At 62.3% G+C, this 115,343-nt stretch carries 102 protein-coding genes, 2 tRNA genes and 1 pseudogene (2 of these 105 only partly in view); 42 read left to right on the plus strand and 63 right to left on the minus strand.

Annotated elements, in window-relative coordinates:
- On the minus strand, positions 1-15 hold the beginning of the coding sequence (locus OS914_RS08945; protein WP_267545712.1) for an alanine racemase. The gene continues 1,071 nt to the left of window position 1, outside the view; only the first 15 of its 1,086 coding nucleotides appear in the window; the start codon lies at positions 13-15; the stop codon falls past the left edge of the window.
- 90 nt (positions 16-105) lie between these two features.
- Positions 106-993 (minus strand): hypothetical protein, encoded by an 888-nt coding sequence (locus OS914_RS08950; protein ID WP_420713909.1) that lies wholly within the window; start codon positions 991-993, stop codon positions 106-108.
- A 28-nt stretch (positions 994-1,021) separates the two neighbouring features.
- Here OS914_RS08950 and OS914_RS08955 point away from each other — a divergent pair, with 28 nt between their 5' ends.
- The 5 genes from OS914_RS08955 to OS914_RS08975 all read left to right on the plus strand — a co-directional run bounded on the left by OS914_RS08955 (position 1,022) and on the right by OS914_RS08975 (position 8,465).
- Entirely contained in the window at positions 1,022-2,839 is a 1,818-nt protein-coding gene (locus tag OS914_RS08955; RefSeq protein ID WP_267545713.1) for a glycoside hydrolase family 15 protein, read from the plus strand.
- A gap of 9 nt (positions 2,840-2,848) precedes the next feature.
- On the plus strand, positions 2,849-5,020 hold the full coding sequence (locus OS914_RS08960) for a prolyl oligopeptidase family serine peptidase (RefSeq protein WP_267545714.1): 2,172 nt from the start codon (positions 2,849-2,851) through the stop codon (positions 5,018-5,020).
- Positions 5,021-5,224: 204 nt separating this feature from the next.
- Positions 5,225-7,393, plus strand: coding sequence for an MFS transporter (locus tag OS914_RS08965; RefSeq protein ID WP_267545715.1), 2,169 nt, complete (start codon positions 5,225-5,227; stop codon positions 7,391-7,393).
- Complete coding sequence (locus tag OS914_RS08970; RefSeq protein ID WP_267545811.1) at positions 7,393-7,950, plus strand: TetR/AcrR family transcriptional regulator; 558 nt, start codon at positions 7,393-7,395, stop codon at positions 7,948-7,950. Before OS914_RS08965 ends, OS914_RS08970 begins: the two co-directional genes overlap by 1 nt.
- Before the next feature lie 224 nt (positions 7,951-8,174).
- Positions 8,175-8,465: a hypothetical protein gene (locus tag OS914_RS08975; protein ID WP_267545716.1), complete on the plus strand. Its 291-nt coding sequence runs from the start codon at positions 8,175-8,177 to the stop codon at positions 8,463-8,465.
- 108 nt (positions 8,466-8,573) lie between these two features.
- Here OS914_RS08975 and OS914_RS08980 read toward each other — a convergent pair whose 3' ends face one another.
- Positions 8,574-8,996, minus strand: coding sequence for a universal stress protein (locus OS914_RS08980; RefSeq protein ID WP_267545717.1), 423 nt, complete (start codon positions 8,994-8,996; stop codon positions 8,574-8,576).
- 194 nt (positions 8,997-9,190) lie between these two features.
- On the opposite strand from OS914_RS08980, the gene OS914_RS08985 reads away from it, so the two are divergent.
- The gene (locus OS914_RS08985) at positions 9,191-9,808 is read left to right on the plus strand and encodes a PH domain-containing protein (protein WP_267545719.1); all 618 of its coding nucleotides are present in this window, start codon (positions 9,191-9,193) and stop codon (positions 9,806-9,808) included.
- A gap of 119 nt (positions 9,809-9,927) precedes the next feature.
- On the opposite strand, the gene OS914_RS08990 is transcribed toward OS914_RS08985, so the two are convergent.
- From OS914_RS08990 to OS914_RS09010, 5 genes are all read right to left on the minus strand, one after another.
- The gene (locus OS914_RS08990; protein ID WP_267545720.1) at positions 9,928-11,652 is read right to left on the minus strand and encodes an ABC transporter family substrate-binding protein; all 1,725 of its coding nucleotides are present in this window, start codon (positions 11,650-11,652) and stop codon (positions 9,928-9,930) included.
- A gap of 68 nt (positions 11,653-11,720) precedes the next feature.
- Positions 11,721-13,835 carry an ABC transporter ATP-binding protein gene (locus tag OS914_RS08995; protein ID WP_267545721.1) on the minus strand — a complete coding sequence of 705 codons (2,115 nt, stop codon included), beginning with the start codon at positions 13,833-13,835 and terminating at the stop codon, positions 11,721-11,723.
- On the minus strand, positions 13,828-14,748 hold the full coding sequence (locus tag OS914_RS09000; protein ID WP_267545722.1) for an ABC transporter permease: 921 nt from the start codon (positions 14,746-14,748) through the stop codon (positions 13,828-13,830). Before OS914_RS09000 ends, OS914_RS08995 begins: the two co-directional genes overlap by 8 nt.
- Positions 14,749-14,751: 3 nt before the next feature.
- A complete protein-coding gene (locus OS914_RS09005; RefSeq protein ID WP_267545723.1) occupies positions 14,752-15,735 on the minus strand; it encodes an ABC transporter permease in 984 nt (327 codons plus the stop codon).
- A gap of 512 nt (positions 15,736-16,247) precedes the next feature.
- The gene (locus OS914_RS09010; RefSeq protein WP_267545724.1) at positions 16,248-18,434 is read right to left on the minus strand and encodes an FUSC family protein; all 2,187 of its coding nucleotides are present in this window, start codon (positions 18,432-18,434) and stop codon (positions 16,248-16,250) included.
- Between the two features lie 110 nt (positions 18,435-18,544).
- Between OS914_RS09010 and OS914_RS09015 the strand changes: the two genes are divergently transcribed.
- The gene (locus tag OS914_RS09015; RefSeq protein WP_267545725.1) at positions 18,545-19,741 is read left to right on the plus strand and encodes a CaiB/BaiF CoA transferase family protein; all 1,197 of its coding nucleotides are present in this window, start codon (positions 18,545-18,547) and stop codon (positions 19,739-19,741) included.
- Between the two features lie 57 nt (positions 19,742-19,798).
- The gene (locus OS914_RS09020) at positions 19,799-20,971 is read left to right on the plus strand and encodes an acyl-CoA dehydrogenase family protein (protein ID WP_267545726.1); all 1,173 of its coding nucleotides are present in this window, start codon (positions 19,799-19,801) and stop codon (positions 20,969-20,971) included.
- 25 nt (positions 20,972-20,996) lie between these two features.
- Here OS914_RS09020 and OS914_RS09025 read toward each other — a convergent pair whose 3' ends face one another.
- The 4 genes from OS914_RS09025 to OS914_RS09040 all read right to left on the minus strand — a co-directional run bounded on the left by OS914_RS09025 (position 20,997) and on the right by OS914_RS09040 (position 26,287).
- A complete protein-coding gene (locus OS914_RS09025; RefSeq protein WP_267545727.1) occupies positions 20,997-23,150 on the minus strand; it encodes an MDR family MFS transporter in 2,154 nt (717 codons plus the stop codon).
- 155 nt (positions 23,151-23,305) lie between these two features.
- Positions 23,306-23,806 carry a DUF456 domain-containing protein gene (locus OS914_RS09030; RefSeq protein ID WP_267545728.1) on the minus strand — a complete coding sequence of 167 codons (501 nt, stop codon included), beginning with the start codon at positions 23,804-23,806 and terminating at the stop codon, positions 23,306-23,308.
- Between the two features lie 23 nt (positions 23,807-23,829).
- Positions 23,830-25,113, minus strand: coding sequence for an MFS transporter (locus tag OS914_RS09035; RefSeq protein ID WP_267545729.1), 1,284 nt, complete (start codon positions 25,111-25,113; stop codon positions 23,830-23,832).
- A 148-nt stretch (positions 25,114-25,261) separates the two neighbouring features.
- Entirely contained in the window at positions 25,262-26,287 is a 1,026-nt protein-coding gene (locus OS914_RS09040) for a Gfo/Idh/MocA family protein (RefSeq protein ID WP_267545730.1), read from the minus strand.
- 137 nt (positions 26,288-26,424) lie between these two features.
- On the opposite strand from OS914_RS09040, the gene OS914_RS09045 reads away from it, so the two are divergent.
- Both OS914_RS09045 and OS914_RS09050 read left to right on the plus strand, forming a co-directional pair.
- Positions 26,425-28,431 carry a S9 family peptidase gene (locus OS914_RS09045; protein ID WP_267545731.1) on the plus strand — a complete coding sequence of 669 codons (2,007 nt, stop codon included), beginning with the start codon at positions 26,425-26,427 and terminating at the stop codon, positions 28,429-28,431.
- A 23-nt stretch (positions 28,432-28,454) separates the two neighbouring features.
- The gene (locus OS914_RS09050) at positions 28,455-28,874 is read left to right on the plus strand and encodes a helix-turn-helix domain-containing protein (RefSeq protein WP_267545732.1); all 420 of its coding nucleotides are present in this window, start codon (positions 28,455-28,457) and stop codon (positions 28,872-28,874) included.
- Here OS914_RS09050 and OS914_RS09055 read toward each other — a convergent pair.
- On the minus strand, positions 28,837-30,069 hold the full coding sequence (locus OS914_RS09055) for a helix-turn-helix domain-containing protein (protein WP_267545733.1): 1,233 nt from the start codon (positions 30,067-30,069) through the stop codon (positions 28,837-28,839). The two genes, OS914_RS09050 and OS914_RS09055, sit on opposite strands and share 38 nt — an antisense overlap.
- Before the next feature lie 254 nt (positions 30,070-30,323).
- On the opposite strand from OS914_RS09055, the gene ald reads away from it, so the two are divergent.
- Both ald and OS914_RS09065 read left to right on the plus strand, forming a co-directional pair.
- A complete protein-coding gene (gene ald / locus OS914_RS09060; protein ID WP_267545734.1) occupies positions 30,324-31,436 on the plus strand; it encodes an alanine dehydrogenase in 1,113 nt (370 codons plus the stop codon).
- Positions 31,437-31,643: 207 nt separating this feature from the next.
- On the plus strand, positions 31,644-32,918 hold the full coding sequence (locus tag OS914_RS09065; RefSeq protein WP_267545812.1) for an aminotransferase-like domain-containing protein: 1,275 nt from the start codon (positions 31,644-31,646) through the stop codon (positions 32,916-32,918).
- A 22-nt stretch (positions 32,919-32,940) separates the two neighbouring features.
- Here OS914_RS09065 and OS914_RS09070 read toward each other — a convergent pair whose 3' ends face one another.
- From OS914_RS09070 to hisC, 4 genes are all read right to left on the minus strand, one after another.
- On the minus strand, positions 32,941-34,350 hold the full coding sequence (locus OS914_RS09070) for a dihydrolipoamide acetyltransferase family protein (protein ID WP_267545735.1): 1,410 nt from the start codon (positions 34,348-34,350) through the stop codon (positions 32,941-32,943).
- Positions 34,351-34,365: 15 nt separating this feature from the next.
- The gene (locus OS914_RS09075; protein WP_267545736.1) at positions 34,366-35,340 is read right to left on the minus strand and encodes an alpha-ketoacid dehydrogenase subunit beta; all 975 of its coding nucleotides are present in this window, start codon (positions 35,338-35,340) and stop codon (positions 34,366-34,368) included.
- A complete protein-coding gene (gene pdhA / locus OS914_RS09080; protein ID WP_267545737.1) occupies positions 35,337-36,542 on the minus strand; it encodes a pyruvate dehydrogenase (acetyl-transferring) E1 component subunit alpha in 1,206 nt (401 codons plus the stop codon). Before pdhA ends, OS914_RS09075 begins: the two co-directional genes overlap by 4 nt.
- 147 nt (positions 36,543-36,689) lie before the next feature.
- Complete coding sequence (gene hisC / locus OS914_RS09085) at positions 36,690-37,811, minus strand: histidinol-phosphate transaminase (protein ID WP_267545738.1); 1,122 nt, start codon at positions 37,809-37,811, stop codon at positions 36,690-36,692.
- Positions 37,812-37,886: 75 nt separating this feature from the next.
- Between hisC and OS914_RS09090 the strand changes: the two genes are divergently transcribed.
- Entirely contained in the window at positions 37,887-38,315 is a 429-nt protein-coding gene (locus OS914_RS09090; RefSeq protein ID WP_267545739.1) for a phage holin family protein, read from the plus strand.
- Here OS914_RS09090 and OS914_RS09095 read toward each other — a convergent pair.
- Together OS914_RS09095 and OS914_RS09100 are read right to left on the minus strand one after the other, a co-directional pair.
- A complete protein-coding gene (locus tag OS914_RS09095; RefSeq protein WP_267545740.1) occupies positions 38,312-40,000 on the minus strand; it encodes a hypothetical protein in 1,689 nt (562 codons plus the stop codon). The two genes, OS914_RS09090 and OS914_RS09095, sit on opposite strands and share 4 nt — an antisense overlap.
- Positions 39,997-40,332, minus strand: coding sequence for a hypothetical protein (locus tag OS914_RS09100; protein WP_267545741.1), 336 nt, complete (start codon positions 40,330-40,332; stop codon positions 39,997-39,999). Before OS914_RS09100 ends, OS914_RS09095 begins: the two co-directional genes overlap by 4 nt.
- Positions 40,333-40,546: 214 nt before the next feature.
- Here OS914_RS09100 and purB point away from each other — a divergent pair, with 214 nt between their 5' ends.
- On the plus strand, positions 40,547-41,998 hold the full coding sequence (gene purB, locus OS914_RS09105) for an adenylosuccinate lyase (protein ID WP_267545742.1): 1,452 nt from the start codon (positions 40,547-40,549) through the stop codon (positions 41,996-41,998).
- 449 nt (positions 41,999-42,447) lie between these two features.
- Here the strand turns inward: purB and OS914_RS09110 are convergent, their stop codons facing one another.
- The 3 genes from OS914_RS09110 to OS914_RS09120 are packed head-to-tail and all read right to left on the minus strand — an operon-like array spanning position 42,448 to position 44,878.
- Positions 42,448-42,744 (minus strand): MoaD/ThiS family protein, encoded by a 297-nt coding sequence (locus tag OS914_RS09110; protein WP_267545743.1) that lies wholly within the window; start codon positions 42,742-42,744, stop codon positions 42,448-42,450.
- Positions 42,745-42,756: 12 nt separating this feature from the next.
- Positions 42,757-43,854, minus strand: a complete 1,098-nt coding sequence (locus OS914_RS09115) for a WD40/YVTN/BNR-like repeat-containing protein (protein ID WP_267545744.1) — start codon at positions 43,852-43,854, stop codon at positions 42,757-42,759.
- 43 nt (positions 43,855-43,897) lie between these two features.
- The gene (locus OS914_RS09120) at positions 43,898-44,878 is read right to left on the minus strand and encodes an EamA family transporter (protein ID WP_267545745.1); all 981 of its coding nucleotides are present in this window, start codon (positions 44,876-44,878) and stop codon (positions 43,898-43,900) included.
- A 109-nt stretch (positions 44,879-44,987) separates the two neighbouring features.
- Between OS914_RS09120 and OS914_RS09125 the strand changes: the two genes are divergently transcribed.
- A complete protein-coding gene (locus OS914_RS09125) occupies positions 44,988-45,578 on the plus strand; it encodes a CGNR zinc finger domain-containing protein (RefSeq protein WP_267545746.1) in 591 nt (196 codons plus the stop codon).
- A 66-nt stretch (positions 45,579-45,644) separates the two neighbouring features.
- On the opposite strand, the gene OS914_RS09130 is transcribed toward OS914_RS09125, so the two are convergent.
- From OS914_RS09130 to OS914_RS09150, 5 genes are all read right to left on the minus strand, one after another.
- The gene (locus OS914_RS09130; protein ID WP_267545813.1) at positions 45,645-46,436 is read right to left on the minus strand and encodes a carbohydrate ABC transporter permease; all 792 of its coding nucleotides are present in this window, start codon (positions 46,434-46,436) and stop codon (positions 45,645-45,647) included.
- Positions 46,437-46,537: 101 nt separating this feature from the next.
- A complete protein-coding gene (locus tag OS914_RS09135) occupies positions 46,538-47,434 on the minus strand; it encodes a carbohydrate ABC transporter permease (protein ID WP_420713916.1) in 897 nt (298 codons plus the stop codon).
- 97 nt (positions 47,435-47,531) lie between these two features.
- A complete protein-coding gene (ngcE, locus tag OS914_RS09140; RefSeq protein WP_267545748.1) occupies positions 47,532-48,947 on the minus strand; it encodes an N-acetylglucosamine/diacetylchitobiose ABC transporter substrate-binding protein in 1,416 nt (471 codons plus the stop codon).
- A gap of 94 nt (positions 48,948-49,041) precedes the next feature.
- Entirely contained in the window at positions 49,042-49,797 is a 756-nt protein-coding gene (locus tag OS914_RS09145; RefSeq protein ID WP_267545749.1) for an SIS domain-containing protein, read from the minus strand.
- Positions 49,790-50,767, minus strand: a complete 978-nt coding sequence (locus OS914_RS09150) for a MurR/RpiR family transcriptional regulator (RefSeq protein WP_267545750.1) — start codon at positions 50,765-50,767, stop codon at positions 49,790-49,792. Before OS914_RS09150 ends, OS914_RS09145 begins: the two co-directional genes overlap by 8 nt.
- Before the next feature lie 59 nt (positions 50,768-50,826).
- Between OS914_RS09150 and OS914_RS09155 the strand changes: the two genes are divergently transcribed.
- The gene (locus tag OS914_RS09155) at positions 50,827-51,849 is read left to right on the plus strand and encodes an N-acetylglucosamine kinase (RefSeq protein WP_267545751.1); all 1,023 of its coding nucleotides are present in this window, start codon (positions 50,827-50,829) and stop codon (positions 51,847-51,849) included.
- A 19-nt stretch (positions 51,850-51,868) separates the two neighbouring features.
- Here the strand turns inward: OS914_RS09155 and OS914_RS09160 are convergent, their stop codons facing one another.
- From OS914_RS09160 to dnaB, 4 genes are all read right to left on the minus strand, one after another.
- On the minus strand, positions 51,869-52,222 hold the full coding sequence (locus tag OS914_RS09160; protein WP_267545752.1) for a hypothetical protein: 354 nt from the start codon (positions 52,220-52,222) through the stop codon (positions 51,869-51,871).
- Between the two features lie 128 nt (positions 52,223-52,350).
- Positions 52,351-52,950 carry a hypothetical protein gene (locus tag OS914_RS09165; RefSeq protein WP_267545753.1) on the minus strand — a complete coding sequence of 200 codons (600 nt, stop codon included), beginning with the start codon at positions 52,948-52,950 and terminating at the stop codon, positions 52,351-52,353.
- A 171-nt stretch (positions 52,951-53,121) separates the two neighbouring features.
- A complete protein-coding gene (locus OS914_RS09170) occupies positions 53,122-54,444 on the minus strand; it encodes an MATE family efflux transporter (protein ID WP_267545754.1) in 1,323 nt (440 codons plus the stop codon).
- A gap of 94 nt (positions 54,445-54,538) precedes the next feature.
- Complete coding sequence (dnaB, locus tag OS914_RS09175; RefSeq protein WP_267545755.1) at positions 54,539-55,924, minus strand: replicative DNA helicase; 1,386 nt, start codon at positions 55,922-55,924, stop codon at positions 54,539-54,541.
- A 440-nt stretch (positions 55,925-56,364) separates the two neighbouring features.
- Here dnaB and OS914_RS09180 point away from each other — a divergent pair, with 440 nt between their 5' ends.
- Both OS914_RS09180 and OS914_RS09185 read left to right on the plus strand, forming a co-directional pair.
- Positions 56,365-57,003: a hypothetical protein gene (locus OS914_RS09180; protein ID WP_267545756.1), complete on the plus strand. Its 639-nt coding sequence runs from the start codon at positions 56,365-56,367 to the stop codon at positions 57,001-57,003.
- A gap of 400 nt (positions 57,004-57,403) precedes the next feature.
- The gene (locus OS914_RS09185) at positions 57,404-57,754 is read left to right on the plus strand and encodes a hypothetical protein (RefSeq protein WP_267545757.1); all 351 of its coding nucleotides are present in this window, start codon (positions 57,404-57,406) and stop codon (positions 57,752-57,754) included.
- A gap of 65 nt (positions 57,755-57,819) precedes the next feature.
- On the opposite strand, the gene rplI is transcribed toward OS914_RS09185, so the two are convergent.
- The 4 genes from rplI to rpsF form a co-directional block, all read right to left on the minus strand.
- Positions 57,820-58,269 (minus strand): 50S ribosomal protein L9, encoded by a 450-nt coding sequence (rplI, locus tag OS914_RS09190; protein WP_267545758.1) that lies wholly within the window; start codon positions 58,267-58,269, stop codon positions 57,820-57,822.
- Positions 58,270-58,286: 17 nt separating this feature from the next.
- Entirely contained in the window at positions 58,287-58,526 is a 240-nt protein-coding gene (gene rpsR / locus OS914_RS09195) for a 30S ribosomal protein S18 (protein WP_196397754.1), read from the minus strand.
- Between the two features lie 84 nt (positions 58,527-58,610).
- A complete protein-coding gene (locus tag OS914_RS09200) occupies positions 58,611-59,183 on the minus strand; it encodes a single-stranded DNA-binding protein (RefSeq protein ID WP_267545759.1) in 573 nt (190 codons plus the stop codon).
- 61 nt (positions 59,184-59,244) lie between these two features.
- Positions 59,245-59,550 carry a 30S ribosomal protein S6 gene (rpsF, locus tag OS914_RS09205; RefSeq protein WP_196397756.1) on the minus strand — a complete coding sequence of 102 codons (306 nt, stop codon included), beginning with the start codon at positions 59,548-59,550 and terminating at the stop codon, positions 59,245-59,247.
- Positions 59,551-60,100: 550 nt separating this feature from the next.
- On the opposite strand from rpsF, the gene OS914_RS09210 reads away from it, so the two are divergent.
- Positions 60,101-61,840, plus strand: coding sequence for an MFS transporter (locus OS914_RS09210; protein WP_267545760.1), 1,740 nt, complete (start codon positions 60,101-60,103; stop codon positions 61,838-61,840).
- Between the two features lie 104 nt (positions 61,841-61,944).
- On the opposite strand, the gene OS914_RS09215 is transcribed toward OS914_RS09210, so the two are convergent.
- Positions 61,945-62,181 (minus strand): hypothetical protein, encoded by a 237-nt coding sequence (locus OS914_RS09215; protein ID WP_267545761.1) that lies wholly within the window; start codon positions 62,179-62,181, stop codon positions 61,945-61,947.
- Between the two features lie 333 nt (positions 62,182-62,514).
- Here OS914_RS09215 and OS914_RS09220 point away from each other — a divergent pair, with 333 nt between their 5' ends.
- Positions 62,515-63,165: a DUF1345 domain-containing protein gene (locus tag OS914_RS09220; protein ID WP_267545762.1), complete on the plus strand. Its 651-nt coding sequence runs from the start codon at positions 62,515-62,517 to the stop codon at positions 63,163-63,165.
- Positions 63,166-63,289: 124 nt separating this feature from the next.
- Here the strand turns inward: OS914_RS09220 and OS914_RS09225 are convergent, their stop codons facing one another.
- The 7 genes from OS914_RS09225 to OS914_RS09255 form a co-directional block, all read right to left on the minus strand.
- Entirely contained in the window at positions 63,290-64,573 is a 1,284-nt protein-coding gene (locus tag OS914_RS09225; protein ID WP_267545763.1) for a M18 family aminopeptidase, read from the minus strand.
- Positions 64,574-64,630: 57 nt separating this feature from the next.
- Positions 64,631-65,395, minus strand: coding sequence for a response regulator (locus OS914_RS09230; protein WP_267545764.1), 765 nt, complete (start codon positions 65,393-65,395; stop codon positions 64,631-64,633).
- 58 nt (positions 65,396-65,453) lie between these two features.
- Complete coding sequence (locus OS914_RS09235) at positions 65,454-66,770, minus strand: sensor histidine kinase (protein ID WP_267545765.1); 1,317 nt, start codon at positions 66,768-66,770, stop codon at positions 65,454-65,456.
- Between the two features lie 34 nt (positions 66,771-66,804).
- A complete protein-coding gene (locus OS914_RS09240; RefSeq protein ID WP_267545766.1) occupies positions 66,805-67,713 on the minus strand; it encodes an ABC transporter permease in 909 nt (302 codons plus the stop codon).
- A gap of 5 nt (positions 67,714-67,718) precedes the next feature.
- Positions 67,719-68,660: an ABC transporter ATP-binding protein gene (locus tag OS914_RS09245; protein WP_267545814.1), complete on the minus strand. Its 942-nt coding sequence runs from the start codon at positions 68,658-68,660 to the stop codon at positions 67,719-67,721.
- A 213-nt stretch (positions 68,661-68,873) separates the two neighbouring features.
- Complete coding sequence (locus OS914_RS09250) at positions 68,874-70,157, minus strand: MFS transporter (RefSeq protein ID WP_267545767.1); 1,284 nt, start codon at positions 70,155-70,157, stop codon at positions 68,874-68,876.
- 175 nt (positions 70,158-70,332) lie between these two features.
- On the minus strand, positions 70,333-72,015 hold the full coding sequence (locus tag OS914_RS09255; RefSeq protein ID WP_267545768.1) for an ABC-F family ATP-binding cassette domain-containing protein: 1,683 nt from the start codon (positions 72,013-72,015) through the stop codon (positions 70,333-70,335).
- Between the two features lie 384 nt (positions 72,016-72,399).
- On the opposite strand from OS914_RS09255, the gene OS914_RS09260 reads away from it, so the two are divergent.
- A complete protein-coding gene (locus OS914_RS09260; protein ID WP_267545820.1) occupies positions 72,400-73,089 on the plus strand; it encodes a hypothetical protein in 690 nt (229 codons plus the stop codon).
- Positions 73,090-73,115: 26 nt separating this feature from the next.
- On the opposite strand, the pseudogene OS914_RS18085 reads toward OS914_RS09260, so the two are convergent.
- The 4 genes and pseudogenes from OS914_RS18085 to OS914_RS09280 form a co-directional block, all read right to left on the minus strand.
- Positions 73,116-73,607 (minus strand): annotated as a pseudogene (locus OS914_RS18085) (C40 family peptidase); the annotation flags it as partial.
- Between the two features lie 183 nt (positions 73,608-73,790).
- Entirely contained in the window at positions 73,791-74,192 is a 402-nt protein-coding gene (locus OS914_RS09270) for a hypothetical protein (RefSeq protein WP_267545769.1), read from the minus strand.
- 90 nt (positions 74,193-74,282) lie between these two features.
- Positions 74,283-74,936 (minus strand): response regulator, encoded by a 654-nt coding sequence (locus tag OS914_RS09275; RefSeq protein ID WP_267545770.1) that lies wholly within the window; start codon positions 74,934-74,936, stop codon positions 74,283-74,285.
- Positions 74,933-76,219, minus strand: a complete 1,287-nt coding sequence (locus OS914_RS09280) for a sensor histidine kinase (protein WP_267545771.1) — start codon at positions 76,217-76,219, stop codon at positions 74,933-74,935. Before OS914_RS09280 ends, OS914_RS09275 begins: the two co-directional genes overlap by 4 nt.
- A 191-nt stretch (positions 76,220-76,410) precedes the next feature.
- Between OS914_RS09280 and OS914_RS09285 the strand changes: the two genes are divergently transcribed.
- The 4 genes from OS914_RS09285 to OS914_RS09300 all read left to right on the plus strand — a co-directional run bounded on the left by OS914_RS09285 (position 76,411) and on the right by OS914_RS09300 (position 80,416).
- Positions 76,411-77,511, plus strand: a complete 1,101-nt coding sequence (locus OS914_RS09285; RefSeq protein ID WP_267545772.1) for an ABC transporter permease — start codon at positions 76,411-76,413, stop codon at positions 77,509-77,511.
- Between the two features lie 84 nt (positions 77,512-77,595).
- The gene (locus OS914_RS09290) at positions 77,596-78,351 is read left to right on the plus strand and encodes an ABC transporter ATP-binding protein (RefSeq protein WP_267545773.1); all 756 of its coding nucleotides are present in this window, start codon (positions 77,596-77,598) and stop codon (positions 78,349-78,351) included.
- Positions 78,352-78,477: 126 nt separating this feature from the next.
- On the plus strand, positions 78,478-79,224 hold the full coding sequence (locus tag OS914_RS09295) for a DUF5819 family protein (protein ID WP_267545774.1): 747 nt from the start codon (positions 78,478-78,480) through the stop codon (positions 79,222-79,224).
- Positions 79,211-80,416: an HTTM domain-containing protein gene (locus OS914_RS09300; protein WP_267545775.1), complete on the plus strand. Its 1,206-nt coding sequence runs from the start codon at positions 79,211-79,213 to the stop codon at positions 80,414-80,416. The genes OS914_RS09295 and OS914_RS09300 overlap by 14 nt, the downstream gene beginning before the upstream one ends.
- 20 nt (positions 80,417-80,436) lie before the next feature.
- On the opposite strand, the gene OS914_RS09305 is transcribed toward OS914_RS09300, so the two are convergent.
- The 5 genes from OS914_RS09305 to OS914_RS09325 form a co-directional block, all read right to left on the minus strand.
- A complete protein-coding gene (locus OS914_RS09305) occupies positions 80,437-81,885 on the minus strand; it encodes a phytoene desaturase family protein (protein ID WP_267545776.1) in 1,449 nt (482 codons plus the stop codon).
- The gene (locus tag OS914_RS09310) at positions 81,878-83,080 is read right to left on the minus strand and encodes a lipid II:glycine glycyltransferase FemX (RefSeq protein WP_267545777.1); all 1,203 of its coding nucleotides are present in this window, start codon (positions 83,078-83,080) and stop codon (positions 81,878-81,880) included. The genes OS914_RS09305 and OS914_RS09310 overlap by 8 nt, the downstream gene beginning before the upstream one ends.
- A 14-nt stretch (positions 83,081-83,094) precedes the next feature.
- Positions 83,095-84,279: a glycosyltransferase 87 family protein gene (locus tag OS914_RS09315; RefSeq protein WP_267545778.1), complete on the minus strand. Its 1,185-nt coding sequence runs from the start codon at positions 84,277-84,279 to the stop codon at positions 83,095-83,097.
- Positions 84,280-84,715: 436 nt separating this feature from the next.
- Complete coding sequence (locus OS914_RS09320; RefSeq protein ID WP_267545779.1) at positions 84,716-85,336, minus strand: histidine phosphatase family protein; 621 nt, start codon at positions 85,334-85,336, stop codon at positions 84,716-84,718.
- Positions 85,333-86,832 (minus strand): CCA tRNA nucleotidyltransferase, encoded by a 1,500-nt coding sequence (locus tag OS914_RS09325; protein WP_267545780.1) that lies wholly within the window; start codon positions 86,830-86,832, stop codon positions 85,333-85,335. The genes OS914_RS09320 and OS914_RS09325 overlap by 4 nt, the downstream gene beginning before the upstream one ends.
- A 130-nt stretch (positions 86,833-86,962) precedes the next feature.
- Here OS914_RS09325 and OS914_RS09330 point away from each other — a divergent pair, with 130 nt between their 5' ends.
- The 5 genes from OS914_RS09330 (at position 86,963) to trxA (ending at position 92,396) form a co-directional block, all read left to right on the plus strand.
- Positions 86,963-87,502 carry an NUDIX hydrolase gene (locus OS914_RS09330; RefSeq protein WP_420713911.1) on the plus strand — a complete coding sequence of 180 codons (540 nt, stop codon included), beginning with the start codon at positions 86,963-86,965 and terminating at the stop codon, positions 87,500-87,502.
- Between the two features lie 25 nt (positions 87,503-87,527).
- Complete coding sequence (gene murJ, locus OS914_RS09335; protein WP_267545781.1) at positions 87,528-89,252, plus strand: murein biosynthesis integral membrane protein MurJ; 1,725 nt, start codon at positions 87,528-87,530, stop codon at positions 89,250-89,252.
- Between the two features lie 112 nt (positions 89,253-89,364).
- A complete protein-coding gene (locus OS914_RS09340; RefSeq protein ID WP_267545782.1) occupies positions 89,365-90,915 on the plus strand; it encodes an ABC transporter substrate-binding protein in 1,551 nt (516 codons plus the stop codon).
- Between the two features lie 117 nt (positions 90,916-91,032).
- Positions 91,033-92,055, plus strand: a complete 1,023-nt coding sequence (trxB, locus tag OS914_RS09345) for a thioredoxin-disulfide reductase (RefSeq protein WP_420713912.1) — start codon at positions 91,033-91,035, stop codon at positions 92,053-92,055.
- A 14-nt stretch (positions 92,056-92,069) separates the two neighbouring features.
- The gene (gene trxA, locus OS914_RS09350) at positions 92,070-92,396 is read left to right on the plus strand and encodes a thioredoxin (RefSeq protein ID WP_267545784.1); all 327 of its coding nucleotides are present in this window, start codon (positions 92,070-92,072) and stop codon (positions 92,394-92,396) included.
- 105 nt (positions 92,397-92,501) lie between these two features.
- On the opposite strand, the gene OS914_RS09355 is transcribed toward trxA, so the two are convergent.
- The 9 genes from OS914_RS09355 to rpmH all read right to left on the minus strand — a co-directional run bounded on the left by OS914_RS09355 (position 92,502) and on the right by rpmH (position 100,222).
- The gene (locus OS914_RS09355; RefSeq protein ID WP_267545785.1) at positions 92,502-93,155 is read right to left on the minus strand and encodes a hypothetical protein; all 654 of its coding nucleotides are present in this window, start codon (positions 93,153-93,155) and stop codon (positions 92,502-92,504) included.
- Positions 93,156-94,619: 1,464 nt separating this feature from the next.
- Positions 94,620-95,633, minus strand: coding sequence for a ParB/RepB/Spo0J family partition protein (locus tag OS914_RS09360; RefSeq protein WP_267545786.1), 1,014 nt, complete (start codon positions 95,631-95,633; stop codon positions 94,620-94,622).
- A 67-nt stretch (positions 95,634-95,700) separates the two neighbouring features.
- On the minus strand, positions 95,701-96,735 hold the full coding sequence (locus tag OS914_RS09365) for a ParA family protein (RefSeq protein ID WP_420713917.1): 1,035 nt from the start codon (positions 96,733-96,735) through the stop codon (positions 95,701-95,703).
- Positions 96,736-96,941: 206 nt separating this feature from the next.
- Entirely contained in the window at positions 96,942-97,580 is a 639-nt protein-coding gene (gene rsmG / locus OS914_RS09370) for a 16S rRNA (guanine(527)-N(7))-methyltransferase RsmG (RefSeq protein ID WP_267545787.1), read from the minus strand.
- A gap of 62 nt (positions 97,581-97,642) precedes the next feature.
- The gene (locus OS914_RS09375; RefSeq protein ID WP_267545788.1) at positions 97,643-98,188 is read right to left on the minus strand and encodes a Jag family protein; all 546 of its coding nucleotides are present in this window, start codon (positions 98,186-98,188) and stop codon (positions 97,643-97,645) included.
- Positions 98,188-99,153, minus strand: a complete 966-nt coding sequence (gene yidC, locus OS914_RS09380) for a membrane protein insertase YidC (RefSeq protein ID WP_267545789.1) — start codon at positions 99,151-99,153, stop codon at positions 98,188-98,190. Before yidC ends, OS914_RS09375 begins: the two co-directional genes overlap by 1 nt.
- Before the next feature lie 15 nt (positions 99,154-99,168).
- Entirely contained in the window at positions 99,169-99,495 is a 327-nt protein-coding gene (gene yidD / locus OS914_RS09385; protein WP_267545817.1) for a membrane protein insertion efficiency factor YidD, read from the minus strand.
- Between the two features lie 142 nt (positions 99,496-99,637).
- Positions 99,638-100,030 carry a ribonuclease P protein component gene (gene rnpA / locus OS914_RS09390; RefSeq protein ID WP_420713913.1) on the minus strand — a complete coding sequence of 131 codons (393 nt, stop codon included), beginning with the start codon at positions 100,028-100,030 and terminating at the stop codon, positions 99,638-99,640.
- Positions 100,031-100,084: 54 nt separating this feature from the next.
- Positions 100,085-100,222, minus strand: coding sequence for a 50S ribosomal protein L34 (gene rpmH, locus OS914_RS09395; protein ID WP_267545790.1), 138 nt, complete (start codon positions 100,220-100,222; stop codon positions 100,085-100,087).
- A 458-nt stretch (positions 100,223-100,680) separates the two neighbouring features.
- Here rpmH and dnaA point away from each other — a divergent pair, with 458 nt between their 5' ends.
- The 12 genes from dnaA to OS914_RS09455 all read left to right on the plus strand — a co-directional run bounded on the left by dnaA (position 100,681) and on the right by OS914_RS09455 (position 113,548).
- Positions 100,681-102,087 (plus strand): chromosomal replication initiator protein DnaA, encoded by a 1,407-nt coding sequence (gene dnaA, locus OS914_RS09400; RefSeq protein ID WP_267545791.1) that lies wholly within the window; start codon positions 100,681-100,683, stop codon positions 102,085-102,087.
- Between the two features lie 438 nt (positions 102,088-102,525).
- A complete protein-coding gene (gene dnaN, locus OS914_RS09405; RefSeq protein WP_267545792.1) occupies positions 102,526-103,650 on the plus strand; it encodes a DNA polymerase III subunit beta in 1,125 nt (374 codons plus the stop codon).
- An 84-nt stretch (positions 103,651-103,734) separates the two neighbouring features.
- The gene (gnd, locus tag OS914_RS09410; protein WP_267545793.1) at positions 103,735-104,631 is read left to right on the plus strand and encodes a phosphogluconate dehydrogenase (NAD(+)-dependent, decarboxylating); all 897 of its coding nucleotides are present in this window, start codon (positions 103,735-103,737) and stop codon (positions 104,629-104,631) included.
- 21 nt (positions 104,632-104,652) lie between these two features.
- On the plus strand, positions 104,653-105,891 hold the full coding sequence (gene recF, locus OS914_RS09415; protein ID WP_267545794.1) for a DNA replication/repair protein RecF: 1,239 nt from the start codon (positions 104,653-104,655) through the stop codon (positions 105,889-105,891).
- A complete protein-coding gene (locus OS914_RS09420; RefSeq protein WP_267545795.1) occupies positions 105,881-106,417 on the plus strand; it encodes a DciA family protein in 537 nt (178 codons plus the stop codon). The genes recF and OS914_RS09420 overlap by 11 nt, the downstream gene beginning before the upstream one ends.
- Before the next feature lie 479 nt (positions 106,418-106,896).
- Positions 106,897-108,897, plus strand: coding sequence for a DNA topoisomerase (ATP-hydrolyzing) subunit B (gyrB, locus tag OS914_RS09425; RefSeq protein ID WP_267545819.1), 2,001 nt, complete (start codon positions 106,897-106,899; stop codon positions 108,895-108,897).
- Positions 108,898-108,963: 66 nt separating this feature from the next.
- On the plus strand, positions 108,964-111,648 hold the full coding sequence (gene gyrA, locus OS914_RS09430; RefSeq protein WP_267545796.1) for a DNA gyrase subunit A: 2,685 nt from the start codon (positions 108,964-108,966) through the stop codon (positions 111,646-111,648).
- Entirely contained in the window at positions 111,645-112,157 is a 513-nt protein-coding gene (locus OS914_RS09435; protein ID WP_267545797.1) for a DUF3566 domain-containing protein, read from the plus strand. Before gyrA ends, OS914_RS09435 begins: the two co-directional genes overlap by 4 nt.
- 100 nt (positions 112,158-112,257) lie before the next feature.
- Positions 112,258-112,331, plus strand: a tRNA-Ile gene (locus OS914_RS09440).
- A gap of 26 nt (positions 112,332-112,357) precedes the next feature.
- On the plus strand, positions 112,358-112,474 hold the full coding sequence (locus OS914_RS09445) for a DLW-39 family protein (protein ID WP_267545798.1): 117 nt from the start codon (positions 112,358-112,360) through the stop codon (positions 112,472-112,474).
- A 29-nt stretch (positions 112,475-112,503) separates the two neighbouring features.
- A tRNA-Ala gene (locus OS914_RS09450) sits at positions 112,504-112,579 on the plus strand.
- 84 nt (positions 112,580-112,663) lie between these two features.
- Positions 112,664-113,548 carry a DMT family transporter gene (locus OS914_RS09455; protein ID WP_267545799.1) on the plus strand — a complete coding sequence of 295 codons (885 nt, stop codon included), beginning with the start codon at positions 112,664-112,666 and terminating at the stop codon, positions 113,546-113,548.
- Between the two features lie 6 nt (positions 113,549-113,554).
- Here the strand turns inward: OS914_RS09455 and OS914_RS09460 are convergent, their stop codons facing one another.
- Positions 113,555-114,430: a glycosyltransferase family 2 protein gene (locus OS914_RS09460; RefSeq protein ID WP_267545800.1), complete on the minus strand. Its 876-nt coding sequence runs from the start codon at positions 114,428-114,430 to the stop codon at positions 113,555-113,557.
- Between the two features lie 87 nt (positions 114,431-114,517).
- Positions 114,518-115,343 carry the 3' portion of a hypothetical protein gene (locus OS914_RS09465; protein ID WP_267545801.1) on the minus strand. 212 nt of this gene lie beyond the right edge of the window, so the window shows 826 of its 1,038 coding nt (coding positions 213-1,038); the start codon falls outside the window, past its right edge; the stop codon is at positions 114,518-114,520.

Below are 115,343 nucleotides of genomic sequence, written 5' to 3' on the forward strand. Positions count from 1 at the left end.
CAGGCTGTCGGTCATGGACCCATCGTGTCAGGAATCCGAGGGGCGGGCCAAGGCGGCCGGCCGCGCCGGACAGGCTGTACGGGCAGGCGCAGCGCTGCCGCAGCCCTACTGCGCATTTCCGGTGCCGAGCATCCGGGCTATCTTTTCCTCGAGCGCCGCCACCGTCACATCGGGCAGCACAATCAGGCCGTCCAGCTCCCGGCGGGCGCGGCGGTAAGCGGTCTGCCGCTCGGACGGGGTGGCGGCGTTATCCACGGCAATGGTAATCAGCTTGCGTGCGGTGGCCAGTCGCTGGCGCTCCGGGCCGGTGAAGCTGCTGTCCTTGACCCGACGGGCCTCCCGCTCGGCCACTTCAAACGCGACTTCATACCCGTTGACGGCGGCGCGGTACTCATCCAGCCGGCTCTTGGCCGTGATTTCGCCGGCCTCCGCTGGCCGGAGGCCATCGGCCTCCCGTTTAGCGCGCAAAAATGCGACGGTGAGCGGTTCGCGCACGTCCGTCATCATCGGAAAATCAATCAGCTTCCCAACGTCAAGTTCGTAGTCCAGCCAACGCTTATTGACGCCGTCGTGCGTGAGCATCAACTGCGCGACCTCCTCGGCGCGCACCTGGTCTATCCGCAGCGCCTGGTTTTTGACCTGATACAGCTCAAGTCTGCGCTGATGCCTGCGTTCGCCGGCCTTGGACCATGACCGTGCCCAGCCGCCCACGACACCGCTGAGGGGAAAGACCAGCCACCAATAATGGCCCGCAAAATCGAGTATGGACTGCACGCTTCCATCGTCCCATTCCCGGCCCGGCTCAGCCAGACCCCTCGTTTCCACGACGGCGCTCGATTGCCGCTCAGGGGCTGACACGCAAAGACTTGGGTGATAGACAGAAGGATGCCCACTCACCAGTGCCACCCCAACAGTGACCATCATCCCCTCCGCCCCGCCGGACCTGCCCGCCGCACTACTGCCGCCGCCGCCGTAGTTACGGTTGTCACTCATCCCGCCGCCCGTTCGGACGGTCACTAAGATGGGCCGGATTGAGGACTACGCGATCATCGGTGATCTGCATACGGCGGCGCTGGTGGGCACCGGTGGCTCCATTGACTGGCTCTGCCTGCCGAACTTCGACTCGCCCGCGTGCTTTGCGGCACTGTTGGACGACGACGGCGCCGGCCGCTGGCTACTGGCTCCGGAAGCGGGTGGGGTGTGCACCCGCCGGCAGTATCAGCACGGCACGCTGATCCTGGAATCGGAGTGGGACACCGACGAGGGACGGGTGCGCGTCACGGACTTTATGCCGCCGCGCGACGAAGTTGCCGACGTCGTCCGCATTGTTGAGGGGCTCAGCGGAACCGTCCGCATGCGCGGCGAGCTGGTACTGCGCTTTGACTACGGCCACATTGTGCCATGGGTGCGTAAACATGGGGCCGGCATCCTGGCGGTGGCTGGCCCGGACGCGGTGCTGCTGGCGACCCCGGTGCCCGTGCAGGGCGAACACATGAGCTCGGTGAGCGAATTCTCCGTGAGCGCCGGCGAAAAAGTCCCGTTTGTGCTGACCTGGCATCCCAGCCATCAGACCCAGCATCGGACGCGGAAAGTCGATCCGGACAAGGCGCTGGCGCAGACGCAGGAGTACTGGGCGCAGTGGAGCGGGCGCAGCAAGGCCAGCGGACCATATAAGGAGGCCGTGCAGCGCTCGCTCATTACCCTCAAGGCGCTGACCTACCTGCCCACCGGAGGCATCGTGGCGGCCGCGACGACATCCCTGCCGGAGCAGATCGGCGGCCCACGGAACTGGGACTACCGGTATTGCTGGTTGCGGGATGCCACCCTGACGCTGCAGGCGCTGCTCGCCGCCGGCTACACGGACGAGGCGACGGCTTGGCGGAACTGGCTGCTGCGTTCTGTCGCCGGGGATCCGGCAGATCTGCAGATTATGTATGCCATTGACGGCCGGCGGCGCATCCCAGAGGCCGAGTTGGAATGGCTGCGCGGCTTTGAAGGATCCTCGCCGGTGCGCACCGGAAACGCCGCGGCGGACCAGCTGCAGCTCGATGTCTGGGGCGAGGTGCTGGACGGCTTGTCCCTGACCCGCAATGCGCTGCTGAAGGCCAATGACAATTCCTGGGCCGTGCAGACGGCGCTGATGGAGCACCTGGAAACCGTCTGGGACAAGCCGGACAACGGGCTGTGGGAAATGCGCGGGCCACGGCGGCACTTCACGCATTCAAAGGTGATGGCGTGGGTGGCGGCGGACCGGATGGTGAAGGGGATACGGAATTACCATCTGGATGGCCCGGTGGACAGGTGGGAGGCGCTGCGGGACACCATTCACGCGGACGTGATGGAACACGGTTTCGACGCGGGCCGCAACACCTTTGTCCAGTCCTACGGCAGCACCGAACTTGACGCCAGTCTGCTGCTGATCCCGCGCGTGGGGTTCCTGCCACCGGATGATCCGCGCGTCGTCGGCACCATCGACGCGATCCTGCAGGACCTCTCCCAGGACGGTTTCGTCATGCGGTACCGTCCGCAGACGAGCGACGACGGCCTCCCGGGCGGGGAGGGCGTGTTCCTGGCCTGCTCCTTCTGGATGGTGGATGCGCAGCTCGGGGCCGGGCGGCGCCGGGAGGCCACCGAACTGTTCGAACGGCTTCTGGCGCTGCGCAACGACGTTGGCCTGCTCAGCGAGGAATGGGACACGAAGTCCGGCCGCCAGCTGGGCAACACTCCGCAGGCGTTTAGCCATTTTGCACTGGTCAACAGTGCCATCCAGCTCCATCACGGGAAGGCGCACCGCAGCGACGCTCCGGTTCCCGACTCGGCCCCGTGCGCAGGTGCCTAGGATGGGCTCATGACGCAGACACGCGCAGAGGAGCACCGTTTGGCCGACGAACCAGCAGACGAATTTCTTTGGCTGGAGGACATTCACGGGGATGAAGCCATCGCCTGGGTCCGTGAGCACAATGACCGTACCGATGCGCAGCTGCTGACCGATGAATACACGGCACTGGAAGGCCGGGTGCTGAAGGTCCTGGATTCGGCCGATCGCATCCCGCTGGTGAACAAGCGAGGCGATTGGTACTACAACTTCTGGCGCGATAAGTCGCATCCCCGTGGGCTGTGGCGGCGAACCACATGGGCGCAGTACCAGACCCGCACCCCGGAATGGCAGGTCCTGCTGGATCTCGATGAGCTCTCCAACGAAGAAGACCTGCCCTGGGTCTGGGCCGGCGCATCCCTGCTCAGGCCTGCTCAAGGCTCGGACTACCGACGCGCGATGGTGGCCCTCTCCGCCGACGGCGCAGACGCGGTCACCTACCGCGAATTCGATTTGGCCGCGCAGAACTTTGTCCCAGACGGCTTCTTTCTGCCCTCTGCCAAGACCCGGCTCAGCTGGCGGGATGCCGACACCCTCTACGTGGGAACGGATCTTGGAGCGGGCTCCATGACGGCATCGTCCTACCCCTCCCAGTGCCGGATCCTGCACCGCGGGCAGTCGTTGGCGGAGCTGGCGGGCACTGCGCCTTACTTCGACGTCCCCGAACACCATCTCAGCGGCGGTGTTTCGCACGACCGCACGCCTGGCTTCGAACGTAACATCGCCTGCGATGTGATCGACTTTTTCCGCAGCAGGACGTACCTGCGCCACGACGACGAATGGGTGCATATTGCTGTTCCGGACGATGTGAACGTCTCCCTGCACCGGCAGTGGCTGCTGCTGCGTCCACAAACGGATTGGGAGCTGGACGGGACGATTCACCTGGCCGGCAGCCTGCTGGTGATTGAACTTGCAGCCTTCCTCTCGGGCGACCGGCAGCTGCGGACGGTGTTCGTCCCGGATCTGCACACCGCCCTGCAATCATGGAGCTGGACTTCAAATTTTATGCTGCTGAACCTGCTCCAGGACGTTTCGGCAGCCGTGACGGTCCTCGATCCGGACGCCGAGTGGGCAGGCCATGACCTGGCCGGCTGTCCGCCGTTGCACTCGGGCGAAGCCTTTGCCGTCGACGACGAGGATCCCGCATGTGGCGACGACTACTGGCTGTTGGTCAGTGGCTTCCTCACACCCACGACCCTACTCCGCGGGACCCTCTCAGCTGCCATGCCTGCTGACAGGTCAGCCGAGGCGGGCGCTGCGGTCGCCGCCCGGGCCGGCGAGACGGCCAGCCTGGTCCGGCAGGCGCCGTCGTTCTTTCAGGCGGACGACTTGGAGGTCCAGCAGCACTTCGCCGACTCTGCCGATGGCACGCGCGTCCCGTACTTTCAGGTGGGGCGCCGGGACCTAGTGCTCGACGGCGCCAATCCAACGCTGTTATCCGGCTACGGCGGATTCGAGGTATCCCGTACGCCCGACTACAGCGGCGCCCTGGGCAGGACCTGGCTGGAACGGCGGACCGTTATCAGCGGGATCGAACGCGGCGGCGTCTATATAGTGGCCAATATCCGCGGCGGCGGCGAGTACGGACCGCTTTGGCATAGGGCCGCACTACAGGAGAACCGGCATAGGGCCTACGAGGACTTCGCCGCGGTGGCGCGGGATCTGAAGGCGCGCGGGGTCACCAGTCGGTCGTATCTGGGATGCACGGGGGGCAGCAACGGCGGCCTGCTCGTGGGCAACATGCTTACCAGCTATCCGGACTTGTTCGGCGCCATCTCCTGCGGTGTGCCCCTGCTTGACATGCGGCGATACTCGAAACTCTCCGCCGGCGCGTCTTGGATTGCGGAGTACGGCGACCCCGATGTGCCCGAGCAGTGGGAGTATATCCGCACGTTTTCCCCGTACCACTTACTGCGCGAAGGCCTCGACTATCCGCCAACCTTTCTTTGGACCGCCACCTCCGACGACCGGGTCGGGCCGGTCCAGGCCCGCAAGATGGCAGCTCGGATGGAAGCCATGGGCATCCCCGGAGTCTTGTTCCACGAAGCCCTGGAAGGTGGACATGCCGGAGCCAGCAACAACCGGCAGGCAGCCCGACTGCACACAGCTTCCCATGAGTTCCTCTGGCGACACTTGGCTGGTTGAGCAGGACGGGGCGCGCAAGGGGGGCCCCAAGGAGGGGGTCTCCCTTGGGTACACGTCCGCACTAGCTGATTGACATCCTCCGGGCTGGTTGCCATCAGGCGGTGAACGGGTGTTCACTGGGTGATGACCTGCTGTTCACAGCCCGTTTAGCCCCCGCCGCACTCGCCCGGCCCCGTTCCGCGCGAATTTTTCCGAGAGGTTCCTGTGCCCTCGCACTCAGCGAAGACCACCACCCGCAGACCCACGGGTCTCATCGTCGTCATCCTCTGCCTTTCCGGGACCGTGGTGTCGCTGCAGCAGACCATGGTGATTCCGCTGCTGCCGGATTTCCCCAAGATCCTGAACACCAGCCCGGACGATGTCTCCTGGCTGGTTACCGTAACGCTGCTGACCAGTGCGGTCGCCACGCCCATCGTCTCCCGGCTGGCGGATATGGTCGGGAAGCGTCGAATGATGATCGTCGCCATGGTTCTCATGGTGATCGGCTCCGTCATCGCGGCGTCGGGCGGCAATTTCGTCACGCTGGTGACCGGCCGTGCCTTCCAGGGCTTCGCCGCGTCACTGATCCCGGTCGGCATCAGCATCATGCGCGACGAGTTGCCCAAAGAGAAGGTGGCCTCAGCAGTCGCCCTGATGAGTGCCACACTGGGCATCGGCAGCGCGCTGGGCCTGCCGCTGTCCGGGATTATTTACGAGGCACTGGGCTGGCAGGCCATCTTCTGGCTGTCGGCCGCCGTCGGCATCGCGTTGATCATCGCGGTGCTGGCCATCGTGCCGGAATCGGAGCTGCGGACCCGCGGCCGGTTCGATTTCCTGGGCGCCGCGATGCTCTCGATCGCCCTGACCGCGCTTTTACTGGCAATTTCCAAGGGCGGCAGCTGGGGCTGGAGCAGCGAGCCGGTGATCCTGCTGTTTATCACCACGGCGGTGGTGTTGGCCGTGTGGTTCCCGTTCGAGCTACGGGTCAGCCAGCCAATGGTGGATCTGCGCACATCTGCGCGCAGGCCGGTGCTGCTGACCAATATTGCCTCGATCCTGGTCGGCTTTTCGATGTATGCCAATATGCTTTCCACCACGCAGCAGCTGCAGATGCCCAAGGTTTCCGGTTATGGATTTGAGCTCAGCGTGGTGGTCGCCGGGCTGTGCATGGTGCCGTCGGGCCTGGCCATGGTGGCCCTCGCTCCGATTTCCGCCGTCATCACCAAGCGGTTCGGGGCCAAGACCACGCTGATTGTCGGTGCGCTGGTTTTGGCGGTCTCCTACGTGGCCCGGGTCTTCCTCAACAGCGAGATCTGGATGATCGTGGTGGGCGCTATGGCGGTCAGCATGGGCACCGCAATTGCCTATGCTGCGATGCCGACGCTGATCATGCGCTCGGTGCCGATTACGGAGACGGCCTCCGCGAACGGTTTGAATTCGCTGTTGCGCGCGGTGGGAACCTCGACGGCGTCCGCTGCCGTAGCTGCCATCCTCACCTCGGTGGTGATGGACCACAACGGAGTGTCGCTGCCGACGCTGGATGCGTTCCAATTCATCTTCTGGCTTGCCGCCGTCGCCGCCTTGCTCTCGGTGGGCGTAACGGCTTTCATTCCTAAGTTCCTGACAATGGCAGTTGGGAAGGTGGCCGACGGGCGCGCCGCTGGCTCCGCTGTCGGTCTCCCCGGACCGGCTCCGGCCGGCGCGGTTCCGGTCCCGGCCGCGGCACAGTCGGCAACGGCACAGTCGGCAACGGCACAGTCGGCAACGGCACTGGCCTTCACAAAACTGCCGGGTAGGGCAGCGTCCGGCACAGCACTGCCGGGCACGCTGAAGTCAACGGCCGACGACGCCGCCGCCAAGACCACGGGCAGCGACGCGGAGATTGTGGTCAGCGGCACGGTGGTCGGCGTCGAGGGCCGGCCCATCCGTAATGCGGTGGTCAATATCCTCAGTACCGACGGAGCGCCGGTGGACTGGAGCCGGGCCAATAATGACGGCGGATATTCAGTGGTGCTGCCCGGTCCGGACCGTTATCTGGTGGTCTCCAGCGCCGATGGCTGGGCGCCGCATTCGCAGGCCCTAAATTTCACTGATGCCGCCAGCTGGCAGCAGATCGTCCTGTCCCGGCGCCTGACCCTGGCCGGAATGGTCAGCGGAGCTCAGGCGCCCGGGGACGCCGCGCTGGTCACGTTGACCCGGCCCACCGGGGAGTTCATCGCGTCCACGCACACCAGGGACGGCAAGTATGAACTGCCGTTGCCTCCCACCGGACGCTACATTCTCAGCACCTTGGACGCCCAGGGGGAAACGGCGCGCGCCCGGCAGATCACGGTAGCGGGCCAATCCGCCGTCGTCGACTTTGCGGCACCCCTTAATGCGGGGGTGCTGACGTGATGGTTAGCGCGGCCGCAGCGGGCAGCGCCACCCGGAAAGCCATAGTCGATGCCGGCCGCGGCCTCTTCGGCGAGCGGGGTTACAGCGCCGTGACAATTAAGGACGTCGCCGCCCGCTCCGGTTTCTCCCCGGCGATGGTGATGAAGGTGATGGGCAGTAAGGCCGAGCTGTACAGCGCTGCCGCCCCGGAAGCCCCGAACCTGGATGATTCGGGCAGCGGTGAGCCCGTGGGATATCAACTGGTGCGTCGAATTGTCACGCGCCGAGATCAGGGCGAGGCCGAGCCCTGGGCCATGGTGCCGATATTGATCCACGACGCTCCCGATCCGGACGAGGCGCAGGTAACGTTCAGGGACAGGTATGTGGGCCGGATTTCGGAGTGGATTGGCGATACGGAGCCCGGGCTGAGGCGCACAAAACTGGTGGTCTGCGCGCTGCTGGGGCTGGGTGCCGGAGTCCGGACCCTTGGCATTCTTGCGCCCGGCGAGGCAGGCAGTGAAGCGTTGATCAGTGAATATGGCGCCCTGGTGCAGGGAATTATTGACGGCAGTGTTTAGGCGGGAGGGCTGGGGCTGCGGCGTTGAGGCCGCAGTTTGGGCGGCACTGTCGAAGCGGCCCCTACGCCGGCCGCTCCGAGACTCTTTCGTAACCCTCAATGTCAGCTTGATCTCATTCCGCGCGGCGTGGGCGTGTGGGGTGTCGTCACTGGAACATCGCGCGTAATGTCCAAAGCCTGCGCCGCAGATGAGCTTGCATCCGCACGACGCTCTTAGGAGCTTTTATGGACCAGTACCTGAACGTCAACGATTTGCTCGTCTATTCAGGAACCGTGCTCATTGCCGTGCTGATGTTTTCCCTCATCACGGTCTCGTTCCTGGGCTGTCTGCTACTGGCCTTGACTGCCAGGGCGCTCCAGTGTGCATCCCTGAAGCTGACGGAAGCCGTGGTGGCCCAGTGGTCCGGCTGGCGCGCTGGTATTGCTGTAGCGCCCGAGCTGCCGGCCCTGGCGGGTGTTCCGCAGCGTCCGGCGACGGAATCCATCAAGGTACTGGATTCCGCGGCCGGTCACTGAACCTACACGGCGACCCACCAAGAGCAACGGGGCGGGCAGGGGGCAGCGGTCGCCCCGGGGTGGCGCCGCATCGGTCCCGCGGCTCCGCCCCTGCCTCACCGGAGCGGGCTAGTTGGTCTTGACGATGTAGACATCACAGGAGGCATTGTGTGCCACGGTGTTGGCCACGCTGCCGAGGATGCGCCCCATACCCTGCATCCGCACGCTGCCGACCACAATCATCTTGGCGCCGAGTCTCTCGGCTTCCGAAATGAGCACCTCGTGCGGCTTTCCCCGGACCGCGGCGAAGGTGGTTTCCACCCCCGATGTAGCCAACTCCGACGCAACCAACTGCGCCACCTTTTCGGCGTCGTCGGCATCGGAGACTACCCAGCGATCGCTGCCGATCTCCACCACCTCGGTCCGGTCGCCCTCGTATGCCGTCACGATCCGCAGTGCGCCGCCCATGCCCGTAGCCAGTCGGGCCGCCGTACGGGCGGCCTTCATAGCCGTTTCGCTTCCGTCGACACCAACAACAATGGTCCCGGTCATTTTGCTGCTCCTTCGTTCGGTAAAGAAATTTTGTAACACGTCACTACATTAAGTCACATCCAACGCCGCGGCGTGGCACCATACCCAACTGATTAGCACTTACGGCGTGAAATGAGTGCCATATCTGCGACCTGGTTGGGAATCCCTTAAGCTGGCAGGGACCGCGAAGGCGGCCCAGCCAGGCAAGGGACACGATGAACCAGACGAATTTTTCGGCACCTGAGACGGTGCTACGGTCCGCCCTCCCACGGGTGAGCGCGGTGGTGGTCTGGATTATCTGCGCCGGACTGGCCGTCAACTTCCTGGTGCTGGGCCACGCCGCAGCGCTGCTGGCGTATCTGCCCTGGCTGGCCTTCGTGAGCTGGGGAACGTATGTGCTCTCCTGGCGCCCGTGTCTTCGGGTGGGGCCGGACCGGCTGGTGGTGGTGAACCTGCTGCGCGACCGGGTGATCCCCTTCCGCGCCGTCACGGATATCCGGGTGACCCATTCCGTGGTGATTAAAACCAAGGACGCGGCCTTTACCTCCTGGGGCGCGCCCGGGCTGGAGAGGTTCGGGCCAAAGATCGGAGACGGCGGCGGCGTGGCGCGTTCGGCGGTCAGGGGCTCCGGAGCGCGTTCGGACACCGGATCGCAGGCCATCCTGACGCGTGCGTGGTCCGGCTGGGAACAGCGCCAGGGCGATGACGCAGAAACTCTGTCAGCCGCCGCCCCGGTGATGACACCTGTGCGAACAACCTGGAGCAGACCGGCGCTGATCAGCGGCGCCCTCGTGCTGGCAGGGTGTCTGGCCGACGTGCTCGCGCACATCTGATCAGCCAAGCCCAGGCACGATGATGGCCCCGGCTCACTGTGCGCCGGGGCCATCATTTACTGCTGTCGGTCAATTCTGCCTGCTAACAGGATCACCACGCGAAGATCCCTATCGACCGGTCAGTTCTTCCACCCCACCTTGGTCCAGTCAACGGTCTGGAACTGGACGGCACCGAGGTTGACCAGGCCCTTCTTGACCGCACTCACCGTGGGCGTCGGGGAAATCGGCACCATCGGAACGTAGGAGAAGATGGTCTGGTCAATCTTCTGCGCCAGCGCCCGCTGTTTGTCCGGATCCAGTTCGGCATTGGCCTGCTTCCACATGTCTCCCAGGGATGCGTCCGTAACGCCGTTGTAGTTCTGCGGACCATCGGCCGGGTAGAAGATGGACAGCGAGCTGGAAACGGGGAACGGCGTCCCGACCCAGGAGAACAGCGTGGTCTGGAAGTTCTTCTTGTCAGTTGTGGTGACGTAGTCGGAGAAGAACTTGGCCACCGGAACAGAATCAATTGTCAAGGTCACCCCCACATCTTTCAGGTTCGCCTGAATCTGCTTGGCAGCGTTGGCGGAGGTGGCGGTCCCGGACGGGACGGTCACCGAAATGGTCAGCGGCTTGCCATCCTTGGCCCGCATGCCATCGGAGCCCTTCTTCCACCCTGCGTCATCCAGCAGGGCACCTGCCTTCGCAACGTCGTAGCCGATCGTCGAGGTGGCGTCATCCGTGTAGCCCTTCTGGCCGGGCATGTAGATGTAGTTGTTCTGCGTGGTGACCGGAGCGCCCAGCGGAGCAAGGCGGCTCTGCGCAATCGTGTCGCGGTTGATCGCCCGGGCAATGCCCTGACGGACCTTGACGTCGTCCAGTGGCGCCACCTTGGCGTTGAAGTCAAAGTGGTACCAGGTGAGGCCGCCCGCGCGCTGGATCTCGCCGTCGTCGCGCTTTGAAGCGGTGTTATAGACGTCGGGACTGACGATGCCGCTGCCGATACCGAGTGCGTCAACTTCCTTATTGGCATAGGCCTGAGCCAGCGCATCCTGCGATTCAATCGACTTGACGATGATCGTGTCCAGCTTCGGCTTCTCCCCCCACCATTTGGGGTTCGGCTTCAGCGTGACCACCTGACCGGTGGTATCCACCTTCGAGACCTCGTAGGGCCCGCTGGAGGGAACCGGCGTGCTCTTGTAGGCGTCGTTGAAGGTGGCAGCATCCTTCGTTACCGATGCTTCGTACGAAGGGGAGACCAAAATTGAGGGCCAATCGGCGTTCTTGTTCTTGAAGGTCATCTTGAAATTGGAGTCGCTGTCCGTGCGGTCAACGGACGAGATGTCCTCCCAGACGTTCGTCGAGGCGACCTGGAAGCTGGTGTCGGTGCCGTTGAATGCCTTCCACGCGGACTGGAAATCCTTGTACGTCATGGGGGTGCCGTCGCTCCACACGGCCTTGGGGTTTAGCTTGACCTCCACGACCTGGGGATCGCTGCTGACGAGCTTGACCTCGGTGGCATAGTTCGGGTCCATCTCCCAGGTGCCGTCATCCTTGATCCGCACCGGACCACCCGTGGTGGAGTTCAGCAGGACGTTGATCTGATCCGAGTTGTTGCCGTCGACGGTGCCGGAGTTCCAGTTGGAGGGCAGCGCGCTGATCGGCAGCGTCAATGTGCCCCCGGCCTTGACGGCGGAGTAATCCGCCGTATCCCAGGCGGTGGTGGGCAGCTTGCCCTGATCGCTGGCGCCCTGCGTGGCGTTGACCGTGGACGTGCTGCCCCCGCTGCCGCCGGAACACCCGGAGATTCCCAGTGCCAGGGCCAGGGTCGTGGCCCCGAGCACAGCGTATTTTGTTCGTTTCATTGTATGTTTTCCTCCCATAGTGAAACTTTTCCGTACTGGTTCCGCCAGTGGTACGCCGCTTACCGGTCTCACCGTTTTGCCACCGTATCGATCAAGGCATCGTGCTCGGCGTAATGACACGCGACGGAAGTATCGTCCACGGTGCGCAGGCTGGGATCCTCATCCCGGCAGCGCAGCCGTTGTTCCTCCGGAAGCAGCTGGTACAGCGGGCAGCGGCTGCGGAAATTACACCCCGGGATATCGTCCGTCGGAGAGGGCAGGTCCCCATCGAGGAGGACCCGGACGCGCGTGCGCTCCAGTGCGGGGTCCGGAATGGGAACTGCGGAGATCAGGGCCTGGGTGTAGGGATGGCGGGGCCTGCTGAAGACGTCATCCGACGTTCCGTATTCCACAATCCGGCCCAGATACATCACGGCCACATGGTCGGCAATGTGGTGGACCACGGCCAGGTCATGGGCCACAAAAACGTAGGACAGCCCGAGCTGCAGCTGGAGATCCTTGAGCAGGTTGATGACACCGGCCTGGATGGATACATCCAGCGCGGAGACGGGCTCGTCGAGCACCAGGATCTTCGGATCTGTCACTAGGGCCCGCGCAATGCCGATCCGCTGCCGCTGGCCGCCGGAAAACTCATGCGGATAGCGTGAAGCCATCTCCGGGTCCAGTCCCACCAGCTCCATCATCTCGGCGACCTTTCGCTGCTGGTCCTTTTTGCTGACCCCGTGAACGGTCAACGGTTCGGCTATCACGTCGTGGACCGGCAGCCGTGGATCAATGGAGGCCATTGGGTCCTGGAAAACCACCTGGATGTCGCGCCGCATCTTCAGCCTGTCCCGCTTGGACAGGTCCGCGACGTCCACTCCGTTCACCCGGATCTGCCCCTGCTGCGGTTTGGCCAGCTCCAGAATTTCCATGATCGTCGTCGATTTGCCGCAGCCGGATTCGCCGACCAGCCCCAGTGTCTGGCCGGACCCCAATTCGAAGCTGACGCCGTCGACCGCGCGCACCGTACCGATTTGGCGCTTGAAGACTGCACCCTTCAGCAGCGGGAAGTGCCGGACCAGCCCCTTCAGCGACAGCACTTCACGACCGTCGGTGCCGGCCGGTGCACCCTCGAGCACCGGTGCCGGGCGCGGAAACACTTCCGAGCGCGTCAGCTTCCCGCTGGTAATTTCGGACGAGCGGATGCAGGCGGCCTGGTGGGTGGGATGTTCCTCCGTGCCGCTGAGCGCCGGCTCCGCCTCCCGGCAGGCGTCAATGACCAGCGGGCAGCGCGGCGCGAAGGGACAGCCTGGCGGCAGTGCTGCGAGCGACGGTGGACGCCCCTCCAGCGGCACCAGCCGAGACTGCGAGGACGCCATCGACGGCATGGAACGCAGCAGCCCGATGGTGTACGGCATGGCGGGCGCGTGAAAAACCTCATCCACTCCGCCGGTCTCCACCAGACGTCCGGCGTACATGACGGCAATCCGGTCCGCGTTGCCGGCCACCACGCCCAGATCGTGGGTGATCAGCACGACGGCGGCGCCGGTGATCTCCTTCGCCTCCTGCATCACCTCCAGAATCTGGGCCTGGATAGTCACATCCAAGGCAGTCGTCGGCTCATCGGCAATGATCAGCTGCGGATCGTTGGCGATCGCAATCGCAATCATGGCCCGCTGGCGCATGCCGCCGGAGAATTCATGCGGAAATGCTTCCGCCCGGCGCTCCGGGCTCGGAATACCGACAAGTTTCAGCAGTTCCACCGCCCGTGCCGCGGCTCCCTGCCGGGACAGCTTCTTATCATGGAGCAGCAGGCCCTCGGCGATCTGGTGGCCCACCGTGTACACCGGAGTCAGCGCTGACAGCGGATCCTGGAAGATCATCGAGATGTCCTTGCCGCGGATCCCGGAGAGCTCGGCGTCTGAGCATTCCAGCAGCGACCGGCCCTGGAATCGCACGCTGCCGCGGATCCGGGCGGAGGACGGAAGCAAGCCCATCACGGCCATCGAGGACACCGATTTCCCGGAGCCGGATTCTCCCACAATGCCCAGGAACTCGCCGGGGTTCACATGGTAGCTGACCCCCCTGACGGCCTTCACCTCGTTCGCGCCCCGTCCGAAGGTCACGCTGAGGTTGTCCACTTCCAGGACGGGAGTCACGGCCGGGGCCCGTTTGCCGGTAATGGTCAGCGGTTCAGTCACGGTTTGCTCCAGAGGTGGGGTCGACGGCGTCGCGCAGCGCATCTCCGGCGAGACTCGTTGCCAGGACGGTGATGACGAGGATCGCAGCCGGGAAGATAAAAAGCCACGGGCGCGTAGTGGCGGCGCCGGTGCCGCTGGAGAGCAGGGTTCCGAGCGAAACATCCGGGGGCTGGACGCCGAAACCGAAGTAGCTCAGGGTTGTTTCCGTCAGGATCGCGGCCCCAACCCCCAGCGTGGCGTCGATGATCAGCAGCGAGGAAACGTTGGGAATGATGTGCCGCCGGATGATCGTGCTGGTCTTCACCCCCATGAACCTCGCAGCCTTAACGAAGTCCCTGTCCCGCAGGGAAGACGTTTGGGCGCGGATCACGCGGGCAAGGATCATCCAGCTGAAAATCGCCAGATAAACCATCACGATGACCCACGATCCGCCCTTGATCAGCGGGTACAGCATGATCAGAATGTACAGCGCCGGAAGGACCAGCAGCAGATCTATGAACCAGACAATGACCCGATCCCATACGCCACCGAGGTACCCTGCCAGCGCCCCGATAAACCCGGCCAGCAGTGCCGAGACGGGCCCCACCACGAAGCCGATCAGCAGTGATTTACGCAGCCCCACCACCGTCTGGGCGTAAATATCACCGCCAATCTCGTCCGTGCCGAACCAATGGTTCCCGGTGGGCGCCGTGTTCATCGACATGACATCCTGGCTGGTCGCGTTGTAAGCATAAAAAGCCAGCCCAAAAAGCGCCCACAGCACGATGACCAGCAGCGTGAGGGTGCCGACCCAAAAGCGCGGCGTACGGGCGAGCTTGGCGAAGATGAGGCGCCCGCGGGAAGTGGGCCGATTCGTGCGTTTTTGTGCTTTCGGCGTGACGGGAAGGACCTGGGCATCTTCGACCATGCTCATCGGCTAGACCCTCACTCTCGGATCGAGGGCTGCATAAACGACTTCGGACAGCGTCCCGGCAATCAGCACCAGGATGGAAGCGAACATGACAGAGCCGGCGACTCCGTTGATGTCATTTTGCTGCACCGAGTGAACCAGGTATTCGCCCATTCCGTGCCAGCTGAACACCAGCTCCACCACCGTCGCACCGGTCAGCAGCAGCGCGAAGGAGTATGCGAAGTAGGTGGACATGGGGATCAGCGCAATCCGCACGCCGTGCTTGACCAGCGCGCTGTTGCGGCTCATGCCCTTGGATCGCGCCGTGCGGATGTAGTCCGCGGAGAGGACGTCAAGCATCGCACTGCGCTGATAGCGCGAATAGCCGGCCGCCGCCGTCAGGGACAAGGTGATGGTCGGCAAAATCAGGTGGTTGATTCTGTCGCCGAACAGCACCAGGAAATTGCCCTGCAGCCCGGCGGTATATTCTCCGCTGAAATTGATAAGCTGATGCCCGGTCAGCCCGTTGAGGCCGGTGGCCAGGATCATCAGGACCACGCCGATCACAAATGTCGGCGTGGCGCCAACGGTGAACGATGCGTAGGAGACCAGCTGGTCGCTCACCCGGTATTGTTTGACCGCTCCCCAGACTCCGAAAACGACGCCGAGCACCGCTCCGATGATGCTGCCAATGATCAGCAGGCGCAGGCTGACCCCGGCCCGGGCAAAAATCACGTCGGTGACCTGCTGGTTGTCCACCGTGATGCCCAGCGAGCCATGCGTCACCAGGTTGGAGAGCCAGATCCACAGCCGTTCCAGGACCGGAATATCCGGATTGACGCCCAGACCATTGAGGATTGAGGTGACCACCTCGGGTGAGGGCTGCGGATTGCGGCCCAAGTAGCGTTGCGCCGGGTTCAGCGACAGGCTCGCCAGCACGTAGGCCAGCAGTGTCGCGATGGCTGTGAGGATGAAATAATTGACGAACCTTTTGACCACGAAGCCAATCATTCGTGCGCTCTGCTGAAGGATAGAGATGCACACGCACTATGTGCGGAAAAGGCACTGTGTGCGGCAGGAGCCCCGTAAGCGGCAAGACCCGCTGGGCCGGCACCTGACGGGATCGGGTCGGAAGAGTTGAGCACTGGCGCAATCCTTTTCAACGGCTGGAACACTGCGGCCACGGGTGAGTGATCGCCTCAAGCTGCCGTTGACGACCGTACGCCTCGTGAGCGTGCCCTGAATCACAACGGAACAACTTTCGCTTCAACGTACTACATGTGACGCCGAAGTCAATCTGGAATCCGCACGTCAGCCTAAGCTGTGACTTGTTGTCAGCACGGCAGTCTTAGCTGCCGCAGAATACCGGATCCGCATGTATCCGCGGACTGCAGGGTACCCAAGGGCGGCCCCGGTCTTGGACTTCAGCAGCCCGGCGCGGCTCCGCGGAGGAACGGGCCGTCCGGATTGACCGCCAGATCGTTACCGGCGCGCGGCCCTGAGCGACGAAGCTAAGCAATACCTCATCGTGCTCCCTTGGCCGCACGGGCGCCGGCCGCGCCGTTGTTATAGGCCGTCTTCCGGGTCTCGCGCAGCAGGTGCACCATCGTGTCGATACTGTTGGCGACGCCGTCGGCCGCGTCCAGGACGGACGGCATGACCGCCTCCCGGACGGCAGAGGGTAGGTCCGCCGACGCTTCCAGATCCCGGCGCAGAACGTCATAAGCCGCACGCTGGCTGACCGTTCCCCGCGGCGGCGTCCCCTGCGCCGCAGCCTCCGCACAGGCCGCCAGAGTGCGGTCCGCATTGGAGATGAACGGTGCCAGCATTGTGAACAGCTGTTCGGCGGGCTGATGGTTCTGCTGCAGGGAGAGCCTCGCGGCATCGATCACCATCGCGGACTGCACCAGCAGGTGGCTTTGGACCAACACGCCCTCGGCAATATACAGCACCCTTGTTCCAGTGACAGGCTCAGCCTGAGTCCGGTCCAACGAGGCCTGGGCGTTGGACCGTGCCCGGCGCGCCCCGATGCGGGCAGTATCGATGAGGGACTTGCTCGCCTGCGGATCCGTGACGGCCGCCAGATACCGGCGATAGGCCGCGAGCAGTTCGGCTATCCGGGCGGGTAGGTAGGCCCGCTCCCAGGCGGGCCAGACCGCCGTCGCGACGACGACGAGGACACCGCCAAGGACAGTGTCAAGGAGCCGTGGGACGACGACGACGGCAGCCGGGGAACCGGCGAGGTCGAGTAAGGCGACCAGGTAGGCCGCGATCCACGTCCCCATGAACAAGGCGTTCGGTGCACCGGAGGCCCGGACCCCGAATACGAAGACCACCACCAAGGCAATCAGCGCATAAGGCCCGGCCGGGGCCAATACAAAGGTGGCCGCCGTGCCGATACACAGCCCCACCACCGTGCCGAGCAACCGTGCCGTGGTGCGTTGCAGCGTCGCGGCGAAATCCGGCCGGAGCAGGATCAGCACCATCAGCGGGATCCAGTAGCCGCGGTCACCGCCGGGCAGCAGCCGGGCCAACGCATCGGTCCCAGTCACCAGAATGGCCAGCCGAATGGCGTGCCGGGCAATAGCGGAGTTCCCGTTCAGGTTGGCCCGCAGGGTGGCCATTGGTGCCTGCAGCACCACCCGCGAATTCCCCACCCGGGCCGGCTTCTCCAGCACTCTGCCCTCCAGCGCCCCGGGCGTGACGATCCGCCCGCAGGCGCGCAGCTGGCCGCTCAGCGCCCGGCCATGCAGCAGCGCGAAATGTCCGGTGGGCGAGTCCGGAAAACCCGCCATCACGTCCTCCATCCGCCTCAAGGCGGCCATCGCGGGGTTCACGGCAGCGTCATCAAACGGGCGTCCCTTGCGCAGCGCAGCGGCGACCGCGTCCAAGGCGGTGCCGGCTGCCAAGAGCAATTCATGCACCGCCGTGCGCTGCACCGTCTTTTCCGCGCGGTCAAACCTTTCCACGCAGTATGCCAGCGCTATAATTTCCAGCCGCAGCCGTTCGGCTTCATCGAGCAACGCCCGGTATGACTGCATGCTGGGCCCGTGACCGTGGCCGAAACCGGTGATGGTGTCCCGCGCCTTATCCAGTACTGCAGCGGCTCCCGGGGCCATCCGCTTGGGCTGCGCGGAGCGCGCCCGCTGGGCCAGTTTGCCGTAAAGGTCCGCGAGCGCGGTGCGTTCGGGACCGTGCCGGCGCAAGGGCCAGCCGGCGACGGCGAACAGGCTCTGCAGCAGCGCTGCCGCGGTGATCACCGCAGCGATGGACACCGCGTCGGAGGGCGACTGCGGGAATCGATTAAGTACGATGGCCACCGCCGTAGCGGCACTGCCGATCTGCGCTACGTTAGCGCCCAGCGACAGCAACATGCCGGTAACGAACGAAAACACGGCAACCAACAGCAGCGACAGCGGCACGGAGTGGGCGCACAACACCGTCAGCCCACCACCAATCCCGGCAGCCACAGCCGTGGCGCTCATTCGCGCCAGCCGGAGCCGGTAACCGCCGGGCCGGTCCGCAAAGGCCGCAAACAACGCACCAACTGCGCCGAAGACACCAATGCCGATATTTCCGGCCGCAATACCAACCACGAGCGGAATCCCCACGCCCACGGCGTTGCGCGCCGCCACCACGGGGTCCGATTGCGAAAAATCCAGCCGCAGTGATGCTTTGGCGGTAGCGGAGATGGACGTTAGGGCGGGCACTCCTTCAGTATGGCATCGAGCCCCGGTGCAACCATCTGCTATTGAGGTGTTGATAGGTTCGGCTCCGGCCCGGTACTTAAAATCTGACCGCAGAACACGAAGGACGAGAAATGCTGCCAAACTCCGCGCCTGCAGAACAATTAGCCGCCGGTCCGCTTGAGGGAATCATCATCGCCGACTTTTCCCGCGTTTTGGCCGGCCCGCTGGCCACCATGACACTGGCGGATCTGGGCGCCCGGGTGATCAAGGTTGAGCGGCCTGGCACAGGGGATGACACCCGCCAGTGGGGACCGCCGTTTTCCGCAACGGGGGCGACATACTTTGACAGCGTTAACCGCAATAAGGAATCCGTCTGCCTGGATCTTACCGACCCGGCCGACCGAAAACTGGCGCGCACGCTTGCGCTGCGGGCCGACGTCGTCGTCGAGAACTTCATGACCGGCACGATGGAGAAGCTTGGGCTCGGCTTCGCCGACCTCGCAGTGCAGAACCCCGGCCTGATCTATGCCTCGATCACCGGATTCGGCAGCGCCGGGGGCGCAGCACTGCCGGGCTACGATTTTATCGTCCAGGCACTGGGCGGCCTGATGAGTATTACCGGCAAGGCCGACGGCGGTCCGGTCAAGGCAGGCGTTGCGCTGGTGGATGTGCTGACCGCGAAGGATGCCGCCATTGGCATACTTGCGGCACTGACCGCGCGCCACGCCACCGGTCGCGGGGCGCGGCTGGAGCTGAATCTGCTCTCCAGCCTGCAGGCAGCCCTGGTCAACCAGGGGCAGGCCTATCTGGGGGCGGGCCAAATCCCCGGCCGGCTGGGCAACGACCATCCATCAATCGTGCCCTACCAGCTGCTCCGGTGCGCCGACGGACCGCTCGCGGTGGCCTGCGGGAACGATGCCCAATTTGCCCGGTTTGCGGCGGTGCTGGGCCGCGACGAGCTAGCTGCCGATCCACGGTTTGCAACCAACAGCGCCCGTGTGGCGCACCGTGGAGAGTTGGTGGAACTGCTGGAGCAGGTGCTGCACACCGCCCCGGCGGGACACTGGCAGACCCAATTGACCGCTGCGTCTGTTCCGGCCGGTCAGGTGGCCACCATTGCGGAGGGCCTGGACTACGCCGTTTCGCTCGGACTTGAGCCGGTCATCGAGGTCCAGGATCCGGGGGGCGGACCGGCGGGCCTGCAGGTGCGCCACCCCATTTCATGGACCCCGCCGCTGCGCGTGCGCAGCCAGGCGCCGCCGGCTTTGGGTGCGCACGATCAGAGCGTCCGCGGCTGGCTTGCGGCGGACTGGACGCCCACGGAGTAGCGTCAGGAGGGTAACGACGCGGGAAGCACCCGGACCCTTCGATTGGAAAGCCATCCCATGACCGACGCTGTTGATCTGATCGATATTGATTCCCTGCTGAGCCCGGCGGAAATTGCCCTGCGTGCCTCCGTCCGGTCTTTTGTGGACAGCACCATCAAACCCAACATTGCCCAATGGTACGAGGACGCGATCTTTCCGCTGGACATTGTGCCGGAAATGGCGAAGCTGGGCCTGCTCGGCATGCACCTGGTGGGCTACGGCTGCGCCGGCCGGTCCGCCGTTGACTATGGCCTTGCCGCGCTGGAACTGGAGGCCGGTGACTCAGGCCTGCGGACCTTCGTCAGTGTGCAGGGTTCGCTGGCCATGAGTGCCATCTACAAACACGGTTCCGAGGAACAGAAGAACGAGTGGCTGCCGCGGCTGGCCAGCGGCGAGGCGATCGGCTGCTTCGGCCTGACCGAGCCTACCGCCGGTTCCGATCCGGCAGCGATGAAGACCTTCGCCCGCAGGGATGGCTCTGGCCCGGAGGCGGACTGGATCCTCGAGGGGAGCAAACGCTGGATTGGCCTTGCATCCGTGGCCAAGGTCGCGGTGATCTGGGCGCAAACCGACGACGGCGTCCGCGGCTTTGTGGTCCCGACCGACACGCCGGGATTCACCGCGACAGCGATCGAACCGAAACTGTCCATGCGCGCCTCGATCCAATGCGACATTGCACTCTCCCAGGTCCGCCTGCCCGCTGGGGCGGTGCTCCCCCACGCGAAGGGCCTGCGCGGGCCGTTTGAATGCCTCAACGAGGCCCGGTACGGGATCATCTGGGGCGCCATGGGGGCAGCGCGGGACAGCTATCAGGCGGCCCTGGCCTACTCCCAGGAACGCCTGCAGTTCGACAAGCCGCTGGCGGGATACCAGCTGACGCAGGAGAAACTCGTCAACATGGCGCTGGAAATCGATAAGGGAACCCTGCTGGCCCTGCATTTGGGCCGGCTCAAGGATGCCGGCAGGCTCAGTCCGCAGCAGATTTCCGTCGGTAAGCTCAATAACTGCCGGGAGGCCATCGCGATCTGCCGGGAGGCCCGCACCATCCTTGGCGGAAACGGCGTCACCCTTCACTACTCACCGCTGCGGCACGCGAACAATCTGGAGTCCGTGCGTACCTATGAGGGAACCGATGAGGTGCACACCCTGATCCTGGGTCAACACATCACCGGAATCCCGGCGTTCCGGTAGCAGCGCTCCGGCGCTGCACCCGCAATTACTGTTCTGCGTGTTCGGCGACAAGTATCAGGTGATTATCATCGGCGAGCAGGTCCCGAGCCAGTTGCTCCAACCGTCTGGCCAGTTCCGGATGTTCCCCGGGAGACCAGCCAGACAACAGCTCCGTCAGCCCGTCGCGCCGCGCTGCGGTCAACCGGTCGACGACGGAACGTCCGGCCGCGGTGAGCGTCAGTTCTTCGCCGCTTTCGGCGCGGACATCGGCGGCGTGGGCGCCCCCGTCCGTCCGTCCCGGCTGCGGACTCCTGCCACCCGCGCCCGTCCGGTAACCCCGACGGCCGGTGCCGCCGTCGTCGTCGGGCTGCCCAGTAGTGTTCTGTCCCGAGGAATTCTGCCCATTAGTGTTCTGTCGGAACGGCAGGGCAGTCACCAGTTGCGAACGGACTAGATCCTGGATCGGTGAGGCCAGCTCCGCCTCATCAATGCGTAATCCGTGCGCCAGTGCGGCCAGGCTGCTGGCAGACTCTTCGGGGAACCTGAAGAGCAGCCACACGGCATCCGGCTCCAGTTCAACGCCAGCCACCCGCGCGAGGCGCCGGTACATCTCGGGGCGGTTCTCGCGCTGCAGCAGGTGGTTGAGCTTGCGTTCCACTTCCTGCAGGGAGGTGCGGCCCTCCGGCGGGATAAATGCCTCGGCAGCGTCGTTGTCCACCGTGCCGCGCAACCGCAGCTCGGGCAGCAGCAGGGTAAGGATGAAGGCCAGTACGCCAATCGGAGCCGCGATCAGAAATACGCTCTGCAGGGCGTTGGCGTACTGGGCAATGAAGTCCGCCCGGGCCGCAGCCGGCAGCAAGGCCAGCTGGGCAGGATTGATGTTGGCCCCGCTCAAGCCGGCGGGCAAGGTGTGGGTTGCCAGCACCGCAGCGAATATTGCACCGAAAACGGCAGAACCAAATGAGCCGCCAATGGATCGGAAAAACGTTGCGCCTGAAGTGGCGGTGCCCAAATTGCTGTAGTCCACGGCGTTCTGCACCGCGATCACCAGCACCTGCATGACGCCGCCAATGCCGACGCCCAGGACGAACATGAACAGCCAGACCAGGACGTCAGGCGTGTTTTGATCCATGGTGGAAAACAGGAACAGCCCCACGGTCATGATGGCGGTGCCAGCCACCGGGAAGATCTTGTAGCGGCCCCAGCGGGAAATCAGCAGCCCGGATCCGATGGAGGTCAGCAGCAGTCCGCCCATCATCGGCAGCAGCTGCAGCCCGGAGCTGGTGGCCGCCTCGCCACGGACCACCTGCAGGAACAGGGGCAGGAAGGTGATCGCGCCGAACATGGCGAAACCGACAATGAAGCCGATGCCGCTCGCGACGGCAAACGTCCGGTTGCGGAACAGGCTCAGCGGAATGACCGGCTCCTTGGCACGCCGCTCGATCAGCACGAAGAGCACAATCAGCACCGCACTGGCTACGGCCAGTCCGATGATGAACGGGGAACTCCAGGCGTACGAGGTGCCACCCAGGGTGGTCACCAGCACCAGGCCGGTGGCGGCAGCGGCCAACGACGCGGTGCCGACGTAATCGATCTGGCGCCGGATGCGTTCCCCCGAACCGGGCAGCACCGCCGAAACAACGACCAGCGCCACCGCCCCGAGCGGGATGTTGACGTAAAAAACCCAGCGCCAGGACAGGTGGTCAACGAACAGGCCGCCGATCAACGGACCCACGACGCTGCTCAGTCCGAAGACAGCGCCGAAGTATCCCTGATATTTCCCGCGCTCCCGCGGCGACACTACGTCCCCGATGATGGCCTGCGCGCCAACCATCAGCCCGCCGCCGCCCACGCCCTGAATGGCGCGGAAGGCGATCAGTTCACCCATGCTGGTGCTGATTCCGGCCAGCACAGAACCAAACAGGAAGATCACGATGGCGGCCAGGAAGAAAATTTTGCGTCCATAGAGATCGCCCAGTTTGCCCCAAAGCGGTGTCAGTGCGGTGGACGCGAGCAAGTACGCGGTGACAATCCATGACAGGTGGTTCAGCCCGCCAAGGTCCCCGGCGATGGTGGGCAGCGCCGTCGCCACGATGGTCTGATCCAGCGCGGCAAGTAACATCCCGAGCATCAGCGCCCCGATGATCAGCAGGCGGGCACGACCCTGCACCGGCACCGCCTGCGCCTTCCGTTCAGCCATGGGCTTATGCTAGTCCTGCAGACTTGAGCTTCGGTAGACCCGGGCCAGGGAACCGCTCACTCCCTGAGGATCCAGCGGCGGAAGATACATGCCGCTGTTGACATGGATAGTTGGATCAATGTCCGTGGGCAGGACGCGCGGGGCCGAACGCGCCGCTAGTGGTTGGCGAAATAGACCCACACGCCGATTATCCACGTGCCGCCGGCGAGCGAAGCGAAACCGAACTCTGCCAGCACGCCCAGGCCCGTGGCTTTAAGCGCCGCCGTGCTGGATGAGCAGGCAGCGGCGAAGCTGCGCTGCCGGGCCAGCTCGCTGCCAAAGAGTCCCAAGGCAAAACCGATCAGTAGCCCCACCACCGGAATGGCAAAGAAGCCCACGATGCCCAGTGCCAGGCCGGCCAGAATGGAACTCCCCGGAATCTGCCGCCGGCGCATGGCCCGTCCGGTCAGAACCGCACTGGAGACCATCCCGGCCGTCACCAGCAGAAGTCCGATGCCGAACACCACCCACCCGACAGGGCTCGACACCGCGATGGCCCATGCCAGCAGGCTGAGCGCAATCAGGATACTGCCCGGCAATACCGGCACCACGACGCCGACGGCTCCGAGAAGAATGAGCAGGCCGCAGATAATGGTCCAGAGAAGTCGGGCATCCATGCCCTTAGTCTGACACCTGGCCGCTAGTCAACGCTCTTGATTTTGACGACGAAGACGGCACCGAGCAGCCCAATCACCGCCGCGACTATATACAAAAGCAAGTAGCCGCCGTCTACCGCGGTCACCAATAACCAGGCGACCGCCGGCGCGATTACTTGCGGCAGCGAATTCGCCACATTGATCACCCCCATGTCCTTGCCGCGGTCGGCTGCGAACGGAAGAACCTGTGTCAGCAGCGCGAAATCCACTGCCAGGTAGGCACCATAGCCAACACCCAGGACCGCAGCTCCGACCAAGGCACCGGGCCAGGTCGGGAAAAAGGCCAGAATGAGCGCGGCGAGGGCAATGATCACGGAGGAACCGATCACGAAAGGCTTGCGCTTGCCGACCCGGTCCGTCCAAAGTCCGCCAATCACGGCCGTCACGAGGGTCATCACCGCGTAAATACCCGTTAGTATCAGCACTCCGAACGCGGGATTCGGGTAATGCACCGCGTCGATGAGGAAGAACAGCAGATACAGCGTCACCAGGTGCGTGCCGACGTTGACAAGGAACCGTGTCAGCCAGGCCCAGCAGAAATCCGGGAAAGCAAAAGGTGTAAAGAAGCTGACAATGAAGCCTCGCACCGAGAACGGCGGTCGCAGTGCCGGATCCAGAGGCTGGTCCTGGGAGGAGAACAGGTACAGGACGATGCCGAGCATCAGCGCCGCCGCACAAATCATGTAGCCCAGCGTGAAATTGCCGGCCACGGCGGCTGCCACGCCGGCACCGACCAGGATGCCGGCGGTGGTCCCCATCGACGCGAGGCCGCCGACAGTGCCACGTTGGCGGACGGGAACCCGGTCCGGAATGGCGGCGGTGATGGCCGCAACCGCGCCGTTGCAGCCCAGCTGGACCAGGCACCATAGCGCGGTCATCCCCGCCACGCCGGGTGCGACGGTGAGGCCAAGCAAGCCGATGGTTCCCAGCAGAGCACCGATCAGCACCCAGGGAACTCGGCGGCCAAACCGGGACAGCGTCCGGTCTGAGAACGCCCCGAAGAGGGGGTTTGCCACCAGTGACACGGCCGCGCCGCAGCCGGTCACCAGGGCCAGTATGGCCTCTTTATGCGGGGCGTCAAAAAAGATGGCCTGCTGGCCCAGCAACACCTGGATCGGGCCGAAGAACGCGGCGTTAATGCCGACATTCACCAGGACCACGCCGGCGGTCCAGCGTGGACGCACGTTCAGGACCGGCTCGTTGAGGGCGCTGACCCCGGGGGGAATGTTCATGGCGGGGAAACTCTCCGCCGGCTGACCGAACGTCATGGCATGCCTTCTTCCCCGCAGACAACCGCCGGTGTCTGTGATCGGCGCTGTTGGTGATCAGCGGTGTTTGTGATCAGCGTAACGCCATCGGGGCGTCGCGTCCGGGCTGGGCTGGCCGGCACGGTTCAGGCGGACGGACCGGCACGGTTCAGCAATCCCGGGCGCGCACCTTTTCGATGATTCTCAGCACCTCCACCGCGTCCGCCGGGTCGACCGGAAGCGGACCGCCGTCCAGCAGCGCCGCAGCGAGCAGCTCGTAGAAGGCCGGGAAGTTGCCGCGTTCGGTCGGCACCGGAAGCAGAGCTACATCCAGGCCCAGTACACCCCAATTTTGCTCCGGGTCTTCGCCATACCCCGGGGTCCCGGGCAGAACGCCGGCAATGATCTGTGCCTCCTGCAGGTCCGCCGTGGTCTTGGTGTACGCCGCCGTAGAGCCGAGCACGCGCAGTCTCGGACCCTTTTGTGCGGCACTGAGATTCATCCACAAATGCGAGCGCACGCCATTTGCGTGCAGCAGTGCCACGAAATCGTCGTCGTCCGCTTTTTCCTGCGGACGTCGGGCACTTAACTCGCCGTACACCTGCGTCACTGGACCGAAAAGCTGCAGCGCCTGATCAATCAGATGACTGCCCAGGTCATACAGCAGGCCGCCGCCCTCGCGGGCCGTGGCGTCGGCTTTCCAGGGCTTGGAAATTTCCTGCGACCAGCGCTCCATCCGGGATTCAAAGCGGTAAACCTCCCCCAGCGCGCCCTCGTCCAGCAGTTTACGCAGCGTCAGGTATTCACCATCCCAGCGCCGGTTTTGGTAGACGGTCAGCGGCGCTCCCACCTCGGCCGCATGATCCATCAATTCCTGCCCCTGGACCGAGGTGAGCGCAAAGGGCTTGTCAACGACGACGGCGATCCTGCGGCTCAGGGCCGCGTGCGCCAACGGCGCGTGGCTGGACGGGGGAGTACCGAGGACGGCCAAATCAAGTCCTGGCCGGGCGAAAAGTTCATCTGCGGTGTCCACAATCCGTGCCTGCGGGTACCGCCGCTGCGCCAGAGCCTGCCGTTCCGGATTGGCAGTGACAATGAAATCCAGGCTGTACCGCGGATTGGCGGCGATGGCGGGAGCGTGAAAAACGCTGCCGGCCAGGCCAAAGCCGACTACGGCGGTGCGGATGAGCTGCATGGCTGTCACCTTACCGCCAGTGTCCAGCTCGGGAGGATCGGCGTCCGGATCGTGCGGTCCGCACTGGCATCAAACACTCTGGCTCCCTCGCGGTGGGAAGCATTAGGCTCGGCAGAGTGAAAACCGACCACTTACCTTTGACCAATTCAGTTTCCGCTCCCAGTGTCCATCCCGGCGGCGGACGCGTCGTCGTCGCCGTCAGCCGGCCGGACTTCGCCGCGGATGCCTCGGTAGGCCAGTTGTGGACCATCCCGTTGCCCGACGGCAGCCCGCGCCGCCTGACGCGCGGGTTTCACGACGGGTCGCCTCGGTTCTCGCCCGACGGGGAAGTCCTGGCGTTCCTCCGTTCGTGGCCGGGAAAGGCGCCACAGCTGCACATCATGGACGGCTCCGGCGGCGAGCCGCAGGTCATCACCGACCGGCTGCTCGGCGTCGAAGACTTCGATTGGTCTGCCGATGGGCGTGCCATCTGCTTCTCCTCCCGGGAACCGGCGGAGGGCCGTTACGGCACGATCGAGGGCGTCGGCGCCGGCGCCGAAGATCCCCGCCTCATCACCGGCTGGCGCTACCAGGCCAACGGCGTGGGGTACGTCACGGACAGGCGCTCTCAACTGTTCATCGTCGACGTCCCCGCCGTCGACGCAGAGCCAGCCGTCGAACCGGTGGGTCGGGCCGCCGCATCACGGTCGTCCGATGTTCCGTTCTCCGCCGTTCCCATCCCGCGCCAATTGACCACGGACGATGCCGATCACGCTGCACCGCGTTGGGCAGCCGATGGCAGGACCATCCTCTTCACGGCCAGCCTGCACGAGGACGCGGACAGCGATCTGCGGGCCGACATCTTCTCCATCCCCGCCAAGGGCGGTTTCCCGCGGCAACTCTCGGGGCTCGCCGCCGGAGTACGGTTCAGCGCGATGGCCGGCACGCAATCCGCCGACGGGCAATGGCTGTACTACGTGGCCGCGGACATGGGACCCTCGGGCACCGACTTCCTGGCAGCCCACTACGGCGTTTGGGTCGCCCCGGTGGCCGACCCTGAGGACGTCCGCCGGCTGAGCGACGCACTGACCACCGATTTTACCGAGAACGGGGACCGCCTCATTACTTACGGCGCGGACGGAGTCCTCGCCCTTGACAGATCCCGCGGCGGGACGCGGGTGCTGGCCTTCAGTCCGCACGGCGAACCCCGCATCCTCGCCGAGGGACGCTTTGTGGCGACGGCACTCGACTCGGCCGCTGACGTCGTCGTCATCTGCTACAGCGACCCGACGAGCTTTGGTGATGTCGCCGTCGTGACAGGCGGCGAGCTGGCGCGCCGCAGTGATTTCTCCGCGGGGTTCCGGGCCGAGGCCGGTATTATCCCCATGCAGGAGTTCAGCACCAAGGCCGGGGACGGGTACCCCGTGCACGGCTGGGTGCTTTTGCCGCAGGGTCCAGGTCCGCATCCGGTGCTGGTCAACATCCACGGTGGCCCGTTCGCCCAGTATGGCTGGGGCCTGTTCGATGAGGCGCAGGTATACGCCTCGGCCGGATATGCGGTTCTCATGTGCAATCCGCGCGGATCGGCAGGGTACGGATTCGATCACGGCCGGTCCATCCGCGAAGCCATGGGCACGGTGGACTTCCACGATGTGATGTCCTATCTTGAAGGGGCGCTGGCTGCCTTCAGCGAGCTCGACGGTGCGCGGCTTGGCGTGATGGGCGGTTCGTACGGGGGATACCTCACGGCGTGGACCATCAGCCAGGATCATCGGTTTAAAGCCGCCATCGTCGAGCGCGGATTCCTGGATCCGGAAACGTTCACGGGAACCTCGGACATCGGGTGGTACTTTTCCAGCGAATACACCGGCACCGACCCGGACAGGGTGCGGGCGCAGAGTCCGATGGCCCAGGCCTCCGAGGTGCGCACCCCCACCCTGGTGATTCATTCGGAGCAGGATCTGCGCTGCCCCCTGGAGCAAGGCCAGAGGTACTATGCGCAGTTGCGCCGGAACGGGGTCGACGCCGAGCTGCTGATCTTCCCAGGGGAGAACCATGAGCTCTCCCGCAGCGGAACACCGCATCACCGCAAACAGCGCTTCGAGCACATCCTGCGCTGGTGGAACAAGTACCTTCCGGTGCAGACGGTGCAGACACCCCGGTAGGCTCAACCCGGTAGGCTCAACGCATGGCCCACCTTTCACCGCGCGCCGCGCCGCCACTGCCCGACGAAGAGGCCCGGGCGCTGGCGCATGTGCTTCAGGCGGACAAGGACGTGACGATTTTCGTCGACGGCACCGTGCACCGGCTCTCCCCGGCAGCGGTGGAAGCCGTACTGGATCTGCTGGGCCGGCTCTCCCGCGGCGAGGGCATTATGGTCAGCTCGGTGGAAACCCTCCTGACCACGTCTCAGGCCGCCGAGGTAGGCGGGATTTCGCACACATACCTGCGCCAGTTGACCGATGCCGGGACCATCGCGGTGCAATACCGCGGCACGCACCGGCGGATCCGGCTGCAGGACATGCTCGGCTGGTTGGCCACGCAGCCGAATGCGCTCGGTGCGGATGGCCTTAAATCCGGGGACGCTGCTGCCAACGATCGGCCTTGAGAGCCAAGTGCAGTTCCAACCGGATCAGGCCGCGCAGCGGATCGGTGCCGATCAGCGAACGGACCCGGGCAATCCGGTTGTAGACGCTGCTCCGGTGCAGATGGACGGCATCCGCGACGTCCTGCACGGCGCCGTCGCTATCGTAGAGCAGCTCCAGCACCGGCAGCAGTTCGGCGTTGCGGTCTGCCGCCTGCAGATTGCGGTAATGCACTGAGGACATCTGCTCCCACCGGCCCGCGGCCAGCAGTTGATAAACACCGGTAGCGCAGTAGTCCAAGACATCAGTCAGCTGCGGCTCCACCGCAGCGGCCTGGACCGCCACCTTGGCCTGCAGGTATGCCGCGGTCAATTGCCGGGGGGCGGCAAAGGACTCGCTGAGTCCGAGAATAGTCCGCGACGTCGATCCGGATCGTTTGGCCAGTTCGCGTTCGTAGCGATTCCGCACGGTGGCCTGTCCGGCGTGGGACTTTCCGGCCGGGGCTGAGCGGAACAAGATCACCGCATGCGTGTCGGTGCCGGCACTGAACAGCGCATCGTCGACGCCGATGCTGGCCTGCAGGGCAGCGGTGCGGTGGATCAGGGTCTGCGCCAGTGGATCTGCCTCGTCCGAACCCGTGGATCCCGCGCGGGGGGGCGACGGGACCTGGAGCAGGACCGCCAGCTGCCACGGACCACGCAGCAGCATGTCCTCCCGATCTGCAGCCGCGGCAATCGCCGCCGGTTTCCCCAGACAGGCGGCCAAGAAGTCCTGTTCGCGGCGGCGCCGGTTCTCGGATTCCGCCGTGTTCGAATCGAGCAGCAACGAGGACAGCAGATCCAGCTCATTGCGGACGTCGGGCAATTCAGCGAGGATCGCCGTCGCCGTTAATTCCGATTCCTCCTGCTGCACCCATAGGTAGCCCACGCGGAAACCGCGGACCAGCAGCGGGACACACACCCGGCCCAGCATGCCGAGTTCGGCATTGGCAGGAACGACGACCGGACGCACGGCGGCGGAGATTCCATGGGCCAGCTGCCAACCGCTGACATCCGCCGGAACACGCTTGCTGAGCAGTAGATTCACCCGCACGCGGTCGGCATGAACCTGCCCGGAACTGTAAGCCAGAAGGATGCCGTCAAGGTCCTCAAGGGAGAGCCCGCGCCGCAGCTTCGCAGCCAGCTGCTCTACCAGCTGCTCCACGTCAGTAGTCTGCATGCTTAAATCCTACGGGCGGGCTACGACAGCAGTCGACACTTGACGCTTGCACACTGGACATCTGTCGAGCAGCCGGGGGTGACATCTCCGGATTTCCGGGCCGCAGGGAATCCATGTCAACACGATGCACAGCCTGGCCCGTCCTCTACGTCACATCGGGCCCTAAGCTGATATCCCGGCGGGTCAGACGGACGGGCGGGGGGCTCGGGCCGTTGCCCCGGCCCGAATATCACTGCAGACCTACGGAGAATCCCATGATTGTTGCCATCCCCAAAGAAATAAAGAACAACGAATTCCGCGTCGCCATTACCGCCTCCGGCGTGCACGAATTCAAAGATCACGGGCATACCGTCCTGATTGAGAAAGGGGCCGGCACCGGTTCCAATATTACCGACGAGGAATACGCGGCTGCAGGCGCCGAGCTCGTTGAAACGGCCGCGGAGCTGTGGCAGCGCGCGGATATGGTGATGAAGGTCAAGGAGCCCGTTGCTTCCGAATACGGCCACTTCCGCCAAGGCCTGGTCCTTTTTACCTACCTGCACCTGGCCGCCGAACCGGAGCTCACTGCGGCGCTGCTGGAATCCGGGGTGACGGCGATCGCCTACGAAACGGTCCAGACCGGCCGCAGCCTGCCGCTGCTGGCGCCGATGTCCGAAGTTGCCGGCCGGCTCTCCGTGCAGGTGGGCGCCCAATGCCTAACCGCACCCGCAGGGGGGCCGGGGATCCTGCTCGGCGGCGTCCCCGGGGTCCGGCCGGCCAAAGTCGTCGTACTCGGGGCGGGAGTGGCCGGGAGCAATGCCGCGGCCATGGCCGTCGGCGCCGGGGCTGAGGTCACCATTCTGGACATCAACATCGAGCGGCTTCGCGAGCTCGGGGCCATTTACCAGGGCCGGCTGAAAACGGTGGCCTCCAACCGGCTGGAAATCGAACGATCCCTGCTGGAGGCTGATCTGGTGATCGGCTCGGTGCTGATCCCGGGGGCCAAGGCCCCCAAGTTGGTCACCAATGCCATGGTCGCCAAGATGAAGCCGGGCTCCGTGCTGGTCGACATCGCCGTGGACCAGGGCGGCTGCTTCGAGGACAGCCACCCCACCACACATCAGAATCCGACCTTCGCCGTGCACAATTCGATCTTCTACTGCGTGGCGAATATGCCCGGTGCGGTACCGAACACCTCCACCTACGCGCTGACCAACGTCACGTTGCGCTATGCCGTTGCGTTGGCAAACCTCGGCGTCAAAGAAGCATTGCGCCGGGACACATCGCTTGCCGCCGGCCTGAACGTTGCCGGAGGCAAGGTCACCCATCACTCGGTTTCCACCGCACACGGACTCGAGCTGGCGCAGGACTGGTCGGGCCTGCTCTGATCCCGCAGCTCCAAGGCGGGCGCAAGAGGAGGACGACGGCGATCCCGCCGACCGCCGTCGTCCTCCCCGAAAGGAACCGCCGACAGCTGCGCCTGGGTCCAGTGGAAAACATTTGACGACTATTATGCAACGTACGGCTACCCTTGAGCTGTGACCTACGAATCAACCAGCACTGAAAATCCGTCCCTTGCCGATCGTGCCGGCGAGATGCTTCCGGCCGAGACCCAAGACGCCTTGGCTCGTGCCGAGGCCATCAGCTGCGAAATGGTGCATCCGCACGAGGCCCTGTTCTCGGACCGTGCGGCCAACATCAAGCAGTCCGCGGTCCGGGATGTTTTCGAAATTTCCATGCAACCCGGGCTGGTCTCCCTTGCCGGCGGGAACCCCTACCTGCAATCGCTGCCGCTGGATCGGCTGGGGGCGGCAGCGGCGAAGATCATTGCCGAGCAGGGCCTTGAAGCGCTGCAGTACGGCGGCGGACAGGGAACGCTGGAACTTCGCCGGCAGATCTGCGAGGTGATGGCCGCCGAGGGGATCACGGATGCGGACCCGGACAATGTGGTCATCACCGCCGGTTCACAGTCCGCGCAGGACGTCGCCGCAAAGGTTTTCTGCAATCCCTCAGACGTGATTTTGATTGAGGATCCCACCTACGTGGGTGCCCTGAACACCTTCGAGGCCTATCAGATCGATGTCCAGCCGGTACTGGTCGACGACGGCGGACTGATCCCCGCTGAGCTCCGGCGCCGGATCAGGGAGCTGCGCGCCGCGGGAAAAACCGTGAAGATGCTCTATACGATCCCCAACTTCAGCAACCCCTCTGGAGTCACCCTCGCGGCGGACCGGCGCCCGGAGATCGTTCGGATCTGCCGGGAGGCCAATATCCTTATTTTGGAGGATAATCCGTACGGCCTGCTGAAGTTTGATGGGAATCTGCAGACACCCCTGCGGGCCGGGAATCCCGATGATGTGCTGTATTTGGGCTCGTTTTCGAAAATCTTCGCCCCCGGTCTGCGGATCGGCTGGGCACTGGTGCCGGCGCATCTGAAACAGCGCTTTTATCTGGCCAGTGAAGCCGTCACCCTCTGCCCTCCTACCTTCAACCAGATGCTCGTCTCCGCCTATCTGCGGGACTTCGATTGGATGGAGCAGGTCCGCACCTACCGGGCGCTTTATCAGGAACGCTGCGACGCCATGCTCGCGGCCCTGGCCGAGCACATGCCGGAAGGTGTGACCTGGACAACGCCGGAAGGCGGATTCTTTATCTGGCTGACCCTCCCCGAACACGTGGACACGTATCCGTTGCTGCACCAGGGAATCGAGGCCGGCGTGGTCTTTGTGCCCGGCGCCGCCTTTACATCCGTACCCGGTCCGAGCAATACACTTCGGCTCGCGTTCAGTTCCGCGACCCCGGAAAATATTCAAGAGGGCGTCCGCCGGCTCGCGCCGGTCCTGCGTGCCGCCGCCGGCACCCCCAACTGACGAAATCCAGCGGGTGCGATGATCAATCCAGGAGCAGGGCCGGCTCCTCCATGATCGAGGCAACGTCGGCCATGAACCGGGCAGACAGGTCACCGTCCACCACCCGGTGATCGAACGAGCCCCCCAGCGTCGTGATCCAGCGCGGGATGACCTCGCCGTCCAGGACCCATGGCTTGAGCTTGACCGTTCCGAACGCCACAATCGCCACCTCGCCCGGATTGATGATCGGTGTTCCGGTATCGATCCCCAGTGCGCCGATATTGGTGATGGTCAGCGAACCGTCCGCCATTTGTGCCGGTTGGGTCTTCCCGGCGCGCGCCGTGCTGGCCAGATCGTTCAGCGCCACAGCCAGTTCCTTCAGCGACAGATCCTGGGCGTCCTTAATATTGGGGACCATCAGCCCCCGCGGAGTGGCAGCCGCGATGCCCAGATTCATGAAATGCTTCACGATGATCTCGTCCCCGGTCCAGGTCGCGTTAACCGACGGATTGCGCGCGGCAGCCCAGATTACCGCCTTGGACAGGATCAGCAGCGGCGAGACTTTGATGCCCTCGAAGTCCCGCGAGGCCTTGAGCCGCTTGACGAATTCCATGGTCCGACTGGCATCGACATCCACAAAAATACTCACGTGCGGGGCGCTGAAGGCACTGAGCACCATCGCTTTGGCGGTCGCTTTGCGCACACCCTTAACCTGGATACGCGAAATCCGCTGTTCCGCCGCGGGATCCGGGCCGCGCTCCGGAGCGGACTGCCAGAACGTTCCGGCGCCGTCCTGCTCGGCGGTCCGCTGATCCTGATAGCTGAGCAGATCCTTCTTGGTAATCTCCCCGCGCAGCCCCGTCGGCGAGACGTCGCTGAGGTTGATTCCCAGATCCTTCGCGGCCTTACGGACCGGAGGCTTGGCCAGCACGCGCGCCACCCTTGCTTCGTTGGCGGGCGCGGCGAACGTTGGAACGGGTGGAACGGGCGACGGCGGAACGGTCGCGAACGCCGACGCCGGCACAGCCGCGGACGCGGCGGTGGCTCCCGGGGCGGCAGGGGTTTTCCGCGGCCGGCGTATGACGGCGTCGGCCTTCGGCCCCGAACCGACGAGCGGCTTGTGCCCTTCGGCGGCAGGGCCGGGCGCGGCAGCGGTCGTCTGCGCTGCCGGGGACACTGACCCACGCGCTGGCGCTGCGGAAACGTCCGCCTCCGAACCGATACTGATGATCGCGGTGCCGACGTCGACCGTCTGCCCTTCATCGACCAGCAGCTGCGCGACTATGCCGGCATAGGGCGAGGGCAGCTCCACGATCGACTTCGCGGTTTCAATCTCAACCAGGACATCGTTGACGGCCACCACATCGCCCAGTTTGACTTTCCAGGAAACGATTTCCGCCTCGGTAAGCCCCTCGCCGACGTCGGGCAGATTGAACGTGTTTAATGCGGACATCCGTCGCGCCTTTCCCTAGTACGCCAGCGCGCGGTCAAGCGCCTCAAGGATCCTGTCGATGTCCGGCAGGTAGTGCTCCTCCACCCGTGCCACGGGGTAGGGCATGTGGAACCCGCCAACGCGCAGGGCAGGTGCCTCCAAAGCATAAAAACAGCGTTCGCTGATGCGCGCCGCTATTTCGCCGCCCAGGCCGCCGAAGGTCGGCGCCTCATGGGCCACGATCAGCCGGCCCGTCTTTTCCACCGAGGCGGTGACGGCATCGAAATCGATCGGGGAAATGGAGCGCAGATCAATGACCTCCACGCTGTGACCCTCCTGATCCGCCGCCTCCGCGGCGGCCAGTGCCACCGGAACCAACGGGCCGTATGCGACGACGGTCGCATCCGTCCCTGAGCGCAGCACCTGGGCTGAGAAGGCGTCCAGACCGGCCGACTCGGTGTTGACCTCGCCCTTGAGCCAGTATCGGCGCTTGGGCTCGAAGACGATGACAGGGTCCGGACAAGCGACGGCCTGCTGGATCATCCAGTAGGCATCATGGGCGTTGGAGGGTGAAATGATCCGCAGCCCGGCGGTGTGGGCAAAAAGCGCTTCCGGGGACTCGGAGTGGTGTTCAATGGACCCGATCCCGCCGCCGTAGGGGATCCGGATGACCACCGGAGCGCTGAGCTGCCCGCTGCTGCGGGTGTGGATTTTGGCCAGCTGGGTGGTGATCTGGTTAAAGCCGGGGAAGACAAAGCCATCAAACTGGATCTCGCAGATGGGGCTGTAGCCGCGCAGGGCCATCCCAATGGCGGTGCCGATGATGCCCGATTCCGCCAGTGGCGTATCCATGACCCGGTCCGCGCCGAATTCGGCTTTCAGCCCTTCGGTCACGCGGTACACCCCGCCGAGCGCACCGATATCCTCGCCCATAATCAGCGCTTTGGGGTTAGCCGCCAGCGTGGTCCGCAAGCCTTCGTTAATGGCCTTGGCAATAGTCATGGTCGTCATGGCGCACCCGTTTCATTCCCGGCAGCGGATCCGGTGCCGGGTTCGGCGAAGGATGCAGCGTAATTCTCGAACCAGGCCAGTTCCTCGGTCACCAGCGGATGGGTTTGGGCGTAGACATTGGCGAAGGATGATCGAATGTCCGGAACGGTCATGGCCAGTGTCGTCTTGCGGACAGAGGCGGCCAAGGCGTCGCCGTCGTCCTTCACGGAGCTGAAAAACGCATCATCGGCAAGATTCTCGGCCCGCAGATACTTTTCCAACCGCATCAACGGGTCCTTGGCGCGCCACTTTTCCTCTTCGGCCGCCAAGCGGTATTTCGTGGGGTCATCGGCGGTGGTATGCGCGCCAAGCCGGTAGGTGAAAGCTTCGATCAGCACCGGCCCCTGACCCGAGCGCGCATGGTCCAAGGCCCATTCAGAGACGGCGTGCACGGCCAGCACATCATTGCCGTCCACCCGGATCCCCGGGAAGCCGTAGCCGCCGGCCCTGTTCACCAGCGGAATACGGGACTGGACCTCGAAAGGGACAGAAATGGCCCAGTGATTATTCTGGCAGAAGAAGACCACCGGTGCCTGGTAGGAAGCGGCGAAGACCATTGATTCATGCACGTCTCCTTCGGAGCTGGCGCCGTCACCAAAATAAGCAACGACGGCGGCGGGCTCCGTCGCCGGGTCGGCGGCCAGATCGCGCTGAATACCCATCGCGTACCCCACTGCATGCAGTGTCTGGACGGCAAGAACAAGCGAATAGAGGTGGAAGTTGGTATCTTTCGGGTTCCAGCCGGCATTGGAAATTCCGCGGAAGAGTTTGAGCAGGTGCGACAAGTCGACACCCCGCGTCAGCGCCACACCATGCTCGCGGTACGTGGGGAAGATGTAATCCTGCGGCTCCGTCGCCTGACCGGAGCCGATCTGCGCGGCCTCCTGCCCGGTCAACGGGACCCAAAGCGCCAACTCACCCTGGCGCTGCAAAGCAGTGGCCTCCTGGTCAAAGCGGCGCACCGTGGCCATATCCCGGTAGAAACTGCGCAGCTTCTCCGGCGTCAGCCGCGCAATATACGGACTGAATTTCGCATCATAGCGGAGCCTGCCGTCCGGTCCCAGCAGCTGTACCAGGTTATCCGCCGGCGGAACGTCCTTGAGGGGGGCGTCGCCGACGTCGGAATCCTCAAACTCGGTACTGGGTAGCTGGGCAGCGCCCATACCTTCTCCTCGTCTGCCGCAGCTGCAACGTCGATCCATCTTTGGGGATATATGCTCAAACCGGAATGTTTTTCCGACCCGCGGATACCCTTCTATTTCTTCGGTCCACTGTATCGGCAGCCGGGTCCGCAGGGAATTTATTAAGCGCTAGGAACGCCGCGGCGGTTTTGTATACTCCGCACAGAGTTCCAGAAAACGGGAGTTCGCCTCGGTCTCGCCGATTGTGACTCGGACGCCCTCGACGCCAAATGGACGCACCGAGAGCCCCCGCTGGTCCGCGAGGGCAGCAAACCCGGCGCTGTTGTCCCCCAGATTAAGCCAGACAAAGTTGCCCTGTGCATCCGGAATCTCCCAGCCAAGGCTTCTGAGTCCGGCTGTCACCCGGTCCCGCTCGTCAACTAGGCTTTGTACCCTTTCCACAACTTGAGCGTAGTTCTGCAACGAGGCAACGGCGGCGTGCTCGGCGAGCGAGGAGACGGCAAAGGGTGTGGCCGCGACACGCAGATATTGCGTGAGCTCCGGCCGCGACACCGAATATCCGACGCGCAGCCCTGCCAAGCCGTGCGCCTTCGAGAAAGTCCGCAGCACTACAACATTGGGATACTTGCGGTACATGGCGATTCCGTCAACGGCATTTTCAGCACGGACAAACTCCATATACGCCTCGTCTATCACGATCAGGACATCGGCCGGGACGGAGTCGATGAACCGTTCCGTTTCGGCCGTATACAGTACCGGACCCGTGGGGTTGTTCGGCGTGCACAGCAAAATCACCTTGGTCCGTTCGGTCACGGCCGCCGCCATCGCCTGCAGATCGTGGGTGCCGTCCGCCTTCAGCGGGATCCTGACGCTCTCGGCGCCGGCCAGTCCCACACTTATCGGATACGCCTCGAAGGATCGCCAGGCATAAATTACCTCGTCCGGGCGCCCGTCGTCGTTCTGACCGGCAAACGTGGACAGCAGCTGGTTCAACGCGCCCAAGCTGCCGGCACCGGTGACAATATCATCGGCTGGAACAGCCAGAAACTCGGCCAGTTCACCCCGCAGGCTGGTGCTGAGGGAATCGGGATACCGGTGAATGTCCGCCAGCGAGCGCACGGCGTCCAACACCGCCGGGACGGGACCGAGCGGGTTTTCGTTGGAGGACAGCTTGAAGCTCTCCAGGCCCTCGACGACGGCGGCCGGTTTGCCGGCGGCATATTTAGGCAGTGTGCCCACGACAGTGCGGGGACGAACCACAGCAGCGGCGGTGGGGTTCTCTATAGTCATGGTTCCAGCTTATCGCCGGGATCTGTGGCGCTGCCGGCCAATATCGTATCCCCGCCCGATGTGGGATTATGACGGATGGGTAAATTCGTTGTCCGCGTCCTGATCAACGCGCTGGCGCTGTGGATCGCCAGCGCACTACTCCCCGGTCTGCAGATTTATTCCAGCGGACCTGACGGGCTGGTGCCCGGGAACAGCACGGCGGCCACGGTCCTGGCCTTCATCGCCGTTGGACTCATTTTCGGCATCGTCAATGCTCTGGTCAAGCCGATTGTCAGGCTGCTCTCGCTGCCGATCACCTTCCTCACCTTGGGCCTGTTCACCATCATCATCAATGCCGCGATGCTGTGGCTGACCTCCTGGTTGAGCGGGTACACGCCCGTTCACTTCACCATCGACACCTTTTTATGGACCGCTGTGCTTGCGGCCATTGTCATCAGCGTGGTTTCAATGGTCGCCACCGCGCTCACCGGCATCAACCGACGAAGCATCAGCAAAAGCAGCTAGTCCCGTTTTTGCCCGGTGTCCCTTTTCCTCCGGTTCACGTCGGTGCCCTGATAGACGTACTTGCGGTAGCTCACGACCCCGCTCAGGGCCGCGGGTCCCAGAAACTGCTGCAGCGCCTCCTTGTGCGCCAATACCGAAACGTTTTGGCTGCTGTCCAGCCCAGCAGCGTCGTGAAGGTAGTGATCCAGGCTGTGCGCACTGGCCACCAGCTTCCCGGGGTTGGTCAGCGAACTAAACGGGCGCCGGCCGGTGGTGACGCTCACCCAGTCCGCCGTCTCCGGAGGCGCTGCCAAATCTGCGGCCGCAACGATGTCATCCTCATTTTCCAGATCCATTACCTGGACCCCGGGCTGCACGTGTTGATTCGCTCCGGGTGCGCCGGCAATGTTGATAATCCGCACATTGACCTCAGCGAGGAAGGCTGGGTTGGCTGCCATCGCGGCGGCATGGATTCCTCCTCCACTATGCCCGTTGAGCATCACCGCGTCCCCTGCCGCTGCCCCGGCATCACGAAGTGCCGCCTTCACCCATTCCTCCACCAGAACCTGCCGCTGCGCGAACTCGGCACGCTGAGCGGAGGTAATAGCCTCCAGGTCCCCCTCGACATCCCACGGATTGGCGCCGTCCAGCGGCCACCACTGCTCCGTTCCCGGTAAGTCTGCTATCCACGCGACGGTGCCGTTGCCCCGATCCACCCGCTTGATGACGATTGCTGCCGGGGCCACTTGATAGGCGTCCCTGGAACCGGCCAGCGCATCGTGCAGAGTCGGTGCCATCGTCCCCACAGCAGTATCGGCCGCCGTCCCGGCATCGACAGCAGCGTCAGTTGTCCGGGGGGCCTCCGGAACCGGCCCGGCCCGCGGCCGCTGTTCCGGCGACCATTGTGCCGGGGGGAGCCGCTGCAGCTCCAGGACGCCGGGCACAAAGATCCCCTCGGAGTCCATCACATGCCGCAGCCCGACGGCGGCAACGACACCGGGCGGAGGCAGCGGCGCCGTCCGCCCGGCCCCGGTCATTGCCTGGGACGGTAGTAGGAGCGGGAATCCGAGCACGCCGCTGAGGTAGTCGGGAAGGTGCCCTACAGCGTCTTGGATGACGTCGCGAAGGCCTCGCTGCCGGGCATCCCGGGCAATCGCGATCACCTGACTGCCGATAACAATGGGAGCCAACGGCAGCCCTAAAACGTGCAGCAGCCAACCGGACATGTTCGAATTTACCGCCTTCGCCCGGTCCAATTGGGCCAGTGCCCGGTCTTCACCCGCCGCATAGCGGCTGGAGGCCGTCCGTGCATCGAGGGCGACGGCCTCCAGTTCCATCCGGCAGGTGCTGCAATCCGCGGCGGCACTGCGAAGTTCGGCCATGAGACCGAAGGGGTACGGAGAACCGGCCGGACTACCGGACTCGAAAAGATGAACCGCGCCGGCCGCTGCTTGTTCCACGCCAACCACTTCATCCGCGATGCGCTGCAGGGACGCGCTGGCCAGGACGATCTCGCCGAGCACGTAGCTGACCGATCCCGCTCCTCCCCGTACGGTGTAGCTGCCGGTCGGTGCAGTCAGGAACGCTGTGGGCCGTACCTGCTCCCCCGGCAGAACAAACGGTGACGGCACCCTGTCCGCAGGCATGGGACTGCCGGATTCGCCGTTCGGCGGATCTGCCGCTGACTCCCCGATGCGTTGGGTCATCGCAGCAGTCCCGGCCCGCCTGTCCCTGCGAAGGGATCCGGGCTTACATGACACAAGGATGCCTCCAGTGCTACCGCACGTAGCTGTGCTGCGTACCGCGCCAGCATGGCGGCGGAGTCCAGCAGCATTCCCGCCGCGGCCTGCATCTGCCGTTCCTGGTGGGCCAAAACCTCTCTGAACGCCGCGGCAGCCGGCGATTCCCACCGCAGCTGCCCGGCGCTGTGCACCCGCAGGCGCAGTTCGTCCATGACCGCGGACGCCCGCGACAGTTCGCCGGCAACGCGTTGGACGTCGTCGGCCAGCAGTGCCGAGCGTGCCGCCGTCGTTATCATCTTGCCTCCCGATTGGAGCGTTACCTGCGACGCTAGGGCCTCGCCGGACCCGCCGCCAGAGACTGGCGCTCAGGTGCGGACAAGTTTCCCGCCTGAATCGCTGTGCAGGGACCGTTGCCTTCTGCGGGCGCGTGCCTGGCCGTTCCACTGCCAAGGCGTTGTCACTGCGGCGGCCGGCAGCAGCCGGCAGCGGACTTCATGAAAGAATTGCGGCATGTCTGAATCTGCCGTCACTATTGAATCCGCCGCCCGCACGCCTTCGGGACGTCTCTCATTGGCCGCTGCCGATGAGCGCATCGCGTTGGGGCCGCTCGATGGCCGCTACCAAGGTGCCGTAGCGCCGCTGGTTGATTATCTTTCCGAAGCGGCCCTCAACCGGGACAGGGTGGCCGTCGAGGTGGAGTGGCTGATCCACCTCACCACGCAGCAACTGCTGCCGGGGACCACGGAGCTCAGCGCTGCCCAAAAGTCCCAGCTGCGCGCCATTGTGACCGATTTCGATGCCGCGTCGGTGGCGGAATTGGCGCAGCTGGAGAAGGTCACCGTCCACGATGTGAAGGCCGTGGAGTACTACCTTGGCCGCAGGCTGCCGGCGATCGGTATTGAGAACCTGACCTCGCTGGTCCACTTCGGCTGCACCAGCGAAGACATCAACAATCTCTCTTACGCGCTGGGCATTCAGGGCGCAGTCCAGGATATCTGGCTGCCCGCGGCCCACGCATTGGTGGCCAAAATTACGCAAATGGCCAAGGAAAACCGGGCGGTGCCGATGCTCTCCCGCACGCACGGCCAGCCCGCCACACCCACCACCTTGGGCAAAGAACTCGCCGTCATGGCGCACCGGCTGGGACGGCAGCTGAAGCGGATCGAGAACACAGAATACTTAGGCAAGATCAACGGGGCCACCGGAACCTACGCGGCGCACTATGCCTCGGTGCCCTCGGTGGATTGGGAGCAGGTCTCCCGGAGCTTCATTGAAGGGCTGGGTTTGACCTGGAATCCGCTGACCACGCAGATCGAGTCGCACGACTGGCAGGCCGAGCTGTACTCCGATCTAGCGCGCTTCAACCGTATTTTGCACAACCTGTGCACCGATGTCTGGAGCTATATCTCGATCGGCTACTTCGCGCAGGTACCGGTGCCGGGTGCCACGGGATCCTCCACCATGCCGCACAAGGTCAATCCGATCCGCTTCGAAAACGCCGAAGCCAATCTGGAAATTTCCTGCGCCCTCCTGGATACCCTCGCCGCCACGCTGGTCACCAGCCGATGGCAACGCGACCTCACCGACTCCTCCAGCCAGCGCAACATCGGCGTGGCGTTCGGGCATTCGCTGCTGGCCATCGGCAACGTGGTGGGCGGTTTGGGCCGGTTGGATACAGCAGAAGCCGTCCTGGCCGACGATCTGAACCACAATTGGGAGGTCCTGGGCGAGGCGATCCAGATGGTGATGCGGGCGGAGGCCATCGCCGGAGTTCTAGGCATGGAAAACCCTTACGAGCGGCTCAAGGAGCTAACCCGCGGGCAGCGCGTTGATGCGTCCCGAATGCAGGAGTTCGTCTCCGGTCTGGGGCTGTCCGCAGATGCCCAGGCACGTCTGCTGGCCCTCACACCCGGCAGCTATACCGGCATCGCCGAAGGCCTGGTGAACCACCTGGAGGACTGAACCTGCAGCTGAGTGGGTATATCTGCCCCATAAAACCCCGCGCCAAGGGGCAGATCTACCCACTCGGCAAGACGAGGGGCGCGCGGCCGGAGAGCAACTCGTTCGGTAGCGCGGCCCTTGCGCCGGACGAGCCACCCTACACTGCGCACCCGGCAAAAGGCCCGCACCGGTTAGAGACAGGCGGAGCGGAACCGACCGTACTGGACGGACTGGCGCGGTTGGCTGCACGGGGCCGCTGTGTCCTGGTTGGGGATGACAACCCACACCATGGCGATGCCGGTGCAGCTGGTGCAGGGCCGTGAGCTTCTGATCACCGGAGCTGGCCCCGGGCGCTCAAGGCATAGTCCGCCCATGTACCCACCCCTCCCCTCCCGGTGAGTGGGTACATCTGCCCCTTAGGTCACAGGGTTTAGGGGCACAAGTACCCACTCACCGCAGCTCCGCGCCGGTCATCCGCCCGCCACAGATTGAATGATCATTAGTTCCTGCCCGGGCAGCACCGTAGTGTCCGTCCCACGGAGCCGGCGCACGTCGTCGTAGCCGAGATAGATGTTCACGTAGCGACGCAGCGCACCAGTCTCATCCCGCACCCGCCGGTTAAAGAACGGGAATTGGGCACCGATCACGTCCAGCACGGCGGTGACGGTAATCGGCCCTTCCACGGTGAGCAGCAGCTCCTCGTGGCCATCGGTAAACTGGCGCAGCAGACTGGGAACCCGCACCAGCACATCCGCGACGCCGCTCATTGCATATCCGAACTAGACGGTGACGACGGCGGCGCGGACGCAGAGCACATCCGGCAGGTGCGAAGCGACTTCTGTAAACGTGCTGCCCTCATCCGCACTGGCATAGACGCACCCGTCACGCGTTCCGAAGTACACCCCGGCCAGCTCCGCCGTGTCGGTGGCGGCGGCGTCCCGCAGCACAGCGTTGTATTCGTTCTGCGGGAGACCGGAATCCGCGCGGGTCCAGCTCTCGCCGGCGTCGTCCGTCCGGTGCACGGCAAGCTTCCCGTCCGGCGGGATCCGCTCGCCGTCGGCCTTGATCGGGATCACCCATGCCGTGCCCGAACGGCATGGATGGGCCAGCATGACAAACCCGAAATCGGCCGGCAGCCCCCCGGCAATGGAGGACCAGCTGTCGGCGCTGTCGTCGGAGCGGTACACACCGTGGTGGTTTTGCGCGTAAAGCCGCTCCGGCTGTCCGGCATCGCGGGCAATCTTATGCACGCACTGCCCGAATTCCGGTAGCGGGTCGGGCATGAAGTAAGCCGAAATCCCCTGGTTCCGCGCCTGCCAGGAGTCCCCACCGTCGGTACTGCGGTACACACCCCCGGTGCTCATGGCAACATGGATGGTCTGCGCATCCGCCGGGCTAGGCAACACGGTGTGTGCGGCTGCCCCGCCGTAGCCCGCACCCCACTGGGTGCGGTGCGGGTGGTCCCACAGCCCCCGGTTGAGCTCGAAGTGTTCACCGCCATCAGTGGATTTCCACACCGAAATCGGCTCACATCCAGCCCACACCACACCCGGTTGGCTGGCGGCATCGGGCTGCAGCTGCCAGATCCGCTCCAGCGCCGCACCAGTATCCGCAGGAAAGGAAATTGCCGCCCGCTCCGGTTCGATCCAGCTGGCACCGAAGTCATCCGAATGCAGCACCGTGGTGCCCCAGTGCTCGGAGCGGGTACCCACCAGGATGCGGGTACGGTCCCCGCGGGTATCTATGCCGATGCTGGGAATCTCCTGCATCAGAAAATGCGGACCGGTGAGGTCCCAGTGCGTGCGGTCCGTGCTGGTGCCCAGCCACAGGCCCTTCTTGGTTCCGATAGCTAATAGCACACTCGCAGCGTTGGCCATTGCACTATTCGACCACCACACGGAGGCAAGCGCAACGTTTTTTTCAGCGTGCGTTCGGCAGCGGCTCGAGATCATTGGCGTGGTCCAGTTCCGGATGTCCGGGACCACGGAGCTCATCGACCCGGACCAGGACTACGCCACCGACGATCAGCGCGCCGCCCAGCAGTTGGATGGCACGGGGAAGCTCGCCCAGCAGCAGCCAGGCCCAGATCACGGCAAAAAGCACCTCGAACAACGCCAGAAAAGACGAGACCTTCGTTCCCAATCCACGGACAGCGATGATTCCGGCAACATAGGCGAAGACCGTCGTCACCAGCACCAGGCCCAGAATCGGGATCAGCCAGTTGACCGCATGGCCGGCAAAAACGGCATCCTTTGCAGAAAATGTCAGCGGCATGACGCCGACGGCGCCCAGCCCGAAGATGAGCACCGCACCCACGGCCATACCGCCGCCAGCCATGAGCACCGGTGGAACGTTGTCGTCCGCCCGGGCGGACATGATGAAGAATGTAGCGGAACAGACCGCGGCAGCCAGCCCCCAGAGAACGCCCTCGGCATCAAGCTTCTGTGAACCCGCAAGATCCAGAACCAGAACCAGGCCGCCCATCGCGCACAGTCCGCCGGTCACCGTCAGGAACCGCGGCGCGGCCCGGGTCCGCAACCAGACCCAGCCCACCAGTAGCACCGGCGAGAGGTACTCCAACAGCAGGGCGACGCCCACCGAAAGATGCGAGACGGCGTTAAAATAAAACAGCTGGCACAGGGCAATGGGAACAATGCCATACAGGGCCACCCTTCCCAGTGACCGGCGGACCAGGCTCCAGCGCCTGATTAGGGTCACGATCACCGGTATCAACAAGACGACGGCGGCCCCGCCGATGCGGACGGCAACCGCAGCTCCTGGAGACCACCCGCTCTCAAACAACGATTTGGCGAAAGACCCGGAGAGCGCAAAGGCTGCGGCTGAGATCAGGGCGGCGGGCAGCGCCGCGGAGCCAGAATGCCGGGTTGTGCTTGCAGTCATCAGGGGTTTCTCCCAGTTGAGTACTGAACAGCGCCGAGAAGACAGGTGTTGTCAGGTGTAAAGCAGTGTAGGCTCATGACATTACGGCCCGCCATAGACAGGAGTCAAGGTGATCTTTAGTCATGACACGGAGATCGCCCTGGGGTCCACGGCTGCGCTCATCAACACGGCGCCCGTCCACGTCCCCCGCAGCAACGAGGCAGCCGTTTCCCTCTCCGAGGGGGCTGCGGATGCATTGATGACAATTCATGATCTGGATGTTTTTGTTGGCCAGCAGCAGTTCTCCGGTTCGCGGACACACAGCGTCGCCGAGCTACGGTCCGTGCGTCAGCTCAGGGCTCAACTCCGGAAGATCTGGACGGCGCCGGAAGACGAGGCAGTCCGGCTGACCAACCTGCTGCTCGCCAACGCCCGGGCCTTGCCGCAATTGGTCAAACACGACCAGTGGGATTGGCATCTGCATGCCACAACACCGCAGGCACCCTTGGCCCTGCGGATGGGCACAGAAGCAGCCATGGCACTGGTGGATGTCATCCGTGGCAAGGAATTGGACCGGCTACGGTGTTGTGCGGCTAGTGACTGCAACGCCGCAGTCCTGGACCTGTCCAGGAACCGTTCCCGCCGGTTTTGTGATACCGGCAACTGCGCGAACCGCACGCATGTGGCCGCGTACCGCCGTCGTATGTCCGGCAAAAGTTAGCCAGAGCGGCGGGCAGCCAGGTCCTTAACCCTGCTCTGCCCGCCGGTGGGAACCCGATCGAACCGGCTATTTATTGGTCCCCGCGGAGACAGAACCCTGTAGCTGCCGTTGGAAGATGACGTAGACGATGAGTACCGGAACAACGGTGATGACGACGGCGGCAAACAATGCACCGAAGTTGACCGCGTAGCCGGCCTGCGACGCGAAGGCCGCCATGCCTTGGGAAAGGACGTAGTGCCCCACATTGGTGTTGAGCGCCACCGGGATCAGGAACTGATTCCACAGTCCGAGGAAGTTGAAAATCAACACCGACGCCAATCCGGGCTTCGCCATGGGCAGCATGACCTGGAAGAAAGTCCGCCATTCCCCTGCTCCGTCAATGGCCGCCGCTTCGCCGATCTCATCGGGCAGGGTCTTGAAGAAGGAAAAGAGGAAAAAAACGGTGAATGGCAGCGCAAACGCCACGTAGACGATAATCAGGCCAGGGAGCGTGTTGAGCAGGCCGATGTTTTTCAGGATGAAAAACAGCGGAACGATGGCCAGGAAGATCGGGAACGTCAGGCCCGCGAGCATGAGGTAATAAATGCCGCGGCTTCCCGGGAACTTGAAGCGCGCCAGCACGTACGCGCACATCGCTCCCAGCACCATCACAATGACCAGCGCGAAGCCAACCACGATGATGGTGTTCACAAAGTAGCTGCCGATCCCTGCTGTGGTCCAGGCCGAAACATAATTATCAAAATTCCAGTGCTCGGGCAGCGAAAACGGCGAAGCGAAGATTTCCCTTGTCGTCTTGAAGGACGTCATCAGGGTCCACAGCAGCGGCAGAATCACGATCAGGGACCAGATCAGGAGCATGGTGTGTGAAACGGCCGCGACGGTCTTGTCGCCCTTGGTCTCCTTCGCCTTCCTCGGCGGCGCTGCAGAACTCCCAGTGTGGACGGTCTCCTTGGTTGAGATCATCGTCTTTCATCCTTTCCGCCGGTCAACCGGTTGACCAGGAACACCAGCCCGGAGAACGCCAAGGTCACGGCCGCCAGGACCACGCCCATTGCGCTGGAGTAGCCGAATTGGTTTTTGGTGAAGGCTGTGGAGAACAGCTGCTGGGACATCACCAGCGTGGAGTTGTTGGGGCCCCCGCCGGAGTTCATGACCTGCATGTAGACAAAGGCGTCCAGAGCCAGGATCCCCATGTAGACGTAAGCCGTCTGGATGTTGTCACGAATCAGCGGAATCGTAATGCTGACCATGGTGCGCACGCGGCCGGCGCCATCAATCCTCGCCGCCTCGAACAGCTCTGCGGGGATACCCTTGATGGCGGCTACAAAAAGCACCATATAAAAACCGATAAAGCCCCATACGATTACAAACATGGTCGCGATCATGGCGGTGCGTTCATCGCCCAGCCACGGGAAGGACTTGAATCCGTCAAACCCCATCCCGGTCAGGATTCCATTGACCAAACCGTTGCTCGGGTCGTAGATCTGCGTCCACATGATGCCGATGATGATGGCCGGGATCACGTAGGGGAAAAATGAGACGACGCGGTAGAAGCTGGAGTTCTTCAGACCCTTGATCTGTCCTCGGCTGCTGCCGCCGACCGTCACCAGCGTGGCCAGGATCAGACTGAGGATGATGGTCACTATGGGCAACACAATCACCAAAATGATGTTGTTGCCCAGCGCCTTCATAAACGTGGCGTTGTGAAAAAGCTTCACGTAATTTTCCACGCCGATAAAGTTCATGTTCGCACTGAATCCGGACCAGTCGGTCATGGAGTAGTACGCGGCCTGAACGAAGGGCGAGATGACGAAAATAGCGTAAACGGCCAGCGGCAGACCAAGAAAAACCACCATAAAGCTGACCTTGTCAAAGGTCAGCTTTTTCCGGCGGGACCGGAGAGCGGCAGTTTTGCCGCTCTCCGGACGCACCTGGGAACTGAGATCAATCACGTCACTTCACTTCAATCTTCGTCACTGAACTGTCGTTGCGCACGTCGTCGGTGATCTTCTGCAGGCCGGAAGTAAGCGCCGCCGCGTCAGATTTGCCGTCCAGGAAGGTGTTCCACAGCACCAGCTGGTCCTTGTTCATTCCATACAGGTCAACGAAACCCCAGGTGAAGATGTTCGACCCCGCGGCGTCGAGCAGCTTGGTCTGGGAGACCAAGGCCGTGGATCCGAACCCGTCGGCCGGGACAGTGCCCTTGACGATGCTCGGAGCCAGCTTCGTCTTGGCGAAGTTGGTGGCCGCATCCTTGGACAGCATGGTGCGCAGCAGTTCCTTGCCGCCAGCAACGTTCTTGCCCTTGGACGGAACGATGTAGGGCTCGCCCGCAGCGCTGTGCATGGCCTCGTACGGCATTTTTGACGCCGAAGTGACCGTGAATTCCGGCGCACCCGTCATCTTGAAGCCGGGCTTGGTCTGGTCCTTCATCTCGTTTTCAATCCAGGATCCGGAAGGGTAAAGCAGTGCCGCCTCGTCATTGCTCCACTGTGCCTGCGCCGCGGTGAACTTGGTGCCCGAGCCGCCGGGCTTGAAGTAACCTGCCTTGACTGCCTTTTCCATGGCGCTGAAAACGCTTTGGATGGCCGGATGGGACCAGCACTTATCCTTGAGGTTGTCCACGGCCAGGCGGACCTCGTCGCCGCCTTCCTTGATGGCGGACCCCAGGGCCAGGGTCTGGTAATAGGTGGCCGCTTCCTTGCCCCAGACAAAGAGGTACTTGTCCTTGGCCTTGGCCTTGGCGCCTAGGGCAAGCGCCTCGTCCCAGGTCTTCGGGACCGTCCAGCCGTTGTCCTGGAACAGCGAGGCCGAATACCATAGGGCGTATATTGTCAGCGCGTAGTTCACCGCAGCCAGCTTGCCGCCGAAGGTTCCCGGCGCCTCTACCCCCGCATACAGGGTGTCCTTGATGACCGTACCCTCGAGGTTCTTGGCGTCAAGAACAGACGTCAGATCCTCCAGTTGGTCCAGGATCGCACTGAACCCCATGGCGCCTTCGCCCGAGTTGTCAATCAGGTCCGGCGGGTTACCTCCGACGAAACGCGACTGCAGTTCCTGCGCGATGGCCGTTGAGGGCGCGATTTTGGCGGTCGTCCCCGCATGGTTCTTCTCGAGCAGCTTTCCGGCAAACTCGACGTAGTCGATGCCGTAGCCGCCCTTGAAGATAACGGCGTCAATGGTGGAGTTGTCCGCCATACCAAACGGGTTGGTATCAGACACCGGGCCCGCGGCGGTGGAGGCGGCGGGCGCGCCGCCTCCACCGCCGGCGCAGGAGGCGAGCGAGCCGGCGACTGGAACCAGGACCGCTGCGGCCAGGACGCCACGTAGGAATCCGCGCCGTTGCAGAGTTTTCTTCTGGATATTCATCGTTTTAATGCCTTCCATTATTAGTACGGGACGAGTTGATGCGGTTGCAGCTTTGTTCGTCCGCAGCCGCGGACGGCTCCGGTGGGTTGACGACTTAGGCGTCACGTCTGAATCGGTCTTTGTAGAGGTCCTCGAGGCTCTTGTTGTGTTCATCTCCGCCCGGGACATTCGCTGAAATATAAATGGGGGGTGTTTTCCCCGAAGATGCGAGACGACGCGCGGTTCCGATGGTCAGCAGCTGCGCAATGAAGGCTGCAGTGATTGACGAAACGGCGCCCACACCCCCGGCCCCGAAAAGTTCGAGTGTGGTATCGCCGTAGGGAGCCTTGTTATCGATAACGACATCGGCAACATCGCTCAGCCGGAAACCACTTGGATGTCGAGGTTCGACGGCATTCGTGTGCTGAATACTCGTCACCGCTATCAACTTATGCCCGCGGCTTTTGGCCAGCAGCGCCAGCCCCACCACCGACCCATTCACCCCGGAATTCGAGGCAATTATGAACACGTCCGCTTCGCCGACCGGGGAAATATCATAGAGCTCTTCGACGACGGCAGGATCGCGTTCCAGCGAGGAGCCGGCTAAAGCGCCGACCGCACGGGTCCCGCGGAGCACTACATCGCGCAGCGCAATCTTGTTCGTTGGAATCAGGCCTCCGGCCCGGCCCGCGAACTCCATCGCGAAGGCCTCCGAATGTCCGGTCCCGAAGGTCTGCACCACCCCGCCGGCGTCCAGTGCGGTAACTATCAAATCCACTGCACCGTCCAAGGACCCCGTCCGGGCCTCCGCAGCCAGCGCCTCCAATCTGCTCGTCACTTCGTACAGATAGCTGTCCACGGCTTCAGACATGGGTCCGTCCCTGTCCTTGCGAGGTGCCGGCATACAGGTGATCGTTCCTGTCCGTCTTGGGCCCGGCCCGGTTGGACCGCCGGTGCGGGGAGACCGCCAGTGCGGAGGACGCCAGCTTGGTGGTGGTCCTCGTGAAGTTCAGCTGAGCTACCAGCAGGTACAGCAGGTCAAGGACCAACAATTGGACGTGCTTGGCGGAGAGATCATCCGGCTGGAGAAACTGCTCGTGCACGACGGTAATAATCTGCAGATCCGCAGCCTCTGCAAGCGGAGAACCTGGATTATTGCTCAACGCTACGGTCAGCGCACCCGCCTGCCGGGCCTGCTGCAGCATCGAGATGGTCTCCTCGGTGCGCCCTGTATTCGAAATACCAATGGCAAGGCAGGTGCTGTCCTGAATTGCCGCACTTGTCAGCCCGGCGTGCACCTCCGACCAGTGATGGGCGTTGATGCCGATCCGATACAGCCTGGACTGCATTTCCTTGGCCATCACGGCGCTGCCGCCAATGCCGTAGATATCCACATGCGTGCTCAGCACTATGCGGCGTGCAATCTGGTTCATCAGCGCCATATCCATCACTGTTGCCGTTTCACGCAGCGAGCGGGTGTGGGCATTAACCAAGGTGCTCAGCACGTCCTCCGGGGCATCGTCCGGGCCGAACGCCCGGCCGATGTCCACCTTCCACGATTCTCTGGCGTCGCTGCGGCCCGCGTCCCCGGCAATAGCGACCCGAAAGGGCACGTAACCCCTGTAGCCCAAGAGCCGGCAAAAACGTGTCACCGTGGCCGCGGACGTTCCCGTGTGCTCCGCCAGCTCCATGATGGAAAGCTGGATGGGCGCCTGCGGATGCTCCAACAGATATGCGGCGATTTTCCCCATGGCTGCCGACATCTCGGGTAGTTTGGCCTGAATGCGGTTCACGATCCCCACAGCAGTGCCAGCCGTGGGCTGGGGAGTGAACGTTGACATAGTGAAAATCCGTTTCTTGATTGGAGCCGTTCCTTGAAAACTATTCTCAGGATGACTGTGTGTCAAGTCACAATCGCGACACGAAAAAGGTAGCGATGCAGCAGATTGTCGCTTTTGATGCCGGCGGCACCTCCACCCGGGCCGTCATCCTGGACCGCACCGGTGCCTGTTTCGGCTATGGGAAAGCGGGCGGCGGAAACCCCGTCTCCAGTGGAATTCCAGCGGTGCGGGCGTCACTGAGGACCGCGCTCCAACGCGCGGCTCAACCGCTAGGTCCGGGCGCAGCGGGCTACTCGTCCGCGGTCATCGCGATGGCCGGCGCGTCCGTGCGGACGTCCGCGGAAATGTTCCGTGACGGCCTCAAAGAGCTGGGTCTGCAGGGTGCCCTAGTGATGGAATCTGATCTTTTAGCCACGTTTTTTTCCGGCACCTATCACACCCGGGGTTATGCTCTGGTAGCCGGAACAGGGGCAATAGCGGCCCGGATCAGTGCCGGACGGCTCGATGCCGTAGCAGACGGCATGGGGTGGCTGCTCGGCGACTCCGGGTCAGGCTTCTGGATCGGCCATCAAGTTGTCCGCGCCGTCTCGGCCGCCCTGGATGGCCGCGGGCCGCAGACGTCGCTCTGTGCCGCATTGTTGGCGGTGCTCGGCATTGACCCAGGAATACCTGCGTTTTTTCAGGGCCGTACTGCCGCCGCACAACAGCTGGTCGATGCCATCTACGCCCTTGTCCCCGTCGAGCTTTCACGGTTCGCACCGCTTGCTTTTGATGCCGTGGCTGATTGCGCTGACGCCGTCGCGCAGGACATTCTCGCCCGCGCAGCCGGCGCCCTCTCCGCCACCCTGGGCGCTGTTGCAGCACCTGCCGTAAAGGGGCCCCTCATCTTTGGCGGAAGCATCCTGGGCCGGCATTCGACTCTCGGTACTAGCGTGGAAGCTGCTGCTGGCGGCAACGCAATCAGGGTCCTCGACGGCGTCGCAGGCGCTGCCGTCTTGGCCTTAAGACATGCCGGCTCCATCGTCGACGCTGCCATGTTTGTCCGCATCCACGAAACGCTCGCCGGCCTACGGAACCCTTGAGCAGGCTGACAAGCGATGTCTACGGTGTCCGGGGACCGCCGTCGTTCCCGCGCTTGTCGTCGCGAAGCTTCTGGTTGTGTTGATTCTGCGCCAAACGCTCGGCGGACGTACGGTTCACGCCGGAGCCCTTTCCCAGGTGCTCGGCGTTCTCCTTGAAACTCATGGACAACATTGCAGCGACAACAAGACAAACGATGAAGGCCACGCCAAACGCAATGGCCCCCAAATCCCAGCGCGGCGTATGGGCCGTCCCGCCGCTGGAGACGATGAGCGTGACGACGCCCGCGATCAGTCCCAGGAGCGCGGAGAAGCCCAGCGGTGCCTTCACCGAGATCCGCGGTTCCCCCGGTATTCCTGGTGTTTTCTCCGCCACGTCAAGTCCTCCTGTTATACCGGCACCGCCGGAATGGTAGCTATTTGAGCGCATGAGGTGCTGGACAGGCAATGCGACTCACCTGATTCCACGCTCGAAGTTCTACGCAGAGTAGAACACCTACATCTCTAGTTTACGGCCTGCGCCGGCTTCGCTGCGTCGAAGCGGATAGTCAGCGCCGCCAGTAGGAGCAGGGCCCCGGTGATGATGGCCCCGCCCCCCAGGACGCCGAGAAGTGCATGCGGCCCCAGCGCAGTGAAGAACGGCAGGACGACTGCCGTACCGACGCCGACGACGCCGGTGGTCAGCCAGTCCCGCGCCAGCAGGTGCCGACGGCGGTTCCTCATCCCCAGGTACGCCTCACCGAGTCCAAGCAGGAACAGCGCCATTGAAGCGGTGAAAACCATGAATTCCACGCTGGCATTGACGAGGAAGCTGAGCCCGAAGGCAGCCAGTAATCCAGCGGGGAGCGCCAGCGCAATTAAGGTCTTATTTGTTTTGGGGAACCGCAGCTGGCGCAGCAGCATCACCTGCGCCGCGGCAGTTGCAAGGAAATACAGCCCCACGGCCACGCCGGTTTCTGCCACGCTTGGTTTCGCCCAGAAAACTGTGACCGCGCCGAAAACCAGGCACACCAGGGCGCGCACCAGCACCGGCTTCCACAGAGACAATGGCTGCGCCGGCGCGCCAGCGCCGGGCCGGACAATGGGTGCGGAATGTTCAGTCACCGTGCCAGTTTACCGGCCACGGCCGTCCACCCGGATCGGATTGATCTTACCGCCCCGCAGTACCGCTGCGGGGGCCTGCCGTGGACGGGACCAGGACCAGGTCGACGAGCACAAGGTGGAAGGAGTGCGGGTCTGGAAAATTCCGGGACGGCGGGAAGGTTCCGGCGACAGCTAACGTGCACCGGCGCGCACCCAGCGGGTGCTCCGCGCCCGCAGCCCGAGCGTCGCCGCGCGGGCTGCCATGTAGCCCAGCGCGAAAGCCGCCCACAGCCAGCCCAGAGCAGCCGGCCCGGCTCCTGCCGCGGCTGACACCCAAAACAGCAGTGGCAGGTAAACCAGCAGATTCGCCACGCCGGCCAGCGCCAGGTAGCGGGCATCCCCGGCGCCGATCAGCACTCCGTCCAGCACAAACACGAGCCCGGCCAGCGGCTGCCCAAGCGCAAGGACCAGGAGAGCCGCCGCAAGAGCCGCATGAACCTGGCGGTCGGGGGTGAACAGCCAGCCGGCCCACGGACCCAATGCCAGCAGGAGCAGCCCTGTTCCCACACCGAACACCATCCCCCAGCGCACCATAGTGCCGGTCAGCGCCTTGACTCGGAGCACATTTTCCGCCCCGAGCTCCTTGCCCACCAAAGCCTGCGCCGCGATCGCCAGCGCGTCCAGCGCAAATGCCAAAAACGTGAAGATCGTCATGGCCAGCTGGTGCGCCGCCAGATTTACCGCCCCCTGTGCCGTGGCCACCAGTACGGTGGCCAGGATGGCAATCCGCAGGCTCAGCGTGCGCAGCATCAGCCAGCTTCCCACCCGCGATACCGCACGGATCCCGGCCCAATCGGGAGCCAGCCCTACCCCGTGACGCCGGGCAGCCCGGGCCACGATAACGAGGTAGACAGCCGCCATTGCCCACTGCGCAATGCTGGTCCCCAGCGCCGAGCCGGCCACGGAGAGACCGAGCCCGAACACCAGCAGCACGTTCAAGGCAATGTTGACCATAAAGCCCACGCCCGCCACCAGCAACGGTGTCCTAGTGTCCTGCAGGCCGCGCAGCACGCCCGTCGCGGCCAAGACCAACAGCATGGCGGGCAGCCCCGGCATGGAAAAACGCAGATACTCGACGCCGAACCGGAGGACAGGGCCGCTGGCTCCGAACGATCCCAGCGCCGGTACGGCAAGCGTAGACCCGGCAACGGCAAGACCGATGCCCAGCAACACCGCCAGCCAGAGTCCATCCCGACCCACCGCAAGCGCGTCAGCGAGCCGTCCGGCGCCGAGCAATCGGGCAACGGCCGGGGTCGTCGAGTACGCCAGGAAAACCAACAACCCGACGACCGTCTGCAGCACGGTGGCCGCAAGTCCGACGCCGGCCAGCTGGTCCACCCCAAGGTGTCCGACAATCGCCGAATCGGCCAGTAAAAACAACGGTTCCGCAATCAGGGCACCAAACGCCGGGACGGCCAGCTGCAGAATTTGGCGGCTGATGGTCATTTGGGGCATCGGACAATGCTAGCGGTCAGAGTGCGGAATCCTGCACCTCGAGAACGGCGATGTTCGCCCGGACCTCGCGCAGCACGAGCTGCCTGTCCTGACCCTAGAAGGAACCAGTGCCCGCAGAGTCAACGGCCATGTTGGAGAACCGGGAATAATGGCCCTGGAATCCAACGACAATTGTCTTGGTCGGACCGTTACGGTGTTTTGCCACGATGACATCCGCTTCCCCGGCCCGGGGGGATTCCTTGTCATAGATGTCTTCGCGGTGCAGCAGGATCACCATATCAGCATCCTGCTCAATCGAGCCGGACTCGCGGAGATCGGAAATCATCGGCTTCTTGTCGGTCCGTTGCTCCGAACCACGGTTCAGCTGCGAGAGTGCGATGACAGGTACCTGAAGCTCCTTGGCGAGGAGCTTGAGCGCGCGGGAAAATTCGGAGACCTCCTGCTGACGGGATTCAACCTTTTTGCCTGAGGACATCAGCTGCAGGTAATCCAAAATCACCAGCTTCAACCCGTGCTGTTGCTTCAGACGGCGGCATTTCGCACGGATTTCCATCAGGGACATGTTCGGGCTGTCATCAATGAAGAGCGGTGCATCGTTCATCCTGCCCATTGTGGTGGCGATCTTTGACCACTGATCGTCCTTGATGGTTCCTTTGCGCAGGTCCTGCAGACTGATCGTGGCCTCGGCCGAGAGCAGGCGCATCGCGAGCTCGTTGCGGCCCATTTCCAATGAGAAGACTACGGTCGGCAAATTGTGCTTTATCGCAGCCGAACGCGCCCAGTCCAAGGCGAAGGTGGATTTTCCTACCGCTGGCCTGGCCGCGATGACTATCATCTGCCCGGGATGCAGTCCATTGGTGAGTTCGTCGAGTTCGTAGAACCCGGTGGGCACTCCGGTCATGCCTTCACCGCGGTGCCCGGACGCCTCAATTTCATCCACGGTGGATTCCATCACGTCCTTGAGGGCCACGTAGTCTTCCGCTGTCCGGCGCTCGGCGACGGCATACACCTCGGCCTGCGCGGCATTGACGATGTCTTCGACTTCGCCGTCGTTGGCATAACCAAGCTGGACGATCTTAGTTCCGGCCGTAACCAGGCGCCGCAGTACCGCCCGCTCGCCGACAATTTCCGCGTAAAATCCTGCATTCGCAGCGGTGGGGACGGACTGGATGAGCTGATGAAGGTAGGCCGGCCCGCCAATACGGCCAATTTCCCCGCGTTTGGTCAGCTCATCGGCGACGGTGACGGCGTCCGCCGGTTCGCCGCGCCCGTAGAGGTCAAGAATGGCCTCGTAAATGCTTTCATGGGAGGGACGGTAGAAATCATTGCCGCGCAGTACCTCGACCACGTCTGCGATGGCGTCTTTGGACAGCATCATGCCACCCAAAACGCTCTGTTCGGCCACGAGGTCCTGTGGTGGCGTCCGGGCGAAGTCCGGTTCGCGCAGGGTTCCCACCGAGTCCGTATTCGTTGCTGACATCGGTCAAGCCCCTTTCGTGCCGCGCCGGTCTGTGGACCGTCAACCGGCACGCTGCCGACCTATACCGCGGATACCTCTTCCTACCATTGGGAACCGACACGCTGACGTACGTGGACTGGATCCTCAGCCACGGTAGACCCTGTAGGCACGGGCGCCAACCTCAGTGCACACCTACCCTGTGGATAACTTGTGCATAGGGCGGCGTGTCTTGTGCACAGGCTGGGGAGAACCCTGTGGATATCAAAAATTCTTTGTCACAAATGTGCCCCTGACCTGCAGAAACGCTCCCCACAACCTGTGGAGGAAAAGAAGTTTTCAATGAACCTTCATCCACAGCTTGCATGTTGACAACGCTATGATCGGTCGTTAAGGGGCGGAGCTCAACGTGCATAGTATGCCTGCAGCGAAACGTTTCCGGGCCCAGGCGGAAGATCGCCCTCATGCGTCCATGCCGGTTCAGGCATATAGCGGATGGGCAGGTCCTCTCCGACGCCAGCGCGGGGGCAGCACACCTGGACGACCGATTCAGCTATCCTGCCCCGTCCCTGCCGAACGTGGCATATGCTCAGGGCATGGACTGGTTCTTCGTAGTGCTCATCGCCGTCGTCGGAATTGTCTTTTTATTTTGGGCCGCCCGCGCCGGCCGCACGGGCGGCAGCAGCCTCTCCGATGCGGACCGTTATCAGCTGGAGCTGGCCCGCAAGGCCCAGGCGCAGCTGCAGGCCGCTGCCCGCTTGGCAGCCGCGGGCCGTCCAAGCCATCCATCGCAGCGTACTGGGTATTCTCAGTCCAACGCCTACCGGACGTCTCCGGCCCAGGGGCAAAACGAAACGCACGGACAGAACGCAGCCCGGGGGCAAAATGAGTCGCACGGACAGAACCTCACCGGCCGTAACGGCGGCCAAAACGGCGGCCGCTTTGCCGGCCAGGACCAACCCATGTCGATGGACCCGCAACTTATTGCGCAACTGCAGAGCCTCATCCGCAACGGCAGCAAGATGCAGGCAATAGCACTGCTGCGCTCCAAAACGGGCGTTGGTCTGATGGACGCCAAGAACTACGTGGACCGGCTGGGGTAACGCCGATGGAAGGCTAAGTGCCCGTTACCGTCGAGGTGGGGGGATTTATCGCGGCGATCGGCAATGAGGCCCGCCGCCGGGATTCCTTGGCGCTGACGGGGCTGATGACGGGCGTGACGGGGGTCCCGGCCGCGATGTGGGGAGCGGGGCAACATCGGATTCGGCAGTTACCACTACCGCGACGAAAGCGGAGGGGAAGGGGACCAGCCTGCTGTCGGATTTTCGCCGCAGGGGGCAGGCCTCTGCCTGTACGGGCTCATCAACTCTCCGGTCGCCAAAGAGCGTCTGGACATACTCGGCAAACACACGGCGGGCGCCGGCTGTCTTTACATCAACGAACTCGCTGATCTAGACATGTTTGTCCTTGAAGCCCTGATCCGCGAGGGATTCGCCGCCATGAATGCCGGCCCGTCGGGACCGCAGGCCTAAACCGAAAACCGCCACCGGAGGAGGCTGCCGGGGTGGATACAGCCGCCGTCGGGCCTACTGGGACGGCACTGCCGGACATTCGGCGCCCGCCGCCGATGCGGCCGGGCAGCATCAGGAGGCCGGACGCCTCCGCGACCCCCGGAGTATCCTGCAGCAGCACCAAGGCGATATGGCGGACGGTCAGCTGCACACGCTAAAGCGGGAGCAAAAGCTCAAGACCAGCGACGCGTTTAGAAGCTATGCCACCCTCGGCCGTGCCGGTACCGATCCGGAGTGCGTGGAACCGGCAAGGGATGGGAAAGGGCCCCTACCCGGCAGGTAGCGGCCCTCGCCAACAAGCCGGCGGAGTCCCCAAGTTCGTTGGGGTTCCTTTCAGCTATCCGTCAATTAGCTGGAAACGACGTCCAGGTTGATGACAGCGGCAACATCCTCGTGCAGACGGACGTTCGCGGTATAGGTGCCAACACTCTTAATGTGTGCCGGCAATTCCACCTTGCGCTTGTCGATGGCGCCGAGCCCGGCGGCCTCGACAGCCTTGGCAACATCCTCGGCCTTGACGGTACCGAAGAGTCGGCCGGATTCCCCGGCCTTGACCACGAGCTTGACCGGCTTAGCGGACAAAGCAGCGGCCTGTGCCTGAGCAGCTTCAACAGAAGCGTGGGCACGGGCAGCGCGGGCGGCCTTGATCGACTGAACCTGCTTCTCGCCACCCTTGCTCCAGGTCAGGGCGAATCCGCGGGGCAGAAGGTAGTTACGGGCGTAACCGTTCTTCACCTCGACAATATCGCCGGCGGCACCGAGTCCGGTGACTTCATGGGTCAAAATGAGTTTAGACATCTGGTAATCCCCTTCGCTTAGCCGCGGCCGGCGCCGGAGTAGGGCAGCAGAGCAACTTCGCGGGCATTCTTGATTGCCTGGGCGAGCTTGCGCTGTTCCTGAACGGTGACGCCCGTGACGCGGCGCGCACGGATCTTTCCCCGGTCGGAGATGAACTTGCGCAGCAATGCTACGTCCTTGTAGTCGATGACTGTAACGTCAGCGGCCTTCAAGGGATTGGACTTTGGTTTGGGCTTACGGAGTTCAGCCTTTGCCATCGTGGAGCTCCTTAGTATTCGTGGAGCCCGTGGATATGGATCCACGGGATGGTTTGCGACGGCAGTTGCCGTCATGAATAGTGTTTAGAAGGGAGGTTCCGAGGAATCCGGGCCAGAACCCCACCCGGCGGAACCACCGGAGGGGGTGCCCCACGGATCCTCTGCCGGAGCGGACTGCCCTGAGCCCTGGCTTCCGCCGCCGCCCCAGGCAGGGCTTCCCCCGCCGGAGTTGCCGCCGAAGTTACCACCCCCGCCGGAGTTGCCGCCGAAGTTCCCGCCGCCACCGCCGGAGCGCTGGGTGCGGTTAACCTTGGCATTGGCATAGCGCAGCGAGGGGCCGATCTCGTCGACCTCAAGCTCCATTACGGTGCGTTTTTCGCCTTCTTTGGTCTCGTAGGTACGCGACTTCAGCCGGCCGGAAACGATCACGCGAGTGCCCTTCGTCAGGGACTCCGCAACGTTCTCGGCAGCCTCACGCCAAACGGATGCGCGCAGGAACAGCGTTTCGCCGTCCTTCCACTCATTCGACTGGCGGTCAAAGGTCCGCGGAGTGGATGCAATGGTGAAGTTCGCTACTGCCGAACCTGACGGCGTGAACCGCAGTTCCGGATCGCTGGTGAGATTCCCAACGACAGTAATAATCGTTTCGCCTGCCATCTGCTCCTGCTTCCTGCTGTGTGTTCCTACGGATGAAAACGCTTAAAAGTCGGAGCCGAAGTTACTCGGCAACGACCTTCTGGTCTTCGGGGCGGATGATCTTGGTGCGCAGAATCGTCTCATTGAGACCCAACTGGCGGTCAAGCTCCTGGGTGGTAGCCGGCTCTGCGGTGAAGTTCACCACTGCGTAGATACCTTCGGTCTTCTTCTTGATCTCGTAAGCCAGTCGACGACGGCCCCAGATATCCACCTTTTCGATGGTTCCGCCACCGGTGGTGATGACGCTGAGGAACTTCTGAAGCGACGGCTCAACGGTACGCTCTTCGACCTCGGGGTCGATGATTACCATCAGTTCGTAAGGACGCATATGTGAACCCACCTCCTTTGGGCTAAACGGCTACGGTCTTTCCGTAACAGGAGGTTCATTTGCGGTGTCCGTGGGCAGGTGGCCACCGATGAAACATGGCGAGCGCCAGCACAGACTTATCTATATTACCGTAAGTACGACGGCGGCCGGACCGGTTGTGGATAAGGCCACCGTGCCGCTGTGGGCCGCTTTGAAGGCATTGGGGCTGCCAAACAAGCCAGGCAACTTATAAACTCGAGTTGCTACTATATGCCCATGCGTCAAAATGGACCGTGAATATCCCCCAGCCGCCGACGTCAATCGTGCCAACCTCGTACCAAGCTGGCCGCTCCGCCCGGCTGGGCGCGAACCATTTGACGCCCCTTGTTGCCGCGGCACGGGCTGCTGTTCGGGAAGTATGCCGTTCTCACCGCACGGACGGACCTGAGACGGTTTGTAACTCACCAGATCCTCGTCGAGTCGATCTAAATCCGCCGCGGCGGCGATGGTCCTCCGCTTTCCCGGCCCTGAAGAACCGCAGTCAGCCTCTGGTACGAAAGGCAGCAAACCAATGATCAACGCGACCGCTAGGGCCAAATCCTCTGTTCCCGCGTCTGGCAAATCGGCATGGCGAGCACTCGTTGTTCTCCTGATCGGGATGTCCATTGCACTTTTGGACACGACCATAGTCAATGTGGCCCTGCCGACCATCCGCACCTCGCTCAACGCCAACGAGGCCACGCTCTCCTGGATCATCTCCGGTTACGCGCTGGCGTTCGGGCTCTCGCTCATCCCTGCCGGTCGCATTGGCGACCGGGTGGGGCACAAATGGGTCTTTTTCACCGGTATCGCTTTGTTCACGGTGTCGTCCTTGGCCTGTGGAATCGCGCAATCCGATACGGAGCTTGTCATCTTTCGCGTTATCCAAGGCCTCGCGGGCGGGATCTTTGTACCGTCCGTGACCGCCTACATCCAGCTACTGTTCCCGCCGCAGGAGCGGGGCAAGGCCTTCGCGATCATGGGCAGCGTCATCGGTGTCTCGTCCGCGCTCGGCCCGATCATCGGCGGTCTGCTGATCCAAGCCTTCGGTAACGCCGACGGTTGGCGCTTTGTTTTCTACGTAAACCTACCGATAGGGTTCGCTGCCCTTGTCCTGGCGATGTACTGGCTTCCCCGGCGCGATCCGGCCGCCCCGCGTCCTCCTGCCGGACTCGACTGGTTCGGCGTCTTCCTCGTATCGGCCGCCCTGGTTGCCTTGCTCGTCCCCCTCATTCAGGGCCAAGACGAGGGCTGGCCGCTCTGGACCTACCTCACCATCGCAGGCGGCGTTGTCCTGCTCGCGATGTTTGCGCTCTGGGAGGTGCACTACACGCGGCGGGGCGGAAGCGCCCTTGTGCCTCCGACGTTGTTCAGTCACCCGCACTTCACCGGCGGCGTGATCCTTGCCCTCGTCTACTTCGCAGCCTTCACGAGCATATTCTTCACAATTTCTCTGCTCTGGCAGAGCGGCCTGGCCCACAGCGCTCTCGAATCAGGCGTGGTGACGATCCCATTCGCAATCGGCAGCATCCTCGGCTCCTCGCAGAGCAACCGGCTCTCGTCGCGCCTTGGCCGCAGTGTTCTGATGCTCGGAACCGCGCTCGTAGCCATCGGTCTGATCTGGCTGTGGCTGATCTTCCTGACTCAGAAGGGGTCCGACCTCACCAATTGGATTCTGCTCGCGCCGCTCCTGATCAGTGGGGTCGGCAACGGGCTCTTCATCGCACCTAATGCACAATTCATCGTGGCGACCGTCGATCGGCGGGACGCAGGATCCGGTTCGGCCGTGATCGCGGCGATCCAGCGTATCGGTGCCGCAATCGGCATCGCCGCGATCGGTTCGGTACTCTTCGGCACGCTGACCATAGCCAAACCGGCGCCGCCGACGTCACACACGGCCGCTGCCATCGCTGAGGTCAACAGGCAGGCTACGGCGAACCTCGCCACGGGCTTCACCAACGCCTCCGCCCACGCCATGCTCGTCAGCGCTATCTTCGCCGTGGCTGCCTTCGTCTTGGTGTTTGCACTGCCAAAGCGGGTGAATCAGCGCAGTGGTGGTCGTCCGGCCGGCGCTGGCGCCGCCGGCAGGGCAGGCGCCACCGGAATCCGTGGCAGCGATACCGACGGTTCAGGCAAGCACCATGCCAAGCACCGCGGCATCCCGGTAAGTCGGGACGCCGCAGCGCCCACCCAGGGCGGGGCGGGTGATCCCGCTTTGACGCATGGCACACACGTTGCCGACGCTAAGCCCGACTCCGGCTCCACTTACTGACTCCCGGAGCGGTGCGGATCGGGTGTGCTGCCAAAAACACTAACGCCGCTTCCACGACGCGACCTCCAGTTACCTTTCGCGGCGCGGCCCTCACATCCAGGAAACTACTTATCCACAGTGACTTTCAGCTGCCCGTTCTGCAGTGAGATATCGCCGCGAACGTAGATGGACGAGTCGGAGCTGCCAGCTTTCCATTCCTGCTTGACCTCATCGAAGGAGACGTTGCGCTCATATGTCACGGTGGCCTTACCGGATTTAGCGGTTGCGATCCGCCATATCGCATCCGCACCGCTGGACGGGGACCCTCCACTGATGGAAATGACGGGCGGTGACGTCAGCACCCACTTCACCTGCCGAGACTCCCCATACATGTATGCGTTAAATGGTCATCCGGCCGGTTCCAGATCCACGGACGCCACGCATTTGGCCAGGAAGTCATCCACCTTGGTCTGGACAGCTTCTTTAAAAGCAGCATTAGGAACCGGCTTGAGCGTCACTGACTGCGGTGCCTCACAACGTCGCCCAGTTTTTTCACAGATTCGTGCTGTGTAACGTCTACAGTAATGATCTCCCGCAGGGTCCGCCGAATCAGACCGCTCCGCCCAAATCGGCCAAAACTGGTGTCGTATACGCCGTTTCGTCGATCCGAGTCCGTCCTATGGGAAGATCGGGCCATGTCGAACAAATCGCTGCGCGCCAGGCGTGCGCATCTGCGCTTCTTTATCATGGTCCTGGCCGGGATTGCGGCCGGGTTCGGAACAGCCATCCTCGGCGAATGGATCTACGCACCGGCAGTCGGCTGGGCCGCAGCGGCATTGATTTACAACCTCTGGATCTGGTTAACCATCTCCCGGATGGATGCGGACACCACAGCGCGCCACGCTGCGCAGGAGGACCCGCTGCGCTCCACCGCAGACGTGCTGATTCTGCTCGCCGCCCTGGCAAGCCTTGCCGCCGTCGTCCTGGTGATGATTGCCGCACAGGATGCCAAGGGCATCGCCAAGTTGCTGTTGGCGCTGCTCGCGCTGTTCACCGTCGCACTGTCCTGGCTCTTGGTGCATACGCTCTTTACACTGCGGTACGCGGAGATTTATTATGCGCGTCCGGTTCCCAAGGGGATCAGCTTTAATCAGGATGAACCTCCGCAATACACGGACTTCGCCTACATGGCGTTCAGCTTGGGGATGACCTATCAGGTTTCCGATACGGACATCCAGACGCGGGAAATGCGGTCCGCTGCGCTCCGACACAGCCTGCTCGCCTTCGTCTTCGGCACCGGAATTCTGGCAACCACCATCAACTTGGTCGTCAGCCTGGCCCAGTAGTCCCTAGGATCTCAGCGCGGCTGCAGGCGTCCTAGGTCGATCACCGGCATAGGTAGAGGCGGGGTCCGGGTGGTTGTCCGAGCGACCCTCGCGAGCGCGTGGAGGCCGGCAGGAGGCCAGCTCCTTACACCCTGGTGCCGAAGAAGACCTCCGCCGCCTGCGCCAGCCGGCCCGGATCCTGCACGCCGCACAGTTCCCGGGCCGAATGCATGGACAGAAGCGGCGTGCCGACATCGACCGTACGGATCCCGAGCCGCGTCGCCGTCAACGGGCCAATCGTGGAACCGCAGGGCATCACGTTATTGGAGACGAACTCCTGATAGGGCACCCCTGCCGAGCGGCACAGGCGAGCCCACACGGCCGCCCCGGCCCCATCAGTTGCGTAGCGCTGGTTCGCGTTGATCTTCAGCAACGGGCCACCGTTGAGGACGGGACGGTTCGCCGGGTCATGGCGCTCCGGATAGTTCGGATGGACAGCGTGCCCGGCGTCGGCGGACACACAGAAGGACATGCTGAAGGCACGGCGCAGTTCACTGACGGTGGAACCGAGTCCGTCCGAAATCCGGACCAAAACGTCCTCCAGCACGGGTCCGCAGGCGCCGGAGCGTGAGGCGCTGCCGACCTCTTCGTGATCGAAGGCGGCCAGTACCGCGATAGGTCCGTCCGGGTCGGCCACTGATCCGGCGGCGATCAGGGCCGTCAAACCCGCGTGCACGGACGAAAGATTGTCCAGCCGACCAGACGCAAAAAGCTCTCCTTCGGCCCCGAACACCGCCGGTGCCTGCGTGTCCGCAGCGACGACGTCGTAGCCGGCGATGTCCGCAGGATCCAGACCCACACCGTTTGCCAGCAGCCCGAGAAGGTCCGCAGTGCCGGCATCCCCGATCCCCCAGACCGGATTCATCTGCTGCTGCCTGTCCAAAACCAGGCCGTCGTTGACCCCACGATCCAAATGGATGGCCAGCTGGGGGAAACGCAGCAGGGGCCCCGATGCCACCAATGTCTCGGCGCCGTCCAACGTGACCAGTCGGCCGGCCAGCTTCAGCTCCCGGTCCAGCCACGAGTTCAGCAGCGGACCGCCGTAGACCTCCACGCCGGCCTGCAGCATGCCGAACTTGCCGGTCGTAGGCTTGGGCTTGAGCTTGAAGGACGGCGAATCCGTATGCGCCCCCAGGATATTAAAGCCGGTCACGGCTGTGGCGTTGGACGGTGTGACCCACGCGATGATCGCGCCGTCACGAATGATGAAGTTTTTTCCGGGACCGCCGGTCCATTCCTGCGATTCATCCAGTTGAGCGAAGCCTGCGCTTGTCAGTCTCCGGCCGGCCTCATGCGCGGCGTGAAAGCTCGACGGCGACGCGGTGACGTAGGCGGCCAGGTCCTGAATGTGATTCTCGGCTTCACTCATACTTCGATTCAATCAAACATTGGCGGCAACTGCAGCCAGCACTTTCCCCGGAACCGGTCAGTAGTCCGGGTTGCTGGGTACCACCAGCCCGGTTTCGTAGGCGTACACCACAACCTGCACCCTATCGCGAAGATGGAGTTTGGTGAGGACACGTCGAACGTGCGTCTTCACGGTGGCCTCAGACAGAAAGAACTTATGCGCAATCTCCGAATTGGACAGCCCCTCGGCAATGGCCTCCAGGACCTCGGTTTCGCGACGGGTCAGCTCTGCCAGCAACGGATCTCTGGATTCCTGACCGTTCCGCGGTGCCCTCGAGCGGACAAAATTCTCTATCAGCCGTTGCGTGACTCTGGGCGCCACGACAGCGTCTCCGCTGGCAACTAGCTGAATGGCCCGAACTAGTTCCGCCGGGGCCACGTCCTTGAGGAGGAACGCGCTCGCCCCGGCCCGCAATCCGGCGAATGCGTACTCATCCAGATCGAAGGTGGTCAGAATAATGACGCGGGTGCAGGCACCATCCGCGGTGATTTTGCGCGTTGCCTCGATTCCGTCTAGAACGGGCATACGCACATCCATTAGGACCACATCCGGCCGCAGCGCGGCCACCTGTGCCACTGCCTGAGCACCGTCGCAAGCCTCGCCGACTACGGAAATCGACGCTTCGCCCTCCAGGATCAGGCGGTAACCCATTCTCAGCAGCGGCTGGTCATCCACCAGCAAAACGCTAACGGGCGCAGCTGTTCCACCAACGGCCGTCCCGGCCGCCCGGCCGGCTGCTCCAACGGCCGGGCCGTCGCCGTCGTCCTTCACGTATCCGCTCATAGTCTCCCCACATGCTTACCGGCCGGTGCTAAAAACCCTGATTTTTTCTGTCCGGGCGTCAGGTGTCCAGGACCGCCTCGACTACCCAACCACCATAGGGGCACGGACCCGCCTTGACGGTTCCAGCATAGATGCCGGCCCTTTCGCGCATCCCCGCAATGCCCTGCCCGACACCAAGCGAAGGTGTCTCTGCGGTGCTGCCGCGGCCGTCGTCGGAGATCCGCAGGCGGACCTGGCCAGCGGAGTGCGTCACGTCCACCTGGACGCGTGAGATCGCGCGGCCGTAGCGCAGGGCGTTGGTGAGGGATTCCTGCAGAATCCTGTAGACCGTAAGCTGGAAGGCCGGATCATCCGGCAGCGCCGGTCCCGTCCGGGTCAGCGATACGGGCAGACCCGCAGTACGGAATCCATCCAGCAGCGTTTCCATTCCTGCTCCCGCGGGCAGTGGTGCCCTGCCGTCGGCTTCGACGGAGCCGTCCGCCCGCAGCACGCCCAGCACGCGGCGCATGTCAGATAACGCCGTGCGTCCGGTGCGGGAGAGTTCCGCGAGCACCTCCGCGGCGCGGGCCGGACGGCGCGTGAGGGCGACGGCGGCGCCGTCGGAGAGTGCAATCATCACGGTCAGCGAGTGCGCCACGACGTCGTGCATTTCCCGCGCGATCCGGTTCCGCTCGGACACGGACGCCAGCTGGGCATTGCGGTCTGCCCACGAGCGTAGTTCGACTTCATGCTCGCGGTCCCGCCGCACCCCGAGTCCGATGCCAGTGGCGATCACATTGGAAAGCAGAACGACGACGGCTGTAATGACCCCCGCCACCGAACCACTCTGCGCCGCTGCCCCGACCATTGGCGCAGGAAACCTGAAGAACAGAAGCAACACCAGCACCAGCGGCAGGCTGGCTGCCGCCGTCGTGATGAAACTGAAGATCCTCCCGCGCTGCACGGCCACGGCGTAGAGACCGAACCACAGGCTGAGGCTGGCGTTGCTGGAAAGGGGGTCCTGCACCAGCAGAACGGTCTCGATGACCGTCAGCAGAACGACGACGGAGACGGGTCGAGCGCGCCGGAACATCAGCGCTCCGGCGGAGATCAGGGTCAGGATCAGGTGCAGCGAGGCGCCGTTGACCAGATGCCCGATGACCGTTCCCGCCGATAGGAGCAGGTAAAGAACGACGATGACGAGGTCCATCACCAGAGGGTGTTCGTAAAAGAACCGCCGGACGGTCCCGCGGCGCCGTGCCGTCAGTTCGGCAGGAGTCAGGGCCGCAATGCTGTGTCCCGCAAGCATCTCGGCCGGCCGTTGTGCCGACGGTCCGGCAGGGGCGCCCGCCGCTGTTCGTTCGGCGGACGCCGCTGCCTGGTCTGTGTTGACCATGGTGGGGAGTTTAGGAGTCGTCTCTTCTTTAAGCCTAGACATCACGCTTCTTGAGCGTGATCACGGCCGGAATCAGGAAGAGAAGAATCCAGGCCACGAAGATCAGGCCGCCGGCCCATGGATCTATGAAGGCGTCGCGGTGGCCAATCTCCAGCATCCGGCCGCCGGCCACGCTCGGGACGTATTCATTGACGTGCAGCCAGAAATCTCCTGGCACCAGGGTCAGCAGCTGAGTGCCGAAGGGAAGCACGAAGAACAGCGCCACGAGCACCATGATTCCGCCCGCGGAGTTGCGCAGCAAGGTACCAAGTGAGAGCCCGATCAGGGCCACGCCGGCAACGTACAGACCGCCGAGGAATATCGCCGGAAGCAGGCCTTCACGCTGCAGGTTCATGCTGATCCCGTAGGAATGCAGAATCGGAATGGAGATCAGGAACGTCACAAACGCCGCAGCCAGGGTGATCACATAGGAGACCACGACGAGCACAATCGCCTTTGCCGCGAAGGCCGGCAGCCGCTTGGGGATCGCCGTCATCGTGGAGCGGATCATCCCGGTGGCGAATTCCGAGGAAATGAACAGGACGGCAAGGGACCCGAGGATCAGAATGCCGATCTGGAGGCCACCATTGGGAATCCCATACAATGCAAGATTAGGCGGGAGCGTCTTTTCCGCGGCCTCGGCGGTCATCCCCGTAGGATTGCTTCCGGGAATTCCCGGCCGCGCGAGACCGAACTTCATCGTTTGTTCGATAATGGTTCCACGCAGCCAGGCCGTCAACGTGCCGACGCCGATTACGGCAACGAAGGTGCAGAGCAGCAATACCTTGGTGGATGTTAGCGAGCGGAACTTGATCCATTCCGATCGCAGGACGCCGGCAAAGGACAGGCCGGCGCCACCGGCAGTAGAGGGGGCTGCGGCCTTAGCTGTTGTTGAGGTGCTCATAGTCCTTAGTTTCCTTCCGGTGCTTGGCCGCCGGAATTGGCAAGTGAATGGGAGTGGAACTCTACTTCGTCCTTGGTCAGGTCGAAGTACGCTTCCTCAAGGGAAGCGTTGAGCGGGGTCAGCTCGTAGATCAGTACTCGGTTATCCAAGGCAATGCGGGCAATCTGATGCGCATCGAGCCCGGAGACCTCCAGCGTCTCATTTTCGCTGCTGTTCACGCTGACACCCTCACCGGCGAGCAGATCCGACAGCTCGGAAACCTGCTGCGACCTGATCCGGGTCCGCGCCTGCTGTTTGCCGGCGATGATGTCCGCAATGGGTGCATCGGCAATGATCCGACCGCGGCCGATGACGATCAAATGGTCCGCGGTCTGCGCCATTTCGCTCATCAGGTGCGAGGACAGGAAGACTGTTTTTCCCTGCCCGGCCAGATACTTGACCAGATTCCGGACCCACAACACGCCTTCCGGATCCAGCCCGTTGACGGGCTCATCAAGGATCAGCGTCTGCGGATCTCCCAGCAGCGCAGCCGCAATACCCAGGCGCTGTCCCATCCCGAGGGAGAACCCGCCCGCCTTCTTTTTTGCCACCTCTGCCAGACCGGTCATTTCAATGACCTCGTTGACACGGGTGGTGGAAATACCGTGCGTTGCCGCCATGGCCAGCAAGTGGTTGTAAGCGCTGCGGCTGGTGTGCACAGCCTTGGCGTCCAGGAGCGCACCGACTTGGTGCAGGGGATCACGATGTTCAGCGTAGGGCCGGCCGTTGACAATGACAGATCCGGCGGTGGGTCGGTCCAATCCGACGATCATGCGCATGGTGGTGGATTTCCCAGCACCGTTTGGACCCAGGAAACCAGTGACTTGCCCGGGCTCGATGGAGAAAGAAACGCCTGCTACTGCGACCTTCTCACCGTACTTCTTGGCGAGGTTTGTTGCCTCGATCATCTGATCATCCTCATTGCGTAGAGCCGCCAGCAGCCAGCTGGCCACCGTCTATCCATTCAGACTCAACGCTACCGGCCCTTGCCTCGGGGAACCTCTATCCGAAGGATGATTCTTCGCACCCGCTGCGGGCCACTAAGTAGTCCGCAGGGATGACATCGGTACCCGGACGGGGCCAAGCCGCGAAAATAGAACCCCGTGTGCTTTGGGCACTGGTCACGAACCGCCACTGGCCGACCTGCCGCTGGCCCACCGCTCCGCAACCGGCAGGGGCCGGGCCGCGGGAGCCGTCAGGATTGACGCAACGATCGCTACGCCGATCGCCAGCAGGGCCACCCGAATGCTGAGGTGGTCACCCAGGAAACCCAGTAGTGGCGGTCCGGCAAGGAAGGCAACGTATCCGATGGTGGAGACGACGGACACCCGCGCAGCCGCACGCGTTGGATCGTCCGCGGCGGCGGACATCCCCATCGGAAATCCCATCGCCGCGCCCGTACCCCAGAGCACGGCACCCACTCCGGCAACCCAGATGTTGGGACCGAACACGAAGATAACGAGTCCCACAAGGGAAGCGCCGAGGCTCGCGTACAGCACCGGGACGCGGCCGAATCTGTCGATGTAGCGACCGCCGACGAATCGGAAGATGGTCATTGAGGCGACGAAGACGGCGAACATTACAGCACCGGCGGATTCGCTGGTGTGCAGCCCGTCCACGGATGCCTTGGCAATCCAGTCATTGGCGGCACCTTCCGTCAGCGCCGCGCCGAGGACCACCAGCCCGATCATCACGGTCCGCGGTTCGCGCCACGCACTGGAACTGCGCTTCGTGATCGTCTCCTTGGACCCGCCCGAATTCGCACCATCGCATACGGGCGCCGGCTCGCCTCCCGGCACACCGGTGTTGGCAGCCGGGACGAGCTCGGCTTGGCGCTTCTCCGGTAGATAGTTTCGCGTAGCCAGCAGCAGCACCACCATCACGAAGACCGCTATCACGCTCAGGTGTAGGGAAAGACTGATGTTCAGACTGGACATTCCCGCACCCAGCAGCGCACCCACAAAGGCCCCGCCGCTGAATCCTGCATGGAACCGGGGCATGATCGTGCGGCCCAGATGGCGTTCCACTTTTGCGCCTTCGATGTTCTGCGAGACGTCCCACAGCCCGATACCAACCCCAAAGAGGAACAGCCCGAGGACGGTTATCGGCACCGAGGTAATAAGCAACGCCATCGAAATGACCAGGGCCCCGATGGCCGCCAAGGACCCTCCCAGACGAGAGGTGCTGGCCGTTCCGATCCTGCCCACGATGGTCCCGGCCAGCGGAAGAGCCAGCACCGAACCAGCAGCACCGGTCAGCAGCACCGCACCCATTTCGCCCGGATTCAGGCCCAACACGCGTGTGACGGCCGGGATTCGGGCCGCCCAGCTGGCGAAGGCCAGCCCGTTAATGCCAAAGACCACGAAAGTGGCAATGGCCGCCTTGTTGACCTGCTCCGGTTTCACACCGAACCCCGTTCCGCCGCGCGGGCCTCGAGCGGAACGCCGCCGTCGGCGGACTCCCGCCCTGGGCGGAGGATACCTGCATCTCTGGCAGTCACTCTGGTCCCCCTTGGCATGGTGCGGCGTCCATACGAGGATATCCCAGCAGATAGAACCTATGCCGCTGCCGCCGCTGCCCTTACCGGGCCCGCTGGACCCTTTTTTCGTCCCAGACCGGTTCGTCACTTTCGTAAACCTTTCCGTCGCTGCCAAAGACGAAGTACCTGTCGAAACTGCGGGCGAACCAGCGGTCGTGTGTGACGGCAAGCACCGTCCCCTCGAAGGCATCAATGGCCTTCTCCAGCGCCTCCGCAGAATGCAGGTCCAGGTTGTCCGTCGGCTCATCGAGCAACAGCAGTGTGGCACCGGAAAGCTCCAGCAACAAAATCTGGAATCTGGCCTGCTGACCGCCGGAGAGTGAGTCGTACTTCTGCTCGGACTGTGATGCCAGCCCATAACGGTCCAGCGCGCCGGCGGCCGCTTCGCGGCCCAGTCCGGACCGGTGCTCATCTCCGCGATGCATTATGTCCAGCAGGGTCCGGCCCAGCAGATCCGGGCGCGAATGTGTCTGCGCAAAGAAACCGGGCCGTATTCGGGCCCCGAGTTTTACCGTTCCCTGGTGCGGGACCGGCGCGATGTCAACGTCGGATACCGGCTGGTGTTCCTTGTCCGGGTCGGAGCCTCCGGCAGCAAGTAACCGCAGAAAGTGTGATTTTCCGGATCCGTTGGAACCCAGTACGGCGACCCTGTCGCCAAACCAAACTTCGGCGTTGAAGGGCTTCATCAAACCGGTGAGCTCCAGCTTTTGGGCCACGATGGCGCGTTTGGCAGTGCGACCGCCCTTGAGCCGCATTTTCACATTCTGTTCGATCGGCAGCGCTTCGGGCGGCCCGACTTCAAGGAATTTAGCCAGCCGGGTCTGCGCTGCTTGATACCTGTTGGCCATATCCGAGCGGAAGGCGGCCTTGTTCTTGTACATGTTCACGAGTTCTTTGAGTTTGATGTGCTCCTCATCCCAACGGCGCCGCAGTTCCTCAAAACGTGCGTTGCGGTCCTCCCGCGCCTGAACGTATGAGGCGAATCCGCCGCCGTGCGTCCAGCTTGAGGCACCGTTGATTCCGGGTTCCAAAGTGACGATCCGGTTGGCCGCGTTAGCCAGCAGCTCCCGGTCGTGGCTGACGAACAGCACGGATTTGTCCGAGGCCGCCAGCTTTGCCTCCAGCCAGCGTTTACCGGGAACGTCCAGATAGTTGTCCGGCTCATCGAGTAACAGGATTTCATCCGGGCCGCTGAACAGCGCCTCCAGCACCAAGCGCTTCTGCTCCCCGCCGCTAAGCGTTGAAGCCCTCCGATGCTGGGCCTTGTAAAAGTCGATGCCCATGGAGGCCATCGTCACTTCATCCCAGGTCGTCTCCATCTCGTAGCCGCCAGCGTCTCCCCAATCCGCGATGGCTTGCGCATATGCCATCTGACTCGGTTCGTCGTCGCGCTCGAGCATCGCCAACTCGGCCATGTCAACAGCGTTACCGGCCGCACGGACCGGCGGCGAGGCAACGGACAGCAAAAGTTCCCGGACGGTCGTCTCGTCCCGGACCTGCCCGACAAACTGACGCATCACGCCCAGATTCCCGGATTTAGCCACCGCACCCTCATCGGCGCTGATGTCGCCGGCAATAATCCGCAGCAGCGTCGTTTTTCCGGTGCCGTTCGGGCCGATCAGCGCAGTTTTGGCGCCGTCGGCGACGCGGAAACTCACCGAGTTGAGCAGTTGCCTGCCGTCGGAGAGGTAGTAATCAATATTTGCAACGTCTATATGGCCCACAGGCCCAGTCTTCCATCCCTGACGCTGCGGTCCTACCTCCGCCGCATCCATTGGCTTTGTGCAGCTTACCCGGCGCTTTCCCGGTACAAGTTCCCCGCAATCACCGTCCACGCCGCATCTGGCAGAGACGAAGCCGGAGGTACCAGCCACACCGATTGAACCGGCTCCGCAGCAATCATCTGCAGCCCTTTGACCGCAAACGACGCCACATCGGTGCATGCCGGGCCCGACACTACGCCCTCCGATGCAACCCCGAACAGGCAAAGCCTGTCTTTTTCGTCCATAGCCGCAAAATAGCTGGACTGTCCGAATTTGCCGAGCAAGCGGGTCGTAGCGGTGGCTATTCCAGCATGTTCCAGATTCCGTTGAACTGCGGCTGGAACGATGTCCGACGAGGACTGCGGCCGAGCGAGACCAGGGACCAGAGCGGCGGCTGTCGCTGGCGACGGGGTCGGGCTTGGTGATGGCGACGGCGACGGGGTCGGGCTTGGTGATGGCGTCGGGCTTGGCGATGGCGTCGGGCTTGGCGACGGCGACGGCGACGGGGTCGGCGTCGGCGTCGGCGTTGGGCTCGGTGACGGCGACGGGGTCGGCGTCGGCGTCGGCGTTGGGCTCGGTGACGGCGACGGGGTCGGCGTTGGGCTCGGTGACGGCGACGGGGTCGGCGTTGGGCTTGGTGACGGCGTCGGCTGCTTCGTCGGTTTGGGGCTTGGCTGTGTTGTCGGTTTCGGCGCAGGGGTTGGCGTTGGGGGCGCGGTTGGCTGGGTTGTCGGTTTCGGCGACGGTGTCGGCTGTGCCGCCGGCTTCGGGCGGACGGCTGTCAGCGACGGTGCGGGCGGCACGGACGGGACCGATGTAAGGGGCGCAACCGATGCAGGAACCGCGGCCATCACCGGTAGTCGGGCCGGCAAGGTCATTGGAAGTTGCGGCGCTGCGGTGAATTCCCCCGGTGCGGTAGCCGGCCAACCGCCCGCTAGTGTGAAGTACCGTGACGTTCCCGTCGCCGATGTTGGCAGCAGCACCGTCCCTACGTCAGGGTTCAGGGCACTGATCATCATCCCGTCACCGAGGTAGATCCCGACGTGGGACCAGTGGTCCGGACCGTCCTGGTTCTGCACCACCAAGTCTCCGGGCTGCGGGGCCGAGGTCGGCACCATTGCCCTCCATTGCTCGGTCCGCGGCAGCTCCAGACCCGCCTGCCGGTATGCCCACTGGACAAAACCCGAGCAATCCCAGCCAAGAAAAAAGCTCGTTCCGCCCCACACATATGGGTGTCCCAGCCCGGTGTGCGCGGCCCTGATGATGGTGAGCTGTCCCGCAGCGGAAAGCGGCGAAGCCCCGCCCGGCGGCAGAGACGCCCCTGCTGCCGATGCCGTCTGTGCCGACAGCACCGGGCTGTTTACGAAAACCAGCCGGATCCCTGAGGGTGACACAACAGATTGCGAGAGCGCGCCCACCACCGCTTCCTGCGGCGTTGCCGTTTCGTCGCCGATTCCTACAGTTCCGGTTGCCAGCAGGGCCACGGTTGCCAGCACTGCAGAGCTGGTCAGGGCAATTTTGCGGCTATTTCTCAGGCTCGGGGAGCGGGACACAAAACCTACCTCCTGCGGCTGAGCGACGGTACTACCGAGAGTACGCCGAATGAAGCTGCTGGCAATAGGTAGTAATTAAGTAGTGCGCTACCTCATCGACTGCCGCCGCTGAGTGGGTACGTCTGCCCCCTAAACACGCCGTCTATGGGGCAGACGTACCCACTCAGCGGCGGGAGCGGGGAATCAGAAGCCCGTTGTGCTCACGGGGCAGCCTGACTGCAGCCGTTCACCGTCAACGTGGCTATACGCCGTGACCAGGCGGCCCCTGCCGAGCCCGCCAATAGAGGACGCCGGGAAATCCGCCGTGACGACCGTACCGTTTACGGAAACGCCGGATCTGTCATGGTGCTCCTGATCAACCTGCTCATGGTTGAACGTGGAAAAATCCATCAGTTCCCCGTTGACGTACTCGATGGAGAGCCTGCGTTGGTGCGAATGATCCTCACTCGCCGCCACGATCCCCAACAGATAGCTGCCGTGGGTCGGCATGGGTTTGCTGAGCTCGAATCGGACGCATAGCCGCGCCCCCTCCTCTAATGCGGAAACGCGGATCAACTGCGGAACGCTGGAATGCGGAGTGCTCATGGCCGAAGCCCCTCCCGTGATGGACCAATAGCTGGGAGCGTAGCACCGCCACGACGCCGCAGCCACTCAACACCGGCAGGAGCGGCAGCATCAGCGGCCGGACGTGCGGATGATCCGTCGTTGTGAGGCCACGGAAATCGCCGCGGTGCGGTTGTCGACTCCCAGCTTCTCGTAAATATGCACCAGATGTGTTTTAACCGTCGCTTCGGAGATGAAAAGTGCCTTGGCGATTCCGCGGTTAGTCATTCCGGTCGCGAGCAGCTCCACCAGCTGCACTTCCCTGGCCGACAGCACCGGCTCGGGGTTCCGGATCCGGCCCATCAGCCGGGCGGCAACCTCCGGTGCCAATGCGGTTTGCCCGGCCGCAGCGGAGAGCACGGCCTGCCTGATCTGTTCGGGCGGTGCGTCTTTGAGCATGTATCCACTGGCGCCTGCTTCCACCGCCGCCAGAATGTCTGCGTCGGTATCATAGGTGGTCAGAATCAGCACCGGCGGAGGTGACGGAAGGGCTTTGATCTTCGCCGTCGCGGTGACGCCATCCATCCCCGCGCCCATCTGCAGATCCATCAGCACCACATCCACCCGCTCACCCAGCGCCGTCAGGCGCGCGAGCTCCCGCAAGGCGGCGCCGCCGTCGGATGCTTCCGCAGCGACGCAGATGCCCTCGAATTCGGTCAGCATGGCCCGCAGTCCCGCACGCACCACCGGGTGGTCATCGACCAGCAGCAGTTGGATGTCAGTCATTCCTTCGCCCCCAACGGCAGACGGACGGCCACAACGGTGCCTTCCCCCGGTGCGGACTCCAACATCAGCGTGCCCCGTTGCGCGCCCACGCGTTCGCGCAGGTAGCGCAGCCCGTATCCGCTGCCGTCCGCACGAGCAGCCGACGGCACGGCCCGCGGATCGAAGCCGATGCCGTCGTCGAAGACGTCCATGGTCACTTCGTTTCCGAGAAAACAGAGGGTGACGACGGCGTTCGCCGCCTTCGCATGCAGCCAGACGTTAGCGAGGCTTGACTGGGCGGCCCGCAGCAGGGTGACCTGGTAGGGCTGCGGCAGCTCCACGGGCACTCCATCGAGTTCAAACCTGCAGCGCAGGCCAACCCCCCGGGCTGCCGCCTCGGTCTCGGTTTTCCCGCACAATCGCCGCAGACTGTCCACTAGCGACGATTCCTGCAGCTGCGGGGAGGACAGCCCGCGGACAAAGTTGCGGGCCTCCGCCAAGGACTCCGACGCCGTCTGCTGCACCGTCGCAAGCCGGTTCCTGGCCGTCAAGGGATCCCCGGAAACCAGCGAGCTGTCCGCCGCGCGGGAGAGCAGCACGATGCTGGAAAGTCCCTGCGCCAGGGTGTCATGGATTTCCCGCGCCAGCCGTTCGCGCTCAGCCAGCACCCCCGCGTCGTGCTGGCTGATGGCAAGTTCAGCCCGCGTGCGGCGCAGCTCTTCGGCGGCCCGGCGCTGCAGCTCGCCTTCCCGGTACAGCCCCTGGTACGCCATCGCCGTCACCACCGCGAACATTGCACCCAAAACCGGCCCCACCACAGCGGCAACGGGCGGGGCGGCCAGCCCGCTGGCCGCCCACTGGGATCCGATGACGGCCGCCGTCATCAAAGCGATTGTCACGAGGGCAAGCCAGCGCGGAAGCACATGCAGGTGCAGGAAAAACAGTGGAAAAGCGAGCCAGGAAAACTCCGCGTTGCCCACCAAAAGCACACCCCAGAGCGCGGTGACGGCCGCCAGCCATGGAACGGCATAGCGGCGCGGATCAAAACTGGCCGGCCCGGCGGCGTGCCGTTTTTCCAGCACCGTTCCGGCCAGATACACCGCAGCCAGCACGACTGCTACGGCCAGCAGGAACAGCCGTGTACCGTCGTCGCGCTCCGTTATAAGTTCCCGCCCGACGGCGACCGTCAGCAACAGTGCGAAACCCACGTGCAGGGCGACGCGAAGGAACCGCAGGATCAGAACGCTGGAAGGAACCTCTTTGCCGTTTCCATCCACGGCGGCAGGACGTTCCGGAGCAGACATGGCTCAAGCTTAAGCGCTGCCCGCCGCGGACGGATCATCCGAATGGTTGATGGTCGGATCAACCCAGCAGCCGGCCGGGATCAACCGGCTTCCCGATGTTGGGCGCAGCCATCGGCGGGAGAGTTGATACATAAGGATCTTCCGCCACCGCAACTGCTCATTTTGAGAACAAATGGAAAGAAGAATTGATCGTGTTCCTCGCTCTCCGAGATATCCGCTTCGCCAAGGGCCGCTTTGCCCTGATGGGCGGCGTCGTCGCCCTCATCACCTTGCTGCTGGTCATGCTCTCCGGCCTCACCGCCGGGCTGGGCAACCAGTCCACCTCCGCTATTGAGCAGCTGGGCGGGGCAACTGAAGTCAGCAGCATCGTCTTCGGCGCGCCGGCCGGCAACGAGCCTAAGGCTTCCTACACCGAAAGCCAGGTAACGGCGCGACAGGTTGAATCCTGGAAAACCCAGCCCGGCGTAGCCTCGGCCGAACCGTTGGGAATCAGTCAGACCCGCTTCCAGGCTGCAGGTGAGAACAAGGGCACCACCAATGTTGCCGTCTTCGGTGTCGAGGCCGCCGGCCACCTCTCGCCCGCCCCTGTCACGGCCGATACGGTGGTGATTGGGAAGACCGTAGCAAAGGATCTCTCGCTTGTCGTCGGGGAGAAGGCAAGCGTCGGCGGCACCGAGCTGACCATCAGTTCCATCGTCGATGACCAGTGGTATTCCCACACCGGTGTCGTCTGGACGACTCAGCCTACCTGGGCCAGGCTCGCCCATCTGCCGGACAGCTCGCAGCTGGGAACCGTCGCCGCGGTGACCTACAGCAGTGGCGCAAGCGTGGATGAAGCGGCGGCCAACAAGGCGGCCAACACCGTCAGTACCACCCGGACCGGGTCCTATCAGGCCCTGGGCGCCTTCAAGAGCGAGAACGGTTCACTCATGCTCATGCAGGCCTTCCTCTACGGCATTTCCGCGCTGGTGATTGTGGCTTTCCTCACCGTTTGGACAGTGCAGCGCACCCGCGACATTGCAGTACTCAAGGCGATGGGCGGCTCAGGCAGCTACGTCCTGCGCGATGCCATGACGCAGGCGGCCATCGTCCTGCTAGCCGGTGCCGGGATCGGCGGTGCCATAGGCGTCGTCGGAGGCTTCTTCGCAGCAACTGCCGCACCCTTCCTCGTGACGGCGGCCACCACCGTGCTGCCGATCGCCGGTGTGGTGCTCCTCGGACTCGCCGGTGCCGCACTCGCGGTCCGCCGGGTGACCAAGGTGGACGCGCTGATTGCCCTCGGCGGTAACTAACCGCAAGTTCAGGCGCCCGCGATCGGGCTCCGCAACTAAAGAAACCCCCAGTATGCGCACCCCAGTTTCAGAAAGGCCTTCCCCATGACATCCACCACTCGCAGCCCGCTTTCCCCGGCAGCGGAGCAGACCCCTGCACCGACACGCAGCAGCACGCCGCTGAGCCTTGACCACGTCACACTCGAATATCCGGACGGCGAGGGGACCATCAAGGCCATGGATGACGTCAGCCTGCGGGTCAGTGCCGGCCAGATGGTAGCGCTCGTCGGACCGTCCGGTTCGGGCAAATCCAGCCTGCTCGCCGTGGCCGCAACACTGGTCCGCCCCACCAGCGGCACTGTGATCATCGACGGCCAGAATGCCACCGGGCTCAAGGACAGGGAACTGACCACCCTTCGCCGGGACAAGGTGGGCATTATCTTTCAGCAGCCGAACCTGCTGGCGTCACTGACGGCACTGGAACAGCTCGTCATCAGCGACCACCTGCGGGGGAAATCGCTCAAAACGGCACGATCGAAGGCCGCCGAACTCCTTGACGTCGTCGGCCTCGCGTCCTCAGCCAATAAGCGTCCGCACCAGCTTTCCGGTGGGCAACGCCAGCGCGTCAACATTGCCCGGGCGCTGATGGGCGATCCTACCGTGCTGCTGGTGGATGAGCCGACGGCGGCCCTGGACCACGAGCGCAGCACAGCCATTGTCCGGCTGCTGCGCCGGGTCACGGATGAATTCCAGGTCGCCACGGTGATGGTCACACACGATACCGAATTTGTTCCGCTGACCGACGCGGTCGCCACCATGCGGGATGGAAGGCTCTCCGCCCCCGTCCCGACTCACTCCTGATTCCCCGGCGTGCCCGCCGCTGTGACGATTTTCCAGCGTGCGATACTGGGATCCGAGCAACGGAAGCGAGGCAGCGGTGCCGCCCCTCCACCACACGGTGGGCCGCGGGTGTGACCGGTCAGGATCATGAAAAAAAGACCCGTAGTGGTACGTCTGGTGGGTGCCGCGCTGACGCTGCTGCTCCTGTGGCAGGGTCTGGCGACCGTCAGCTATTTGAGCGGTTCCACCCAGCTGGCCAACATCGCCGGCAAGGGAACCATCAACGCCTACATGACTCCACTGTTCAAACAGTACTGGTCGGTTTTCGCCCCCGATCCGATCCAGGATGATACGGAACTACTGATCCGCGCCAAGGTCAATGGCAGCGACACCGACTGGTTCAATATCTCCCGGGCCGATGTACAGCGGTCCATCCTGCACCACCCGGTGCCCTCCCGGCTTTATCTGACCAACTTTGCGCTCACCTCGCATTACCAGGTCTCGGCGGGACTGTTGCCGCAGAATCTGCAGAGCGTTCCCAAGACGTCCTTCATCGGGGCTGATTGGCTCGCCCAGCTCAAGAAAGCTCTGCCGGGAGGCGGATCGGCCAAGGACGATGCCGCCATCAATCAGTTCATCAAGGATGAAACGGCCATGACTTCCATGGTCAGCTCGGTGGCCATGGCCCGCTGGGGCGAGGCCGTCACGGCCGTTCAGATCAAAATCCGCACCATCCCCGTCAAGCCCTACGCGGAACGCAACAACGCCGACTATCAGGTCAAGCCGGTGGAGTTCGACGCCGGTTGGCGCGGGGCAGTGCGGGTACCAGAGATAGATTTGGCCGCCATTAAGGCCATGTACGGCACGGAGGCGGCAGCTCATGAAGGCAACTAACACCTCGCAGACCCCCGCCATACCCACCGCCGGCGAGGCCGCGGGCGCAACCGACGAGGGACCCCGGCTCAATATTTTCGGCAGGCTGGAATCGTGGCTACTGGACCGCAAGCGCGCCAAGTTCGGTACTTCCATCCTGCGCATTCTGCTCGGTGCTTCCGTGCTGGCCATCGTCATCACCAATTTCATGGACCGCAAATACATTTGGGGTACCGCCTCCGGCTGGGCGCAGCCCTACCGGGAAGAGAGCATCTGGAATTTCTGGCTGTTTAAGTACTTCAGCGCCGGCGATCCTGACCCGCTCCTGGTGGCGAAGCTGGTGCTCCTGGCAGTCTTCGGCCTGCTCATGGTCCTGGGCTGGCGGACACGGATCGTCACTATGGTGACGTTGCTGATGTTTATCTCCTTGGCGGCATTGGGCCCCACATCTTCTGACTCGGCAGACAACGCTTTACGCATCATGCTGATTTACAGCTTCTTCACGGACGGGTCGCAGCGCTGGTCCTTGGACGCTCGACGCCGGCGGATCCGCAACGAAAGGATCTCCGCCGAGGGGCGCCCGGGAAGCAGGGTAACCGCGGTTGCACCAGCCTGGTTCGGCATCATCGTGCACAATTTGGCCGTCGTCGCCATCGGCGGCCAAGTGATCATCATCTATCTGGTGGCGGGACTGGCCAAAGCGCGGGGCACACTCTGGCGTGACGGCACTGCGGTCTACTATCCGATGCACGCGGAAAACTTTAGTCCCTGGCCGCAGCTGAACCATCTGCTGGTGGCCAATGATCTGATGGTGCACCTGATTTCCTGGGGATCGGTCGCTATTCAGGTGCTGTTCCCGCTGCTGCTGCTGAACCGCTGGACCCGACGCTTCGCCGTTCTCGGGCTTATTGCCATGCATGCCGGTATCGGCATATTTCTGGGGTTGAGTGTTTTTTCACTGTCTATGGTGGCCGCGGATGTCATCTTTGTACGCGACTCGACGGTCGAGTCCATTGGCCGCTGGTTCCACGGCCGACGGGGCGGTCGCCGCCGTCAGCCCGAATCCCACGATGGCAGTCCCGGCGACGCTGAGCGCTACGACGAGGGTGCGCGGCATGGGGAGGCTGCGGGCCACGGCGAGGGCAGCCGCGACCTCGCTCCCGACCGCGACGGTGCGGGCGTCACACATGAGGATCCAGCGGCACCTGCCTAGCCGCTGAGACGAGCAAAACCCTAAACCCCCAGTTCAGGTGCCGGCAGCGAGAAAATGTCCCCGAGTGCGGTTTGCGCGGCGTACCAACCGCAGAGTCCATGCACGGCCGGCCCCGGCGGCGTCGATGAGGAACACAGATAGACACCCTTCGCCGGTGTCCGCCATGGGTTTGGGGACACCACGGGACGCTTGATCAGCTGCCGCAGCGTTACTGCTCCGGCGCTGAAATCTCCGCCGACGTAGTTTGGGTTGTACCGGCTGTATTCATCGGCCGTGATGGAATTCCTGGCCACGATGACGTCTCGGAAACCGGGTGCAAAACGTTCAATCTGGGCGGTGACAGCTTCGGTCATGTCGAGGGTCGAGCCTGCCGGTACGTGCGTATAGGTCCACAGCACCTGATGGCCCTCTGGTGCCCTGCTCGCGTCATAGGGACTCGGCTGACTCATCAGAACGTATGGGTTCGCGGGATGGATCCCTGCGGCGACCTCGGCCTCGGAGCGGGCCAGCTCGGCCCGCGTCCCACCGAGATGCACAGTGGGGGCGAGCGCCAGCTCGGGATAACGCCAGGGAACCGGCCCGGATAAGGCAAAGTCCACCTTGCTGGCGGCGTTGCCGTACTTGAATGCAGCCAATGCCCTGAGGTAGCGGGCGGGCAGTTCTGTCGAAGCGATGGCAGCCAGAGACGCCGCGGAAACATCCAGCAGCACCGCTTTGGCGCCGGTTTCCGCCCGCACCTGGGCCAGCGAGGAAACGGTGGTGTTGAGGACGATTTCTCCACCGTGGGCCATCAGGTCCGCCGCCATTGCGTCAGCAATCGCCTGTGAGCCGCCGACCGGAACCGGCCAGCCACGCCCATGCGCGTGCGCTCCCAGCAGCATCCCCGCACCGGCGGTGGCCAGTCCGGGCATTTTGCCGATTGAATGGGCATTGACCCCGGCAATCATGGCGGGGGCAACATCCTCCCGGAACCGTGCATTCCACAACGGTGTGCCCTGCTCCAGGGTCCGCAGTCCATAGACCAGTGCAGCCAGCGGATTCCGCGGCATCCGCAGCAGTTGGTGCTGGGTGAAATCCGTCACGCCGTCCAGCAGCCGCAGCACCGGAGCAAACAGCGCCCGGTAGGCTGCGCCGTCGCGCCCCAACTGCTCAGCGGTGCGGTCCAGGTCCCGGTAGGCAATGCCCGCCCGGCCGCCGTCGAGTGGATGCCCATACGAGATCTCCGGCACCACCAGCTCAATTCGCCGATCCAGCTCGAAGGCGCGGAAAAACGGGGACGCGAGGGCCATCGGGTGTACCGCGGAACAGACATCGTGCAGGTAGCCGGGCACGGTCAGTTCGGCGCTGCGGGTTCCGCCGCCGATGCTGGCGGCCAGCTCGTAGACGCGTACCTTCAGCCCGGCCCGCGCCAGCGTCAGGGCGGCAGCCAGTCCGTTGGGTCCGGAACCGACGACGACGGCGTCAATCATGACGAGCTCCCGAGTCGGCATTTGAGGCGAAAGACCCCGTGGATCCCGCCTCCGCCGGCCAGCGCCGCAGGAGCGCCTTCGCCCGTGCCCGGACTCGGCCGAGTCCTCGACGCCCGGCCGGCAGCCCTTCGCGGCGTAGTTTCAGTGCGGCGCCCAACGCGCCATAATGCAGCTGTTTCATCGGTACGTCGTAAGTGGTCGGAAGGACCACCACGTCCTTGGAGAAATTGCGCTTGAAGGTCGTGACGTTAGCCAGCGAAGGATAGGTGTCGGAGACAATTCCGGTCAGGCCGCACGCCGTGTTGCCATGCGCCTTGAGCATTCTGAAACTTTCCCACAGCAGCAGATACGGGGCATAGACCGTCCGCGCCTGCGCGCTACTGGCCGCGAAGTAGTAAACGGCGTAGCCGCGGTATTCAGTAGTGATCAGCCAGCACAGCGCTTGACCGTCAAGATCGGCCACCATCAGTTCGGTGTGGTCCGCCAACGACGTCAACAGGGTCTCGTAGTAGCCCGAGTCGAAGGAGGAAAAGCCGTCACGGGCGGCAGTCTCAGTCATGATCGGGAACAGCTCCCGGCGGAAGACCGCGAGCCGGTCAGCAGCGGCGATGGTGCGGATCTGCACGCCGGCACGGGTGGCCTTGCGGATACTCTGCCGGGCGTTGGGCCGAAAGCCGGCCAGCATCGTTTTTTCAGGCTGGTTTAGATCCACTACGATTTCGCGGTCGTACCAGCCTGGTTCCAGCGCCTTTACCACGCCCCGTTGCGGATGCTCCACCTGCAGACGGACGAACACCGGATTGACGCCCGCCGCGGAGTCGAACTGCGCGCGAAGGGTGCTCAGCAACCGGCGCTCCGCCCCGGCGGTCCGGGTGCCAAACCAGACGGGACCATTGACCACCACCATCGATTCCCGGAGCCGACGGGTGGAATGCAGAAAGCTGGCGACGACCACCGGTGCCGCAGTTCCGTCAACAACAGCTCCCGCAACTGACCCTCCTGCGGCCGCCGTTCCCGCACCAGCAGCATCGTCGAAATAGGCGAAAATCCCGAAGGGCGCCCGGCCCGTGTCCCGCTCAAAGTCGGCCCACTGTGGCGTTTGTTCAAGCGGAATCGAGACGTCGGGATACGCTGCGGCAATCTCGGCAAAGCGCTCGGGTGTCAGCTCTTCGTACCGGTAGTTCTCGGCAGTCAACGGGACTTTTCTCCTTAGGCGTGCTGGCTACTTTTCGGGCCTGCGGCTCCGCTCAACATTACCCGTGCAGTCCAGGGAAACCCCACCGTTAACCGGTCGGGGGCGTATTCCAGCACGCCCGCTTGCGGGTCATCGGTTCCGGCACGCCGCACCACGTCGTAACCTGGGCTGAGGATGTCCCGCACCACCAATGCCATCACCGCAACGGTGGCGACACTCTGCAGCAGAACGGCAAGTGCAAAATAGGGCATGTCGATCGCGTGCTGGGCATTGCCGTCCCCGAGTTCGCGGCCCAAAAACAATAACAGGGCCAGGAACCCAAGGATCTGTACTGCCTGCCAGCCCAGAACCGTGCGCCACTTTGGCCGTGCGAGCGCCAGCAGGGGAAGCAGCCAGACTGTGTGCTGGGGTGCGGCGTGCTTGTCCGTGAGGGAATAGGCAGCCACCAGCAGAAACGCCAGCTGCGCTAAGCGCGGCCTGCGCCGTGCCGCCAGGGACAGCCACGCGATGCTGATCACGGCAAGCGTGAGCAGCGCCAGCGCGGTGACGCTTGTCATCACCGGCCCGGCGGTGGCTGCACCCAACCGTTGGGCGACCAAATTGTACGCTTGGTAAATCGAGGACTCACTGGGTTTGTCGCGCAGGCCATTACCCAGATAGGTGCCCCACGACGCGGGGTTGAGAACAAGTACCGGCAGCATAATGACGAGCCAGGCAACGGCTGCGGCAATGACAGACTCGGTCAGCGCCAGCCAGCGTCCGCATCTCAAGCTCAGCAGCAGCACAGCCAGCAAAATCAGCAATGCATAGGGCTGCACGCAGACTGCCAGACCCAGCACGCCCCCGGCCGCGAAGGTGCGCCGCCGGGCAAACAACAGCATCCCCACGGCCACCAGCGCCGCAGCCCACAGGTCCCAACTGGTGAACGCCGTAAACAGTAGGACCGGGCTGGCGGCAACGATGGCTGCGTCCCAAGGCCGGCGCCTGGCGCTGCGCGCGGTGGCCACTACGGTGACCATCCACATAATGACAATCAGCACCGCATTTAGATCGAAAAATCCCAGCTGGCGGCCCGTTCCTGTGCCGGGGGCCAGCCGTGCGGTGATGCCGGCGATTATCCCCGTCAGCGGCGGGTAGTCGAACGTGGTATTCGGACTGAAATACGGGAAAAATGTCGCGAGGCCCTTGTCCTTATACACGTTGGGTAACTCTGACCAGCAGGTTGTTGAGTATTGATCAGGGGTGGTCCAGCCGGATTGTCTGCAGTGAAATTTGAACAGGACTGCCAGAATTCCTGAGGCAGTGACCATTATGATCAACACTCGCTCAACCGTGAAGAATCCGGGACTCACGATGCCGGGGGCACTTCGGCGTCCCAATGGACCGCCGATCGCTTCGGTCATGCGGCTTAACAGTGCGTCACTGCGCGTGGGGACCGCAATGCGGGCACGTCTGCGTCGCGGCGGTGGTTCGGAATCCTGCATGACTGCGAGCTTACCGGCTGGTCCCGACAACTTCCGGACCCGGCAGTAGCCAGCCGTAGCGCGGAGATCGCAGCGAAACGGTTCACGGTGTCACCTCCTTACCGGGCGGCGACGCCGGATACGGAAAAATTCCCAGATTTATGGGATCTTTTTACAAACCCCATTGTTCAATGGCAGGGGTATGTTTGTCCCAGCCCAGAGTGCAGACTTTGGCCGTTCCGAGCAGGAAATGCCGGCCCTCAACCGCGTCAAGCTCCATCCACCGGGCCGCCAGCACGCGCAGGAAATGACCATGGGCCACCAGCAGTACATTTCCCACGGTTGTTCCGTCCGGTTGGGGGCTCAGGACCCGGGCTACGACCGAATCCGCGCGCGCCGCCACCTCCGTCAGCGTTTCGCCGTTGGGCACGCCGTCCTTCCAGATCAGGTATCCCGGGTTCTTGGCGCGGATGTCGGCACTGTTGATGCCTTCATAGTCCCCGTAGTCCCACTCATGCGCCGCCGGCTCCACCACGGCGTGCGGGAAGCCAGCCAGATCGGCCGTTCGGCGGGCCCGCTGCAGCGGCGACGTGAGCACCAGGGAGAAATCAACATCTGCCAGGGCTGCGCGGGCAGAGCGTGCCTGCTCCTCGCCGCGTTCGGTCAACGGCAGATCCGTCAACCCGGTGTACTGCCCGCTGCGGGACCATTCGGTTTCCCCGTGGCGCAAGAGCCAGAGTCGGGGAAGCTTATCTGTGCTGCGCACCACTGCCGGAACCGATTCAACACTCATGGTGTTCCCTTCTTTACTGGCGCAACGGCGGACTCGCCGCTGCGCCAGTAACTACTGTCGTCGTCGGCCTCCGGCTGCTCCGCCCACCACTGCGCAAGCCTGCGCTCCGCGTCCTCCCGCTCCAACGGACCATGTTCCATCCGTTCCTCGAGCAGGAATTTATAGGCTCGGCCGACGACTGGTCCGGGCTTGAGCCCCAGCAGCCCCATAATCTGCGCACCATCCAGGTCCGGACGTATGGACGCGAGCTCCTCCTGCGCCTCGAGCCCCGTGATTCTGGCCTCCAGGTCGTCATAGGCGAAGGACAATCTGTCCGCCTTGCGCTGATTGCGCGTCGTGACGTCCGACCGGGTCAATCGGTGCAGCCGAGGCAAAAGACGGCCGGCGTCGGCCACATAGCGGCGGACCGCGGAATCCGTCCATTCAGCCTCGCCGTAGCCGTAAAAGCGCATATGCAACTCAACCAGGCGCGCTACGGCCTTGATGGAGTCATTGTCGAAGCGCAGCGCCTTCATTCTCTTCGTGACCAGCTTGGCGCCGACCACATCGTGATGCCGGAAGCTCACCGCCCCGGCCGGTTCAAAGCGGCGCGTGGAAGGCTTCCCACAATCGTGCATCAAGGCCGCAAAACGCAGGATGAAGTCCGGCCCAGGAACGGCCCCTTCCGGTCCCGTTTCCAACTGAGCCGCCTGTTCCAGCACCTGCAGGGAATGCTGATAGACGTCCTTGTGCCGATGGTGCTCATCCGTCTCCAGCTTCAGGGCAGGGAGCTCCGGCAGCACATGATCAGCCAGCCCGGTGTCCACCAGAATGTCGATACCCGCTCTTGGGTCCGCGCCACAGATCAACTTGACCAGTTCGTCACGGATGCGTTCTGCGGAAATGATGTCGATTCTCTCCGCCATGGCGGTCATCGCCGCATGAACATCGGGATGTACGGTGATACCCAATTGAGCGGCGAAGCGGGCGGCCCGCAGCATGCGCAGCGGGTCGTCGGAGAAGGAGGACTCCGGTGCCGCGGGCGTCCGCAAGACCCCGGCCTGCAGGTCCCTCACGCCGCCGAATGGATCCACCAGCTCCATGGCGGGCAGGCGCAGGGCCATGGAGTTAATGGTGAAATCGCGCCGCTGCAGATCGTCCTGCAGTGATGTCCCGAAGGCAACCGCGGGTTTACGGGAATCCCTCTCGTAGGCCTCCGCGCGATAGGTGGTGACCTCGATGGTCAGCGGTACTCCGCCCCGCCCGTTCTTCCGGAACGCGATGGTCCCGAAGGCGCGTCCAACCTCCCAATGCGCATCCGCCCATTTCTTGGCCACCCGCAGGGTCTGATCCGGGGTGGCGTCAGTGGTGAAGTCCAGGTCCGGCGAAGTGCGCCGCAAAAATAAATCGCGGACGGGCCCTCCCACCAGCGAAATTTCATGCCCGGCGTCCACAAAGAGCTGCCCGAGTTCCAAGACAACCGGGTCAAGGGATGAACTATCAAGAACTTGCACCATAGTCCTTTAACAATGCCAGACTTTTCGGTATTGCCCTTCGTCACGGACGCCTCAACGGTCGAAAATTCGATCGACAACGCCTGCTGCAAACTGTCCTCATCCTCAGACAAAGGTAGTTAGAGTGGAGATCATGGCCCATCCCGTTCCGAGCGCTCCAAAGAGGACACCGTTGCCGTCGGCAATCGGTGCCCATGTGGCGCCCGGCGGCCACCCGACGGCGTCCTCCCTGCCCACCGTGGAAGAGGTTTCCGCCGGCGGCGTCGTGGTTGAAAAGTACGACGGCGAACTCCGGGTTGCGATTATTGCGCGCCTGAACCGCGGTGGCCGGCTTGAGTGGTGTCTGCCGAAGGGACATCCCGAGAACCAGGAAAACCACGAAGAAGCCGCCATCCGCGAGATCGAAGAGGAAACGGGCATTCGAGGCTCCGTGCTCGCTCCGCTGGGCAGTATCGATTATTGGTTCACCGTCAGCGGGCACCGCGTGCACAAGACCGTGCACCATTATCTGCTTCGCGCCACCGGCGGCCACCTGACCATCGAAAATGATCCGGACCACGAGGCGGTGGACGTCGCATGGGTTAACCTCCCCGACCTGCCCAAACGCCTTTCCTTCCCCAATGAGCGGCGCATCGCCGATCTGGCCAAGGAAATCCTGCCGGAGGATTTTTAGCCCGGCAATGAGATGATGGGTGGCGATGGTAAAGCAAGCAGCAACCCCAGCCCCTACTCCACTGCCCGGCGCGGGCCAGCCCGCCGTCGTGCCGGAAACCGCTGCCCGTTCAAGCGCCAATATGGCCGTGGGAACCTTGGCCTCGCGCGTCTTGGGGTTCATCAAGGGAATTCTGCTGGGCGTGGCAGTGGCCGGGTCACAGGTTGCCGGCATCTTCGACACCGCCAATAACGTCCCCAACATCATCTACCTGCTGGTGGCCGGCGGGGTCTTTAACGCGGTTTTGGTCCCCCAGGTCATCAAGGCAAGCAAACAGCCGGACAAGGGAGCGGACTACATCTCCAGGCTGCTCACCCTCGCCGTCATAGTGCTGTTTGGCGTTACGGCGCTCATCACCATCGCCGCAGGTCCCATCATGACCCTGCTGACGGCTGACTATTCCGGGGCCCAATTGAAGCTGGCTACTGCCTTTGCCACCCTATTGCTGCCGCAGATCTTTTTCTACGGCCTCTTCGCCTTACTCGGCCAGGTACTGAACGCGCACGGCTCATTCAGGGCATATGCCTGGTCGCCTGTGGTCAATAACATCGTGGCCATCCTGGGGCTGGTGACCTTCATTGCCGTCGCCGGGAGCAATGCTGCAGCCCCGCACTCGGTGGAAAACTGGACGCCGACGCAGACATTCATTCTCGCGGGCAGCGCCACTGCGGGCATTCTTGTTCAGTCTGCCGTTTTGCTGTGGCCACTAAAGAAGTTGGGCCTGCGGCTGCGGCCGCGTTTCGGATGGCGTGGCGTGGGGCTGGGTGCTACCGGCAAAGTTGCCGCCTGGACGATGGGCACCATGGTGGTGGGTAACCTGACCTTTCTGCTGATCGGAAAGATCGCCACCATCCCCACCGGTAGTTTGGCGGACGGAACGGTCCCGGAGGGGCAGGGCATCGCGACGTCCTTCGAGCTCAGCCGGGCCACCGAAGTCTACATCCTGCCGCATTCGGTGGTGGCGCTGTCCATTGCCACCGTTCTCTTCACCCGGATGGCACGAAGTGCAGCCAACCACGACGGCGACGGACTGTCTGCATCCCTTTCCCACGGCCTGCGGACCGCTGGGGTTGCCACTGTCTTCGGCGCGATTGCTCTATTGGTGCTCTGCGGACAATTTGGCATGCTTTTTAGTTCCTCCAGCCGCCACTCTGCCCTGCTCATCGCCACAACCCTGGCCATCCTCGCCCTCGGTTCCCCCTTCCTCAGTGCGAACTTTATGATGAACCGTGCCTTCTATGCAGCGGAAAATGCGAAGACTCCGTTCATTATCCAAAGCCTGCTAGTTGTCTTCGGAATCGGGACCGCACTGCTCGCGGCCCTCCTCCCGGCGCATTTGATCATCTTTGGTCTGGCGCTGAGTTACACCCTTGGTAACGTCGTCGCCGTCGTCGTTACGCACTTCTTTCTCCGTGCCAGACTAGGCAACTACGGGGGTGCCGCCATTATGCGGGCGCACCTAAGGTTCCTATGTGCCGCCGTTATGGCAGGTCTTATCGGCGCCGGCGTGCTTTGGCTATTGGGCGGCTTTAGCCTTGCCGGTTTCGCATGGCGGTCAATCTATGCAGCGGCCCTCGTGCTCGCCGTCGTCGGATTGGCGATGGCGGCCGTCTACTTCGTTGCGTTGCGACTTTTTCGGGCCACGGAGCTCAACGATTTTCTGGACCCATTGCTGGGAAAACTCCGCGGCCGTCTTCCGGGACTCCGATAACCGCAGCGTGCCGCCCCGCGGCCCTTCCTGCCGGATCCGATAAGATCGAGAGCTAATACGTCTGCGCCCACTTCCGGTCTGCAGGTAGTACCGGTCGATAAAGGAGGACACGGTGTCAGAAACCGTTGACGTGGGCTCGGTCCTCGGCGGACGTTACAAGGTGACAGCCCATATTCTGCTCACCGCCGAGCAGGATGCCGTCCTGGAAGGCATGGACCAGGTTCTTCACCGGCCGGTCAGCATTTTGGTCGCCGGACCGGAAAATGCCGAAAATCTTACGCTCGGTGCCCGGGAAGTGGCCACGGGTGAGCGGCACGCGAACCTGCAGATTCTGGATCTGGGCACAAGCGACGGCTCAACGTACCTGATTTCCAGCAAGAGTGGGGCTGCGGAGCTGCTGGACCTGGTAGTCCCCACTGAACCGTATGTGGAACCGTTTTTCACTGACACGCTGGGCAATGAAATCTTTGGGATGCCGCGGCCAAAGTCTGCAGAAAACGCTGGCTACGACTACGTATACGAGGACAATTCGCCCGTTGAACCAAGACGACCCGACGGGGCAGATGCAAGTGCGCCGGCAACGGGCAGCACAACCTCCTCCGGCCGCAACGTCCCCGCTGCACCGGCATCCGCTCCGACTCTTCCGCCGGTGCCCCCAGTGCGCCAGACGCCCCCGGTGCGTCCAGCGTCACAGGTGAATCCGGCGCCCCCGGTGCGTCCAGCGTCGCAGAAGGCCGCGGACCGCTCCGTCCGAGCCACGGACACACCCGCAGCTGCTTCCAGTGAGCTGCACGCTGCGGCGACGCCGGCTCCGCAGCCGGCAACGGAAAGCATCAGTGCTCCTGCCGTCCCGGCCGTCCCGGCCAAGGTCACCTTGTGGTCCCAGGAAGACTATGGTTCCGAGGCCCCGTCTGGCGCGTACCGGACACCCGCTAGCTTTCCTGCGTCCGCACGCGAAGCGAGCGGGGCTTCCATGGACGAGGAAACGGATGATGATGATGCGGCCAATGCTCCTAAGACGAGCGGACGCTGGCTCGTCGGCGGCGTCGTCTCCGTCCTCATCGTGGCCGCGCTCATCGTGGCGGTCACTAATCTCGGCGGACAGCTAAGCGGAAATCAAAACGCCGCGCCCGCCGCCTCGTCCTCCCAGCAGCCTTCGGTAAGCTCCACGCCGACCGTGTCGGGGTCAGCCGCGACGTCGGCGGCTCCGGTCGTCGTGCCGGTGATCGCCTCGGTCACCAGACTCAGCCCAAATGCACCGAATCTGGGGCAGGAATACGACTCAAAACTGCCGATGACTTTCGACGGTAACCCCGCGACGTTCTGGCAGACCCTGGAGTTTTCCAACGACTCCTTCGCCGGATTGACCTCCAGTATTAATCTGGTGGTGACCTTGAAAGAGGACTCCGACATCAACTCAGTGACATTGGCACAGCTGGGCGGCTCTGGTGGAAGCTTCCGTCTCCTGACTAACTCCACACCAACACTCGACGGCGCAACAGAGATTGGAACGGGTAGCTTTACCGCCCCGAGCATCACACTGAGCGCGCCGCAGGGAACCAAATCGCGCTACGTGATCATCAACTTCACGCAGTTGCCGAAGCAACAAACCTTCCAGTCCTATCCCTATGGCGTAAAAATCGCAGAAATCACTATCAAATAACTGACCACACACACGGTCGGTTGTCCCAACATTGACAAGGTATCCCCGCCCCGTCCGGAATAAGGCCCGCCACCAACCAGTTGTGGTGAAGGCAGGGTCCACCCATCGGGTCCATCAATGCAGAAAGAGGTTCTCCGCCCCGTGAACACCGAAGTAAGCCTGGCCACAGACGTCCGTGATGTAATTATCGTGGGCTCGGGCCCCGCGGGCTACACCGCCGCCGTGTACACAGCCCGCGCTAATCTGCGGCCATTGCTCATTGCCGGCTCTGTGACGGCTGGAGGCGAGCTGATGAACACCACCGATGTGGAAAACTACCCGGGGTTCCCGGAGGGGATCATGGGGCCCGACCTGATGGATCAGTTCCAGAAGCAGGCGGAACGCTTTGGTACCGAAATCATGTACGAGGACGTGGCGACGCTGGACCTCGCCGGAGATGTGAAGAAAGTCACACTTGGTGACGGTCAGGTGTTCACTGCCCGAGCCGTCATAATTTCCACCGGATCCGCCTACCGCGAATTGGGCCTACCGGACGAAAAACGACTCTCCGGGCATGGGGTGAGCTGGTGCGCCACCTGTGACGGATTCTTTTTCAAGGATCAGGACATTGCCGTGATTGGCGGGGGTGACTCAGCCATGGAGGAGGCCCTTTTTCTCACCAAGTTCGCCCGCACCGTGACCGTGGTGCATCGCCGGGATACATTACGCGCTTCAAAGATCATGCAGGATAGGGCGCTCAACCATGACAAGATCAGATTCGTCTGGAATTCCGAAGTCGTAGGAATTGACGGGGAAGCTAAAGTTTCTGGACTGCGGCTCAATGATCTGATCACGGGAGTCAAGAGCAACCTTGCCGTCACCGGAGTATTCGTTGCTATAGGCAACGATCCTCGGATTGATCTCATTAAGCACCAACTCGCATTGACTTCTGCCGGCACAATTGCCGTTGACGGCCGATCCTCCAAGACCAGCCTGCCGGGGGTCTTTGCCGCCGGCGATGTCATCGACGCCACGTACCGTCAAGCAATCACCGCCGCCGGATCGGGTTGTGCGGCAGCGGTAGACGTCGAACACTTTCTGTCCACAGCCCCCTTACAGCTCTCACCAGTGACGGCTGTTCAATCGTCCAGCATCCGATAACGAAAGAGGATTCCATGAGTAATGCGAAAATCGCCACCGACGCAAGCTTTCAGGCCGATGTTCTAGCGGCCGGCAAACCAGTCATCGTCGACTTCTGGGCGGAATGGTGCGGCCCGTGCCGGAAGCTCAGCCCCATTCTGGATCAAATGGCCGGGGAGTATGCCGACAAGATTGACGTCGTCAAGGTAGACATCGACGAGAATCCGGGCATCGCCGCCCAATACGGAATAACCTCTATTCCTGCGGTTTATCTGTTTCAGGGCGGAGAGGTCAAGGGTACCGTCATTGGGGCCAGGCCGAAGCAGTACTTCGAAAAGGAATTTGCTGAGTTCCTGAAGTAGGCTCACCTCCCACCGTTTTCCCCCGCCAGCGCCGCCTCTTTCTGCATTAGGATACTTTTTGCAGCGAATAGGCGGCGCTGGCTTTTTTGGTGTCGTTGGAGTTTTTCAAAACTCTGCCCGCGTGATCACCGGCCAACCGCAGACAAAAGCCAAGCTATATGAGTTCAGGGCCTCGGCGGTGTCTAGCCGTCGCAGCAAAAATATCGTGGGTAATTTTGGTGATGTCTCCACGTGGTGTGAGGAATCCCAGGACGGCACGACGACGGTCGAAGGAGTTCGTCCGCGATGGCGTCCAGATAGTGCTGGTGGCTGGTCAACTCGATACCCTTGGGCAGATACTCCCGGATCAGAGCGGCGGTGTTCTTCGCTTGTGGTCACTCCCCGGAGTGAATACGAGGGGGCGCAGTGCACGGGAAAATCTGCAGCCACTGTCAGGCCCAGCATAATCAGCAACGTACTGGGCCGATCCACCAGCGTAGCGACAGCACGTTTATCACCCTGACCGAAGATCAGATCCTCCTCCAACGATCCAGGAACACTGCGATCCCAGGCCTCCTCGGGCCGGTCATCAATGCTGACCCTGCCGATGAACTGGCCGTCCTTCCTCCCCAGGTCCACCTTCACTTGTGCGGCAAGGACATAATGGCTCTGGACACCCCAGGATGCTGTCGCTTTCCGCTTCATAGGCCGTGAATGTTTCACGTGAAACGCAGCAGCAGCGGTATCGACAACACCCTTGACCGGCAGCACCACAATCATGGTAAGCACCACAGCCCACCTGCTGACGGGGTCACGCACTCACGGTAAGAGGGGTGTAACCACGTCACGGCAGAAGCGAGGACTTAACTTCTACGACAAAGCGAGGTGACCAAGCAAAAAGTAATGCCTAACGTCGGCCCCAAACGAGCAAATGGTAGGTTTCCGTCAAAAATACGTCGTCGCGCGTGAAGCCGCGTCAGTCTCTGCCTTCGGGCATCGTACCCGTGGATGGGGCTTTTGAGGATCCCAAAAACTCCAAGTCCAATGACCAGTGTCAAAATTGCCCGGGTTAGCTGGCAACCAAGTCTTCAAGTCCCGCTGTTCCTCTCCGAATGTTTCACGTGAAACGAGCGACTTGGGCTCATGCGGTAGAAGTTGACCAAACTGAATTCCTCAAAACCTCGTAGATAATAGACAAGCGCCCCAACTTAGACCCAAACATTTTGCCCACAGGATCGATACTGGCCAACCCTCGGTGGCCTAAAAGAAGCAACAAAGCTGCAGGTTCTACCCAAGGAACGGTCGTTCGGAAAGCTGCCAGTAGTCAAGATCAAACTGCAGGTTCCATCTATTGCCACTTTAAGCGTTCTAGCATCTGCTTCCCGACATAACTACACAGTCACAACCTATAGCCAGTGCAACATAGCCGGCGCTGGGGAGCTCGCCTCACTGAAGTCCTCCCGTAACAGATTCTCCCAATGGCACCATAATTACAGATCAGGATATATGGGCGTTGACCACGACGACTTGTCTTTCCGCGGCGGCTCTTCAGGATGTCCGTCTATAGCTGCATGTTTCACGTGAAACGCATCTAATACGTCAGGGCACCGCAGCCTAACAGATAAATAGCAGCACAGTAGTTCATTTCATGAGCCCGACGGAATCACTAGGTCCTTTGGATTGATCCAGTTCGCTGTCATTGGCCGACAGTCGACCTACGACCGCTAGCGTCTAAGTCAGTACTCAGCGCTACCGTCATAATTGTCTCATTGGGGGGTTACCCCGCCTGCAGACCTGAGAAAATCGATCTCGCTTGTTTCACGTGAAACAAAGGCGGAAGAACAGGCCGGGATAGGTATATTTTCAACCGGCCCGGACAAGATGCCCAGGAAACAAGCTGCAAGTCGGAGGTCTGGACATCGTGACGGCAACTTGCACCGCCCAGCAGCCGCTTATTCATTTCCGCCGCGCTTGGAGAGCCCAACTGACTCCGGAGGCCCAAGCGCGTCTGGAACTGCATATCATCGGCCGCTGACGGGCCTTGTATGGGCTTCGAGCTGTTCCAGAGACCTTGATCACCAGCTGCTACCCTTCAGGTACCGAGGGCGGCCCCTGCGGCGTACGTGCCGATGTCCGGTATTGTGGCGGCGAGCGTCTCCCTGGTTGTCCTTAGGATCCATCCTGGCCAACGCACAAATTGGCATCTGCCGTCCGGTTGGCGCGGAGCCAGGCACAATCCGCTCTTTAGCCGCCTGCTCCCGGAGCAAGGACATCCATGATGCGGTTCAGGTCTTCGACAGAGGCGAATTCAATACTGACCTTTCCCTTGCGGGCGCCGAGCGAAATCTTGACATTTGTGTCCAATTTATCGGACAGCGAAGTAGCCAGGTAGTCCAGCCGCTCGTGTCTGGCGCTGACCTTGTGCGCGGGTACCCTGTTGTTGGCATCCGGGGCCTGATACAGCGAGACGGCCTCTTCCGTAGCCCTGACCGACATCCCCTCGGCGATTATCCGCTGGGCCAGTCTCTCCATGGCAAGGCTGTCCGGCAAAGCAAGCAACGCCCGGGCGTGCCCGGCGGACAGCACTCCTGCGGCAACACGCCGCTGTACTAACGCGGGCAATTTGAGCAACCGCAGTGTATTGGAGACCTGCGGTCGTGACCGGCCAATTCGATCCGCAAGTTCCTCGTGAGTGGTGCCGAAGTCCTCAAGTAATTGTTGGTAGGCCGCAGCTTCATCCAACGGATTCAGCTGGCTACGGTGGAGATTCTCCAGCAGCGCATCGCGGAGGAGGTTATCGTCAGTGGTATTCCGAATGATGACGGGAATAGTCTCCAAACCTGCCAGCTGCGATGCCCGCCATCGCCTTTCACCCATGACCAGCTCATAGGACTCGGGGCCGCTCTCGGTGGAAGTCCTGACGACTACGGGCTGAAGAACTCCAACTTCCCTGACGGAGTGGACCAGTTCGTCCATCGCGTCCTGATCGAAGTCGGTGCGGGGCTGCTTGCGGTTCGGATGAATGTCCAGTACCGGGACTTCGGCAAACCTCGCCCCGGGGACCTGAACCAACTCAGGCTCTTGCTCAACTCGTGCTGCAGCCGAGCGGGAAACCTTCTTCATGGTCGCTTCCGGAAAAAACAAGTCCACTGGGCGTGGTGAAGGTACCGGTGGCAAGTCGGCCTCGCCCTCTGTCTGAGGGGAATTGGGTATCAATGCACCCAGGCCACGGCCAAGTCCTCTACGCTTTTCAGTCAATGGACTAATCCTTCCGATGGAATGGCACACGAAACCGGCCACAGTGGTGAAAGTGCTACAAACGAGTCTACCGTTCGGCTATCTCGGTCGCGGCTTCCAAGTAAGACAACGCACCGGTTGAAGATGGGTCGTAGGTCATCACCGTTTGCTGATAGCTTGGGGCCTCGGAAATCCGGACGGACCGGGGAACAACTGCCTTCAGCACCTGATCAGGGAAATGCTCCCTTACGTCCGCGGCGACCTGAGCCGCCAGGTTGGTGCGGCCGTCGTACATCGTCAACAATATCGTTGAGACTTCCAAGGCAGCATTGAGGTGTTTTTGTATCATCTCGATGTTCTTCAGCAGCTGGCTAAGGCCCTCTAGCGCGTAATACTCGCACTGGATAGGTATGAGTACCTCGTTGGCAGCACAGAAGGCATTGACGGTGAGCAGGCCCAAGCTAGGTGGACAATCAATGAATATGTAATCCAAGCGAGCTTCGCCGGACTTCTCACGGTGCTCCGAATAAGTATCCAAAGCACGGCGCAGTCTTTGCTCTCGAGCCACCAGTGATACTAATTCAATTTCTGCACCAGCCAAATGAATCGTGGCCGGCGCACAGATAAGGTTCGCTATGTCAGGGCACGGCGCAACAACATCGGCCAGCGGGAAATCATTTATCAGCACATCATAAATGCTGTCGACGTCTGCGTGGTGTTCTACGCCGAGGGCAGTGGATGCGTTTCCCTGCGGATCAATATCCACCACGAGGACCTGCAGACCCGCCGAGGCCAGGGCGGCAGCAATGTTAACCGTGGTTGTCGTTTTTCCCACGCCGCCCTTTTGGTTGGCTACCGTCATAATGCGGGTTTTAGTGGGCTTGGGAAGCCCGCGGCCCAGTAGGCGTTCCCGACGCCTTGTCTCGCTGACAAGCTGGCGGGCGATTGGGCTGCCGTCGTCTGAGGTTGCTGCATAGATTGGCGCGGCTTGTGCTGGGGTTTCACGTGAAACATTGATTCTGGACGCATTATCAACTGATTTCGATTGATTATAAGCCGATCGGCTCGTCACTCCAGAAGCCGTGACCGATTGCGAGCCCGAGCGAGCTGAACCCAAGGACATAAATGGCGGGATCCGCTGCGAAGGCGCTTCGCTGCTGGTCACAATGACACTCTCACTTTCATAAGGTAAGCGTTGACCGGTCTCTAGCCTAACCGTTAGGACGCACAAGTCCCCGGGGAAATCGCCGTCTCACGCACATGGTCTGTGCTAATCCGCGGCGTTTCCCGTCAATATCTGTAACTGACGTCCCCAAAACCGTGCGCACGCTAGCGTTTGGACACTTGGACCCGAACCACTGTTGTCGGCTCGTCCAAAATATCCGTTCCCGCCATAACTACGCTCGTCTTCACACCACCGAGTTTGCGGATGACCTTTGCCGCTTTAGCTAATTCCTCTTGCGCACTTCGACCCTTGATGGCCAATAACTCACCCTCGCCACCCAGCAAAGGAATAGTCAGGCCGGCGAGTGTATCCAGCGCCGACACGGCACGTGCGGTCACAACGTCACAGTCCACCCTGCCGATGGCCTGCTCAGCGCGGGCCCGCATGATCTCTACGTTCTCCAGATCCAAATCGATGACGACCTCTTCAAGCCACGCCACCCGTCGTTCCAGCGGCTCAATCAGGGTTACGTGGAGGTCCGGGCGGGCCAAAGCCAGGGTGAGACCCGGCAGCCCGGCGCCGCTGCCCACGTCCGCTACTCTGGCGCCGTCGGCTATTAATTCGGTGACAACCGCGCAGTTGAGCACATGTCTACCCCATAAACGCGGTACTTCGCGCGGACCGATCAATCCCCGTTCGATCCCAGATGTTGCGAGATGCTCAACAAACCGTTCCACTAATCCAAGGCGCACGCCGAAAATCTTCTCGGCTGCAACGCGTTCGTTACCGCTAGGTTCAACCACAAAGTCTCCTATTTTCCTGCAACTGTGCCGTACGCCGGAACAGGCTGCGCCCCATTCGGTTATTACTGGGCCGCGGAGACCACTATGTGGCGATCGGCCCCTTCACCCTCAGAGTCACTGAGACAACCAAGCTCAGCGATGGCATCGTGGACGATCTTGCGCTCGTAGGCCCCCATAGGAGGCAGGGAAACCTGTCCACCTTGCTTTTGTACCTGCTCGACGGCGTCCGCGGCAATTTTTGTCAGCTCCACGTTGCGTTCCTGCCGATAACCCGAAATATCCAATACCAACCGGGAACGACTCTCCGTCGCGGACAGCACCGAAAGGCGAGTGAGTTCCTGCAGCGCCTCCAAAACTTCGCCGGCATCACCGACCAAGGACTGTAGATTTGATCCAACCTCGTCCGAGACGATCGAAATATATGTCCGTCCGTTCCGAACCTCTATGTCAATATCACCATCGATATCGGCAATATCCATCAGTTCTTCAAGGTAATCCGCGGCAACCTCGCCCTCTTCTTCGAGACGGTTCACCGAGTCTCCGGTTGCCTCTTCCGAGACCACAACAGCGTCATCGGGGGCAAGCTCGGCGGGGCTGTCAGCAGTCATTATTTCTTCTTCCTGTTCTTGCGCTGCGGTTGCAACCGCTGTCCGGTGGGTTCAACTACCGCTTCAACAACCGGCTCGGGCTTCTTACTGGCGCTGAGCAGGGGAAGACCCTTCGCTGCCCGCCGCTGCTGGTATTCACGGTATGCCGGGGACCCCGGTGTCGGCATCTTGCGAATGACGAAGAACTGCTGGGCCATGGTCCACAGGTTCGTGGTGGTCCAGTAGATGAGTACACCAATGGGGAAGTTTATCCCGCCAACTCCGAAGACTAAAGGCAGTACATAAAGCATCATCTTTTGCTGCTTCATGAACGGGCTGGCCATGGCATCTTCGGACATATTCTTCGACATGATCTGCTTTTGCGTGATGAACTGCGACGCAGTCATGGCCAGAATCATGATGATAGACAAGATGACGACGGCGACATTGACATCACCGTTCTGAACCTGCGGAAGGAACGCTGAGGACAGCGGAGCACCGAAAATCTGCGCCTGATCAAACTGCTGAACCTGTTGGTGACTCAGCGCACCTATGCCTTCCTGAGTCTGGGTGGCAGCCTTGGAAACCCCGGAAAGTACCTGGAACAGGGAGAAGAAAAACGGCATCTGGATCAGCATCGGCAGACAGGCCGAAAATGGGTTGGTCCCATGTTCCTTATACAAGGCCATCTGCTCTTGGGCCATGGCCTGACGGGATAACTGATCGGTTTTGCCCTTGTATTTAGCCTGCAGCTTCTTCATATCCGGCTGCAGGGCCTGCATTCCCCGCTGAGCCTTGATCTGCTTCACGAAGACCGGAATGAGGGCCGCTCTAATGACCAGCACCAGACCGATAATGGACAGGGTCCAGGTCCAGCCCGAAGAGGACGGCAAGCCCATGGTGGTTAAGCCGTCGTGGAAGATCACCATGATCCACGACACCACCCATTTGAACGGCGCCAGGATCGTCCCGAAGAAATCAAACATTCTTTTTTATTCTCCTCAAGCCGCTTGGCGGCTTTCTGCATCAGACTGAATAGCTAGAAACTTGTCCGGGTGATTCAGTTGGATAATGTAAGGGACCGTTGCCGGGTCACTTCCATGGTCATGGCCGCCAGCAGGAACCGGATCCAACCCGCCGGAATTCCACGGGTGGCAACGAATGAGCCTTCTTCCTGCCAGCCAGCTGCCCTTGACTGCGCCGTGAACCACAAGCGCTTCCATGGCGTAGGCGGAACAGGAGGGGAAAAACCGGCAGACCGGCCCATAAAGCGGCGAAATCAGCCGACGATAGAGTGCCAAAGTCAGGATCAGGAGATTGCGCGGCAAATGCCAAAGGAAGCCTGCTACGGGCCGGAGTACGACAGCACAAAAGCTCCGCGTACGCCGGTGGCCTGCCGCAGCGGGGTGGCCAAAAAGGGAGTGAACAATATCTGTTGATGTCACGCCTGTCAGTCCCTTCCCTTGCCCTTTATCCACCGGCAGCCAGCCGGTCGAGCACCTTGCGGCACGCATTCTGGTAATCCTGCAATAACTGCGGCCATTGCGAGCCCGCCGAAGCGGGTAGCGCTCGGACCACAATATTGAGACCTTGTGGATGGGCGTGCACCGTAGCTGCCGCCGCTTCTCTCAGTCTCCTCTTAACGAGGTTCCGTGCAACAGCGTTCCCAACCGATTTTGCCACAATGAAACCGACCTTGGTCGGTTCATCGGGATCTGTAGAGGCTGCATATAACACTACGTTCCGGCGTCCATTGCGGACACCGGAACGTACAGTATTTGAGAAGTCGGCCGAGGCCCGCAGTCGGTTTCCGGTGGCAAGCACCGTTATGAAGGCTGCAAGTGGATCGGTTTCGACAAACATGAGCACACGGTGCTCGTTGAAACAGTGTCCGACAAAATAGTCAGGGGGTGTTGTTTAGGCCGACAGTTCGACGCGGCCCTTGCCGCGACGTGCCGAGAGAATGGCACGTCCCGCGCGGGTGCGCATACGAAGACGGAAGCCGTGCTTCTTGGCACGACGGCGATTATTCGGCTGAAAAGTCCGCTTGCTCACGTTGGGTTACTCCAAGACAATCTAAAGATGCGCCTTGCCCGTAGCAACAGGGGGAAGAACAGGCCGACGCGAAGAATCAGGTATCTACTGGCACCCGCATTGGGCACATGCCAATCAGCACATAGTAGACACAAAGGACTTCATCACGTTAGGTCATGCTGAGGTCCACAGTCAAACGGGCAGTCCTGGGTAACCCCGCGGCTCCTCCCGTTTGACTACGGTCCAGGCCGTGAAAGTGCGCCAAAACCTGCCTTTGGAGTACCTCGCTGTGACATTTATCCACAAGGACTTTCCCTGCTATCTTCTGCCGTTTTCATCCCCTAGGCTTGCCCAGTAGTTGGTTATCCACTGGCTGTGAATAACTCTGTGGATGACCGATCGGCAGTCGGTGACCCAGAAAACCAAGAGGATGTAATGAGCAGGCGTACGGATGAGCACTGAAGTGGATGAGCTGAACAATGAGCACTGACGAGATAAATGATGTCGGGAGTTCATGGCGCCGGGTCGTGCGGATCCTGGAACAAAATGACCATGTAACTCCGCGACAACGAGGCTTTGTTTTCCTCGCCCAGCCGTTGGGCCTGATCGGAACAACACTTTTGGTGGCTGTGCCCAACGAACTCACACGCGAGGTCCTCCAGACTCAGCTGAAGAAAGCCCTCGACGATGCCCTGCGTGAGGTCTTTTCCGCCGATATTCTGTGCGCATTCAGCATAAACGCCGATCTGATGCCTGTTCAGGAAAAGGAAGAGCCGCAGGAACCTGCCGTCATCCGGCGCGAGCCCGAGATGAAGCCCGCCCCAACCCTCCCGAGCACTTCGCAGGAGTTCGGGCGACTTAACCCCAAATACGTGTTCGACAGTTTCGTGATCGGGCAGTCAAATCGTTTTGCCCATGCTGCCGCCGTGGCCGTCGCCGAGGCGCCGGCCAAGGCTTACAACCCGCTATTCATCTATGGCGATTCTGGACTGGGGAAAACCCACCTCTTGCATGCCATCGGGCACTATGCCCGGCGTCTTTACACGGGTATCCGTGTTCGCTATGTGAATTCGGAAGAGTTCACCAATGACTTCATTAACTCGATCCGGGATGATGAAGGGGCCAGCTTTAAGCAGCTTTATCGCAACGTGGACATCCTTCTCATCGATGACATCCAGTTTCTGGCCAACAAGGACGCCACCCAGGAAGAGTTCTTCCACACCTTCAACGCCCTGCACAACCACAACAAGCAGGTCGTCATAACTTCGGATCTGCCGCCCAAACGGCTTTCGGGGTTTGAAGAACGAATGCGTTCGCGCTTCGAATGGGGCCTGCTTACGGACGTCCAACCACCTGAGTTGGAGACGCGCATCGCGATTTTGCGCAAGAAGGCCATCGGTGAGGGTCTGTCTGCTCCGGATGATGCCCTTGAATACATTGCATCCAAAATATCCACCAATATCCGCGAGCTCGAAGGCGCCCTGATCCGGGTGACCGCGTTTGCCAGCCTGAACCGGCAACCAGTGGATGTTGCCCTGGCCGAGATTGTGCTCAAGGATCTCATTACCGATGAGGGAGCACAGGAGATCACCGCCACCGCGATCCTGGGGCAAACTGCTGCCTACTTCAATTTGTCCTTGGAGGAGCTCTGCAGTAAATCCCGAACCCGGACATTGGTTACAGCACGCCAGATCGCGATGTATCTGTGCCGCGAACTGACTGACATGTCGCTTCCCAAAATTGGACAGGAACTCGGCGGTCGGGACCACACCACCGTCATTCACGCGGACAGAAAAATTCGTGAACTCATGGCCGAACGTCGGGCAATCTACAACCAGGTCACCGAGTTGACCAACAGAATCAAGCAACAACAGCGTGAAGGGTGAGCCAATCCTGGCCTGTGGACAGACTTGTGGATAACTTGGGGGATAACTCGGGTCAGTCGGGGTACAACTCCTATCCCCCCTGTGGATCCCCGAAAACACAAGGAAAGTTGTCCACCACCAATGCTGCACCAGTACCGATGGGTCCACATTCTTTGCACAGCCAAGTTCGCCGGACTGACGCAATTGGATGCGGTTATCCACAGTTTCCACAGGGGTTATTAACACTACGAATCCTAAAAAACTTGTTCTTCCAAACAACATTTACGTTCTCCCCCCAAAGCTGAGCACCCGCCCCGACCGGCCCCAATGACAATGTGATTCCCGGTATGGCAAGGCGCTAAGCTGACTGGAAGCATGTAGTTCGGTCAGAGTCTTCTCCCGCCAGTTCGGCGCAAATTTCCGACGATAATTTTCACCCCTGAAAGGCGGCACCCTTCCGTGAAGTTCCGAGTCGAACGGGATGTCCTGGCAGAAGCCGTAAGTTGGACGGCCCGGTCACTATCCCCGCGTCCTCCCGTGCCAGTACTCTCCGGGTTGCTGCTCCGAGCCGAGGCCGGCACCGTCAGTCTGGCCAGCTTCGATTACGAAATTTCCGCCAGGCTGGAAATACCTGCGGACATTGCCGAAGAGGGCACAATCCTGGTTTCCGGGCGTTTGCTTGCAGACATCTGCCGCAGCCTGCCGTCCGCCCCCGTGGATATTCAGACCGACGGATCAAAAGTCATCCTTAGCTGTCGCAGCAGCCGATTCAACCTTGCAACGATGCCCGTCGCCGATTATCCGGAATTGCCTCCCTTGCCGGACATCAGCGGCACCGTGTCCGGTGATGCCTTCGCGCAAGCCGTTTCCCAGGTCATCATCGCCGCCAGCAAGGATGACACCCTTCCCATCCTGACCGGTGTCAAGATGGAAATAGAAGATGATCTGATCACTTTGCTTGCCACGGACCGCTACCGGCTGGCCCTTCGCGAGGTGCATTGGCGACCCAATGTCCCGGGGCTCTCGGCCAGTGCCCTGGTCAAAGCAAAAACACTCAACGAAGTGGCAAAAACACTTGGCGGATCCGGGGATTTGAACATCGCTTTGTCCGCCAACAGTGAGCTCATTGGCTTTGAAAGTGGTGGCCGCCGCACCACCTCACTCCTGGTCGACGGAGAATATCCCAAAATCCGTTCGCTCTTTCCAGACAACACCCCGATTCATGCAACAGTTGAGACCAGCGCCCTCACCGAAGCCGTGCGCCGCGTATCTTTGGTTGCCGAACGCAACACTCCGGTGCGCTTGGCTTTTACTGACGGTCAGCTCAACCTTGATGCCGGTACCGGCGAGGATGCCCAAGCTTCGGAAGCCTTGGAGGCGGCCCTTGTCGGGGAAGAGATTACCGTTGCCTTCAATCCGCACTACCTTAGTGAGGGTCTGAACGCCTTCGACAGTAAATTTGTCAGGTTCTCATTTACCTCCGCTCCCAAACCAGCTATGATGACCGCCCAGGCAGAGCTTGAGGGCGAAAATCAGGATGACTATCGCTATTTGGTAATGCCCGTACGGCTTCCCAGCCAGTAAGAAGTCCACGCAAAAGCAGTCCGAAAGGGCGGCGCGCAGTTCCGTGAATCCTAGAAACACTTACCTCCAGAAAAGAGAAAAACCGTGAATATCGGTCTCATCGGTCTTGGAAAAATGGGCTTCAACATGCGGGCGCGCCTCCGCGATGCTGGTTTAGACGTCATCGGCTACGATCGCAATCCCGATGTATCCGATGTTCCGTCCCTCGCCGAACTGATTAAAGCGCTGCCGTCACCGAGGACCATCTGGGTTATGGTCCCCGCCGGGAAGATCACCGACGACGTCATCAGCGAGCTTGCAACACTGATGAATGACGGTGACCTCATCATTGACGGCGGCAATTCCCGATTTACCGAAGACCAAAAGCACGGCGCGGTGCTGGCTGAGAAGGGCATTGGATTTGTCGATTGTGGAGTTTCCGGTGGTGTATGGGGTCTTGCTAACGGCTACGGTTTAATGGCTGGCGGGGAGAAGGCCCATATTGAAGCTGCCATGCCGCTCTTTGATGCCTTGCGGCCGGCGGGAGATCGGGCTGAGAGTTTCGTCCATGTCGGGGAGATCGGAGCCGGTCACTATGCAAAAATGGTTCACAATGGCATCGAGTACGGGCTCATGCAGGCCTATGCCGAGGGCTATGAGCTGTTAATGGCGAAGGACATCATCAAGGACGTCCCGGGCACGTTTGCCGCGTGGCAAAAGGGAACCGTAGTGCGGTCCTGGTTGCTGGATCTTGTGGTTAAGGCGTTGGAGGAAGACCCGGCCTTGACCGCGATTGCCGGTTACGTTGATGATTCGGGGGAAGGACGGTGGACGGTGGAAGAGGCGATTGCCAGTGCAGTCCCTGCTCCGGCCATCACTGCCGCGCTGTTTGCCCGGTTCGCGTCCCGGCAGGAAGATTCACCTGCGATGAAGATGGTCTCCGCCCTGCGAAATCAATTTGGCGGACATGCAACAAAACCCTCTACTACAGCCTCATCCTGACGGTAGGAGCCCGAACCCGGCGTGTATCTGCAGCACCTTTCTCTGTCCGACTTCCGTAGTTATGCCCAAGTTGACCTGTCCTTGGAACCAGGCGTAACAGTTCTCGTAGGAGCAAACGGCCTCGGCAAAACCAACCTGGTGGAAGCAGTGGGATATCTTTCCACGCTGAGTTCCCACCGGGTCAGTTCTGATGGACCGCTCCTGCGCTTTGGCAGTGACAGGGCACTGGTGCGGGCCAGATTGGTGCGGGGTTCACAGACCGTCGGTCTCGAAGTTGAAATTAATCTCGGGAGGGCCAACCGGGCCCGCATTAACCGGGCCAATCCCGTCCGTGCCCGTGACATACTCGGCATTTGTCGAACGGTTCTTTTTGCTCCAGAGGACCTCTCCTTGGTCAAGGGAGATCCGGGAAGCAGGCGGCGCTTTCTCGATGAACTTCTCGTTGCCTTGCTCCCGCGCCACGCAGCTACCCGCAGTGACTATGAACGTGTCCTCAAGCAACGTAATGCGCTGCTGAAATCCGCACGCAGCCAAATGTATTCCCGGGCAGGTGTCAGCGAAACCCATCAGGCAACGCTTGACGTCTGGGATCAACACATGGCCACCGCCGGCGCCGCCCTACTGTCGGCCCGGCTCGAATTGCTGGAACGACTGAAACCACATCTGGCTGCCGCCTACGAACAGCTCACCGATGGATCTAAGGTGTTGAGTGCGCACTATCGCTCAAGTCTGGGACCGTCCACTGAAGGAGAGCCTGGTGAGTATCTCAACGAAACCTCTGCTGGAGAGCAGATCGGAAGAAAGCCCGGCGCCGAGGAACTGGAAGTGTTGGCCGCGATGTCCATACCGGAGCTAACGGAACGGTATCTGCATAGTTTTGTAGCGGCCCGCCGTCGGGAACTTGAACGCGGACTTTCCCTGGTCGGACCGCATCGGGACGAGCTTGAGCTTACGTTAGGTCAGGCACCGGCCCGTGGATATGCCTCGCACGGAGAGACCTGGTCCATAGCGCTGTCTTTGCGGCTGGCCTCGTATTACGTTCTGCTGGAGGACGCGCAGATCGAAGGGAATGCGCCAATCCTGATATTGGATGACGTTTTTGCGGAACTGGATGTCCAGCGGCGCAGCAAGCTGGCAGCCATCGTCTCCACCGCGGAGCAGGTTCTGGTGACGGCTGCGGTGGATGCAGATATTCCTGCAGAGCTGTCAGGGGCCCACATCCAAGTAATTCCCGGAGGGCTGGCACGGGATGAAGGCTGACGATCCGGACCAAGTCCATACACCAACCGAAGTAGATGCTGCCCAAGCCGCGTTGAATAGGATGAGGACAGCCGCGGCGCAGCGAGGGGAGATACGACTTGCACCGGGGCGACGGCCGGCTGAGAAACCAAAATCCAGACGGCGGACCTTTTTGGATGTCAAGGACTCGGGTCGTGATCCGTTGGGTTTAGGAAGTGTGGTCAGCCGACTGGTCAGTGAACGCGGCTGGTCATCGCCGGTCGCCGTAGGATCGGTGATGGCCCAGTGGAACACCTTAGTCGGCGCGGATATTTCCGCTCACTGCCAGCCGGAGAGTTTTAGCGGAACAACGCTGCAGGTTCGTTGTGATTCCACCAGCTGGGCCACTCAGCTGCGTCTGTTGAGTTTTTCTCTGCTGGCTCGGTTCGACACCGAGTTAGGTGCCGGTGTCGTGACAAAGATTCAGGTACTAGCTCCAGCGGCGCCGAATTGGCGAAAGGGCTACCGGACTGTTAAGGGCCGAGGGCCTCGGGATACTTACGGCTAGAAATACCTGTTAAGTCGTGTTTGGGCGGGCATGCGCGGGTGCAGTGAGGGCCAGACAGGACGGCGAAATCGCCTCCGGGTGTATATCCCCTCATCGGTATGGGTTAAATCGTCTCCTGTCCGGCATTTTTAGCCGCTCAGGCCCTATTCATGGCAGATTTGGGCCTCCAACAAGGTAGAATTAGATGAAAAGGGGACACCGGAGACTGTTGGTCCAGCACCACACAGGACGGTGCTCCTAGGGTTGCGTCTCCTGCAGCGATTGAAGCGCCGCAAAATGAGGCATTCGAACACCTGCAACCATGACGTTCCTGCGCTTGCCAACGAAGAATAGAGGGGTCGAACGCGCCTGTGACTACCAACAACCCGGAGAATCCGGACCATCTGAAAGACGCGGAGAACACAGCAACCGTTCCCGGTGGGATTCCTGCCGCAGCGCCATCCGATTCGCCGAATCACCATAGGAATCCTGCGCATCCGATGGAATATGGCGCCAGCGACATCACCGTTCTGGAGGGCCTGGAGGCCGTCCGCAAACGCCCTGGAATGTACATCGGATCTACCGGTCCCCGCGGTCTTCATCACTTGGTCTACGAAGTGGTGGACAATTCCGTTGATGAGGCACTGGCCGGCTACTGTGACCATATTGAAATAACGCTGCAAGCCGACGGCGGCGTCAAGGTAGTGGATAACGGCAGAGGCATTCCGGTCGATATTCACCCGACCGAAGGCAAACCGACGGTCGAGGTAGTGATGACCATATTGCATGCCGGTGGAAAATTTGGTGGCGGCGGTTATGCGGTGTCGGGTGGTTTGCATGGCGTAGGAATTTCCGTCGTCAATGCACTTTCCGCGCGCGTAGATACCGAGGTCCGGCGGCAAGGTCACGTATGGCGCATGACTTTTGTGGACGGTGGCAAGCCCAAGGGCAGCCTGGTGATGGGTGAGGCCACGGAAGATACCGGGACCAAGCAGACGTTCTACGCGGATCCAAGTATCTTTGAAAGCACTGTTTACGACTTTGAAACCCTGCGCGCCCGGTTCCAGCAGATGGCGTTTCTGAATAAGGGTCTGAGGATTACCCTAACTGACGAGCGGCAGGCCAGTACAACGGTCTCCGAGGACGAGGATCTTGATCTGGATTCACTCGGCAGCGGAAGCCAGGCCACTGCGGGCCCTCGTGAGGTGGTTTATCAATACAACGAGGGGCTCCTCGACTACGTAAAGTATTTGAATTCATCGAAAAAGGTTGATGTCATCCATGAGGACGTCATAGCTTTCGAGACCGAGGATACGAGCCGCAAGATGGCCGTTGAACTGGCGCTACAGTGGACAACGGCGTACTCCGAGAGTGTCCACACATATGCCAATACGATTAACACGCACGAAGGCGGCACCCACGAAGAGGGCTTCCGGGCAGCCATGACGTCACTGATCAACAGATATGCCCGGGACAAAAACATCATCAAGGAAAAGGATGAGAACCTTACCGGCGATGATATCCGCGAGGGTTTGACTGCGGTTATTTCCGTCAAACTTGCCGAGCCTCAGTTTGAGGGCCAAACGAAGACCAAGCTCGGAAATTCCGAGGTAAAGGGCTTTGTCCAGCGGGTAGTCACCGATGGTCTGGGCGATTGGCTGGAACGCAATCCCGGGCCCGCCCGGGATGTGATCCGCAAGTCCATCCAGGCTTCGCAGGCCCGGTTGGCCGCCCGGAAGGCCCGGGAGAGCACCCGACGCAAGGGTTTGCTGGAATCCGGTGGAATGCCCGGAAAACTTAAGGACTGCCAGTCCAAGGATCCGGCACTTTCGGAAATCTACATCGTCGAGGGAGATTCCGCTGGTGGTTCCGCCGTTCGCGGGCGTAATCCGACCACGCAGGCCGTGCTGCCGTTGCGCGGCAAGATTTTGAACGTTGAACGGGCACGGCTGGACCGCGCGCTGGGCAACGCCGAGGTGCAGGCGATGATTACTGCCTTCGGGGCCGGCATTGGGGAGGACTTTGACGTCCTCAAGGCCCGGTACCACAAGATCGTGCTGATGGCGGATGCCGACGTTGACGGGCAGCACATCACCACGCTGCTGTTGACGTTGTTGTTCCGCTACATGCGCCCGCTCATTGAAAACGGGTATGTATACCTCGCACAGCCCCCGCTGTACCGGATTAAGTGGAGCAACGCGGCGCACGATTACGTGTACAGCGACCGGGAACGTGATGTCGTCATGGCGCATGGTCTTGCTAACGGACGCCGCATTCCCAAGGACAACGGGATTCAGCGGTACAAGGGTCTCGGAGAGATGGACTATACCGAATTGTGGGATACCACCATGGACCCGGATCATCGCACGCTGCTGCAGGTGACCATGGAGGACGCTGCGGCCGCCGATCAGGTCTTCTCTGTTCTGATGGGCGAGGACGTGGAGTCCCGGCGCAATTTTATTCAGCAGAACGCCAAGGACGTCCGTTTCCTTGATATTTAGGGCCCTCACAGTGCCCAGCGAACATATTACTGATCCGACATATTTCTGGAACGGAATGCTTGAACTATGAGTGACGACGAAACCCCCGAGGTTCCTGTGGGCGCGGACGACATCATTGAAGGAGCCGTCCTGACGGACCGGGTGGAGCAGGTTGACCTGCAGACCGAGATGCAGCGGTCCTATCTGGACTACGCCATGGCTGTCATCGTCGGCCGGGCCTTGCCCGATGTCCGGGATGGACTGAAGCCGGTGCACCGCCGGGTCATCTACGCCATGTTCGACGGCGGTTACCGGCCCGAGCGCTCGTTCAACAAGTGTGCCCGCGTGGTGGGCGAGGTGATGGGTCAGTACCATCCGCATGGTGACATGTCCATCTACGATGCTTTAGTCCGGCTGATCCAGGATTGGACGATGCGCTACCCGCTGGCCCTCGGCCAGGGAAACTTTGGCTCGCCGGGCAATGACGGCGCCGCGGCACCGCGGTACACGGAAACTAAGATGGCTCCGCTCGCGATGGAAATGGTCCGCGACATTGACGAGGAAACCGTCGATTTCCAGGACAATTATGACGGCAAGAATCAGGAGCCGATGATTCTGCCGGCCCGGTTCCCCAACCTGCTGGTCAATGGATCCTCCGGCATCGCAGTCGGTATGGCCACGAATATCCCGCCGCATAATCTGCGGGAAGTAGCTGAGGGAGTGCAGTGGTATCTGGCCAATCCCGGTGCAAGCCGGGAAGAGCTGCTTGAAGCGCTGATCCTGCGGATCAAGGGCCCGGACTTTCCCACCGGTGCCCAGATTTTGGGTCATCAGGGTATCGAAGATGCTTACCGGACCGGCCGCGGCTCCATCACCATGCGTGCCGTCGTCAATGTCGAAGAGATCCAGGGGCGTACCTGCCTGGTCGTCACGGAGCTGCCGTTTCAGGCAAACCCGGATAATCTGGCGATCAAGATCGCCGAACTCGTCAAGGACGGCAAGATATCCGGCATTGCCGATCTCCGCGATGAAACCTCCGGGCGCACCGGCCAGCGCCTCGTCGTCGTGCTTAAGCGCGACGCCGTCGCCAAGGTTGTGCTCAACAACCTGTACAAGCACACCCAGCTGCAGGACAACTTTGGTGCGAACATGCTCGCCATTGTCGACGGCGTACCGCGCACGCTGAGCCTGGATGCCTTCATCCGGCACTGGGTAACCCACCAAATGGACGTCATCGCCCGGCGCACCCGCTATCGGCTGCGCAAGGCAGAGGAAGCAGCGCACATTCTGCGCGGCTATCTGAAAGCCCTCGATGCCCTTGACGAAGTCATTTCCCTGATCCGCCGTTCGCAGACCGTTGAGGATGCACGCAATGGACTCATGGGGCTGCTCGAGATCGATGAAGTGCAGGCGCAGGCCATCCTCAATATGCAGTTGCGCAGGCTGGCTGCCCTGGAACGGCAGAAAATCCAAGAAGACCACGACAAGCTCGAGGCCGAAATTGTGGAATATAACCGCATCCTGGCCTCCGAGGATGTGCAGCGCGGCATTGTCAGTACCGAGCTGAAGGAAATCGCGGACAAGTACGGCGATGACCGCCGCACGGACATTATGCTCGGCTACGACCCGAATATGAGCATGGAAGACCTGATTCCCGAGGAAGAGATGGTGGTAACCATCACCCGCGGCGGGTATGTCAAGCGAACCCGCAGCGATAATTACCGCTCACAGCACCGCGGCGGCAAGGGCATCAAAGGGGCTCAGCTGCGAGGCGACGACGTGGTGGAGCATTTCTTCGTCACAACCACGCATCATTGGCTGTTGTTCTTCACTAACCTTGGGCGCGTGTACCGAGCCAAGGCCTACGAACTTGTGGAAGCCGGCCGCGATGCCAAGGGCCAGCACGTAGCAAATCTGCTGGCCTTCCAGCCGGACGAAACGATCGCCCAGGTTTTGGATCTCCGTGACTATCAGCAGTCGCCGTATCTGGTGCTTGCCACCAAAGCCGGCCTTGTGAAGAAGACCCGGCTGGAGGACTATGACACCAACCGGTCCGCCGGCGTCATCGCGATCAACCTGCGCGATGGGGACGAGCTGGTGTCCGCGCAGCTGGTGTCCGAAACGGACGATCTGCAACTCGTTTCACGCAAGGGTCAGTCCATCCGCTTCACCGCGACTGACGAGGCGTTGCGTCCCATGGGGCGGGCAACTTCGGGGGTGACGGGGATGAAGTTCCGCGGCACCGACGAGCTGCTGGCGGCAAATGTCGTGACCGAGGATTCGTTTGTTTTCATCGTGACCGAAGGCGGCTACGCGAAACGAACCGCCGTCAGCGAATATCGTCTACAGGGCCGGGGCGGATTGGGAATCAAGGTCGCTAAACTGGCCGAAGACCGCGGAGATCTGGTGGGCGCCCTGATTGTCCGGGAGGATGATGAGGTATTGGTGGTGATGGGCGGAGGAAAAGTAGTCCGTTCCAACGTCAGTGAAGTGCCGGCTAAGGGTAGGGACACCATGGGTGTGGTTTTCGCTAAACCGGACAAGAATGATCGCATCATCGAAGTGGCGCGCAACAGTGAGCGCGGGCTCGACGTCGAGGATCCGGAGGATGATTCTCAGCCGGAGGCCGGCGCCGAATTGACGGTCGACGGCGGTCCGGAAACCTCCGGTGAAGGTGACACCGACGTTGTGGAGAGTACGGAAAGCCGTGATCATCCCACGGATGAAGTACCGTTAAAAGACGATAACGCTAGCAGTGGAGGTACCGATTGAGCACGAGTAACTCAAACCCCAGGCCGTCCGCAGGCCCACGGGTGAGTGCACCGGCGCGTCCGCCGCAGCGCCCCGGCACGTCGTCCGCCGCCCAAAGGCCGGCGACCAGCAGGCCCGCGCTCGTCAAGCCTGCGCCGAGGGCCAAGGCCCGCCGGGCGCGCCTGCTGGTCAGCAAGATTGATCCGTGGTCAGTGCTGAAAATGGCTTTCCTGCTGTCCGTCGCACTGGGAATCGTGACGGTCGTCGCCTCGATAGTGCTGTGGACAGTCCTGGATTTCACGGGCGTCTTCGAAAGGGTCAACTCGCTCATGACCGACATACAGGGCAGCGAAGGCGGAGGGTTTGATCTGAAGAAGGTTGCGTCGCTGGGTCAGGTGGCGTCCTTCGCAACGATCATTGCTGTGATCAACGTGGTACTGCTGACCGCGCTGTCGATGCTCGCTGCGGTGCTGTATAACATCTCGGCCACCCTTGTCGGCGGCCTCTCGGTGACACTCACGGACGATTGATTTGCCCGTTCGGCCGGTGCGGCGGTGGCGCCGGACCGGCCGATTTGGGCAGAACGTGAAGGTACTGTACAGTTTTATTTCGGCCCGCTAAGGGCCGTAAGGGCGCATAGCTCAGGCGGTTAGAGCGCTTCGCTGATAACGAAGAGGTCCCAGGTTCAAGTCCTGGTGCGCCCACGGAACCTGCCACAAAGGAGGTACTTGTGAAGAAGCTGCTGGTTATCGGAGCAGTTCTAGCAAGCGTTCTGGTGCTTCGGAAGAAGTGGCAGGAAGCCGAAGTCCAGAAAAAAACCTGGCACAGCGGGACGGACAACGTCTAGCTGGTCAGGTGCAGTGAGCATTTCCCTATGGGGGCATGGCGCAATTGGTAGCGCACCTGCTTTGCAAGCAGGGGGTTCGGGGTTCGAGTCCCCGTGCCTCCACCATAGGAAGCGTCCCGGTCAGCATTAGCTGGCCGGGGCGCTGTCTTTAAACCGTTTCGATCCGACGCAGGTCTTAGGGTTAGCATAGTGAACTTCTTCCTGGCCGCACTCGGCGTCATCGGCATCTCGGCCTCCGGACCCATCATGGCTGCTACGGCGGCACCAGCCCTGGCTATTGCCTTTTGGCGGAATGCTCTCGGGGCGCTCATTATGGGCGCACCGGCGCTGGCGACCCAGGGGAAACGGTTCCGCCAATTGGGTCCGGTCGAATATAAGTGGTCAGCCGTCGCCGCGCTGGCGCTGGCACTGCACTTTGCCTGCTTCATCTCCGCCCTGAAGTTGACCAGCGTGGCGGCCGCCACGGCGTTGGTGTGTCTGCAGGCGGCCTGGATTGCGTTGTTCCAGCGTTTCCGCGGCCACCGCCCAGTCCCCGCTGTGCTTGTCGGTCTTATGGCGGCGCTTGCCGGGGTGCTTGTCATCTCCGGGTTTGATCTGACTACCTCTCCGGAGGCCATTACCGGGGATGTTTTGGCGCTGGCCGGGGGTGCGCTGGCCGGGCTTTACACGATGGCAGGGGGTCAGGCACGGCGCAGCATGTCCACCGGGACCTACACCACTCTCTGCTACGGAGGCAGTGCTGTCCTGCTGGTATTCATGTTGCTGGCCCTTAAAGTGCCGTTCGGGGGATTTCCCCCCGCAGCCTGGCTGGGGATCCTTGCAGTGACCTTGGTCGCCCAGATTATGGGCCACACGATCTTCAACCATCTACTGGCGACCATCAGCCCACTCGTCGTCTCGATGATTATTCTGCTGGAAATCCCCGGCGCCGCCGTCCTGGCAGCAGTTTTCCTGGGTGAGAAACTGCCCGGTGGTACGTATCTGGGTCTGGCACTGATCCTGGCAGGACTTGCCGTAGTGGTTTTGGGGCAGGGGCGCTCCGGTGTGAAGGCAGCCGTCACGTTGGGGCAGTAACGCTTCTTAATTGTTCTGACGAGCCATCTGACGAACTCCGGCAAGGTGCATGGCGCGCAATGCTTTGGCGGGAAAATAAACCAACAGCAGCAGGACCATGGGTGCTTTGAGTGCAATATTGCGCACATTATGCGCCGCGTAGGTTCGTCCGAAGCGGGCAAGGTAGTGGCAGTAGGCTTTCGGTGGGTTTTCAAGTCGCCGGGCGGACGTGCCGCTGACCATGTTCGGAACGTACGCGATTGCCAGCGAATGCTCCGCCAGATGCAGGGAAAGATCAATGTCTTCATGCATTTGATCCTCCGGGTCGCGGCAGGTTTCGGTCCTGATCTGTTCCCAGGCCGCGCGGCGTAAGGCCATATTGGATCCGTAGAGGAAGTTGTGGCGGTGCCCGGCAAGCCGGAGCAGCCACTGCCGTATCGTGTCATCGGCCCGGAGGCCGAAGCGCCGAAGAGGCATGTCGTAATAGAGCACCGGTCCCGTCGCTGCGCAGACGGCCGGATCCGCAAAGGCCCTCCGGACCTGCTCCACCCAATCGGGCTCGAGCAGCGAATCCGCGTCGATCCGACCCAGAATATCCGAAGTTGCCCGGTCCAGGCCGTAATTCCGGGTGGGGATTAAGCCCTGTTCCTGGTCCTGATGCATCAGCAGGAGACAACTTTCCGGGTATTCCTGCTGTAGCTGCTGCACTATGGCGCAGGTGCGGTCCGTGGACTTATTATCGACGACGATAATCTGGTCCGCTGGAGACGACTGGTTGATCGCGGCCGTCACACACCGACGGATTACGGCTTCCTCATTGAAGGCAGGGATCACGAGGGAAACACTGCTCGCCGCCGTGTTGGCCGAAGGCGGAACGGCGGGACCTTGTGCAGTTCTGGACAAATACATCACGCTAAATCCAGCATCGCAGACAAAGCTGGAGGGGCCCGGTAGGGGCCCCTCCAGCGTAGGTTTTTACCACTAGTTCAGCTACTGATCGGTTGACTTATCTCCGGTGTTTTCGATCTTGGATGCGATGTTGTTTAATGCCGTCTTCGCATCCTTGGCCACATGCTTGCTGGCTGCGGGTGCTTCGTCGGCGGCCTTGACGGCATCGTGGGCGGCGTCGTCGGCCGTCTTTCCGGCCTTGTCCTTGACATCGGCCGCGGCGTCCTTAGCATCCGCCGCTTTGTCCTTGGTAGCTGCTGCGACGTCTTTGAGCTTGTCGGTGACCTCGTCCTTATTTTCGGTCACCTTGGCTGCTGTGGTGGATGGGACAGAGTCGGACGTGGCGGACTGCTGGGACGGGCCCACCGGCGCCGGAGTTTTCCACGGATCCTCTACTGGGCGTGAGGCCTTCCACGCGGCGGCACCGGCGGCAACAGCGGCTGTAACCACGCCAACGATAAGCCAACCCTTGTGGCCGCCTTTCTGCTGGCTGCGCAGCTGCGCGGCGGCGTTTTTCGATGCCTTGGCGGCGGTCTTCTGCGCCTTGGCAATCGTTTTTTTGTCGCCAGTAAGCTTCGCTACCACCACATTGACCTGTTCCGGCGTTTTGGCGTTCTCCAGCGCCTTTCCGACCGCCTGGGCTGCATCACCTAGCTTGCCGGAGAGCAGCGGCAGGTAATCGCCGACTACCCTGTCCTTGGCTGTTGAGATTGCAGGCGCCGCTTTGTCCAGAGCTTCCTGGATTCGCGGGGTGGCAACGTCAACGGCATCGGAAATCTTCGGGGCGAGCTTGTCCAGACCGCTCTGGATGCGCGGCGTGACGTTCGCTACGCCCTCGGCCGTGAGGTTGGCGGCCTTGCGTAACCCG

This window comes from Arthrobacter endolithicus (assembly GCF_026627425.1).
In the GTDB taxonomy this organism is placed as follows: Bacteria; Actinomycetota; Actinomycetes; order Actinomycetales; family Micrococcaceae; genus Arthrobacter_M.

What these genes read in the sequence shown, in the direction of transcription:
- OS914_RS09305 (WP_267545776.1), bottom strand. Translation starts at nt 81,885, where the DNA reads ATGATTGACGCCGTCGTCGTCGGTTCCGGACCCAACGGACTGGCTGCC.
- OS914_RS09355 (WP_267545785.1), bottom strand. Translation starts at nt 93,155, where the DNA reads ATGATTGTGGTGCTGCCGGTCAAGGGTGTTGTCGATACCGCTGCTGCT.
- OS914_RS09150 (WP_267545750.1), bottom strand. Translation starts at nt 50,767, where the DNA reads ATGTCAACGTTCACTCCCCAGCCCACGGCTGGCACTGCTGTGGGGATC.
- rnpA (WP_420713913.1), bottom strand. Translation starts at nt 100,030, where the DNA reads ATGTTTGTCGAAACCGATCCACTTGCAGCCTTCATAACGGTGCTTGCC.
- ald (WP_267545734.1), top strand. Translation starts at nt 30,324, where the DNA reads ATGATTGTTGCCATCCCCAAAGAAATAAAGAACAACGAATTCCGCGTC.
- OS914_RS09050 (WP_267545732.1), top strand. Translation starts at nt 28,455, where the DNA reads ATGGCCCACCTTTCACCGCGCGCCGCGCCGCCACTGCCCGACGAAGAG.
- OS914_RS09025 (WP_267545727.1), bottom strand. Translation starts at nt 23,150, where the DNA reads ATGGCTGAACGGAAGGCGCAGGCGGTGCCGGTGCAGGGTCGTGCCCGC.
- trxA (WP_267545784.1), top strand. Translation starts at nt 92,070, where the DNA reads ATGAGTAATGCGAAAATCGCCACCGACGCAAGCTTTCAGGCCGATGTT.
- OS914_RS09015 (WP_267545725.1), top strand. Translation starts at nt 18,545, where the DNA reads ATGCTGCCAAACTCCGCGCCTGCAGAACAATTAGCCGCCGGTCCGCTT.
- OS914_RS08950 (WP_420713909.1), bottom strand. Translation starts at nt 993, where the DNA reads ATGAGTGACAACCGTAACTACGGCGGCGGCGGCAGTAGTGCGGCGGGC.
- dnaA (WP_267545791.1), top strand. Translation starts at nt 100,681, where the DNA reads ATGAGCACTGACGAGATAAATGATGTCGGGAGTTCATGGCGCCGGGTC.
- dnaB (WP_267545755.1), bottom strand. Translation starts at nt 55,924, where the DNA reads ATGTCAGCAACGAATACGGACTCGGTGGGAACCCTGCGCGAACCGGAC.
- OS914_RS08990 (WP_267545720.1), bottom strand. Translation starts at nt 11,652, where the DNA reads ATGAAACGAACAAAATACGCTGTGCTCGGGGCCACGACCCTGGCCCTG.
- OS914_RS09035 (WP_267545729.1), bottom strand. Translation starts at nt 25,113, where the DNA reads ATGACGTTCGGTCAGCCGGCGGAGAGTTTCCCCGCCATGAACATTCCC.
- OS914_RS09075 (WP_267545736.1), bottom strand. Translation starts at nt 35,340, where the DNA reads ATGACGACCATGACTATTGCCAAGGCCATTAACGAAGGCTTGCGGACC.
- OS914_RS08985 (WP_267545719.1), top strand. Translation starts at nt 9,191, where the DNA reads ATGAACCAGACGAATTTTTCGGCACCTGAGACGGTGCTACGGTCCGCC.
- OS914_RS09270 (WP_267545769.1), bottom strand. Translation starts at nt 74,192, where the DNA reads ATGAGCACTCCGCATTCCAGCGTTCCGCAGTTGATCCGCGTTTCCGCA.
- gyrA (WP_267545796.1), top strand. Translation starts at nt 108,964, where the DNA reads ATGAGTGACGACGAAACCCCCGAGGTTCCTGTGGGCGCGGACGACATC.
- hisC (WP_267545738.1), bottom strand. Translation starts at nt 37,811, where the DNA reads ATGACTATAGAGAACCCCACCGCCGCTGCTGTGGTTCGTCCCCGCACT.
- OS914_RS09135 (WP_420713916.1), bottom strand. Translation starts at nt 47,434, where the DNA reads ATGGTGGTTTTTCTTGGTCTGCCGCTGGCCGTTTACGCTATTTTCGTC.
- OS914_RS09005 (WP_267545723.1), bottom strand. Translation starts at nt 15,735, where the DNA reads ATGATTGGCTTCGTGGTCAAAAGGTTCGTCAATTATTTCATCCTCACA.
- OS914_RS09180 (WP_267545756.1), top strand. Translation starts at nt 56,365, where the DNA reads ATGCGTCCATGCCGGTTCAGGCATATAGCGGATGGGCAGGTCCTCTCC.
- OS914_RS09210 (WP_267545760.1), top strand. Translation starts at nt 60,101, where the DNA reads ATGATCAACGCGACCGCTAGGGCCAAATCCTCTGTTCCCGCGTCTGGC.
- pdhA (WP_267545737.1), bottom strand. Translation starts at nt 36,542, where the DNA reads ATGGGCGCTGCCCAGCTACCCAGTACCGAGTTTGAGGATTCCGACGTC.
- rpsF (WP_196397756.1), bottom strand. Translation starts at nt 59,550, where the DNA reads ATGCGTCCTTACGAACTGATGGTAATCATCGACCCCGAGGTCGAAGAG.
- OS914_RS09275 (WP_267545770.1), bottom strand. Translation starts at nt 74,936, where the DNA reads ATGACTGACATCCAACTGCTGCTGGTCGATGACCACCCGGTGGTGCGT.
- OS914_RS09300 (WP_267545775.1), top strand. Translation starts at nt 79,211, where the DNA reads ATGAAGGCAACTAACACCTCGCAGACCCCCGCCATACCCACCGCCGGC.
- OS914_RS09095 (WP_267545740.1), bottom strand. Translation starts at nt 40,000, where the DNA reads ATGACCCAACGCATCGGGGAGTCAGCGGCAGATCCGCCGAACGGCGAA.
- OS914_RS08975 (WP_267545716.1), top strand. Translation starts at nt 8,175, where the DNA reads ATGGACCAGTACCTGAACGTCAACGATTTGCTCGTCTATTCAGGAACC.
- OS914_RS08955 (WP_267545713.1), top strand. Translation starts at nt 1,022, where the DNA reads ATGGGCCGGATTGAGGACTACGCGATCATCGGTGATCTGCATACGGCG.
- trxB (WP_420713912.1), top strand. Translation starts at nt 91,033, where the DNA reads ATGCAGAAAGAGGTTCTCCGCCCCGTGAACACCGAAGTAAGCCTGGCC.
- yidC (WP_267545789.1), bottom strand. Translation starts at nt 99,153, where the DNA reads ATGTTTGATTTCTTCGGGACGATCCTGGCGCCGTTCAAATGGGTGGTG.
- purB (WP_267545742.1), top strand. Translation starts at nt 40,547, where the DNA reads ATGTCTGAATCTGCCGTCACTATTGAATCCGCCGCCCGCACGCCTTCG.
- OS914_RS09295 (WP_267545774.1), top strand. Translation starts at nt 78,478, where the DNA reads ATGAAAAAAAGACCCGTAGTGGTACGTCTGGTGGGTGCCGCGCTGACG.
- OS914_RS09070 (WP_267545735.1), bottom strand. Translation starts at nt 34,350, where the DNA reads ATGTCCGCATTAAACACGTTCAATCTGCCCGACGTCGGCGAGGGGCTT.
- OS914_RS09245 (WP_267545814.1), bottom strand. Translation starts at nt 68,660, where the DNA reads ATGATCGAGGCAACAAACCTCGCCAAGAAGTACGGTGAGAAGGTCGCA.
- OS914_RS09365 (WP_420713917.1), bottom strand. Translation starts at nt 96,735, where the DNA reads ATGTCCTTGGGTTCAGCTCGCTCGGGCTCGCAATCGGTCACGGCTTCT.
- OS914_RS09040 (WP_267545730.1), bottom strand. Translation starts at nt 26,287, where the DNA reads ATGCAGCTCATCCGCACCGCCGTAGTCGGCTTTGGCCTGGCCGGCAGC.
- rpsR (WP_196397754.1), bottom strand. Translation starts at nt 58,526, where the DNA reads ATGGCAAAGGCTGAACTCCGTAAGCCCAAACCAAAGTCCAATCCCTTG.
- OS914_RS08960 (WP_267545714.1), top strand. Translation starts at nt 2,849, where the DNA reads ATGACGCAGACACGCGCAGAGGAGCACCGTTTGGCCGACGAACCAGCA.
- OS914_RS09235 (WP_267545765.1), bottom strand. Translation starts at nt 66,770, where the DNA reads ATGGTCAACACAGACCAGGCAGCGGCGTCCGCCGAACGAACAGCGGCG.
- OS914_RS09110 (WP_267545743.1), bottom strand. Translation starts at nt 42,744, where the DNA reads ATGAGCGGCGTCGCGGATGTGCTGGTGCGGGTTCCCAGTCTGCTGCGC.
- OS914_RS09130 (WP_267545813.1), bottom strand. Translation starts at nt 46,436, where the DNA reads ATGCTCCTGATCTGGTCCCTGATCGTGATTCTGCCGCTGCTGTGGACC.
- OS914_RS09185 (WP_267545757.1), top strand. Translation starts at nt 57,404, where the DNA reads ATGCCGGCCCGTCGGGACCGCAGGCCTAAACCGAAAACCGCCACCGGA.
- OS914_RS09420 (WP_267545795.1), top strand. Translation starts at nt 105,881, where the DNA reads ATGAAGGCTGACGATCCGGACCAAGTCCATACACCAACCGAAGTAGAT.
- ngcE (WP_267545748.1), bottom strand. Translation starts at nt 48,947, where the DNA reads ATGAATATCCAGAAGAAAACTCTGCAACGGCGCGGATTCCTACGTGGC.
- OS914_RS09170 (WP_267545754.1), bottom strand. Translation starts at nt 54,444, where the DNA reads ATGCCCCAAATGACCATCAGCCGCCAAATTCTGCAGCTGGCCGTCCCG.
- OS914_RS09290 (WP_267545773.1), top strand. Translation starts at nt 77,596, where the DNA reads ATGACATCCACCACTCGCAGCCCGCTTTCCCCGGCAGCGGAGCAGACC.
- OS914_RS09120 (WP_267545745.1), bottom strand. Translation starts at nt 44,878, where the DNA reads ATGACTGCAAGCACAACCCGGCATTCTGGCTCCGCGGCGCTGCCCGCC.
- OS914_RS09115 (WP_267545744.1), bottom strand. Translation starts at nt 43,854, where the DNA reads ATGGCCAACGCTGCGAGTGTGCTATTAGCTATCGGAACCAAGAAGGGC.
- OS914_RS09065 (WP_267545812.1), top strand. Translation starts at nt 31,644, where the DNA reads ATGCTTCCGGCCGAGACCCAAGACGCCTTGGCTCGTGCCGAGGCCATC.
- OS914_RS09220 (WP_267545762.1), top strand. Translation starts at nt 62,515, where the DNA reads ATGTCGAACAAATCGCTGCGCGCCAGGCGTGCGCATCTGCGCTTCTTT.
- OS914_RS09030 (WP_267545728.1), bottom strand. Translation starts at nt 23,806, where the DNA reads ATGGATGCCCGACTTCTCTGGACCATTATCTGCGGCCTGCTCATTCTT.
- OS914_RS09145 (WP_267545749.1), bottom strand. Translation starts at nt 49,797, where the DNA reads ATGTCTGAAGCCGTGGACAGCTATCTGTACGAAGTGACGAGCAGATTG.
- OS914_RS09090 (WP_267545739.1), top strand. Translation starts at nt 37,887, where the DNA reads ATGGGTAAATTCGTTGTCCGCGTCCTGATCAACGCGCTGGCGCTGTGG.
- OS914_RS08980 (WP_267545717.1), bottom strand. Translation starts at nt 8,996, where the DNA reads ATGACCGGGACCATTGTTGTTGGTGTCGACGGAAGCGAAACGGCTATG.
- OS914_RS09375 (WP_267545788.1), bottom strand. Translation starts at nt 98,188, where the DNA reads ATGACTGCTGACAGCCCCGCCGAGCTTGCCCCCGATGACGCTGTTGTG.
- OS914_RS09330 (WP_420713911.1), top strand. Translation starts at nt 86,963, where the DNA reads ATGGCCCATCCCGTTCCGAGCGCTCCAAAGAGGACACCGTTGCCGTCG.
- OS914_RS09100 (WP_267545741.1), bottom strand. Translation starts at nt 40,332, where the DNA reads ATGATAACGACGGCGGCACGCTCGGCACTGCTGGCCGACGACGTCCAA.
- OS914_RS09225 (WP_267545763.1), bottom strand. Translation starts at nt 64,573, where the DNA reads ATGAGTGAAGCCGAGAATCACATTCAGGACCTGGCCGCCTACGTCACC.
- OS914_RS09000 (WP_267545722.1), bottom strand. Translation starts at nt 14,748, where the DNA reads ATGAGCATGGTCGAAGATGCCCAGGTCCTTCCCGTCACGCCGAAAGCA.
- OS914_RS09260 (WP_267545820.1), top strand. Translation starts at nt 72,400, where the DNA reads ATGTCCGACGAGGACTGCGGCCGAGCGAGACCAGGGACCAGAGCGGCG.
- gyrB (WP_267545819.1), top strand. Translation starts at nt 106,897, where the DNA reads ATGGAATATGGCGCCAGCGACATCACCGTTCTGGAGGGCCTGGAGGCC.
- OS914_RS09320 (WP_267545779.1), bottom strand. Translation starts at nt 85,336, where the DNA reads ATGAGTGTTGAATCGGTTCCGGCAGTGGTGCGCAGCACAGATAAGCTT.
- murJ (WP_267545781.1), top strand. Translation starts at nt 87,528, where the DNA reads ATGGTAAAGCAAGCAGCAACCCCAGCCCCTACTCCACTGCCCGGCGCG.
- OS914_RS09240 (WP_267545766.1), bottom strand. Translation starts at nt 67,713, where the DNA reads ATGAGCACCTCAACAACAGCTAAGGCCGCAGCCCCCTCTACTGCCGGT.
- OS914_RS09020 (WP_267545726.1), top strand. Translation starts at nt 19,799, where the DNA reads ATGACCGACGCTGTTGATCTGATCGATATTGATTCCCTGCTGAGCCCG.
- OS914_RS09325 (WP_267545780.1), bottom strand. Translation starts at nt 86,832, where the DNA reads ATGGTGCAAGTTCTTGATAGTTCATCCCTTGACCCGGTTGTCTTGGAA.
- OS914_RS09230 (WP_267545764.1), bottom strand. Translation starts at nt 65,395, where the DNA reads ATGAGCGGATACGTGAAGGACGACGGCGACGGCCCGGCCGTTGGAGCA.
- OS914_RS08970 (WP_267545811.1), top strand. Translation starts at nt 7,393, where the DNA reads ATGGTTAGCGCGGCCGCAGCGGGCAGCGCCACCCGGAAAGCCATAGTC.
- OS914_RS09055 (WP_267545733.1), bottom strand. Translation starts at nt 30,069, where the DNA reads ATGCAGACTACTGACGTGGAGCAGCTGGTAGAGCAGCTGGCTGCGAAG.
- OS914_RS09280 (WP_267545771.1), bottom strand. Translation starts at nt 76,219, where the DNA reads ATGTCTGCTCCGGAACGTCCTGCCGCCGTGGATGGAAACGGCAAAGAG.
- rplI (WP_267545758.1), bottom strand. Translation starts at nt 58,269, where the DNA reads ATGTCTAAACTCATTTTGACCCATGAAGTCACCGGACTCGGTGCCGCC.
- OS914_RS09200 (WP_267545759.1), bottom strand. Translation starts at nt 59,183, where the DNA reads ATGGCAGGCGAAACGATTATTACTGTCGTTGGGAATCTCACCAGCGAT.